General features: G+C 65.1%; 109 protein-coding genes and 2 pseudogenes (2 of these 111 cut by a window edge). 52 read left to right on the top strand and 59 right to left on the bottom strand.

Annotation, left to right across the window (positions count from 1 at the left end; genetic code table 11):
* From EUB48_RS14955 to EUB48_RS14945, 3 genes are all read right to left on the bottom strand, one after another.
* Positions 1–639, bottom strand: the start of a protein-coding gene (locus tag EUB48_RS14955; protein WP_142819887.1) for an ABC transporter substrate-binding protein. The gene continues 954 nt to the left of window position 1, outside the view; 639 of the gene's 1,593 nt are visible here — the first part of the coding sequence; its start codon is at positions 637–639; the stop codon falls past the left edge of the window.
* Positions 640–808: 169 nt separating this feature from the next.
* Positions 809–2,248, bottom strand: a complete 1,440-nt coding sequence (locus EUB48_RS14950; RefSeq protein ID WP_142819886.1) for an NAD(P)/FAD-dependent oxidoreductase — start codon at positions 2,246–2,248, stop codon at positions 809–811.
* Between the two features lie 13 nt (positions 2,249–2,261).
* On the bottom strand, positions 2,262–2,663 hold the full coding sequence (locus EUB48_RS14945; RefSeq protein WP_142819885.1) for a nuclear transport factor 2 family protein: 402 nt from the start codon (positions 2,661–2,663) through the stop codon (positions 2,262–2,264).
* Between the two features lie 118 nt (positions 2,664–2,781).
* On the opposite strand from EUB48_RS14945, the gene pdxR reads away from it, so the two are divergent.
* The 4 genes from pdxR (at position 2,782) to EUB48_RS14925 (ending at position 7,276) form a co-directional block, all read left to right on the top strand.
* The gene (gene pdxR, locus EUB48_RS14940) at positions 2,782–4,293 is read left to right on the top strand and encodes a MocR-like pyridoxine biosynthesis transcription factor PdxR (RefSeq protein WP_142819884.1); all 1,512 of its coding nucleotides are present in this window, start codon (positions 2,782–2,784) and stop codon (positions 4,291–4,293) included.
* Between the two features lie 258 nt (positions 4,294–4,551).
* Positions 4,552–5,520, top strand: coding sequence for a taurine ABC transporter substrate-binding protein (tauA, locus tag EUB48_RS14935; protein ID WP_244618212.1), 969 nt, complete (start codon positions 4,552–4,554; stop codon positions 5,518–5,520).
* Positions 5,521–5,556: 36 nt separating this feature from the next.
* On the top strand, positions 5,557–6,381 hold the full coding sequence (locus EUB48_RS14930) for a taurine ABC transporter ATP-binding protein (protein WP_142819883.1): 825 nt from the start codon (positions 5,557–5,559) through the stop codon (positions 6,379–6,381).
* 73 nt (positions 6,382–6,454) lie between these two features.
* Positions 6,455–7,276, top strand: a complete 822-nt coding sequence (locus EUB48_RS14925) for an ABC transporter permease subunit (RefSeq protein WP_142821318.1) — start codon at positions 6,455–6,457, stop codon at positions 7,274–7,276.
* On the opposite strand, the gene EUB48_RS14920 is transcribed toward EUB48_RS14925, so the two are convergent.
* The 10 genes from EUB48_RS14920 to EUB48_RS14875 form a co-directional block, all read right to left on the bottom strand.
* A complete protein-coding gene (locus tag EUB48_RS14920; RefSeq protein ID WP_142819882.1) occupies positions 7,273–8,883 on the bottom strand; it encodes a GMC family oxidoreductase in 1,611 nt (536 codons plus the stop codon). The two genes, EUB48_RS14925 and EUB48_RS14920, sit on opposite strands and share 4 nt — an antisense overlap.
* 235 nt (positions 8,884–9,118) lie before the next feature.
* Complete coding sequence (locus EUB48_RS14915; protein WP_142819881.1) at positions 9,119–10,702, bottom strand: cryptochrome/photolyase family protein; 1,584 nt, start codon at positions 10,700–10,702, stop codon at positions 9,119–9,121.
* Between the two features lie 38 nt (positions 10,703–10,740).
* On the bottom strand, positions 10,741–11,193 hold the full coding sequence (locus EUB48_RS14910; RefSeq protein WP_142819880.1) for a nuclear transport factor 2 family protein: 453 nt from the start codon (positions 11,191–11,193) through the stop codon (positions 10,741–10,743).
* Between the two features lie 2 nt (positions 11,194–11,195).
* Complete coding sequence (locus EUB48_RS14905) at positions 11,196–11,978, bottom strand: SDR family NAD(P)-dependent oxidoreductase (protein ID WP_142819879.1); 783 nt, start codon at positions 11,976–11,978, stop codon at positions 11,196–11,198.
* 4 nt (positions 11,979–11,982) lie between these two features.
* Positions 11,983–12,519, bottom strand: coding sequence for a DUF3833 domain-containing protein (locus tag EUB48_RS14900; RefSeq protein WP_142819878.1), 537 nt, complete (start codon positions 12,517–12,519; stop codon positions 11,983–11,985).
* Positions 12,516–13,823, bottom strand: coding sequence for an MFS transporter (locus tag EUB48_RS14895; protein ID WP_142819877.1), 1,308 nt, complete (start codon positions 13,821–13,823; stop codon positions 12,516–12,518). The genes EUB48_RS14900 and EUB48_RS14895 overlap by 4 nt, the downstream gene beginning before the upstream one ends.
* Positions 13,820–14,380 carry a chalcone isomerase family protein gene (locus EUB48_RS14890; protein WP_142819876.1) on the bottom strand — a complete coding sequence of 187 codons (561 nt, stop codon included), beginning with the start codon at positions 14,378–14,380 and terminating at the stop codon, positions 13,820–13,822. Before EUB48_RS14890 ends, EUB48_RS14895 begins: the two co-directional genes overlap by 4 nt.
* Complete coding sequence (locus EUB48_RS14885) at positions 14,377–15,600, bottom strand: SAM-dependent methyltransferase (protein WP_142819875.1); 1,224 nt, start codon at positions 15,598–15,600, stop codon at positions 14,377–14,379. Before EUB48_RS14885 ends, EUB48_RS14890 begins: the two co-directional genes overlap by 4 nt.
* A 20-nt stretch (positions 15,601–15,620) precedes the next feature.
* Positions 15,621–16,418, bottom strand: a complete 798-nt coding sequence (locus EUB48_RS14880) for a DUF1365 domain-containing protein (RefSeq protein WP_142819874.1) — start codon at positions 16,416–16,418, stop codon at positions 15,621–15,623.
* Positions 16,415–17,719 carry an NAD(P)/FAD-dependent oxidoreductase gene (locus EUB48_RS14875; RefSeq protein ID WP_142819873.1) on the bottom strand — a complete coding sequence of 435 codons (1,305 nt, stop codon included), beginning with the start codon at positions 17,717–17,719 and terminating at the stop codon, positions 16,415–16,417. Before EUB48_RS14875 ends, EUB48_RS14880 begins: the two co-directional genes overlap by 4 nt.
* Before the next feature lie 272 nt (positions 17,720–17,991).
* On the opposite strand from EUB48_RS14875, the gene EUB48_RS14870 reads away from it, so the two are divergent.
* Positions 17,992–18,945, top strand: a complete 954-nt coding sequence (locus tag EUB48_RS14870) for a MerR family transcriptional regulator (protein WP_142819872.1) — start codon at positions 17,992–17,994, stop codon at positions 18,943–18,945.
* Between the two features lie 38 nt (positions 18,946–18,983).
* Positions 18,984–19,643: a DUF1345 domain-containing protein gene (locus EUB48_RS14865; RefSeq protein ID WP_142819871.1), complete on the top strand. Its 660-nt coding sequence runs from the start codon at positions 18,984–18,986 to the stop codon at positions 19,641–19,643.
* Positions 19,644–19,672: 29 nt separating this feature from the next.
* Here EUB48_RS14865 and EUB48_RS14860 read toward each other — a convergent pair whose 3' ends face one another.
* The 3 genes from EUB48_RS14860 to EUB48_RS14850 are packed head-to-tail and all read right to left on the bottom strand — an operon-like array spanning position 19,673 to position 22,831.
* Positions 19,673–20,623, bottom strand: a complete 951-nt coding sequence (locus EUB48_RS14860; protein WP_274595956.1) for a DMT family transporter — start codon at positions 20,621–20,623, stop codon at positions 19,673–19,675.
* Positions 20,620–21,150 (bottom strand): methylated-DNA--[protein]-cysteine S-methyltransferase, encoded by a 531-nt coding sequence (locus EUB48_RS14855; protein WP_142819870.1) that lies wholly within the window; start codon positions 21,148–21,150, stop codon positions 20,620–20,622. The genes EUB48_RS14860 and EUB48_RS14855 overlap by 4 nt, the downstream gene beginning before the upstream one ends.
* 28 nt (positions 21,151–21,178) lie before the next feature.
* Positions 21,179–22,831, bottom strand: coding sequence for a DNA-3-methyladenine glycosylase 2 family protein (locus EUB48_RS14850; RefSeq protein WP_142819869.1), 1,653 nt, complete (start codon positions 22,829–22,831; stop codon positions 21,179–21,181).
* 115 nt (positions 22,832–22,946) lie between these two features.
* On the opposite strand from EUB48_RS14850, the gene EUB48_RS14845 reads away from it, so the two are divergent.
* Complete coding sequence (locus EUB48_RS14845) at positions 22,947–24,329, top strand: phosphomannomutase/phosphoglucomutase (RefSeq protein ID WP_142819868.1); 1,383 nt, start codon at positions 22,947–22,949, stop codon at positions 24,327–24,329.
* A complete protein-coding gene (locus EUB48_RS14840; RefSeq protein WP_244618211.1) occupies positions 24,326–25,627 on the top strand; it encodes a 3-deoxy-D-manno-octulosonic acid transferase in 1,302 nt (433 codons plus the stop codon). The genes EUB48_RS14845 and EUB48_RS14840 overlap by 4 nt, the downstream gene beginning before the upstream one ends.
* A gap of 9 nt (positions 25,628–25,636) precedes the next feature.
* On the opposite strand, the gene EUB48_RS14835 is transcribed toward EUB48_RS14840, so the two are convergent.
* The 3 genes from EUB48_RS14835 to EUB48_RS14825 form a co-directional block, all read right to left on the bottom strand.
* Positions 25,637–25,978 (bottom strand): rhodanese-like domain-containing protein, encoded by a 342-nt coding sequence (locus EUB48_RS14835; RefSeq protein WP_142819867.1) that lies wholly within the window; start codon positions 25,976–25,978, stop codon positions 25,637–25,639.
* A gap of 47 nt (positions 25,979–26,025) precedes the next feature.
* The gene (locus tag EUB48_RS14830; protein WP_142821313.1) at positions 26,026–26,691 is read right to left on the bottom strand and encodes a protein-L-isoaspartate O-methyltransferase family protein; all 666 of its coding nucleotides are present in this window, start codon (positions 26,689–26,691) and stop codon (positions 26,026–26,028) included.
* 83 nt (positions 26,692–26,774) lie between these two features.
* Positions 26,775–27,971 (bottom strand): acyl-CoA dehydrogenase, encoded by a 1,197-nt coding sequence (locus EUB48_RS14825; RefSeq protein ID WP_142819866.1) that lies wholly within the window; start codon positions 27,969–27,971, stop codon positions 26,775–26,777.
* Positions 27,972–28,127: 156 nt separating this feature from the next.
* Between EUB48_RS14825 and EUB48_RS14820 the strand changes: the two genes are divergently transcribed.
* Entirely contained in the window at positions 28,128–29,030 is a 903-nt protein-coding gene (locus EUB48_RS14820; protein WP_142819865.1) for a LysR family transcriptional regulator, read from the top strand.
* A 40-nt stretch (positions 29,031–29,070) separates the two neighbouring features.
* Positions 29,071–29,610: a peptide-methionine (S)-S-oxide reductase MsrA gene (gene msrA / locus EUB48_RS14815; protein WP_142819864.1), complete on the top strand. Its 540-nt coding sequence runs from the start codon at positions 29,071–29,073 to the stop codon at positions 29,608–29,610.
* A 33-nt stretch (positions 29,611–29,643) separates the two neighbouring features.
* On the opposite strand, the gene pdxH is transcribed toward msrA, so the two are convergent.
* Entirely contained in the window at positions 29,644–30,294 is a 651-nt protein-coding gene (gene pdxH, locus EUB48_RS14810; protein ID WP_142819863.1) for a pyridoxamine 5'-phosphate oxidase, read from the bottom strand.
* 61 nt (positions 30,295–30,355) lie between these two features.
* Here pdxH and EUB48_RS14805 point away from each other — a divergent pair, with 61 nt between their 5' ends.
* A complete protein-coding gene (locus EUB48_RS14805) occupies positions 30,356–30,889 on the top strand; it encodes a nucleotidyltransferase family protein (protein WP_142819862.1) in 534 nt (177 codons plus the stop codon).
* Between the two features lie 19 nt (positions 30,890–30,908).
* On the opposite strand, the gene EUB48_RS14800 is transcribed toward EUB48_RS14805, so the two are convergent.
* Positions 30,909–31,514, bottom strand: a complete 606-nt coding sequence (locus EUB48_RS14800; protein WP_142819861.1) for a gamma-glutamylcyclotransferase — start codon at positions 31,512–31,514, stop codon at positions 30,909–30,911.
* Positions 31,515–31,673: 159 nt separating this feature from the next.
* Between EUB48_RS14800 and EUB48_RS14795 the strand changes: the two genes are divergently transcribed.
* The gene (locus EUB48_RS14795) at positions 31,674–33,659 is read left to right on the top strand and encodes a dihydroxy-acid dehydratase domain-containing protein (RefSeq protein ID WP_142819860.1); all 1,986 of its coding nucleotides are present in this window, start codon (positions 31,674–31,676) and stop codon (positions 33,657–33,659) included.
* Entirely contained in the window at positions 33,650–34,291 is a 642-nt protein-coding gene (gene eda, locus EUB48_RS14790; RefSeq protein ID WP_142819859.1) for a bifunctional 4-hydroxy-2-oxoglutarate aldolase/2-dehydro-3-deoxy-phosphogluconate aldolase, read from the top strand. The genes EUB48_RS14795 and eda overlap by 10 nt, the downstream gene beginning before the upstream one ends.
* 67 nt (positions 34,292–34,358) lie before the next feature.
* Here the strand turns inward: eda and gloA are convergent, their stop codons facing one another.
* Positions 34,359–34,769 (bottom strand): lactoylglutathione lyase, encoded by a 411-nt coding sequence (gloA, locus tag EUB48_RS14785; protein ID WP_077562548.1) that lies wholly within the window; start codon positions 34,767–34,769, stop codon positions 34,359–34,361.
* Between the two features lie 227 nt (positions 34,770–34,996).
* Between gloA and EUB48_RS14780 the strand changes: the two genes are divergently transcribed.
* From EUB48_RS14780 to EUB48_RS22050, 3 genes and pseudogenes are all read left to right on the top strand, one after another.
* The gene (locus EUB48_RS14780; protein ID WP_244618210.1) at positions 34,997–36,430 is read left to right on the top strand and encodes a cytochrome C; all 1,434 of its coding nucleotides are present in this window, start codon (positions 34,997–34,999) and stop codon (positions 36,428–36,430) included.
* A gap of 47 nt (positions 36,431–36,477) precedes the next feature.
* Positions 36,478–37,125 (top strand): c-type cytochrome, encoded by a 648-nt coding sequence (locus EUB48_RS14775; RefSeq protein ID WP_142819858.1) that lies wholly within the window; start codon positions 36,478–36,480, stop codon positions 37,123–37,125.
* 10 nt (positions 37,126–37,135) lie between these two features.
* Positions 37,136–37,204: pseudogene (locus EUB48_RS22050) on the top strand (DUF2501 domain-containing protein); the annotation flags it as partial.
* Positions 37,205–37,220: 16 nt separating this feature from the next.
* On the opposite strand, the gene EUB48_RS14765 reads toward EUB48_RS22050, so the two are convergent.
* Positions 37,221–37,709 carry a PaaI family thioesterase gene (locus tag EUB48_RS14765; protein WP_244618444.1) on the bottom strand — a complete coding sequence of 163 codons (489 nt, stop codon included), beginning with the start codon at positions 37,707–37,709 and terminating at the stop codon, positions 37,221–37,223.
* A 167-nt stretch (positions 37,710–37,876) separates the two neighbouring features.
* Between EUB48_RS14765 and EUB48_RS14760 the strand changes: the two genes are divergently transcribed.
* Positions 37,877–38,356, top strand: a complete 480-nt coding sequence (locus EUB48_RS14760; RefSeq protein WP_142819857.1) for a MarR family winged helix-turn-helix transcriptional regulator — start codon at positions 37,877–37,879, stop codon at positions 38,354–38,356.
* Positions 38,357–38,408: 52 nt separating this feature from the next.
* Positions 38,409–39,716, top strand: coding sequence for an MFS transporter (locus EUB48_RS14755; RefSeq protein ID WP_142819856.1), 1,308 nt, complete (start codon positions 38,409–38,411; stop codon positions 39,714–39,716).
* Between the two features lie 85 nt (positions 39,717–39,801).
* Here EUB48_RS14755 and cutA read toward each other — a convergent pair whose 3' ends face one another.
* From cutA to EUB48_RS14710, 9 genes are all read right to left on the bottom strand, one after another.
* Positions 39,802–40,170, bottom strand: a complete 369-nt coding sequence (cutA, locus tag EUB48_RS14750; RefSeq protein ID WP_142819855.1) for a divalent-cation tolerance protein CutA — start codon at positions 40,168–40,170, stop codon at positions 39,802–39,804.
* 16 nt (positions 40,171–40,186) lie between these two features.
* Positions 40,187–40,969 (bottom strand): SDR family NAD(P)-dependent oxidoreductase, encoded by a 783-nt coding sequence (locus tag EUB48_RS14745; RefSeq protein ID WP_142819854.1) that lies wholly within the window; start codon positions 40,967–40,969, stop codon positions 40,187–40,189.
* Positions 40,966–41,604: a 2-dehydro-3-deoxy-6-phosphogalactonate aldolase gene (locus EUB48_RS14740; RefSeq protein ID WP_142819853.1), complete on the bottom strand. Its 639-nt coding sequence runs from the start codon at positions 41,602–41,604 to the stop codon at positions 40,966–40,968. Before EUB48_RS14740 ends, EUB48_RS14745 begins: the two co-directional genes overlap by 4 nt.
* The gene (locus tag EUB48_RS14735; protein ID WP_142819852.1) at positions 41,601–42,506 is read right to left on the bottom strand and encodes a 2-dehydro-3-deoxygalactonokinase; all 906 of its coding nucleotides are present in this window, start codon (positions 42,504–42,506) and stop codon (positions 41,601–41,603) included. Before EUB48_RS14735 ends, EUB48_RS14740 begins: the two co-directional genes overlap by 4 nt.
* A 31-nt stretch (positions 42,507–42,537) precedes the next feature.
* Positions 42,538–43,419, bottom strand: coding sequence for a carbohydrate ABC transporter permease (locus EUB48_RS14730; protein ID WP_142819851.1), 882 nt, complete (start codon positions 43,417–43,419; stop codon positions 42,538–42,540).
* Positions 43,416–44,318: a carbohydrate ABC transporter permease gene (locus EUB48_RS14725; RefSeq protein ID WP_142819850.1), complete on the bottom strand. Its 903-nt coding sequence runs from the start codon at positions 44,316–44,318 to the stop codon at positions 43,416–43,418. The genes EUB48_RS14730 and EUB48_RS14725 overlap by 4 nt, the downstream gene beginning before the upstream one ends.
* A 122-nt stretch (positions 44,319–44,440) precedes the next feature.
* Positions 44,441–45,760 (bottom strand): ABC transporter substrate-binding protein, encoded by a 1,320-nt coding sequence (locus tag EUB48_RS14720; protein WP_142819849.1) that lies wholly within the window; start codon positions 45,758–45,760, stop codon positions 44,441–44,443.
* Positions 45,761–45,823: 63 nt separating this feature from the next.
* Positions 45,824–46,900, bottom strand: coding sequence for an ABC transporter ATP-binding protein (locus EUB48_RS14715; RefSeq protein WP_142819848.1), 1,077 nt, complete (start codon positions 46,898–46,900; stop codon positions 45,824–45,826).
* A 104-nt stretch (positions 46,901–47,004) separates the two neighbouring features.
* Entirely contained in the window at positions 47,005–48,741 is a 1,737-nt protein-coding gene (locus EUB48_RS14710) for an IlvD/Edd family dehydratase (RefSeq protein ID WP_142819847.1), read from the bottom strand.
* Between the two features lie 114 nt (positions 48,742–48,855).
* On the opposite strand from EUB48_RS14710, the gene EUB48_RS14705 reads away from it, so the two are divergent.
* From EUB48_RS14705 to EUB48_RS14665, 9 genes are all read left to right on the top strand, one after another.
* Positions 48,856–49,797 (top strand): 2-hydroxyacid dehydrogenase, encoded by a 942-nt coding sequence (locus EUB48_RS14705; protein WP_244618209.1) that lies wholly within the window; start codon positions 48,856–48,858, stop codon positions 49,795–49,797.
* Positions 49,798–49,802: 5 nt separating this feature from the next.
* The gene (locus EUB48_RS14700; protein ID WP_142821305.1) at positions 49,803–50,555 is read left to right on the top strand and encodes a FadR/GntR family transcriptional regulator; all 753 of its coding nucleotides are present in this window, start codon (positions 49,803–49,805) and stop codon (positions 50,553–50,555) included.
* Between the two features lie 40 nt (positions 50,556–50,595).
* Positions 50,596–51,969, top strand: coding sequence for an ABC transporter substrate-binding protein (locus EUB48_RS14695; protein ID WP_142819846.1), 1,374 nt, complete (start codon positions 50,596–50,598; stop codon positions 51,967–51,969).
* A gap of 73 nt (positions 51,970–52,042) precedes the next feature.
* Positions 52,043–52,915, top strand: a complete 873-nt coding sequence (locus tag EUB48_RS14690) for a carbohydrate ABC transporter permease (RefSeq protein ID WP_142819845.1) — start codon at positions 52,043–52,045, stop codon at positions 52,913–52,915.
* Positions 52,912–53,763 (top strand): carbohydrate ABC transporter permease, encoded by an 852-nt coding sequence (locus tag EUB48_RS14685; protein WP_142819844.1) that lies wholly within the window; start codon positions 52,912–52,914, stop codon positions 53,761–53,763. Before EUB48_RS14690 ends, EUB48_RS14685 begins: the two co-directional genes overlap by 4 nt.
* A 19-nt stretch (positions 53,764–53,782) precedes the next feature.
* Positions 53,783–54,853, top strand: coding sequence for an ABC transporter ATP-binding protein (locus EUB48_RS14680; RefSeq protein WP_142819843.1), 1,071 nt, complete (start codon positions 53,783–53,785; stop codon positions 54,851–54,853).
* On the top strand, positions 54,850–55,620 hold the full coding sequence (locus EUB48_RS14675) for a glucose 1-dehydrogenase (protein WP_142819842.1): 771 nt from the start codon (positions 54,850–54,852) through the stop codon (positions 55,618–55,620). Before EUB48_RS14680 ends, EUB48_RS14675 begins: the two co-directional genes overlap by 4 nt.
* A gap of 24 nt (positions 55,621–55,644) precedes the next feature.
* Complete coding sequence (locus EUB48_RS14670; protein WP_142819841.1) at positions 55,645–56,691, top strand: L-idonate 5-dehydrogenase; 1,047 nt, start codon at positions 55,645–55,647, stop codon at positions 56,689–56,691.
* Between the two features lie 26 nt (positions 56,692–56,717).
* Positions 56,718–57,101: a cupin domain-containing protein gene (locus EUB48_RS14665; RefSeq protein WP_142819840.1), complete on the top strand. Its 384-nt coding sequence runs from the start codon at positions 56,718–56,720 to the stop codon at positions 57,099–57,101.
* Between the two features lie 22 nt (positions 57,102–57,123).
* On the opposite strand, the gene EUB48_RS14660 is transcribed toward EUB48_RS14665, so the two are convergent.
* Together EUB48_RS14660 and EUB48_RS14655 are read right to left on the bottom strand one after the other, a co-directional pair.
* Positions 57,124–57,786 carry an NAD(P)H-binding protein gene (locus EUB48_RS14660; protein WP_142819839.1) on the bottom strand — a complete coding sequence of 221 codons (663 nt, stop codon included), beginning with the start codon at positions 57,784–57,786 and terminating at the stop codon, positions 57,124–57,126.
* The gene (locus tag EUB48_RS14655) at positions 57,695–59,413 is read right to left on the bottom strand and encodes a DEAD/DEAH box helicase (RefSeq protein ID WP_142819838.1); all 1,719 of its coding nucleotides are present in this window, start codon (positions 59,411–59,413) and stop codon (positions 57,695–57,697) included. Before EUB48_RS14655 ends, EUB48_RS14660 begins: the two co-directional genes overlap by 92 nt.
* Positions 59,414–59,635: 222 nt before the next feature.
* Between EUB48_RS14655 and ettA the strand changes: the two genes are divergently transcribed.
* Together ettA and EUB48_RS14645 are read left to right on the top strand one after the other, a co-directional pair.
* Positions 59,636–61,297 carry an energy-dependent translational throttle protein EttA gene (gene ettA / locus EUB48_RS14650; RefSeq protein ID WP_077562523.1) on the top strand — a complete coding sequence of 554 codons (1,662 nt, stop codon included), beginning with the start codon at positions 59,636–59,638 and terminating at the stop codon, positions 61,295–61,297.
* 18 nt (positions 61,298–61,315) lie between these two features.
* Positions 61,316–63,589 (top strand): DUF1631 family protein, encoded by a 2,274-nt coding sequence (locus EUB48_RS14645; RefSeq protein ID WP_142819837.1) that lies wholly within the window; start codon positions 61,316–61,318, stop codon positions 63,587–63,589.
* On the opposite strand, the gene EUB48_RS14640 is transcribed toward EUB48_RS14645, so the two are convergent.
* Positions 63,579–64,907 carry a TAXI family TRAP transporter solute-binding subunit gene (locus EUB48_RS14640; RefSeq protein ID WP_142819836.1) on the bottom strand — a complete coding sequence of 443 codons (1,329 nt, stop codon included), beginning with the start codon at positions 64,905–64,907 and terminating at the stop codon, positions 63,579–63,581. The genes EUB48_RS14645 and EUB48_RS14640 overlap by 11 nt on opposite strands.
* An 11-nt stretch (positions 64,908–64,918) precedes the next feature.
* Positions 64,919–66,007: a P1 family peptidase gene (locus EUB48_RS14635; RefSeq protein WP_142819835.1), complete on the bottom strand. Its 1,089-nt coding sequence runs from the start codon at positions 66,005–66,007 to the stop codon at positions 64,919–64,921.
* A 149-nt stretch (positions 66,008–66,156) separates the two neighbouring features.
* On the opposite strand from EUB48_RS14635, the gene EUB48_RS14630 reads away from it, so the two are divergent.
* The 4 genes from EUB48_RS14630 (at position 66,157) to EUB48_RS14615 (ending at position 70,313) form a co-directional block, all read left to right on the top strand.
* Positions 66,157–67,893: a long-chain fatty acid--CoA ligase gene (locus EUB48_RS14630; RefSeq protein ID WP_142819834.1), complete on the top strand. Its 1,737-nt coding sequence runs from the start codon at positions 66,157–66,159 to the stop codon at positions 67,891–67,893.
* 111 nt (positions 67,894–68,004) lie between these two features.
* Positions 68,005–69,210, top strand: coding sequence for a serine hydrolase domain-containing protein (locus EUB48_RS14625; RefSeq protein WP_142819833.1), 1,206 nt, complete (start codon positions 68,005–68,007; stop codon positions 69,208–69,210).
* A 4-nt stretch (positions 69,211–69,214) separates the two neighbouring features.
* Positions 69,215–69,715 (top strand): cupin domain-containing protein, encoded by a 501-nt coding sequence (locus tag EUB48_RS14620; RefSeq protein WP_142819832.1) that lies wholly within the window; start codon positions 69,215–69,217, stop codon positions 69,713–69,715.
* 154 nt (positions 69,716–69,869) lie between these two features.
* Positions 69,870–70,313, top strand: coding sequence for a hypothetical protein (locus EUB48_RS14615; protein ID WP_142819831.1), 444 nt, complete (start codon positions 69,870–69,872; stop codon positions 70,311–70,313).
* Between the two features lie 2 nt (positions 70,314–70,315).
* On the opposite strand, the gene EUB48_RS14610 is transcribed toward EUB48_RS14615, so the two are convergent.
* Complete coding sequence (locus EUB48_RS14610) at positions 70,316–71,359, bottom strand: NADP-dependent oxidoreductase (protein ID WP_142819830.1); 1,044 nt, start codon at positions 71,357–71,359, stop codon at positions 70,316–70,318.
* A 130-nt stretch (positions 71,360–71,489) separates the two neighbouring features.
* Positions 71,490–72,365 carry an NUDIX hydrolase gene (locus EUB48_RS14605; RefSeq protein WP_142819829.1) on the bottom strand — a complete coding sequence of 292 codons (876 nt, stop codon included), beginning with the start codon at positions 72,363–72,365 and terminating at the stop codon, positions 71,490–71,492.
* Positions 72,366–72,477: 112 nt separating this feature from the next.
* On the opposite strand from EUB48_RS14605, the gene EUB48_RS14600 reads away from it, so the two are divergent.
* From EUB48_RS14600 to gshA, 5 genes and pseudogenes are all read left to right on the top strand, one after another.
* Entirely contained in the window at positions 72,478–73,392 is a 915-nt protein-coding gene (locus tag EUB48_RS14600) for an SDR family NAD(P)-dependent oxidoreductase (protein WP_142819828.1), read from the top strand.
* A 190-nt stretch (positions 73,393–73,582) separates the two neighbouring features.
* Positions 73,583–75,877, top strand: coding sequence for a TonB-dependent receptor (locus EUB48_RS14595; RefSeq protein ID WP_142819827.1), 2,295 nt, complete (start codon positions 73,583–73,585; stop codon positions 75,875–75,877).
* Positions 75,878–75,899: 22 nt separating this feature from the next.
* Positions 75,900–76,586, top strand: a complete 687-nt coding sequence (locus EUB48_RS14590; protein ID WP_142819826.1) for a Fe2+-dependent dioxygenase — start codon at positions 75,900–75,902, stop codon at positions 76,584–76,586.
* A 2-nt stretch (positions 76,587–76,588) separates the two neighbouring features.
* Positions 76,589–77,327: pseudogene (locus tag EUB48_RS22045) on the top strand (PepSY-associated TM helix domain-containing protein).
* A gap of 83 nt (positions 77,328–77,410) precedes the next feature.
* Complete coding sequence (gene gshA / locus EUB48_RS14580; RefSeq protein ID WP_142819825.1) at positions 77,411–78,961, top strand: glutamate--cysteine ligase; 1,551 nt, start codon at positions 77,411–77,413, stop codon at positions 78,959–78,961.
* Between the two features lie 13 nt (positions 78,962–78,974).
* Here the strand turns inward: gshA and EUB48_RS14575 are convergent, their stop codons facing one another.
* Together EUB48_RS14575 and EUB48_RS14570 are read right to left on the bottom strand one after the other, a co-directional pair.
* Positions 78,975–79,334, bottom strand: a complete 360-nt coding sequence (locus EUB48_RS14575; RefSeq protein ID WP_142819824.1) for an HPF/RaiA family ribosome-associated protein — start codon at positions 79,332–79,334, stop codon at positions 78,975–78,977.
* 159 nt (positions 79,335–79,493) lie between these two features.
* On the bottom strand, positions 79,494–79,751 hold the full coding sequence (locus EUB48_RS14570) for a hypothetical protein (protein WP_142819823.1): 258 nt from the start codon (positions 79,749–79,751) through the stop codon (positions 79,494–79,496).
* A gap of 74 nt (positions 79,752–79,825) precedes the next feature.
* Here EUB48_RS14570 and ylqF point away from each other — a divergent pair, with 74 nt between their 5' ends.
* Positions 79,826–80,737: a ribosome biogenesis GTPase YlqF gene (ylqF, locus tag EUB48_RS14565; protein WP_142819822.1), complete on the top strand. Its 912-nt coding sequence runs from the start codon at positions 79,826–79,828 to the stop codon at positions 80,735–80,737.
* A 30-nt stretch (positions 80,738–80,767) separates the two neighbouring features.
* On the opposite strand, the gene EUB48_RS14560 is transcribed toward ylqF, so the two are convergent.
* Positions 80,768–81,289, bottom strand: coding sequence for a hypothetical protein (locus EUB48_RS14560; protein ID WP_142819821.1), 522 nt, complete (start codon positions 81,287–81,289; stop codon positions 80,768–80,770).
* 158 nt (positions 81,290–81,447) lie between these two features.
* Between EUB48_RS14560 and EUB48_RS14555 the strand changes: the two genes are divergently transcribed.
* Positions 81,448–82,302 (top strand): hypothetical protein, encoded by an 855-nt coding sequence (locus EUB48_RS14555; protein WP_142819820.1) that lies wholly within the window; start codon positions 81,448–81,450, stop codon positions 82,300–82,302.
* A 98-nt stretch (positions 82,303–82,400) separates the two neighbouring features.
* A complete protein-coding gene (locus EUB48_RS14550; RefSeq protein ID WP_142819819.1) occupies positions 82,401–83,354 on the top strand; it encodes a M14 family metallopeptidase in 954 nt (317 codons plus the stop codon).
* Between the two features lie 66 nt (positions 83,355–83,420).
* On the opposite strand, the gene trxC is transcribed toward EUB48_RS14550, so the two are convergent.
* The 4 genes from trxC to EUB48_RS14530 all read right to left on the bottom strand — a co-directional run bounded on the left by trxC (position 83,421) and on the right by EUB48_RS14530 (position 85,676).
* Positions 83,421–83,858, bottom strand: coding sequence for a thioredoxin TrxC (gene trxC / locus EUB48_RS14545; protein ID WP_142819818.1), 438 nt, complete (start codon positions 83,856–83,858; stop codon positions 83,421–83,423).
* Positions 83,859–83,896: 38 nt separating this feature from the next.
* Entirely contained in the window at positions 83,897–84,538 is a 642-nt protein-coding gene (locus EUB48_RS14540) for a glutathione S-transferase family protein (protein ID WP_142819817.1), read from the bottom strand.
* Between the two features lie 82 nt (positions 84,539–84,620).
* Entirely contained in the window at positions 84,621–85,103 is a 483-nt protein-coding gene (locus tag EUB48_RS14535; protein WP_142819816.1) for a tellurite resistance TerB family protein, read from the bottom strand.
* Between the two features lie 108 nt (positions 85,104–85,211).
* On the bottom strand, positions 85,212–85,676 hold the full coding sequence (locus EUB48_RS14530; protein ID WP_142819815.1) for an RcnB family protein: 465 nt from the start codon (positions 85,674–85,676) through the stop codon (positions 85,212–85,214).
* A 150-nt stretch (positions 85,677–85,826) separates the two neighbouring features.
* Between EUB48_RS14530 and EUB48_RS14525 the strand changes: the two genes are divergently transcribed.
* On the top strand, positions 85,827–86,579 hold the full coding sequence (locus tag EUB48_RS14525) for an NYN domain-containing protein (protein ID WP_142819814.1): 753 nt from the start codon (positions 85,827–85,829) through the stop codon (positions 86,577–86,579).
* An 11-nt stretch (positions 86,580–86,590) separates the two neighbouring features.
* Entirely contained in the window at positions 86,591–87,052 is a 462-nt protein-coding gene (locus EUB48_RS14520; RefSeq protein WP_142819813.1) for a methyltransferase family protein, read from the top strand.
* Here the strand turns inward: EUB48_RS14520 and EUB48_RS14515 are convergent.
* The 6 genes from EUB48_RS14515 to EUB48_RS14490 form a co-directional block, all read right to left on the bottom strand.
* Complete coding sequence (locus EUB48_RS14515) at positions 87,022–87,480, bottom strand: DUF6691 family protein (RefSeq protein ID WP_142819812.1); 459 nt, start codon at positions 87,478–87,480, stop codon at positions 87,022–87,024. The two genes, EUB48_RS14520 and EUB48_RS14515, sit on opposite strands and share 31 nt — an antisense overlap.
* On the bottom strand, positions 87,477–87,950 hold the full coding sequence (locus EUB48_RS14510) for a YeeE/YedE family protein (RefSeq protein WP_142819811.1): 474 nt from the start codon (positions 87,948–87,950) through the stop codon (positions 87,477–87,479). Before EUB48_RS14510 ends, EUB48_RS14515 begins: the two co-directional genes overlap by 4 nt.
* A 90-nt stretch (positions 87,951–88,040) precedes the next feature.
* Positions 88,041–90,827: a class I SAM-dependent DNA methyltransferase gene (locus EUB48_RS14505; protein WP_142819810.1), complete on the bottom strand. Its 2,787-nt coding sequence runs from the start codon at positions 90,825–90,827 to the stop codon at positions 88,041–88,043.
* 114 nt (positions 90,828–90,941) lie between these two features.
* Positions 90,942–91,238 carry a helix-turn-helix domain-containing protein gene (locus tag EUB48_RS14500; protein ID WP_142819809.1) on the bottom strand — a complete coding sequence of 99 codons (297 nt, stop codon included), beginning with the start codon at positions 91,236–91,238 and terminating at the stop codon, positions 90,942–90,944.
* The gene (locus EUB48_RS14495; RefSeq protein ID WP_244618206.1) at positions 91,235–91,669 is read right to left on the bottom strand and encodes a type II toxin-antitoxin system RelE/ParE family toxin; all 435 of its coding nucleotides are present in this window, start codon (positions 91,667–91,669) and stop codon (positions 91,235–91,237) included. Before EUB48_RS14495 ends, EUB48_RS14500 begins: the two co-directional genes overlap by 4 nt.
* Positions 91,642–92,358, bottom strand: a complete 717-nt coding sequence (locus EUB48_RS14490) for a phospholipase D family protein (protein ID WP_142819807.1) — start codon at positions 92,356–92,358, stop codon at positions 91,642–91,644. The genes EUB48_RS14495 and EUB48_RS14490 overlap by 28 nt, the downstream gene beginning before the upstream one ends.
* 288 nt (positions 92,359–92,646) lie before the next feature.
* On the opposite strand from EUB48_RS14490, the gene EUB48_RS14485 reads away from it, so the two are divergent.
* Complete coding sequence (locus tag EUB48_RS14485; protein ID WP_142819806.1) at positions 92,647–93,729, top strand: IS630 family transposase; 1,083 nt, start codon at positions 92,647–92,649, stop codon at positions 93,727–93,729.
* 127 nt (positions 93,730–93,856) lie between these two features.
* Here EUB48_RS14485 and EUB48_RS14480 read toward each other — a convergent pair whose 3' ends face one another.
* A complete protein-coding gene (locus EUB48_RS14480) occupies positions 93,857–95,662 on the bottom strand; it encodes a glutamine--tRNA ligase/YqeY domain fusion protein (protein WP_142819805.1) in 1,806 nt (601 codons plus the stop codon).
* 173 nt (positions 95,663–95,835) lie between these two features.
* Between EUB48_RS14480 and EUB48_RS14475 the strand changes: the two genes are divergently transcribed.
* A complete protein-coding gene (locus tag EUB48_RS14475) occupies positions 95,836–96,216 on the top strand; it encodes a hypothetical protein (RefSeq protein WP_142819804.1) in 381 nt (126 codons plus the stop codon).
* An 82-nt stretch (positions 96,217–96,298) separates the two neighbouring features.
* Here the strand turns inward: EUB48_RS14475 and EUB48_RS14470 are convergent, their stop codons facing one another.
* The 7 genes from EUB48_RS14470 to EUB48_RS14440 form a co-directional block, all read right to left on the bottom strand.
* Positions 96,299–96,973, bottom strand: a complete 675-nt coding sequence (locus EUB48_RS14470; RefSeq protein WP_142819803.1) for a DUF924 family protein — start codon at positions 96,971–96,973, stop codon at positions 96,299–96,301.
* A gap of 2 nt (positions 96,974–96,975) precedes the next feature.
* A complete protein-coding gene (locus tag EUB48_RS14465) occupies positions 96,976–97,809 on the bottom strand; it encodes a LytR/AlgR family response regulator transcription factor (protein ID WP_142819802.1) in 834 nt (277 codons plus the stop codon).
* 19 nt (positions 97,810–97,828) lie between these two features.
* A complete protein-coding gene (locus tag EUB48_RS14460; RefSeq protein WP_142819801.1) occupies positions 97,829–98,788 on the bottom strand; it encodes a sterol desaturase family protein in 960 nt (319 codons plus the stop codon).
* Positions 98,789–98,818: 30 nt separating this feature from the next.
* Positions 98,819–99,946: a sensor histidine kinase gene (locus tag EUB48_RS14455; RefSeq protein WP_142819800.1), complete on the bottom strand. Its 1,128-nt coding sequence runs from the start codon at positions 99,944–99,946 to the stop codon at positions 98,819–98,821.
* Positions 99,947–99,954: 8 nt separating this feature from the next.
* A complete protein-coding gene (locus EUB48_RS14450; RefSeq protein WP_244618205.1) occupies positions 99,955–100,239 on the bottom strand; it encodes a 2TM domain-containing protein in 285 nt (94 codons plus the stop codon).
* Positions 100,240–100,291: 52 nt separating this feature from the next.
* Positions 100,292–101,326: an alpha/beta hydrolase family protein gene (locus tag EUB48_RS14445; protein WP_142821301.1), complete on the bottom strand. Its 1,035-nt coding sequence runs from the start codon at positions 101,324–101,326 to the stop codon at positions 100,292–100,294.
* A gap of 86 nt (positions 101,327–101,412) precedes the next feature.
* Entirely contained in the window at positions 101,413–101,940 is a 528-nt protein-coding gene (locus tag EUB48_RS14440; protein ID WP_142819799.1) for a DUF6622 family protein, read from the bottom strand.
* Between the two features lie 236 nt (positions 101,941–102,176).
* Between EUB48_RS14440 and EUB48_RS14435 the strand changes: the two genes are divergently transcribed.
* The 7 genes from EUB48_RS14435 to EUB48_RS14405 all read left to right on the top strand — a co-directional run.
* Positions 102,177–103,001, top strand: a complete 825-nt coding sequence (locus EUB48_RS14435; protein WP_142819798.1) for an undecaprenyl-diphosphate phosphatase — start codon at positions 102,177–102,179, stop codon at positions 102,999–103,001.
* Between the two features lie 116 nt (positions 103,002–103,117).
* On the top strand, positions 103,118–103,846 hold the full coding sequence (locus EUB48_RS14430; protein ID WP_142819797.1) for a TetR/AcrR family transcriptional regulator: 729 nt from the start codon (positions 103,118–103,120) through the stop codon (positions 103,844–103,846).
* Positions 103,846–104,787 (top strand): SDR family oxidoreductase, encoded by a 942-nt coding sequence (locus tag EUB48_RS14425; protein WP_142819796.1) that lies wholly within the window; start codon positions 103,846–103,848, stop codon positions 104,785–104,787. The genes EUB48_RS14430 and EUB48_RS14425 overlap by 1 nt, the downstream gene beginning before the upstream one ends.
* On the top strand, positions 104,784–106,475 hold the full coding sequence (locus tag EUB48_RS14420) for an acyl-CoA carboxylase subunit beta (protein WP_142819795.1): 1,692 nt from the start codon (positions 104,784–104,786) through the stop codon (positions 106,473–106,475). The genes EUB48_RS14425 and EUB48_RS14420 overlap by 4 nt, the downstream gene beginning before the upstream one ends.
* 59 nt (positions 106,476–106,534) lie before the next feature.
* A complete protein-coding gene (locus tag EUB48_RS14415) occupies positions 106,535–107,713 on the top strand; it encodes an acyl-CoA dehydrogenase family protein (RefSeq protein ID WP_142819794.1) in 1,179 nt (392 codons plus the stop codon).
* Positions 107,714–107,725: 12 nt separating this feature from the next.
* On the top strand, positions 107,726–109,837 hold the full coding sequence (locus EUB48_RS14410; RefSeq protein ID WP_142819793.1) for an acetyl/propionyl/methylcrotonyl-CoA carboxylase subunit alpha: 2,112 nt from the start codon (positions 107,726–107,728) through the stop codon (positions 109,835–109,837).
* Positions 109,834–110,188: the beginning of an acyl-CoA dehydrogenase family protein gene (locus EUB48_RS14405; RefSeq protein WP_142819792.1), read on the top strand. Its footprint extends 815 nt past the window's final position; 355 of the gene's 1,170 nt are visible here — the first part of the coding sequence; the start codon lies at positions 109,834–109,836; its stop codon lies beyond the right edge, outside the window. The genes EUB48_RS14410 and EUB48_RS14405 overlap by 4 nt, the downstream gene beginning before the upstream one ends.

Genomic DNA, 110,188 nt, shown 5'->3' with positions numbered 1-110,188 from the left:
GCGCTCCATCACGATACGCTGATTGGGTGTGAACTCGACCAGCTTGAAGGGCCCCGAGCCCACCACGTCTTTGGAGTTGCGCGGATGGCTCTTCAGGTCTTGCCCATCACCATAGATATGCTTGGGCAGGATCGGGCACAAGGCCGGCGACATTGCCAGCAGTATTGCCGGATGCGGCGTGCTCATGCGAATGATCGCAGTGTAGGGATCGGGCGTGTCGATCTTGTCAACCGGCGCCATCATCGTCGTGAACGGATGGTTGGCCTTGATCGCCATGATCGAGAACGCGACGTCGGCCGAGGTGACCGGCTTGCCGTCGTGGAACACCGCGTTCTTGCGCAGGTTCAGGGTGAGCGACTTGCCGTCGTCGGCCAGCTTCCACGATTCGGCCAGGTAGGGTTGCGGCGCCCACTTGTCGTCGAAGCGCAGCGGGCTCGCGAAGATCTGGGTCGATGGCTCTGCGGTGGCGATACCGGACTGCACCGCGCCGTTCAGGTGGCGTGGCGTTTGTGTGCTGCCGATGACCAGGGTGCCGCCGCGCTTGGCTTCCTGCGCGAAAGTTGGAAGTGAGCAGGTCGTGGCAGCAGCGCCCAGTGCAAGTGCGAAAGTGTCGCGACGGGTAAGGCGAGAATATGGCATCGAAAGGCTCCAAAAGGCGATGCTGAATGTTGGGTGAAGCGATATCACCTGTCAACGAGGAAACCCCTCAACTAGAGTGCAGGAAATGGGTCCAGATGGCGGGTATCGATGGAGCCAGAGTGCCGCAAGCGGCACTCTGATCGAAATGAGCCGCTGAAGCGGCTCGGAATTATTTCTCGTCTTGTAGCCAATACCACTTGTACAGAAAACGCTGGCCGAAGCGGCGGAACGGCGCGAAGGCCTGCGAGCGGACCAGGCCAAACAGGTTCGGATACTCCAGCGGCGAGTCATAGATGGGCAGCTTGAACACTTCACGGCCGGCATCCTGGCCGGCCACGCGTTCGGCCAGCCGTTTGCCGGCCCAGGTCGAGAACGACACGCCGTTGCCGCCGTAGCCAACGGCATACCAGACACTTTGCGCGGGGTCGGGGCGGGTGATGCGCGGCATCATGTCATGGGCCACGTCGACCCAGCCCCACCATGAGTAGTCAATCTGAATACCGGCGAGCGGCGGAAATTTGCGTGCAATCGCATCGGTCAGCAGCTTCAGATGCCCCGGGTCCTCGGCGTCAGCACCGGTCACCGAGCTGCGGCTGCCGAGTTGCAGGCGGTTGCCTTTCAACAGGCGGTAGTAAAAGCGCAGCGTGCGGGTGTCAGTCATAAAGGTCTGCGAACGAAAGTTGCAGGCCTTCATCTCGGCGTCGGTGAGCACACGCGTGACCACCGAGTTCGACAGGATCGGCATGATCTTGTTCTTCAGCAGCGGGTTCAGGTTCTGGCCGGTGTAGCCGCCGGTGCACACGGCAACCCGCTTGGCACGCACGGTGCCACCGGGGGTGCGCAGGTAATGCACGCCGTTGCGTGTCTCCCACCCCTGCACCGGGCTGGCGGTATGAATCTTGACGCCGAGCGCGCGCGCTTTGCGGATCAGGCCGAAGGTGAGCTTGAGCGGGTGCACGCCCACACCTTCGGCTTCGAACATGGCGCCGGCGGTTTCGCGTTCGTCGCAGTAGTCGCGCCGCACCTCTTCCGCGCTGAGCATGCGCGTGTTGTAACCGAAGGTTTCGCGCATCACCTTGGTTTCGCCGCGCAGGTATTCCAGCTTCTCGGGCCGGTGTGCCAGGTAGAGATGGCCGCCGTCGAAGGCGTCGCAGTCGATTTCCTTCGTGAGGGACTTGAAGTTCTCGAAGCCGGTGCGGATCTCGGTGTCGAGTTTCTTCGCCACGTCCAGGCCCCAGCGGGCTATCCATTGCGAGCGCTTGAGCCGGCCACTGGCGTTTTGGCCCTGGCCGCCGCTGCGACTTGAGCAGCCCCATGATTCCTGGTTCGCCTCCAGCACGATGGCACGGATGCCGTGCTCCTGCGCAAGGTAGAGCGCCGTCGACATGCCGGTCGAACCGGAACCAATGATCACGACATCGGCGTCAGTGTCGCGCATGATCGGCCCGTCGTCTTCCGGTGGGGTGCCTGCGCTGGCCACCCAGTAGGTCGGCGCGTAGGCGCGACCAGTACCGGGGTCGGCCGCCACGAGTGGGTCGTACCGTGGGTCGTAGCGTTTGTCGGCGGGCAGGTCGCCGCCCGTGAAATGCAGAGATTGAGTCGTGGCCATGTTGGCTCCCGGATTACTTTGCCGCTGGCAGGTTCGGCCGGACTTTGCGAAATGCATTTTTCACGGCGATCTTTCCGTTTTTCAGGGTAAACAGGTCGACGCCGTCGGCCTCGATGCGGCTGCCGTCGGCCGCGGTGCCGGTAAAGGTCCATTGGGAGACGCCAAAGTCGCCCTGCACGAAGTGCTGGCCGTTGATCCACTGCGCGTCCGGTACCGCTTGCCAGGCGGCCGCGAAGGCTTTGCGCACAGCGTCCGGGCCACTGAAGCGAGTGCCGCAGGCATCGGGGCCGGCGATGGACTGGAACACGCAATCGTCGCTCATGAAGCTCATCAGCGCATCAACGTCGTGGCGGTTCCAGGCGTCACTGAATGCGGCCAGCGTGGCGGCGGTGAAGGGTTTGGAATTTTCGCTCATTGGGTGCTCCTGAAGGTTTGATGTCAACAAGCATAGACAGCTTTTTCGCGGCGCGATAGGGCCAGATGGCAAGATTCGGCCGAGCCAGGCGGCCGCCTGTGTAAACTCGCGCTGTATTATGGTTAACCCGCGAACGATCCAGTGGGCGCAGCTGTTCGTGCTGCCCGAGCAACCCGTATTGCCGCTGCAGGGGCGATTGCGGTTTGCTATTGTGCAGGCGATTCTGGATGGGCGCTTGGCCTCGGGGGCGGCACTGCCATCGTCGCGCGAATTGTCGGTGTTGCTGGGTTTGAGCCGCAACACGGTCACCTCAGCCTACCTGCAGTTGATGGATGAAGGCTTCCTTGAAGCGCGACCACGCAGCGGCGTGTTTGTGGCGCCGAATGCGCGCCCACTGTCGGCCGCGCACGCCGAACCGCCGATTGGCACCGTCCGCCAGATGCCGGACTGGTCGGCGCGTGTACTGCGTTCGCTGGTCGATCTGCCTACCCTGTCCAAGCCCGAGCAGTGGCGAGACTACCCCTACCCGTTCGTCTACGGCACCTACGACCCGCAGCTGTTTCCGACCGAGGATTTTCGTGAATGCTGCGTGCGCAGCCTGGCGCGCTCGCAACTGTCGCACTGGACGCCCGACTTTGAAACGGATGACGTGCCTGACCTGATCGAGCAAATCCGCACACGGTTGCTGCCCAAGCGTGGCGTGTTCGCGCTGAAAGAGGAGATCATCGTTACCATCGGTGCGCAGCATGCGTACTACCTGCTGGCCGACGCACTGTTCGATGAATGTACTCGCGTTGGCCTGGAGGAACCCGGCCACCCACATGCGCGCAACAGTTTCGCGCTGCGCAAGCCGAAGTGGGTGGAGGTGTCCGTGGACGAAGACGGCGTGGTGGTCGAGGGGCTACCCGCACTCGATTACCTGTTCGTCACGCCGTCGCACCAGAGCCCGACCACCGCGACACTTAGCCTGGATCGGCGCCAGTGGCTGCTGCGCGAAGCCGGCCTACGGGACTTCGTGATCATCGAGGACGACTACGAGGCTGAAAATCTGTATGCAGGCGAACCGATGCCGGCGCTGAAGAGCCTGGACCGCAGTGGGCGCGTGATTTACATCGGCTCGGTATCGAAGAGTCTATCGCCAGTGCTGCGGCTGGGCTACATTGTTGCGCCACTCGCGCTGATCAAGGAGTTGCGGGTGATCCGGCATGCAATGGTGCGGCACCCGAGCGCATTCCTGCAGCATGCCTATGCGTTGTTCCTGTCGCTCGGGCACCACGAGTCGCACGCGCGGCGCGTCAACGCCGCGATGCAGGAGCGCCTCGCGCTAGCCGCGCAAGCGTTGCACGAGCACTTGCCGGATTTCGAGTTCGCGCTGCCGCAGGGCGGCGCGTCGATCTGGGTGCGGGCGCCGGCGTGGGTCGATGCCGGCGAGTTGGCACTGGTGGCGCGCAGCCACGGGGTACTGATCGAGGCTGGCGCCGTATTCTTTCTGAAGCCTCCGTACCCGTGTCCGTTTTTCCGGTTGCGGCTGTCGTCGATTGCGGCGGCTCAGATTCCAGCCGGTATACGCGCACTGGCGCTGGCCGTTGATGAACTCGCACAAGGGCGCGGCGCGCGACTCTCAGGGTAAGTACCAAGGCGCTGGTGCTATGCGGCGCGTCAGGCTGGTACTTCCGCGCGCTCGAGGTTGGAGGTACATTCAATTCGGCTGAGCGGTGTGACGTGCGCGGTAGGGCGCTGCAAATCTTGCCTCGCCGCGCCGCCTTTCCATTGGTCCCGCAACCCGAAGTCTTTAAACCTGAGGTCTGACATGAAATCCAATCTCTCTCGTCGAAATTTCAACCTGACAGCGGCGAACTTCCTGGCCGGCTCAGTGGTCGGTGCATCCGTGCTGGGTGCCGCCAGCGCACAGGCGCAGGACACGAAGGTCACCATCGGCTATCAGCTGATCGATGGGCCATTCCTCACCGCCATCGCGAACGGCAGTTTTGAGAAGGCGACCGGTTACAAGATCGACTGGCGGCAGTTTTCTTCGGCAGGCGATATCACCAGTGCATTCGCGTCGGGCGACGTGCCGATCGGAGTGCTTGGATCGACCGGGATTGCCGCGGCGACCACGCGCGGGGTTGACATGGAGCTGTTCTGGATTCTGGACGACATCGGCCGTTCGGAAGCGCTGGTCGCACGCAACGGATCGGGTATCAAGGGGCCGCAGGACCTCAAAGGCAAGAAGGTGGCCGTGCCATTCGTTTCCACGTCGCACTTCCACCTCCTGGTTGCGCTGGAACAGATCTGGCACATCAAGCCGAGCGACGTGCAGATCCTGAACATGAAGCCGCCGCAGATTGTGGCGGCCTGGTCGCGCGGTGACATCGACGCCGCCTATGTGTGGCCGCCGGCGCTCTCTGAAATCGAGAAGACCGGCACGACCATTATCACTTCCGAAGAGGTGGGCAAGAAGAGTGTGCCAACCTTCGACGGCCTGGTCGCCAATCGCACCTGGTCGGCAAAGCATGCCGACTTCATGAACAAATTTACCAAAGTGCTGGCCCAGTCCTATGCCGACTATCGCGCCAACGGCGCCAAATGGAATGCCGACTCACCCGAGATCAAGGCCATGGTCAAGCTGGCCGGTGGCACGGCCAAGGACGCCGCCGATGCCGTCAAGTTGCTGGTCTTCCCGACCGCGCAGGAGCAGGCTTCCGCCGTATGGCTGGGCGGTGGCAAGAGCGGCGGCGCGCTGCGCGCGCTCACGAACAGCGCCGAGTTCCTGAAAAATCAGCGTCAGATTGATAAGGCGCTTCCCGACTATGGTCCGTACGTCACTGACAAGTACGCACAGGCGGCGGCCAAGTAATGGTTCCAGGAGGCAACGTCAAGAAGGAGCAAACCTATGGATCACACTAAAGATTTGCAGGTCAATGGGGTCAGCGTCATCTTTCCGGGGCGCACTCCGGGAGAAAAAGTCATGGCACTGGACAACATTAACCTGACCATCAACCCAGGCGACTTCGTGGTGGCGCTGGGGGCGTCAGGTTGTGGCAAGACGACGTTGCTGAACATGATGGCGGGATTTCTCTCTCCGTCGAGTGGTGAGCTGCTGCTCGCTGGCCGGGCCATCACCGGACCCGGTTCGGACCGCGGCGTGGTGTTTCAGAAGCACGCGCTGCTGCCGTGGCTCAGCGTCATCGACAACACCGAGTTCGGCCTGAAGCTACAGGGTGTGGGCAAGAAGGAGCGGCGCGAGATCGCCGCCCGCAATCTCGCGCTCGTGGGTTTGCAGGATTTTCATCAGCACATGATCTACCAGCTCTCGGGTGGCATGCAGCAACGCGTAGGCATTGCGCGCGCATTGACCTGCAACCCTGCGACGCTGTTGATGGACGAGCCGATGGCGGCGCTTGACGCACTGACGCGCGAAACCATCCAGGAGTTGCTGCTCGATGTCTGGCAAAAAACCGGAAAGATGTTCTTCTTTATCACGCACAGCGTTGAAGAGGCACTGTTTTTGGGGAGCCGCGTGATCGTCATGTCGCCGCGTCCCGGGCGCATTACCAATTCCTACGAACTCGATTTCAACCGTCGTTTCCTGGAGTGTCGCAATGCCCGCGCGGTGAAGTCGAGTCCCGACTTCATCCAGATGCGCGAAAAGATACTGGGCATCATCTACGGTGATGAGCGGGCAGCTGAATCGGCACAGGAGGTATCCCATGTCTAAAACCCGATTGGCGTCGACACAGTCCGGTGCCGTCAACCTCTCAAGCGGCGCCGCCGCCCCTCCCGGCCTGTTGATGCGTTTGTTTGCCCGCAAGGCGGCCGCGCCCGGGGAAGTCTATGGCGCTCCCGGTCACGGCGACAGCGGCATGATCAGCACCGTTACCGCCATTGTGCTGATTGCAGGGTGGTTCGTCATCACCAACATGGGTTGGATCAAGCCCCTGTTCCTGCCCTCGCCGCAGGCGGTCTGGGGGAAATTCGTCCTTGCCGCGACCGAGGGTGTATCCAACTCGACGCTTTGGCAGCACACTGTGGCGAGCTTGTCGCGCATCTTTGGCGCGTTTTTTCTGGCTTGCATCACCGCAATTCCTATTGGGGTCTTGATGGGCACGAATCGCGTGATGCGTGGCATCTTTGACCCGCCGATCGAGTTCTACCGACCGCTGCCGCCGCTGGCCTACCTGCCGCTGGTGATCATCTGGTTCGGCATCGGCGAGACCTCAAAAATCCTGCTGATCTACCTGGCGATCTTCGCCCCCATGGCGATCTCTGCGCGCGCCGGGGTGCGCTCGGTGTCGATCGAACAGATCCATGCCGCCTATGCAATGGGGGCGAGCCGGATGCAGATTGTCTGGCATGTGATCCTCAAGGCGGCGTTGCCGGAGATCTTCACCGGCATGCGCATCGGCATCGGCGTAGGCTGGACCACACTGGTGGCCGCGGAAATGATCGCCGCGACCCGTGGTTTGGGTTTCATGGTGCTCAATGCCGCGGAATTCCTGGCCAGCGACACGGTCATTATGGGCATCATCGTCATCGGTCTGTTTGCCTTTGCATTCGATCTGTTGATGCGTTACGTCGAGCGCCTGCTGCTGCCGTGGAAGGGGCGGGTCTAGCGCTTGTTCTTGGCATCGGCGCGGATCATGTCCACGGCTTTCTCCGCCATCATCACCGCAGGAGCGTTCGTGTTGCCCGAGACCAGCGTCGGCATCACCGAGCAATCGACCACTCGCAGTCCAGCCACGCCGTTCACGCGCAACCGGGCGTCTACAACCGCAAGCGGGTCGATACCCATACGGCAGGTGCCGGTGGGATGAAAAATGGTGGCGCCGTTGTTGCGGCAGAACTCCAGCAGGGCATCATCAGTTGCGTCCTGCGGACCTGGTTTGACCTCGCGCTTGACATAAGGTCGCATGGCAACGGACGCGGCGATCGCGCGCACGGCTTTCACGCCGGCGACGGCGGTGCGCCGGTCCAGATCGGTTGACAGGTAGTTCGGCTGCATCTCGGGCGGCTCGAACGGGTCCGCTCCGCGAATGCGGATGTGTCCGCGCGACTCGGGCCGCAACTGGCAAATCGACATCGTGAAGCCGGAATACGGGTGCACCTTGCCCCCCGCCATGTCGGCCGAGAGCGTGGCGACGTGGAACTGGATATCGGGGGTTGACGCTTCGTCCGCCAGCGCGCGCATGAAGCAGCCGCCCTGGTTGATGCCCACCGCAAGCGGCCCGGAGCGGAATAGCAGCCACTGCAGGCCGATCTGCATTTTCCCGACGAGCGAATTGAGCTGGTCGTTCACCGTGATCGGCTTGGTGCACTCGAAGCTCAGGCGGATCTGCAGGTGATCCTGCAGGTTCTCGCCGACGCCGGGCGCGTCGAGGACCACAGGTATGCCATGCTGTTCCAGTAGCGCGCGCGGCCCGATGCCAGAGAGCTGCAGAAGCTGCGGCGACTGGATCGAGCCGGCCGCGAGCAGGACTTCGGCGTTGCAGCGTGCGCTCTTGATCTCGCCACCCTGGCGAAACCGCACACCGACGGCGCGGCGGCCATCCATGATCAATCCGGCAGCGAATGCTCCGGTCTCGATGCGAAGGTTCTGGCGGCCGCGCCCCGGGTCGAGGTAGGCTTTGGCGGTACTGCAGCGCCAACCCTTGTGGGTCGTCAATTGGTAGTAGCCGGCGCCTTCCTGTTGCGCGCCGTTGAAGTCGTCCGTGCGTGGAACGCCGATCTGCCCCGCACCGTCGATGAAGGCCTCGATCAGCTCATGCCTGGCGCTAATGTCGGACACCTTCAGTGGTCCTTCGCTACCGTGGAACGGAATCGCGCCACGCTGATTGCCCTCGGACTTGATGAAATACGGAAGCACATCTTCGTAGCCCCATCCGGTGTTGCCGAGCGCTGCCCAGTGGTCATAGTCCTCGCGCTGGCCACGAATATAGATCAGGCCGTTGATCGAGCTCGATCCACCCAGCGTCTTGCCGCGCGGCCAGTAGATGCGCCGGCCGTTCATGTTTGGATCGGGGTCGGTGTTGAAGCGCCAGTTGTAGGTGTCGCTCCACATCGTCTTGCCGTAACCGATTGGCAAGTGGATCCACAGCGAACGGTCGGGCGGACCGGCTTCGAGCAGCAGAACCCGGGTGGCCGGGTCTTCGCTGAGCCGACCGGCGAGCACGCAGCCCGCCGAGCCGGCACCAACGATGATGTAATCAAATTGTTCGCTCACTCTGTTTCCTTTGCAGCGCAATCTGGACAACCGAACAATCCAGTCCAGAATCGGCGAATCATAAAGTGTGGTACCCCGGGACAGAAATGTTCCGCGATGATCGTGCGCTTGCGCACGTCCGCGTTGATGCTCAACTGATCGCTCGCCGATGTTGGGTCGGATCGAGTGGCGAGCTGCCAGATTGGCGGCGCCAAGGCGAGCGGCGAAGCCTGTGCTATTGCGGGCGCGCTGGAAGCTATGTCAAGCCAATTCGAATGCGGGTGTCCGTGAGGTTCACCGCATTTTCTGGAAGAGCAGCCGCCACATCGTAGTCGGTGCCACCCCGAAGGCCCTGCGGTGTAGCAGACAGCGTGGCCTTGGGCTCCGCTTCTCCCCGGTTTTTTGCAGTGGCAAAGCTAAAGCGCATGAGCGTGCGTTGACGGGCCCTGGTATGGTCAACGACCGGAGCTGGGTAATCCACACCGATGTGCACCCCGGCTGCGGCCTGGTCCGCCGTGCCCATAGCCGCCGGCGCATGGATGAACCTGTCAGGCACGCGCGCCAGTTCCGGCAGGTAGCGGCGGATGAAGCGCCCCTGCGGATCGAAGTTGCGCGACTGCGTGACCGGGTTGAAGATGCGAAACCACGGCTGCGCGTCGCAGCCGGTGGAAGCGGCCCACTGCCAGCCGCCATTGTTGGCCGCCAGGTCGTAGTCATTGAGGTGGCGGGCAAAGTGTCGCTCGCCCAGGTGCCAATCGATGCCCAGGCTCTTGGTCAGAAAGGACGCCACCACCATGCGCAGGCGGTTGTGCATGTAACCGGTCTGATGCAACTGGCGCATCGCCGCGTCCACCAGTGGGTAGCCGGTGCGCGCCTCACACCAGGCCGCGAACAGTTCGGGCGCGTCATCCCACACGATGTGCTCATGATCCGGGCGAAAAGCATGCTCGGCGACATGCGGGTGATGCCACAAGATCATGTGATAGAAGTCGCGCCAGATCAGCTCGGATAGCCAGGTGGCCGCCCCCTCGCCACCCCGGCGGTGTGCGTGAGCGGCCAGCTCCCGCACCGACACTGTGCCAAAGCGCAGGTGCACCGACAGGTAGGACACCCCCTTGCGTGCGGGAAAGTCACGTGCCTGGCGGTAGCCCTCCATACGGGTGCAGAAATCCTTGAATAACTGTTTGCCGCCACGCATGCCGGTGGGGAGGGGCAGCATGGCGAGGTCGGTGGCCTCAAAGCCGATGGAGGAGAGCGCGGGCAGCACTTCGCCGAGGGGCTTGGGCGCCAGGCGCGCGGCGTACTTGGCGATCGGGTAGGGCTGGAGCTGGAAATCGTCCAGCTTCTTGAGCCAGGCATTGCGGTACGGCGTGAAAACGCTGAATGGCTTGCCGCTCTGCGTCAGCACCTCGCCGCGCTCAAAAATGACCTGATCCTTGAAGTCCGCCAAGGCAATGCCATTGGCCGCCAGGCGCGCTGCCACCTGGCGATCGCGTTCGATGGCGGCGGGCTCATAGTCGCGATTCGTAAAAACCTGGCTGACCCCCAGGTTCCGGGCGAGTTGCACGATGCAATCGACAGCGCGTCCGTGACGCACCAGGATGCCGGAGCCTTGCCCCCCGGCGGCCAGCGACAGGGCGTGGAGCGCGCCGTCGAGCTCGCCCAGGCTGGCGTGGATAAATTCCACGCGCCGATCCCGGCGCTCGGGCAGCGCGTTCAGGATGTCGGTATCGAACACAAAAGCGCAGTACACGCGGTCGGCAAAGCGCAGCGCCTGGTAAAGGGCAGCATGGTCGAAGCAGCGCAGGTCGCGGCGAAACCAGACAAGGGCGGAGGTCACGGGTTTGAACGCACTGTGTGGAGGAAAAATGGCGGGGCTCAGCTGTTGGCGCGCTTCTTGAGCCAGCGCATCAGCACGCCGAGTGCGGGAATTTTTTCGTACAGCTCTTCGGCGGCATCCCAGTAGTCGCGGTGCCGTGTGATCAGGCCCTGCGCGTCCAGCACCAGGTGCGACGCACCGCGCACAGTTTGGGGCACTGACCGCTGAAAACGCTTGAAGCGAAACATGAAGTCCCACGTCAAGAAGCATTGCGTACCCTGTACCACGTGGCCGGTGACCTTGAATCCCGGTTCTTGCAGCGACTCGAACATGTGCAGGTAGACGCGCTGGATGAGGGCGATGCCCTGCACCTCGTTGAACGGGTCTTTGAATCGCGCATCGGGCGCGTAGATGCGGCTGATCGAGTCCACGCTGTCGGGCGTGAGCTGCTCAAAAAATGCCGCGATACGGGCCACGGCCGTGTCAGCGTCGGGATGCTCAGTGGGCAGCATGGTCAAAGTCCGGTAAAGCGGCGCACGGCCGGGAAGTAGAGACGGTACGGCAGCAGTCGCAGCAGTTTCATCACGCGGGTGAAGCGCTTGGGAAAATGGATGTCGAACTCGCCCCGCTCCCAACCGTGCACGATGGCCTGCGCCGCAGCCTCGGGCGAGATCAGCGCCGGCATGGGGAAGTCGTTGCCTGCGGTCAGCGCAGTGGCGACAAAACCGGGATTGATCACGCTCACGCCCATGCCAAGGTCATGCAGATCCAGGTACAGCGCCTCGGCCAGGTTGATCAGCGCGGCCTTGGTGGGCCCATAGGCGAGGCTTTTCGGCAGACCGCGAAAGCCGGCCACGCTGCTGACCAGGCTCAGGTGGCCGGCTCGCCCGCCGCGCGCGGCTTCGACCATCGCGGGCAGCACCGCGCCCAACACATGCAGCGCGCCGAGGGTGTTGATCTGCTGGTGACGCAGCACTTCGTCCAGGTCGAAGGCCGTGGCGCGCATTTCGTGGTAGTGGCCTGCGCAGTACAGGACCAGGTCCAGCGGGCCTTGTGTCAGCAGCTCCGTAGCGGCGATCTGCACGTCGTCGCGGCGGGCGGTGTCGAGTGGCAACGCGCTGGCGCCGGGGTGCTGATCGACAAAAGACTGCAGTGCGGCTTCGCCGCGTGCCGATACCACCACCTGCGCACCCCGCGCGTGCAGGGCCGATGCGGTGGCGTGCCCGATGCCGCTGGAGGCGCCGACCAGCCAGGCCCTGCGGCCCTGCCAGTGGCTGATGCGGGGGTTGAGACTCATTGCCTCAGCGCTTGGTGAAGGCCAAGGTGACTTCGCCCAGCCGAACGCCGAATTTGCTCATGGTGGCGCGGTTGAGCATGACGCGGTCGTCCATCAGGTACATCCAGTCATCGAACTCTACCTCGTAGACCTTGCCGTCCACCGGCAGATTCAGCGTGTAGTTCCAGCGGAAAGCATTGCCCGAGGTCTGCCCCACGGCTCGTCCCACCACGTCGCCGGCGGTGCCGGTGTAGCGGCCGTGCGCTTCTTTGGTGAGTCGCCAGACGCGGCGCTCCCTGCTGCCGTCGGAATAGGTGAAGGCTTCGTCGAGCACGCCCTGATTGCCATTCCACTGGCAGTCCATCAATACCGTGAAGCGCTTGACGATCTTGCCGCTGCGGTCCTGAAACATGCCGTGGGCGTCGATGCGGCCGTTGAAATATTGCGCCAGATCCAGTAGCGGCTTTTCGCCCGCATAGTCCGCCAGCGTCTGGCTGGCGCAGCCGGCCAGAGCGACAGGCGCGGCAATGGCGGCCGAGAGAAGGAAACGTCGTTGCATCATGGTGTGCCTTCCGGGATAAGAGTGCGCCCGGAGCCCGGGTCGCGGATGATGAAAAAATACAGCGCTGCTGCTGCCAGCAATTTGAGTGCGCAGGGCAGGATGGCGTAAGCCAGGCCCAGGGCCTGGAGCGCCTCGGGGCTGCGCGTGCCGGGGGAATAGCCCAGCGCACCCAGCAGCGGCAACGCCAAACCCGCGGCCAACGCCAGGTTCAGCTTGGTGGCAAAGTTCCACCAGCCAAAGTAGGCGCCCTCAAACCGGCCGTTGTCGCCCTGCCGGGCAATCACCCCGGCCAGCATCGCACCGGGCAGCGCCAGGTCGGTTCCCAGCGCAGCGCCGGAGAGCGCGCACACCAGCAGGAACGCCGCCGTGTCGCTCTTGCCCAGGCCGGCGACGCCGGCGAACACCGCAATCGCCAGCAGCATGCCCGCCAGCCAGGTGCGGGCCAGTCCCCAGCGCGCCACCGCCCGCAGCCACAGCGGAATAGACAGCGCCGCACAGAGAAAATAGGTGCCCAGAAAAAAGGGCTCCTGCGCCGGCGGCGACTGCAGCCTGTCCTGGATGAAAAACAGCACCAGCGTAGCCGGCACAGCGCTGGCGATGCCGTTGAGCATGAACACCGCCAGCAGGCGCCGGAAGGCGGCGCTGCCCCAGGGCCGCCACAGGCTCGCCACCGCCCTCGTGGCGCGGCCCGGATGTGCCGGCGGCGCTGGCGATGGCGCCCTCGTCCAGGCCAGCCAGCCCAGCACCAGTGCGACGGTAAAGGCGCCCAGCATGACTGGCAGTCCCAGCAGCGCAGGCAGCAGGGAGGCCAACACGACACCGAAGACGCCGCAGCCCTCACGCCACGCCACGATGCGCCCGCGCTGTAGTTCGTCGCCACCGAGCCGGGCGCCCCAGGATTGGTGGGCAATGCTGAGCTGGCTGTAGGCCGTGCAGGTGATCAGCAAAAAGGCCGCCGCCCAGGCGGTGAGTGCGCCCGGCTCCGCGACCGCTGGGAAAAACAGCCCGGCAAGCCCCATTGCCAGCACCAGCGAAGACACCGCCCCCGCCGCCAGTACGGCGTGCAGGGAACGGGCAAACAGCCAGTCGCTCAGGCGTCCGAGCAGCGGATCGATGGCGGCGTCGAAGAGTCGCGCCGCCAGCAGCACTGCGCCCAGCGAGGCCAGCGGCATGCCGAACACCCGCGCGTAGTGATTGGGCAGCAAGACATAAAGCGGCAGGGCCACAAAGGCCAGTGGCAATCCGAGCAACCCATAGCAGGCCAGACCCCGGCGGGTCGGGACTTCAGCCGACGCCCGCTTCATGGCTGCCCCGGTGCCCGGGCGGCAAGCAAGGCCTCGCGCAAGCGCGGCTCGGAGGTGTGCGGCGATAGCCAGATGCCGAAGAACAGGCGCGCAAACGCAGGGTCTGCCACCTCGCCGACAGTGCGGCCCTGCATCTGGAACACGACCCCTTGGTCGGGCCGGTACAGCCCGGTGATCCGGTCACCAGCCTTGACATCGGGCAGCGCTGCCTGCAGCGCCTGCTCCCAGCGTGAGGCCTGCTGCGCTGTGAGCGGACCCACGCGGCGCATTTCCTGAATCGAGCGCCGCGCAATCGCTTGCGTGGTGAAGTCGCGCTGGTAGGCAAGCTCCAGCGCCAGGGGATAAGCCACATAATCCTCGGGCCGGAAGCCGGCGCTGACCCACAGGCGCGCGCGGTAGACCTCCAGACCGAAAAAGCGCAGTGTGCCCTGTCCAGCTGGACGCATACCGGGCAGCGGCGCGCCAGGTTCGGCCGGCTGCGCGCTCGCAATGGTCAAGCAAAAAACGACCGTCGCGCAGACTGTGCATGCGCGAATAGCTATCTTTTTGATAGTCATGGCCTGACCAGGGTGAATTGCATCAGGTTCGTGTTGTTCATGGAAAACGCGGCTTCGCAGTAGCACAGGTAGAACTCCCAGATGCGCATGAAGCGTTCGTCAAAGCCCAGCCGCAGGATTTGCGCACGCCGGGCGACGAAGCGTTCGCGCCAGCGCCTGAGGGTTTCCGCGTAATCCTGGCCGAAGGCGAATTCGTCTTCCACCCGCAAGCCGGCAGCCTCGGCCTCGCGGCGGAATTCGCTCGGGCAAGGCAGGCAGCCACCGGGAAAGATGTATTGCTGGATGAAGTCGGTGGAGCCGATGTAGCGCTTGAACAGGCTGTCGTCGATGACGATGCTCTGGATGCAGGCGCGCCCGCCGGGCTTGAGCAGTCGCCTTACCGCCTGGAAGTAGGTGGGCCAGTATTCGCGGCCCACGGCCTCCACCATCTCGATGGAGCAGATGGCGTCAAAGGGTCCGTCATGGATGTCGCGGTAGTCCTGCAGCCGCAGATCGGCCTGGTCTGCCACGCCCTGCTGCACCATGCGCTGCTGCGCGAAGTCCAGCTGTTCGGTAGACAGCGTCACGCCCGTCAGGGAGGCGCCGAATTCTGTGGTGGCCATCTCGGCCAGCGCGCCCCAGCCGCAGCCGATCTCCAGCACGCGGTCCCCGGGCTTCACGCCGGCCATGCGCAACGCGCGGCGTACCTTGGCCTGCTGGGCCGTGCGCATGTCACCTTGCGGGTTGCCCTCGAACCACGCCGACGAGTAGTTCATGGTGTCGTCCAGCCACAGCGCGTAAAAGGCGTTGCCCAGATCGTAGTGGGCGTGGATGTTTTTCTGGCTGTTGGCGCGCGTGTTGCGATGGAGCAGATGCCTGATGCGATACAGCAGCCGGCCGGCCCAGCTGCCGTAGATCGCGCCTTCGATCTGCTGGCGGTTGGCGATGAAGAGCTTCAGCAGCTCGCTCAAATGGGGCGTTGTCCAGTCGCCCGCAATGTAGCTCTCGGCAAAGCCGATGTCGCCGGACTTGAGCGCGGCGCCGAACACATTCCAGCTGCGCAGCGTGATCCCCGCCACCGGGCCGCCGCCCGGACCGAAGTGCTGCAGCGATCCGTCGGGCAGCTGCATCGTGAGCGAGCCCTTCTGCAGACGGTGCAGAAGTTGCAGCGCGGTGCGCGCGGCGGCAGGAATGCCATGGGGCAGGATGGGGTTGGAGCGGGGTGCTGTGGTGCTGTTCATGGAAAGGTCCGGGCGGGTTGTCAACGGGTCACGGGGGCGTCGGGTGGGGCGGGCTTGCGGTGAAAGGGCAGGCGCTTCATCCATAGTTGCAGTGCCTGCCAGTGGATGCGGGCCATCACCGCCAGCGTCATGCCGGGGTAGCCCCAGAGGGCGCGGCGCAGCGTGGCCGGGGTGATGGGCAGCAGCTGGCCGCTTACGCTGGTCTGCAGCAGCGGTCCGTCCTCGTCGTCGTGGTCGATGCGCACCACGGTGCGGTCCTCGCCGCCATGGCGGGTGCGCAGGAAGCGGAAGCGGTAGCCGCCACTGACGTCGCAGAACGGCGAAACGTGAAAGACCTTGCGGGCATGCAGCTCCGCGCCGTAGCGCGGCGCATCGAGCAGGTAGCAGTGGCGTTCGCCAAAGGTGTTGTTGACCTCGACCACGATGGCACGCAGGCTGTTGTCGCCGGCGTGGCAATACCAGAAGCTCACGGGCTTGAAGGTGTACCCCCACACGCGCGGATAACAGTGCAGCCAGGCCTCGCCCGTGGCATCGGTGATGCCTTCGGCGCGCAGCAGCGCGTCGAGCCAGGCGAGGGCGCCGCCTTCGCGGGGGGCGCGCCCGTCGCCGTGGTCGGCGTCGTGAAAGCTGATGGCACCGCGCCGGTTGATGGCCAGTCCCGCATGCGTTTGCGGCTGCGCCCGCAGGCTGCGCATGGGCAGCATGAGGAAGAACGTAGGGTAGGCAAACGCGTGGCGGCTGGGGCGCAGCCGCGTATGGCGCACCTGGCCAAAGCCGATCAGCGGGGCCGGCACACGGGACGCGGGTGGATGATTCATGCGGCCTGCGCCCACGGCGCCTGAATCTCTGCGAGCAGCTGCTGCGCCACGGCCAGGCCCGACTTGAGCCCGTCTTCATGGAAGCCGTAACCCGTCCAGGCGCCACAAAACCACGTGTGGTGTTCACCCTGCAGTTGCGCCACTTGCTGCTGGGCACGGATGGCCTGCAGGTCAAAGACCGGGTGGTCGTATTCGTGCTCGCCGATCACATGCTGCGCGGCAATCTCGCGCACCGGATTCAGCGACACCACCACAGGCTGGCCGAATGGCACAGGCTGCAGCCGGTTGATCAGATAGTGCAGGCAGACACGTGCGGCTTCGCGTCCGCTGTCTTGCGCGCGCTCGTAGTTCCAGGCGGCCCAGGCGATGCGCCGCTCGGGGAGCACCGAGGCGTCGGTGTGCAGCACGGCCCGGTTCGGCTGGTAGCGTATGGCGCCCAGCGCCTCCCGCTCCTGCGCCGTTGCGTCATGCAATAGGGCCAGCGCCTGATCGGAGTGGGTGGCCAGAACCAGCCGGTCAAAGCGCTCGGCGCCGGAATCAAGCACCACGCGCACGCCTGCGGCATCGCGCTCGATGCGGCGAACCGGGGTGTTCAGGCGCTTGTGTGCGATGCGCGCGACGATTTTGTCGACATAGTGCCTGGCACCGCCCAGCACGGTGTGCCACTGGGGCCGGTTGCTCACCTGGATCAGGCCGTGGTTATGGCAAAAGCGGATCATGGTAGCGACCGGAAACCGCAGCATCTGGTCCGTGGGGCAACTCCAGATACAGCCCAGCATGGGCAAAAAATACCAGTCGCGAAAGGCGTCGCCAAAGCGGTGTACCTTCAAGAACTCACCCAGCGGCTGCGTCAGCGCGGCTTCTTCATGGGCGCCGGCGATGCGGCTGGCCAGCGCATTGAAGCGCAGCAGGTCCGCCAGCATGCCCAGAAATCGCGGGTTCACCAGGTTGCTGCGCTGCGCGAACACGGTGGACAGGCTGGAGCCGCTCCACTCCAGCGCGCGCCCGCGCAAGGCGCCCGGCACCCGGACCGAGAACGACATGTCCGACCTGGCAGTAGTTACGTCCAGCTCGGCCAGCAGTGCGATCAGGTGGGGATAGGTGAGCTCGTTGAACACCAGAAAGCCGGTATCCACGCCATGCGTGATCTCGCCCTGCGGCGTGGGCAGCGTGACATCGACCGTGTGGGTGTGACCCCCAAAATAGTCCCCCGCCTCGAACAGCGTGATGTCGGCATGGCCCTGCAGCTTGTGGGCCACGGCCAGGCCGGAGATACCGGAGCCAACGATCGCCACCTTCATGACGCGCTCCGGGAGAACGGCTCGGCGGTCGCGATGGGTCTGCGGCCCGCCATCCGCGCCAAACGCGATAAAGGCGATAAAGGCGACAGCGCCGTGACTGCCGGAACATCGAAAGTTGAAGTCATTTGTATTGGTCGAAAAATATATTTGTCTAGGACAGTTTAATTACTTCAGCACAATTTGTCCAATTGCGCTTTAATCGGGTTGATGTTCTCTACGCGATCCCAGGGGTTTTGGATGCGGATTTTTTGCAATCAGGGGTTTGATGCGTCATGAATGACGACGAGCGCGCGTTGCCGCAGTGCCTGTCCATTGCTGCCGTGGAGCGCGATACCGGTCTGTCCAAAGACACCCTGCGCGTATGGGAGCGTCGCTACGGATTTCCATGCCCCAAGCGCGACAGCGCGGGCGATCGCGCCTATCCGCCCGAACAGGTCGAGCGCCTGCACATCATCCGGCGCCTGCTGGATGCGGGGCATCGCCCGGGGCGCATCGTGGCGCTGGAGCCGCATGCACTGCGGGCGCTGTCTGCGGCCCGACCCTTGACGCCCTCCGGCCCGTCTGACGAGCCCGAGCTTGGCCGTTACATGGACTTGATCGCGCGTCACGACATACACCCTTTGCGGCGAGCGCTGGATCAGGCCGCGTTGCGGCTTGGACTGGTGCGTTTCGTCACGACGGTCGTGGCGCCCCTGAACATCGCTGTGGGGGACGAGTGGATGCACGGCCGGTTTCAGGTGTTCGAAGAGCACCTGTACACGGAATGTGTGACGGGCGTCCTGCGCAACGCCATTGGCAGCATTCCGCCACCCCTGGGCGCCGGTGTCCCCCGGGTGGTGCTGACCACGTTTGCGCAGGAAGCGCACGGCCTGGGGCTCCTCATGGCCGAGGCCTTGTTTGCACTGGAAGGTTGCGCCTGCCTGTCCTTGGGCACGCGCACGCCAATGGGCGACATCGTGCAGGCAGCGCAGGCGCATGACGCGGACATCGTGGCCTTGAGCTTTACAGCGGCCCTGAGCCCCCACGTCGTCGTCGCTGGCCTGCGCGATTTGCGGCGCCAGCTCGGCCCCAAGACCGCAATCTGGGTCGGCGGTCAATGTCCTGTTCTCTACCAGCGCACTTTGGAGGGGGTGCTGGCGGTGCAGGCACTGGAATCCCTTCCCGACCAGATAGCTCACTGGCGACGCGAAGAGCGCGATGTTGCGCTCCACGCGAAGGGAGCTTAACGTCAACGACTTCTGTTTTCCACGCCACAATCGCTGGCATGCGCAAACACTTTTCCGAAACAACAAGCCACCAGCGACTGGGGTACGCCATTGCGGCGGCTGTGGCGACGACCTGGCTGCCGCTGCCACTCACGATGCAGGGCCGCGTTTTACTGGGATGGTGCGTGGGTGCGGGCTGCTTCCTGGTGCTGTCCTGGTGGCTGGCGGTGGAGTTTGACGCGGATCGCACGCGCGAGCGCGCGCAGGCGCAGGACCAGTCCCGCATGATCCTGTTCCTGCTGGTGCTGGTGCTGGTGCTGGCCAGCGTGGCGGCGATCGTGCTGATGCTGCAGAGCGTCAAGGGGCTGTCGGCCGCGCAGCGCACCGGGCATCTGATTCTGGCGATGACGGCGCTGGCCTGCTCGTGGCTGTTGATGCACACCATTTTTGCGTTCCGCTACGCGCACCGCTATTACCAGGAACTGCTGGAGCCGGGCCCGAACGGCGGCGGGCTGGACTTCCCCGGCAAGCTGGAACCGGACTATTTTGATTTCATGTACTGTGCCTACGTGGTCGGCATGACCTCGCAGGTCTCCGACGTGCAGGTGACCTCGCGCGAGATGCGCCGCCTGATGCTGATCCACAGCGTGACCTCGTTTGCCTTCAACATGGTGGTGCTCGCGCTCAGCATCAACGTGATCGCCGGCGCCATCCAGTAGCGCTTGGTGCGGCTTGGGCGCCGCCGGTTTCAGTGGGAGGCCGGGAGCCGGTTTCGGCGCCCGAGCTTGAGCAGGCCCGTCGACAAGGCCGTGCCGCACACGATCACGGCGGCGCACAGCGCCATCCAGGGCGTAACAATCTCGCCGAGGAACGCCACACCGTACAGCACCGCGAACACCGGCACCACGAAGGTGACGGCCAGGGCGCGCGCCGGCCCTGCGTGTTCGATCAGCCGGAAGAACAGGATGTAGGCCAGGCCGGTACACAGCACGCCCAGCGCCAGCAGCGACAGCCAGGACCTGATGCCGGGCATATGGGCGGGCCATAACCAGAGCGCGGGCAGCGCCAGCCCGAGCGCGGCGCCGAGCTGGCTGCCGGCCGCGGTCAAGAGCGGCGGCAGGCCGGTCAGGTAGCGCTTGGTAAAACTGGCCGCTGTGCCGTAGCACAGGCAGGCCAGCAGGCAGGCGCCGATCGCCAGCAGGTTGGCCCGGCTGGAAGCGCCTGCCGGGTTCGGACCCCCGTCTGCCTTGTTCCAGACCAGCAGGGCGACCCCCGAGAGTCCGATCAGCAGGCCCAGCGTGCGCGAGGCACTGAGCCGGTCTTTCAGCCAGAGCCACGCCACCGCCGCGCCGAACAGCGGCGCCGTGGCGTTGAGGATGGCCGACAGCCCTGTCGAGATCGTCAGCAGCGCAAAGCAGTAGAGAGCAAACGGAATGCCCGAGTTGAGCAGCCCCACCAGAAACACCGGTTTCCAGTGCAGGCGTAGCTGCGGACCCAACCCGCGCTTCAAGAGCAGTGGCAACAGGAACAGCGCGGCAATGCTCACGCGCACGGCGGCCGTGGGGACAGCGCCGAATTCCGCCGCGGCCAGATCCATGAACATGAAAGAAGCGCCCCAGATGGCGGACAGCAACACGAAATCGCTCACCCAGGCCGGGCCGCCCGGTTGGGCGGTGGACGAAGAAGCGGCGGGCGTCAAACGAGGCTCTCCTGCCGGGCTGCCTGGGGACGCACGGCAGCGCCCTCTAACTTGAGAAGCGCTGCCTTGCGATCGAGGCCGCCCGCGTAGCCCGTCAGCGAACCATCCGAGCCCATCACACGGTGGCACGGCACGATGACGCTGATCGGATTGCGTCCCACGGCGGCCCCGACGGCGCGCACGGCCGCCGGCTTGCCGAGCCCTGAGCTCAAGGCGCCATAACTGGTGGTGGCTCCGCGCGGGACCTTGAGCAGCGCGTGCCAGACCGATTGCTGGAAGGGCGTGCCGCCATGCAGGTCCAGCGGCAGGTCGAACGCCGTGCGCCGGCCGGCGAAATACTCGGTGAGCTGCTGCACGGCGCGCACCAGCACCGGGTGCCGGTCGTCGACACGCCAGCTGGACCTGTCGGGCAGGTGGCGCTGGCCGTCGAACCAGACGCCGGCCAAACCCTGGTCGGTGGCGGCCACGATGACGGGGCCGAGCGGGCTGTTGAAGGTGGTTTGCACGACTGACGTATCGAATTTCATCTCATTCACCTTTTGATTCATGGTCATTTCAGGCTGTAGCCCTTGTGTTGCATGGACTTATGGCTATCTTTTTAGTAGTTGTTGGTTTTTTAACGGGCTCGGGCAAGGTGGCCCAGGCGCGGATCACGGCATAGCTGCGCCAGGGCTTCCAGGCCGTTGATGCGGCCTCGGCCTCGCGCGCCGCGCGCAGCGGGTTTTTGGGCTCAAGCACGCCCAGCGCCTTTTGCAGCGCCACATCGCCGGCCGGAAACGCATCGGGCCAGCGCAGCGCCCGCATGGCGATGTACTGCGCCGTCCAGTCGCCGATGCCGGGCAGCTCCTTGAGCGCAGCTATCGTGGCGCCCACATCGGCTCCGCCATGCAGTTGCAGGCGCTTCTCGGCCACCGCGCGCGCGATCGCCACGATGGCCGCCTGGCGCTGCCGCACGATGCCGAGCTGGCCCAGCGCATCGCCGCCGACCTGGGCCAGCACGGCCGGTGCGGGAAAGAGCCGCGTCAGTTCGGGGAACGGCGTTTGCATCGGCGCGCCGAATTTCTCCACCAGCCGCGTGCCCAGCGTGCGTGCCGCCGCCACCGTGATCTGCTGGCCCAGCACGGCCCGCACGGCCAGCTCGTAGCCATCGAGCGTGCCCGGCACGCGCAGCCCGTCGCCCTGCGGAAAGCGCGGGTTCAGCACACTGTTGATGGCCAGCGGGTCGGCATCCAGGTCGAATGCGGCACGCGCCCGGCGGATGACTTGGGGCAGCACGTCGCGCAGCGAATCGCTCACGCGCAAAATCACCTGATGGTGCGCCCCGTCGAATTCGGCGACCAGCCAGCCGGCATGCGTGCGTCCACCCGATTCAAGACAAAAAGTCATGCCAGCCCTTGGATGGTCCTGGCTTGTAGCTACGAATTCAATAGCACCCAGTTGCCGTTTTCCGAAGAACGCGAGCATCGCGTCGATATCGTATGGCGGCCGGTAGCCGAGCCGCACGCTGATGCCCGGACCCGCTGGCGCGGCGCCCGCGCGTCGCAGCTGTGTCGGGTTCAGTTTGTAGTGCGCCACGAACGCCGCATTGAAGCGCCGCACGCTGCCAAAGCCGCTGATCAGCGCGACCTGCGTGATGGGCAGGTCGGTGTCGGCCAGCAATTGCTTGGCCGTGAGCAGGCGGCGGGTTTGCAGATACTGCACCGGGGAGACGCCGAACTGCGCCTCGAAAATCCGCCGCACGTGGCGGTCGCTCACGCCCAGCCTGCGCGCCAGCTGCTCCATCGATGGCGAGGCCGGGGTTTCGCCGCCGGGCCGCCCCAAGGTGAAATGCGCCCCCTCGAGGGGCAGCGCAGTACGCGAAGCGACGCGCGTGGGGGCGCTACTTTCCCAGGTTTCCGGCTCGTCCAGCAGCCGGGCCGCCTGGTGCGCCAGGATGTAGGAGGCATCCTGGATCGACCACGCAATCGAGTTCGGTGCCAATTCGGGGCGGCAGCGCAGGCAGGGGCGAAAGCCGGCACTCTCCGCCTGCGCGGCGTGGCTGAAGAAGCGGCAGTTCTCGCGCCTGGGCGTCTTCACGCCGCAGACCGGTCGGCAGTAGATGCCGGTGGAGGTCACGCCGGTGAAAAAGCTGCCGTCGAAGCGGGCGTCCCGGGCCTTCAGGGCCAGGTAGCGGGCATCGTCGGTGCGGGTCGCGTCGAGGGTTCTCATGGGCTTGATGATACGCGGCGCGGCCACTTTGACTAGCCGTTTTCGGACATGTCCCTCGCAGGGCCGGCGCCTACAATCCCGAGCAGCGCAACAACCTCTCCAGGGAAATCATTCAATGCAGCTGGCGCCCTCCATTTTCAAGGCCTATGACATTCGCGGCGTGGTGCCGTCCACGCTGACGCCGCAGGTCGCCGAGGCGCTCGGCCGTGCGTTTGGCACCATCGCGCGCACGCAGGGCGAGCGCGCGGTCGCGGTCGGGCGCGACGGACGCCTGAGCGGCCCGTCGCTGAGCGCGGCGCTGGTGCGCGGCCTGCTGGCCGCCGGCATGGACGTGATCGACGTTGGCATGGTGACCACGCCCATGCTGTACTTTGCCGCCAGCACGCTGGCTGGCTCCGGCATCCAGGTGACCGGCAGCCACAACCCGAAGGACTACAACGGCTTCAAGATGGTGATGTGCGGCCGCGCCATCTACGGCGAAGACATCCAGGCGCTGCGCCGCATGATGGAAGAGGAGAGTTGGGTGCTGCAGCCGGGTGGTGGCATCCGTCACATCAATGTGATGGCGCCGTACCAGGCGCGCATCGTGCTTGATGCCAAGCTGGCGCGACCCATGCACATCGTGGTCGATTGCGGCAACGGCGTGGCGGGCGCATCGGCCCCCGCCATCTTCCGCGCCTTGGGCTGCCAGGTGACCGAGCTGTTCAGCGAGGTCGACGGCAACTTCCCCAACCACCATCCCGACCCGAGCAAGCCCGAGAACCTGCGCGACCTGATCCAGGTCCTGCAAACCTCCGATGCCGAACTGGGCCTGGCCTTCGACGGCGATGGCGACCGGCTCGGCATCGTCACCAAGGACGGCAACACCATCTACCCGGACCGGCAGATGATCCTGTTTGCGCAGGACGTCCTCTCGCGCGTGCCGGGCGGCGAGATCGTGTTCGACGTGAAGTGCTCGCAGCGTCTTGCGCCCGCCATTGAGGCGGCCGGCGGCAAGGCGCTGATGTACAAGACCGGGCACTCGCTGATCAAGGCCAAGATGAAAGAGATCGACTCGCCGCTGGGTGGCGAGATGAGCGGCCATATCTTCTTCAAGGAGCGCTGGTTTGGTTTTGATGACGGCACCTATGCCGGGTGCCGGCTGCTCGAGATCGTGAGCCGGTCGCCCGATGCCAACGCCGTGCTCAACGCGCTGCCGACCAGCTTTTCAACGCCCGAACTCAATGTGAAATGCGCCGAGGGCGAGCCGCCCGGGGTGGTGGCCCGCGCGGTGGCACTCGCCAACTTTGCGGCGCCGGCCCGCATCAACACCATCGACGGCCTGAGAGTGGATTGGCCGGACGGCTTCGGCCTGATGCGCTCCAGCAATACCACGCCCGTATTGGTGCTGCGCTTCGAGGGCCACACGCCCGAGGCCCTGCAGCGCATCGAAGGCGAGATGCTGGCGCTGCTGCGCCAGGTCAAGCCCGACGCGACGATCGAGGAAGCTGCGCATTGAGCGTCCTGCGCGGCCTCTATTCGCTGCTCATGTGGCTGGCGCAGCCCCTGTTGCGCCGCAAGCTGGCGCGGCGCGGCGCGGCGGAGCCCGTCTACCTGCAGGCGGTGCAGGAGCGCTTTGGCTACTACGACGCGCCGTCCGGTGCCGGTTTTATCTGGCTGCACGCGGTGTCGCTGGGCGAGACGCGGACCGCCGCCATTTTGATCAAGCAATTACGCCAGCGCCTGCCCGGCATGCGCCTGCTGCTCACCAACGGCACGGCGACCGGACGCGCCGAGGGCGCCGGCCTGCTGCAGCCGGGGGATATTCAGGTCTGGCAGCCCTGGGACACGCCGGGCGCGGTGCAGCGATTTTTGCAACACTTCAAGCCGCGCATCGGCGTGCTGCTGGAGACCGAGGTGTGGCCCAACTTGGCGGCGGCCTGCCGGCAGGCGGGTGTGCCGCTGGTGCTGGCGAATGCGCGGCTGAGTGAGAAATCGCTGCGCAACGCGCTGCGCCTGGCCTGGATCGCCAAACCGGCCTACCGGTCTCTGGCCGCCGTGTGGGCCCAGACCGAGATCGGTGCGCAGCGCCTGCGCCAGCTCGGTGCGCCGGTCAGCGCGGTGTTCGGCAATCTCAAGTTCGATGCGGCGCCCGACGCGGCGCAAATCGCGCAGGGCAAGGCCTGGCGCGCGGCGTGCGGTCGGCCCGTGATTTTGCTCGCCAGTTCGCGCGAGGGCGAGGAAGCCCAGTTTCTCCAGATTCTTCAGTCAATTCGGGCTGAAGCCCAGGCCGTGCATACACAAGTAGCTACTGAATCTATAGCGAACAAAGTGCAGTGGCTGATCGTGCCGCGGCACCCGCAGCGCTTCGAGGAGGTGGCCGCGTTGATCGAGCGACACGGTTTGAGTGTGTCGCGGCGCAGTGCCTGGGCGTCGCAACCGCAGGCCGCCGACGTCTGGCTGGGCGACTCGCTGGGCGAGATGGCGCTGTACTACGGCCTGGCCGATGTGGCGCTGCTCGGCGGCAGTTTCGAGCCGCTGGGCGGGCAGAACCTGATCGAGGCGGCGGCCTGCGGCTGTCCGGTGGTGATGGGGCCGTCGACCTTCAATTTTGCGCAGGCTGCCCGCTTGGCCGAAGCCGCCGGCGCGGCCCGCCGGGCCGACTCCATGGCGGTGGCGCTGCAAACGGCCCTGGCGCTGACACGCGACGCACCCGGCCGAACGGCCATGGCCGAGCGCGGCACCGGGTTTGCGGCGGCGCACCGGGGTGCGGCCGACAAGACCGCGGCTGCCGTGGTGGCGCTGCTGGGATCGTAAAGTCGGTGCTCAGTAACGCGGCACGGCCTGGTCGCGTTGCTGTGACCAGGCGTCGATGCCGCCCGTGATGTTGACCACGTGCTCGAACCCGTTTTGCGCCAGAAACGTTGCCACGCGCAGGCTGCGTCCCCCGTGGTGGCACAGGCAGGCTACCGGCTGCGCCGGGTCCAGCTCGGCCAGCCGTGCCGGTATCTCCCCCATCGGAATCGTCACCAGCGCAAAATCCCCGGCCCGGATGCTGGCGGTCTGCAGTTCCTGAGGCTCTCGCACATCGAGCACGACGGGCTGGCCGTGCGCCCGGGCGGCCTGCAACCAGTCAGACAGGTGGGCGGGGCTGACTTCGGAAATCATGGTGTGGGGTTCCAGAAAAGGGGGGATGACGATGGGGGCGGACGGGCTCAGAAAACGAACGGGGAAGGTTCGGGGAAGTTCATCAGGCGCGGCGCCAGTGTGTCCCACGGCTGCACGGTGCGCCAGTCGTTGTCGCCCACGCGCGTGACAATGGTGGCGCGCATCACGGGGTCGTCGCCGACGATGGCCGCCAGCCGGCCGCCCACCTTGAGTTGGGCGAGCAGGGCCTGCGGCACTTGGGCGACCGAGCCGCTGAGCACGATCACGTCGAACGGCGCCTCGGCCAGGATGCCCTGGGCGCCGTCGGCCTCGCGCACTTCGGCGTTGTAGATGCCGGCCCGTTGTAGGTTGCCGCGGGCGGTTCGCGCCAGTTCCGGATTGATCTCCAGCGACACCACACGCTGCGCGCGGTGCGCCAGCAGCGCCGCCATGTAGCCCGAGCCGGCGCCGATTTCCAGCACCGTCTCGTGCTTTAGCACGCCCACTTCCTGCAGGATGCGCGCCTCCACCTTGGGCTCGAGCATGCACTGGCTCGGGTGCGTGTGCGGCGGCAGCGGGATTTGCATGTCGACAAAGGCCAGCGCCTTGTGCGCCAGCGGCACGAAGTCTTCACGCTTGACGACCGACAGCAGCTGCAGCACATGGCTGTCGAGCACATCCCAGGGGCGGATTTGCTGCTCGATCATGTTGAAACGGGCCTGCTCGAAATTCATCGGGATCGTCATCGCGTTTTCTCCGGGGGGTCAGCACAAACCTCCCATTTTATAGGGCCGGCCCGGCGCGTCGGCATCCTGGATCAGTAAAACGCCTGCAGCCCGGTCTGGGCCCGGCCCAGAATCAGCGCGTGCACGTCGTGCGTGCCCTCGTAGGTGTTGACCGTCTCCAGGTTGATCATGTGGCGGATCACATGGTATTCGTCGTGAATGCCGTTGCCGCCGTGCATGTCGCGCGCCATGCGGGCGATGTCGAGCGACTTGCCGCACGAGTTGCGCTTGATCAGGCTGATCATCTCGGGCACGGCCTTGCCTTCGTCCATCAGCCGGCCCACGCGCAGGCAGCCTTGCAGGCCCAGCGCGATCTCGGTCTGCATGTCGGCCAGCTTCTTCTGGATCAGCTGGTTTGCGGCAAGCGGGCGGCCAAACTGCACGCGGTCCATCGTGTACTGGCGTGCGCGGTGCCAGCAGTCTTCGGCGGCACCCAGAGCGCCCCAGGCGATGCCGTAGCGCGCCTTGTTCAGGCAGCCGAACGGGCCCTTCAGGCCGCTCACGTTGGGCAGCAGATTCCCGGCCGGCACGAACACGTCGTCCATCACGATCTCGCCGGTGATGGAGGCACGCAGGCTCATCTTGCCTTCGATCTTGGGCGCGGACAGGCCCTTCATGCCTTTTTCGAGCACAAAGCCGCGGATGCTTTCCTGGCCGCCGACCTTGCCGTCAGGGTCGGCCAATTTGGCCCAGACCACGAACACGTCGGCAATCGGCGCGTTGGTGATCCACATCTTGGCGCCCTTGACGATGTAGCCGCCGTCCACCGGCTTGGCGCGCGTGAGCATGCTGGCCGGATCGGAGCCGTGGTTCGGCTCGGTCAGGCCGAAACAGCCGACCCATTCGCCGGTGGCCAGCCTGGGCAGATACTTCTGGCGCTGCGCCTCCGAGCCGTACTCGTTGATCGGGTGCATCACCAGCGAGCTCTGCACGCTGATGGCGCTGCGGTAGCCGCTGTCCACGCGCTCCACCTCGCGCGCCACCAGGCCATAGCTGACGTAATTGAGGCCGGCGCAGCCGTAGCCCTCAATGGTCGAGCCCAGGAAACCCATGGCGCCCGCTTCGTTCATGATTTCGCGGTCGAACTTTTCATGGCGGGCGGCCATCAGCACGCGCGGCTGCAGCTTTTCCTGGCAGAAGGCATGGGCGGCCTCTTGAATAGCGCGCTCGTCGTCGCTGAGCTGCTCCGACAGCAAAAACGGGTCTTCCCAGTTGAATTTGGCTTTCATGTCATGTGTCCTTTGAGGTGGTGGGCAAAGTGAAGGAGCTGTGATGCCGGTGGCCTTGGTGGCTTGGTGCCTGACCACATCGTCCGCCTATTGTTCAACGGCGACCAATATCTGTCCAATATCTATTATCGATTCGACGATATATTATTCGTATCCATGGAGTTCCGGCACCTGCGCTATTTCCTCGTTCTGGCCGAAGAGCTGCACTTCGGCCGCGCGGCGCGGCGCCTGTCGATTTCGCAGCCGCCGCTGTCGCTGAACATCCAGCAACTGGAGGCGTCCGTCGGCGCCCGGCTGTTCACCCGCAACAGCAAGCAGGTCGTACTCACTGCCGCCGGCCAGGCCTTCGTGCCGGCGGCGCGCGCGCTGCTCGAGCAGGCGGCGCAGGCGGCCAGCCATGCCCGCGATGTGGGGCAGGGCATGGCGGGCAGCCTGGCCATCGGCTTTGCCGGCACCATGCTGTACAGCGGCCTGCCGAAGATCCTGGAGCGCTTTCAGGCCCGGCATCCCTTGCTGCGGCTGATGCTCAAGGAACTGAGCTCGAGCGAGCAACTGATGGAACTGGTACAGGACCGGCTCGACCTGGGCTTTGTGCACACCACGCGCGTGCCGCCCGAGTTGAGCGAAATCCTGGTGGCCCGCCAGGCCTTTGTTTGCTGCCTGCCCGCCGGCCACGCGCTGGCACGCAAGCGCACGCTGTCGCTCCCCCAATTGCAGGGCGAGCCTTTTGCGGTGGTGTCGCGCACGGTGTCGCCCGACTACCATGAGCGGATCATGGCCATCTGCACCGAGGCCGGGTTTTACCCGGAGATCCGCTACGAGCTGCGGCATTGGCTCAGCGTGGTGTCGCTGGTGTCGCAGGGCATGGGCGTGGCGCTGGTGCCGGCGGCGTTGCAACAGTCGGCCATGGCCGGCACGGCGTTTGTGCCGCTGCAGCAGGCCACCACGCCGTACGATACGCATTGCCTGTGGAAAACCAGCCGCGACAATCCGGCGCTGGCGGCATTTGTCAGTGCCGTGCGCGCGGCGTCCACCCCGCCGCGCGGGAACGCGCGCTGATGCCACGAGTCAGAAGACTCAACTATCAAGGAATACCGACATGAATGATTTGCAAACCATCACCCTGGCGGGCGGCTGCTTCTGGTGCACCGAGGCCGTGTACGTGCGCGTGCGTGGCGTCACCGATGTGGAGAGCGGCTATAGCAACGGGCACACCCAAAACCCCAGCTACGAGCAGGTCTGCAGCGGCGACACCGGGCACGCCGAAGTGGTCAAGCTCACGTACGACCCGGCCGAGATCAGCGTGCGCGAGATTCTGGAGATCTTCTTCGTGGTGCACGACGCGACCACGCTGAACCGGCAGGGCAACGATACGGGCACGCAATACCGCAGCGGCATCTACTACTCGACGCCTGAGCAGAAACAGGTGGCCGACGACATGATCCGCCAGATGAGCCAGGACAAGCTGTTTGACGCGCCCATCGTCACCGAGGTGCTGCCGCTGACCAACTACTGGCCCGCCGAGGACTACCACCAGGATTTCTACGAGAAGCACCCGAACCAGGGTTACTGCGTGGCCGTGGCGGGCCCGAAGGTGGCGAAATTCCGCAAGACCTTTGCGGACCGTGTGAAGGATTGAGCCGGGCGCTGCGCCCTTTGCCGGTCCGGGCGTTTACGGCGCCAGGCGCTCGCGGATCCAGCGTGAGTCGCTCTCTTGTGTGTAGCGCAGCCGGTCATGCAGCCGGCTCTTGCGGCCCTGCCAGAACTCCCACCTGTCGGGCTGCAGGCGAAAGCCGCCCCAGTACGGCGGGCGCGGCGGCTGCAGCATGAATTTGGCGCCGTACTTGGCGGCGTTGGTCACGAGCACGCTGCGCCCGGCAATCACCTGGCTTTGCGGGCTGGCCCAGGCGCCGATCCGCGAGTCGAGCGGACGGCTGTTGAAATAGGCGTCACTTTCCTCGTCGCTGACCTTCTCGACCAGGCCTTCGATGCGCACCACGCGTTCCAGCTCGACCCAGTGGAACTGCAGCGCTGCGTACGGATTGCCGGCCAGCTCCTGGCCCTTGCGGCTGTCATAGTTGGTGAACCAGACAATGCCTCGCTCGTCATAGCCCTTGATCAGCACCACGCGCGTGCTGGGGCGCAGGTTGCTGGCGACCGTGGCCAGCGTCATGGCGTTGGGTTCGGGCACCTGGGCGGCGATGGCTTCGGTCAGCCACTGGTCGAACTGCTTGAGCGGGTCGGCGTGCGAGGCGGCTTCGCCGAGTTCGGCGCGCTCATAGCTTTTGCGCAGGTCGGCAAGGTGGGCGGCGGTGTTTGTCATACTTGGCAGTATAGAAACTCTGCCCTTCACCGGGGCGCGACCGCGCGGTCAAGGGACCCTGATGCAACAACCCACCATTCTGGTGCTCGCCTCCGGCCGGGGCGAGCGTTTCACGGCGTCGGGCGGCAGCGTGCACAAGCTGCAGGCGCTGCTGGCCGGCAAAACCGTGCTGGAGCACACGCTGGACGCTGTGCGCGCCAGCGGCCTGCCCTGGCATCTGGAAGATGCGGGCCACCCCGGCATGGGCGACTCGATTGCCGCCGCCGTGCGTGCCACGCAAGATGCGACGGGCTGGCTGATTCTGCCCGCGGATTTGCCACTGATTCAGGCCGCCACGCTCTTGCAAGTGGCGGCGGCGCTGCAGACCCATGACGTGGTCGTACCCGTCTATCAGGGTAGCCGCGGCCACCCGGTGGGGTTTGGCGCCGCGTGCGGCCCGGCGCTGCTGGCTTTGAAAGGAAATCAGGGTGCAGCCCCCGTGGTACGTGCACATGCCGCTATTGAATTAATAGTGGACGATATCGGTTGCGTGACCGACATCGATACGCTGGAGGACCTGGCGCGGGCACAGGTGCTGGTGCCCCGGCCTCATTGAAGCCGGGGCTTCGCGTCGGTTACTTTGGAGGCGCGGCTGGCGCGCCGGCCAGCTCCAGCAATCGCTGCAGAGCCCGGTCATGGATGCCCTGCGCGCGCAGGCTGTGCAAGGTCTGGTGCGCGTAGTCATGGGTCGTGCCGTAGCGTCCGCACGACTGGGTAAAAACCTGCCGGTACTGCGCAGGCGTCAGCTCCCCGGTGAAGCTCGGGCTGTGGCGCGACAGCGTGAAGGCCAGCGACCTGATCGGACCCTGGGGTGTGCGGCAGTGCAGCCAGCGCGGGTCGTACACGCCGGTCACCATCTCGCGCAGCCACAGCCGGGACAGCACCTCGGACGCCTCGTGCCGGTGCACCCGGAACGCCACGCCCTGGCAACTGCCCCCCGAGAGCAGCGCAAACACCAGGCCCGGGTACTCGGGCGTGCCGCGGTTCACGCGGCTCCACATCTTGAGCGCGCGATGCCAGCCCTGCACGCGAGCGGCGCGCTGCTCGGCAAATTCAAAGTCCGGCCGCCAGATCAGCGAGGCATAGCCAAAAATCCACAAGTCCGAGCGGCCACCCCAGGCGGCCAGTACCTGCTCCAGCATGGGGCCCGGGTCGCGCACGGGCATGAGCGGTTCTGTCATAACCGCACTTTACAGCGACCGGGCCGGCAACTCCGGGAAGGAGCCCGGCGCGTCCCGGCTTTCGTTTTGGTAACGCACTGGTAACCCTTTTCGGTCTATTTGTGCCGGTTCCGGAGTAGGATAGCGGTTGTAATTTAGTTACCAACTCTGGATGAGCCGATGAAACTCAATGCCACGGTAGAAGCGGTCACCGCCCGCATTCGCGAACGCAGCCGGCCCGCCCGCGGCGCCTACCTGCAGCGCCTGGAAGCGGCGGCCGCGCGCGAGCCCAGCGCCGACCGCATGGGCTGCGCCAACGTGGCGCACGCCTTCGCGGCGATGCCGGCGAATGACAAACTCAAGGTCGTGACCGCGCGTGCGCCCAACATCGGCATCGTCACCGCCTACAACGACATGCTGTCGGCCCACGCGCCGCTGCAGTACTACCCGGACATGATCAAGGCCGAGGCGCGCAAGTTCGGCGCCACCGCACAGGTCGCGGGCGGCGTGCCGGCCATGTGCGATGGCGTGACGCAGGGCACACCGGGTATGGAGCTGAGCCTGTTCTCGCGCGATGTGATCGCCATGGCCACCGCCGTGGCGCTGAGCCACGACATGTTTGCCGGCGCGCTGATGCTGGGCGTGTGCGACAAGATCGTGCCGGGGCTGCTGATCGGCGCGCTGCATTTTGGCTACTTGCCCACCGTGTTCGTGCCGGGCGGGCCCATGCCCTCGGGCCTGTCGAACAGCGAAAAAGGCAAGGTGCGCGAACGCGCGGCGCAAGGTCTGGTGGGGCGTGCCGAGCTGCTGCAGGCCGAGTCCGCCGCCTATCACGCGCCGGGCACCTGCACGTTTTACGGCACCGCCAACAGCAACCAGATGCTGCTCGAAGCCATGGGCCTGCATGTGCCCGGCGCGGCGTTCGTGAACCCCGGCAACGCGCTGCGCGCCGAGCTCACGCGCGAAGCGGCCCGCACCGTGCTGGGCACTGGGACGCGCGCGAGCGCCGCCGGGCCGTCCCAAGGCGCGAGGGCCCCCTCGGGGGGCAGCGAAGGACACGCAGTGCCGAGCGTGGGGGCCAAGTGCCCGCCGATCGGCAAGATCGTGGACGAGCGCTGCATCGTCAACGCCATGGTGGCCTTGCTGGCCACCGGCGGCTCCACCAACCACCTGATCCACTGGGTGGCCGTGGCGCGCGCCGCGGGCCTGACGATCGACTGGGACGACTTTGCCGCGCTCTCCGGCGTGGTGCCGACGCTGACGCGCGTGTACCCGAACGGATCGGCCGACGTGAACCAGTTCCAGGCCGCGGGCGGACCGGGTTTTGTGATCCGCGAACTGCTTGACGCCGGGCTCATGCACGAAGACGTGCTGACGGTGCGCCCCGGCGGCCTGCGCGAATACACGCGCGTGCCTGAGTGGCATGCGCCGGCAAAAAAAGCAGCCGATCTGGTGCCGATGACGCTGGCGGAAGAGGTGACTGATTTGCTCCCGGCCGCGAGCGAAGAGGCTGCGCTTGAGGGCTTGCTCTGGCGCGATGCCGGCGCGTCCAAAGACACCGGCATCGTGCGCCCCGCGGCGCAGCCGTTCAGCCCGCACGGCGGCCTGCAGTTGCTGCAGGGCAACTTGGGGCGCAGCGTGATCAAGGTGTCGGCCATCCCTGACGATCGCCACATCATTGAAGCGCCCGCGCGCGTGTTCGATTCACAGGAAGGTCTGCATGCGGCCTTCCGCGCCGGGGAGCTGGATCGCGACGTGATTTGCGTCGTGCGCTGGCAGGGGCCGCAGGCCAACGGCATGCCCGAGCTGCACAAGCTCACGCCGCCGCTGGCGGTGCTGCAGAGCAAGGGCTTCAAGGTGGCGCTGGTGACCGATGGCCGCATGAGCGGCGCCTCGGGCAAGGTGCCGGCCGCCATCCACGTGTCGCCCGAAGCGTCGGCCGGCGGCCCGCTGGCCAAGGTGATCGACGGCGACCTGATCCGGCTCGACGCCGAGGCCGGCACGCTGCAGGTGCTGCTGCCCGAGGCCGCGTGGGCTGCGCGCGAGGCCGCCGTCATGCCTGAGGCGCTGCGCGCGGCGAACGCGCACGACCTGGGCCGCGAAATGTTCAGCGCCATGCGGCGCAACGCCCTGACCGCCGAAGAAGGAGCCTGCACATGGCTGTGACCCCAACGTTGACCGCCCTGCAGGTGATGCAGGACGCGCCGGTGATCCCGGTGATCGTGCTGACCGATCCCAAGCATGCCGTGCCGATGGCGCGCGCGCTGGTGGCCGGCGGCATCCGCATGCTGGAGATCACGCTGCGCACCCCGCAGGCGCTGGCCTGCATGGAGCTGATCGCGCGCGAGGTGCCGCAGGCCGTGGTGGGCGCCGGCACCGTACGCAGCGCCTCCGACGCCCAGGCCGCAGCGATGGCGGGAGCGCGGTTTGCCGTCAGCCCCGGCTACACCCATGCGGTCGGCCACGCCTGCCGCGAACTCGGCTTGCCGCTGCTGCCGGGCGTGGCCACCGGCAGCGAAATCATGATGGCGCAGGAAGACGGATTCACCGAGCTGAAGTTCTTTCCCGCCATGCAGGCCGGCGGTGCCGCCATGCTCAAAGCCTGGGGCGGCCCGTTCGGCGACGTGCGGTTCTGCCCAACCGGCGGCGTCACGCTGCACAACGCGCCCGACTTGCTGGCCTTGCCCAACGTGGCGTGCGTAGGCGGCTCGTGGCTGGTGCCCTTTGACGCGTTGGCGCAGGGCGACTGGGCGCGCATCGAGACGCTGGCACGCGAAGCGTCCGGACTTAGGCGTTAAAAAGGCCTGTAGCCCTTATGCAGTCTTCGTATGCCGCTATTAAAAGCGCAGCTACGCGGGGAACGACTCAGCGCAGGCCGGCGCCGCCCGCGCCCTCGGCGCGCTGGATCAGCTCGATCTTGTAGCCGTCCGGGTCGGTGACAAACGCGATCACGGTGCTGCCGCCCTTGACGGGGCCCGCCTCGCGCGTGACATTCCCGCCGGACGCCTTGATCTTTTCACACGCCGCGTAGGCATCGGGCACGCCGAGCGCGATGTGCCCGTAGGCGTTGCCCATGTCGTAATGGTCCACGCCATGGTTGTAGGTCAGCTCGATCTCGGCATGCTCGGGGTTGTTGCCGTAGCCCACGAACGCGAGCGAGTATTTGTACTCGGGATTCTCGGACGTGCGCAGCAATTTCATGCCGAGCACCTGGGTGTAGAAGTCGATCGAGCGTTGCAGGTTGCCGACGCGCAGCATGGTGTGAAGGAGTCTCATGAGCGGATTATCGTGCGGGCGGGGGAAGTCTGCATCCGGCAAGTAGCCGACGGTCACTGGGGGAGGCTGCCCAATGGCAGACCCTCGCCGGCGCTTCGACGTGACTTGATTCGAGCTTGATCTGGATCAAACTTTTTTGTAACGCGGCCTGCTCAAACACGCGAAACGGGATTACTGTAGCGACCGTATCGAAACGTACTCAAACAAATTCGAACTGGAGGGATGCCATGCATTGCGACCTGACAGGAAGCGCCTTTGATCGAGGCGACGAACGATGCACGGGCTTGACCAAAATAAAGGTGGGGTTTCTCCAGGCGCTTTCGAAGCTTTATTTGCCTGGGTCGATCCTGCTGTGTCTGGTGTTCAGCCAGTCCGCCCAGGCAGTTCCGTCCTTCGCCCGCCAAACCGGGCAGAGTTGCGTCGCCTGTCACGCGGGCGGCCAGTTTCCTGAACTCACGCCTTATGGACGGCTCTTCAAGCTGACGGGTTACACCAATGGAGTTCGTGGCAACCCACTGGCCGCCATGATCGTTGGCGATATGACCAAAACGGCGAACAACGATGATGGCGCCGGCGGCACCCTCTCCCCGAAAGACGAGAAGTTCATCGCCGACTTTGCGAGCGTATTTGTTGCGGGCAAGGTCACGGAGAATGTTGGCGGCTTTGCGCAGTTCACCTACAACGTTCACGACAGGCAGGACGCGCAGGGCAACTGGCTCGGCTTCGCGCATTCCGATAATTTTGACCTCCGGTATGCCGACCGCAGGGTAGACGCCAACACCGATTTCATTTGGGGCGTGACGCTTCACAACAACCCGACCGTACAAGACGTGTGGAATTCATCCCCGGCGTGGGGCTATCCATATCTGGCCACCACGCTTGGGGCCTTTTCCGGAGCCCCTGTTTCGACCTTTCTCGAAAGCCAGCAGCAACTCGCAGGCGTCGGCGCCTATGTGTACCTGAACAACTCCTTTTACGCCGAGTTGACCTCTTACCAGACCGCGAAAAACTTCTGGCAGTTTCTCAGTCTGGGCAGCAGAACGGGCGATCCGGATCACCCGCTCACCTACCTGAGTGGCAGCAACCCCTATATGCGCCTCGCCTATACGCATGAGTGGGATGCCCACAACGTCATGCTCGGCGCCTTTGCGATGAACGCGAAGGTCCTTCCGCTGGATTCCAACAACTTCCCCATCTTCGGCCCGAGCACCCAATACAGGGATGTCGGCGTGGATGCGCAGTATCAGTATCTGCTTTATCCCCATACCTTCACGGCCCAAATGCGGTATATCCATGAACGGATCAACGACGATACCCAGAACCTTTACGCCGGCCCCGCCACACTGAATTCATTCAAGTTGAAGGGCAGCTATGTTTACCGGGCCCAGTATGGTGCCAGCCTGGCTTATACCAATGTGAACGGCAGTGCCGACGCGCTGGCTTACCCCTCGGGCACTCCGAACTTCGGCAGTGAGAGCAATGTTCCCAACACCCAGATGTGGACACCCGAAATCTTCTGGATGCCGATTCAGAATGTGCGGATTGGCTTGCAATACAACTATTTCACCCGGTTCAACGGAGCCAGTACCAACTACGACGGCAATGGCCGCAACGCCAAAGACAACAATACGACCTTCCTTTACCTGTGGGCGGCCTTTTGAAATGCCTCCTGCAAGCTCGCTCGACGAACTCCCCGAAGAGAATCAACATGATTGAATACTTCAAGAAATCAGGTTTTGTCTTGTCCGTGCTGGCCTTGGCGCTCTCGGGATGCGCGGGAGTCGACGACCACGCCGGGGACGAATCGACGCTGACAGGGGTGGCACTGGTTCAAAAAGTATGTTCGATGTGCCATGGGATTACGGGAGAATCAGTTTCCCCCCTGTACCCGAGACTCGCTGGGCAACAAAAGGAGTACCTTGTCTCGCAGCTGACGGACTTCAAGGGGCATACCAGAAGCGACCCCGCCGGAGTCCAGCACATGTGGGGATTCACGCATCTGACTCCCACGCAGATCAATGAACTGGCCGATTATTTTTCAAGCCAGCAGCCCATGCATGCTGCAGCCGGCAAAACGGCGCCGAATGCACGTGGCGAGCTGATCTTTCGCAGTGGCTTGCCCGAGCAGGGCGTGACGCAGTGCAGTGCGTGCCACGGCGCAGGCGGCGATGGGAATGGCCAGTTTCCACGCCTGGCCGGCCAGCATGCGGACTATGTGGTCCGGCAGCTCAAAGTGTTCAAGCTGACAGGCCAGCGGCCCCGGGGCGCCATCATGGAAGGCGTCACGCACAACCTGTCCGAAGCGGACATGGTGGCCGTGGCGAGCTACGTGGAATCGCTGGGCAACTCGCGATGACCAGCGTGGCGGCCTGAAGCCAAAGGTCACGAAGCGGGTCTGCAACAAGGTCCTCGCTCAGGGCAAATCCATGCTGTGAGCGGGCGGGGGCCAAACTAGCCCTGCTTCGGCAACTCAAACACCAGGCAGGTCGTGGTGGCGTGGGCGTACAGCTTGCCGTCGGGTCCGACGATGCGGCCCTCCGCCGTGGCCAGCTGGCGCCCGCAATGGATCACGCTGCCGATGGCGCGCAGCGGCCCTGACTTGATGGAGGCGGCGCGCACGATGTTGACACTGAGCTCGGCCGTGGTGTAGCCGCGTCCGGCCGGCATCATGGTGTGCACGGCGCAGCCCACGGCGGAATCGAGCAGCGTGGCGTACCAGCCGCCATGCACGCTGCCCAGCGGGTTGTAGTGCTTGAGCTGCGGCGTGCCCTGGAACACGGCCATACCGGGACCTACCTCTACCAGCGCAAAATCCAGCGTCTCGGCGATGTGCGGGTAGGGCAGTTCGCCGGCCAGCATGGCCTGCATGATTTCCAGGCCGGTTTTGCCAGCGACCATGGACGGGCTGGCGAGGCCCGGTTTGCCGCCGCCGGCCAGCATGTGGCCACGCACTTCGTTCAACTGGTTGTTCCACCGGGCCAGGGCCTGTTCGGCGTCCGATTCCGTCGTGCCCATCTTTGTTGCAGTGTCCATGGCAGCAGTCCTTTTTAGTTGCATATACAATGCTTGTAGATACAAGTATAATGCATGAACTCCGGACTCATCCCATGAATGCTGTACTCGATCCGTCCCCGCAGGCGGCTCTCAAAACACTGGGCTGCACCAATCTGCGCCTGCGCCAGCTGATGCGGCACGTCGGCCAGCATTACGACCTTGAGATGGCCAAGGTAGGTCTCAGGACGACGCAGTATTCGCTGTTGTCGCACGTCCTCAAGCTGGGGCCGGTCCGCCCCACCGAGCTTGCCAAAGCCATGCAGTTGGGCGCGTCCACGCTGACGCGCAACCTCAAACCGCTGGTCGATGCCGGCTGGGTCGAGCTGTCTGCCGGCAGCGATGCGCGCAGCCGCAGTGTCACCATCACCGCGCAGGGGCGCGCCAAGCGCGCCGAGGCCCAGCATCACTGGAGGGCGGCGCAGCAAAGCCTGAACCGGCTGCTGGGCACGCAGCGGGTGCTGGCGCTGCACGGCCTGATCGATGAGTCGATCGACCTGCTCTCTAGCGTTGATTCCGGCAACGCCCAAGCGTAGCCCATCGCTGCAGTGCATCCGTAGTTCCCAAAAAATCTTCACGAGGACGAGCATGTTCGCCCAACAAGTCTCCATCTGGCTGCAACGCCGCGGCATTCACTACAGCTGGGTCATGGCGGCCGTCACCTTTCTCACCATGCTCACCATGTCGGCCGCGCTGGGCCTGCCGGGCGTGATCTTGCAGCCGCTGAGCCACGAGTTCGGCTGGACCAACGAGCAGATCTCCTCCGCGCTGGCGCTGCGCTTTGCACTGTATGGCCTGATGGGACCGTTTGCCGCCGTGCTGATGGAGCGCTGGGGGCTGCGCGCCGTGATGTGCACCGGACTGGCGCTGGTCGGCGGCGGCATGGCGCTGGCCACGCTGGCGACCCAGCTCTGGCAGTTGTTCATCTTGTGGGGTTTGATGCTGGGCCTGGGCACCGGCCTGACGGCGCTGGTGCTGGGAGCCGTGGTGGCGAATCGCTGGTTTACCGCCCGGCGCGGGCTGGTGATTGGCATGCTGACCGCGAGCTCGGCCACCGGGCAGCTGGCTTTCCTGCCGCTGGCCGCCTGGATCATCGAGCACGCGGGCTGGCGCTATGCGGTGATTCCGATCTTTATCGGCAGCGCGCTGGTGGCGCTGCTCGCGCTGTGCCTCGTGCGCAACCGGCCCTGCGACATCGGACTGGCGCCGCTCGGGGAGGCGTTCGTGCCCGGCAGCACACCCGTCGCTGCGGCGGCCATGACATTTCGCACGCCCTTTGTGGCGTTGCGCGAAGCCTCGGGCAGCCGCACGTTCTGGATTCTGTTCGGTACTTTCTTTATCTGCGGCCTGAGCACCAACGGCCTGGTGCAGACGCACTTCGTGTCACTGTGCGCCGACTACGGCCTCACGGCGGTGCCTGCGGCATCGGTGCTGGCGATGATGGGCGCCTTCGACTTTTTCGGCACCATCCTCTCGGGCTGGCTCTCGGACCGCTACGACAACCGCAAGCTGCTGTTCTGGTACTACGGGTTGCGCGGCCTCTCGCTGTTCTGGCTGCCGCATTCCACCTTTACGCTCTACGGCCTGTCGATTTTTGCCATGTTTTACGGCCTGGACTGGATCGCCACGGTGCCGCCCACCGTCAAGCTGGCCGGTGCGAGCTTTGGCAAGGAGCGTGTCGGTCTCGTCTTCGGATGGATTTTTGCGGCGCATCAAATCGGCGCCGCCACCGCTGCCTATGGCGCGGGGCTGACGCGCACGCTGCTGCTGACCTACACCCCGGCGCTGTATGCCGCCGGCGGCGCCTGCCTGCTGGCGGCGATCGCCGTGATGGCGATGCGCCGGCCCTCGGTAGCGCCAATGGCGACAGTCAACCCCGTCAGAAGCGCCTCATGAACAAGGGGGAGTCATCTCTGGCCAGGTCGAAGAAGATCGCTTGTTCTTTCACGAATGCGGCGCAGATCCATTCGCCGAAGCGCGGCTAGCGCGGCGGGTCGTCGCCTGACTGCGTGCCCTCATCGATCCACCGCAAATAATCCGCGGACCCGGCGGCTACCGGAATCTGCACGATCTCGGGGACCTCATAGGCGTGGTGCGCGCGGATGAATTGCGCCAGTGCCGTAAAGCAGGCCTTGCGCGTCTTGATGGTCAAGCGGCATTCCGGCTCGCTGCACAGCTGGCCCTCCCACCGATAAACGCTCTGGACGCGGTCGATCTGCACGCAGGCGCCGAGCCGCGCTTCGACGATCTGGCGCGCCAGCGCTTGCGCCTGCACTTCGCCGGAGACGGTGGTGAGAACGATGCAATAGGGCGTCATACCTTCCAGTTCAGCGGGGTTCGCAGGCGGCATGCGGGCCCTTGGGGCGCTACACCGGCACGGTGTAGTTCAGCGTCATGCGCCCGCCGTCCACGGTGACGATCTCGCCGGTGACGTAGCTGGCTGCATCACTGGCAAGCCACGCGACCACGTCGGCCACTTCCGAGGGCTCGCCGAGGCGCTTCATCGGCGTGCGGCTCATGATGCGGGCCCTGGCCTCCTCGCTGGTCAGCACGGCTTTGGCCGCGAGTTCGGTGGCGATGGTGCCGGGCGCCACGGCGTTCACGCGAATCCCCTGGTCGGCCAGCGCCAGCGCCATCACGCGTGTCAGCTGATTGATGCCGCCCTTGCTGACGTTGTAGCTGGCAATCGTGGGAATGGTCAGCACGCCGTTGACCGAGCTCATGTTGACGATGTTGCCCCGGCGCACCCTGGCCATCTCGCGGGCCACGGCCTGCCCGACCAGGAACGAGCCCTTGAGGTTGACGCGCAGCACGGCATCGAAATCCGCCTCGGCGACGTCCAGAAATTCCGCGGCCTTGAAGATGCCCGCGTTGTTGACCAGCACGTCGATGCGGCCATGCGCGGCCATGGCCTGCGCCACCAGAGAATCCACCTGGGCCTTGTCGCCGACATCGCAATGCACATACAGGGCGCCGAGTTCCTGCGCCAGTTTTTGGCCGCGTGTGTCGTCCACATCGGTGATCACGACCAGGGCGCCCTCGCGCGCGAAGCGGCGGGCGCAGGCCTCGCCGATGCCCTGCGCACCGCCAGTGACGATGCACACCCGGCCTTGCAGCCCGAACGAAATTTGTGAAGAAATAGTGCTCATGCCCTGATGGTACCCTCGTAGGCAGCTATGAAGTTCATAGCATTCTCCCGGACCGCGAGGGCCGCCATGCCGGGCTGGTACAGCGCCGAGCCGATGCCGAAGCCGCTGGCCCCGGCGGCCCGGTAGGCGCCCATATTGTCCAGCGTGATGCCGCCGACCGGCAGCAGCAGGGTGTCCGTGCGGAGCACGGCGCGCAGCGCTTTGACCACCGCGGGCGTGATCATCTCGCACGGAAACAGCTTGAGCCCGGTGGCGCCCGCGTCCAGCGCGGCAAAGGCTTCGGTGGCGGTCATCACGCCGGGCAGGCAGACCATGCCAAGGCGCACCGCCTCCTGGATCACTGCGGCATTGAAATTGGGGGCTACCACCAGCCGGCCGCCGGCCGCATGAACGTTGCGCACATCGCCCGGGCTGAGCACGGTGCCCGCGCCGACCAGGGCGTTCGGAAAGGCGCTGGCCATGGCTTCGATGCTTTGCAGTGGCTGCGGGGAATTGAGGGGAACCTCGATCAGCGTCCAGCCCACACCCGTGAGTGCTTCGCCGATCGGCAGGGCTTCGTGCGGCGACAGGCCGCGCAGGATGCCGACCAGGGGAAGGGCGCGCAGCGCGTGCGTGAATTTATCGTGGGCGTTCATGGTATTCCTGTGGGAGAGGACGACAGGGCGCTGGCAATGGCCCACAGCCCGCGCCAGGCGGCGTCCTGGCCGACGCGCCGCACCGGCACGCGGCGCTGCGCCAGCGCCAGCTCGTAACGCTGGGTCAGTGTGTCGGCGCCCACGAGGACCACCTGCGCGCCGGCCTCCAGCGGCTGCGTGCGCAATTCTTCGCCAATCACCAGCCCCGACAGGTAGCTGGGCAGCGCCGCTGCGGGCAGGCGTTCAAACAGTGACAGCGTGCGCGCACTGAAGGCGGTTTGCAGCAGGCTGGCGCTATGCAAGGCGAGCGCGACGCCCTGGTTGAACGCGTCCACGTCGAGGTCGCCGTCATCGCCGGGCAGGGTGCGCGCGAGGATGGAATGCTGGCGCAGCAGCGCATAGAACTCGCCGGTCATGAAGGTGGTGAAGTGCTCCATGCGGTTGGAGGCCACGCGCACCCACTTGCTGTGCGTGCCCGGCAGCACCAGCACGGCGTCCCGCAGGTCCAGCAGTTGCAGCGCACCGAACACCTGGGTTTCTTCGCCGCGCATGACGTCAGGGATGCTGTCCTGTTCGCAGCGCAGGCCCGGCACAATGGCGATGCACCCCGGCGTCACCCAGACCAGTTGGCGTGCGATGTCGTCGAGCCCCGCAGGGCAGGCGCAGTAGGGCGCCTCGACCCAGCCCTGGCGGCTGCCGGCCATTCCGGATATCAGGCAAAAAGTGCCTGCAGCCCTTGTCCACGGTTCGAAGCATGCTTCAAATACTGTAGCAAATTCACCCGGTGGCACGGTCAGGATGCCGCGTGCAAACGTTCGCTCCTGCAACACCTTGCCGTGCCTGTCCAGCAGCGCGCCGCGCAGCGATGAGGTGCCCCAATCGACGGCGAGCAAATGTTTCACGACAGAGCCTTGCCCTTGACGCTGTGCACTCTTATTCCTTGACTGCGCCTGTCATGCCGGAAACGTAGTATTCGACGAAGAAGGAATAGACGATGGCCACGGGCAGGGAACCCAGCAAGGCGCCCGCCATCAGCGGACCCCATTGGTAGACATCACCCTGCACCAGCTCGGTCACGACGCCGACCGACAGCGTCTTGATCTCCGACGACGAAATGAAGGTCAGCGCGTAGATGAACTCGTTCCACGACAGCGTGAACGCGAAGATGCCGGCCGAGATCAACCCCGGCACCGCCAGTGGCAGGACGATCTTGACCAGGATCTGCCAGCGGCTGGCGCCGTCGATCAGTGCACACTCTTCGAGCTCGTACGGAATCGAGCGGAAGTAGCCCATCAGCAGCCAGGTGCAGAACGGAATCAGAAAGGTGGGGTACGTCAGGATCAGCGCCAGGCGCGTGTCGAACAGACCGAGTTTGAACACCACATTGGCCAGCGGGATAAACAGAATGGTCGGTGGCACCAGGTAGGCAAGGAAGATCCCCAGCCCAACGTGCCTGGAGCCGCGAAAGCGCAGCCGCTCGATGGCGTAGGCAGCGAGCACCGCCGCCGCCAGTGAAAAGGCGGTCGCCACGACAGATACAAGTACCGTGTTCCACATCCATGCGGGGAACGAGGTCTCGAACAGCAGCTTGTGGAAGTGCGTCAAGGTCGCGCCAACTACCCAGAAGGGGTTGCCTTCGCGCGAGAGCAGCTCGGCATCGGGCTTCACCGAGGTGATGGCCATCCAGTAGAACGGGAACAGCAGCACGAACAGGAATACGAGCAGCGGCAGATACACCGTTACCGCGCGGCGCGGTATGGATTCCAGAAAGCTCATGCCGGCGGAGTCGACGTCGGCGGTGGTGGCAGTACTCATTTATCGGTCCCTCCCTGTTGCCAGGTCCGGCGCTGCAGACCGAAGAAGCTGACCATGATGCAAGCGAGCAGGAACGGCACCATCGAGATCGCGATCGCCGCGCCTTCGCCGAGCGCACCGCCATTGATCGCGCGCTGGAACGCGAGCGTCGCCATCAGGTGCGTCGCATTCAGCGGGCCGCCGCGGGTGATCACGTAAATCAGCTGAAAATCGGTGAAGGTGAACAGCACCGAGAAGGTCATCACCACGGCAATGATCGGTGTCAAAAGGGGGATCGTGACATGGCGGAACTGCTGCCACGGCGTGGCGCCGTCGATCGCCGATGCTTCGTAGTATGAGGGCGAGATCGTTTGCAGGCCCGCCAGCAGCGTGATCGCGACGAAGGGCACGCCGCGCCAGATGTTGGCAGCGATGACGGCGAAGCGCGCGTTCCACGGCGAGCCGAGGAAGTCGATGTAGTGATCGATCAGCCCCATCTTGACCAGCGCCCAGCTGATGATCGAGAACTGCGAGTCGTAGATCCACCAGAAGGCGATCGCCGACAGCGCCGTCGGCACAATGTAGGGCAGCAGGATGACAGCGCGGAAGAAGGTTTTGAAGCGGATGTTGCGGTTCAGCAGGACCGCGAGCCACAGTCCCAGAAAGAACTTGAACACCGACGCGACCGTCGTGTAGAACAGCGTGTTGAACAGGGCAAGTTGGGTGACGCTGTCGCCGAGCAGGAACTTGTAGTTCTCGAGGCCGATCCAGCCGCCGGGACGTCCGACCTTGGCATCGGTGAAGCCCAGCCAGATGCCCAGTCCGAGCGGATACGTCAGGAACAACACCAGCAATAGTGCGGCCGGCAGCATGAAAATGAAACCCAGGGCGTTGCGGCTGTTTTGCAGTTTTTGCAGCATGGCGGCGTTCAGTCGTTCCTGCCGGGAAGAGAAAGGCGAATCATCCTGCAACCCAGGCTGCCCGCCCGGGCAGCCTGGGTTGTCGGATTCTCGGTGAAAGGGGTGTCAACAGGCACGCGCCGTCAGACCTTGTAATAGCGCTCGGCACGCTTTTGCGCACGCTCTGCCGCTTCCTTTGGCGTCTTTGCGCCGCTCGCTGCTTCAGCCACCATGTTGACAACGATGAAGTCGGCCGCCGAACCGGCCGATGCATAGCCGAGCTTGCCGGCGTAGCCGGCAGGGCGCATGTTCTTGACCGCATCGCGGTAAGGCGTGTTTTTCGGATCGGAGGTCCAGACGGCGCCCTTCGCGTAGGCCGCGAGCGCCGGCGCGACATAGCCGCCGGCGGCCGTTTGCCAGGGGTCGTACTGTTCCTGCTCCATCATGAAGCGCAGGAACTCCTTGGCCGCCTTCGGGTACTTGGTGTACTTCATGATCATCTGGTTGAAGAACAGCTGTGACTCGGTCGGCACGCCGACCGGGCCGATGGGGAACGAGGCGTGCTGGATATCGAGCGCCATCTCCTTGAGCTTCGGGTCGGGTGAGTTCTTCGCCGCGTAGTAGATCGAGATGCCGTTGTTGGTGACGCTGATCTGGCCGTCCAGGAAGGCCTTGTTGTTGTTCGGGTCCAGCCACGACAAGGTGCCGGGGATGAAGTTGGCGTACAGCTCGCGGCCATACTCGAGCGCCTTGATCGTCTCGGGGCTGTCGATCACCACCTTGTTGTTCGTGTCGACGAGCTTGCCGCCGAACGCCCAAACCAGCCAGTTGCACCACAGGCCGTCGCCAGTCGCGTTGCCGAGCGCCATGCCGCCGGGGGTTCCCTTTTCTTTCAGCGCCTTGTACATCTTCAGGAAACCGTCCGTGTCCTTCGGGAAACTGTCGAAGCCCGCCGCCTTCAACATGCTCCCGCGGTAGACCATCATCGAGCCCGCCGAACCGAGCGGCACGCCGATCCAGTGCTTGCCGTCGGGGCGCAGGAAGGCGTCACACACCGGGTACCAGCCGCCGTATTTCTTGCCGAGGTATTCGCACAGGTCGGTGACGTCGAGCAGCTTCTCGGGGTACAGGTTGGCGTCGTCGTTGGTCGACAGAATGATGTCGGGCCCGGCGCCGGTGTTGGCGGCGACTGCCGCCTTCGGACGCACGTCTTCCCATCCTTCCCTGTCGACACGCACTTCGATGCCGGTTTTATCGATAAATTTCTTGACGTTGACCATGTAGGCGTCGATGTCGCCCTGCACGAACTGGCTCCAGCGCAGCACCCGCAACTTGGCGCCCTTTTCGGGCTGGTTGTTCCATTGGGCCCGGGCCGGTAGTGGCCAGAGCATGGGCGCGACCGCGGCGGCGCTGGCCGCTGCCGATGTTTTCTTGAGGAATTTACGACGATTGAAACCGGACATGGACGTCTCCTTTAGTTTGGGTCAAGCAACAAGAACCGGGCGCCACCGGGCGCCGTCAAACACTCAGCCTGCCAGGCGCACTCCGCTGGCAGCATCGAACAAATGGGCGCGTGCGGGGTCGGGTCGCAGGCGGATGGTTTCACCGGGCCTGAACGCATAACGCTCACGGAAAACGCTGGTGACCTCGATACCTGCGATCTTGGTGAAGATCTGGGTATCTGCTCCCGTGGGCTCGACCACCACCACTTCGGTCGCAATGCCATCGCCCGCGCCGGCCAGATCGATGTGCTCGGGCCGGGTGCCGTAAATGACGCTCTGACCGTCCTCGCCGCCCGCATGGATCGGCGCGGGCAGGGACAGGCCGTCACGGAACTCCACGGTGGCGGTGCCGGCGCTGCGCTTGAGCACACCGGGCAGGAAATTCATGGCTGGGGAGCCGATGAAGCCTGCCACAAACCGGTTGGCCGGACGGTCGTACAGCTCCAGCGGCGAGCCAGTCTGCTCCACAATGCCGTCGCGCATCACGACGATCTTGTCGGCCATGGTCATGGCCTCGATCTGGTCGTGCGTTACATAAATGGAGGTTGTTTCGAGGCGCTGGTGCAGCTCCTTGATCTCGGTGCGCATCTGTACCCGCAGTTGCGCGTCAAGGTTGGACAAGGGTTCGTCGAACAGGAACACTTGGGGGTCTCGCACGATGGCACGCCCCATGGCTACGCGCTGACGCTGTCCGCCAGACAGTTGGCGCGGAAAGCGGTCGAGCAGATCGACCAGGCCCAGAATGTCGGCGGCCTTCATGACCCGCTCATCGGCCATGGCCCTGGACTGCTTGGCCAGCATCAGGCTGAACGCCAGGTTGTTGCGCACAGTCATGTGCGGGTATAGCGCGTAGTTCTGGAACACCATCGCGATGTCCCGCTCCTTGGGCATCATCTTGTTGACCACCCTGCCGCCGATGATGATTTCCCCGCCGCCTATTTCTTCAAGGCCCGCAATCATGCGCAGCAGGGTGGATTTGCCGCAGCCTGATGGTCCCACGAGCACGGCGAACTGCCCATCTTCAATGTCGATGTTCACGCCACGAATGACATGGGTTGCGCCGAAATATTTTTCGACCCCTCTGATTTGAACGGCAGCCATGCTCTCCTTGATGAGGCTTTCTTGAACCCTGAACCTTTGTAGCATGAAAGAATCAGAATGTCATCAGCATCAACCAACGTGTTAGTCCCACACGTCGCATCCGGTCAATGGTTGTCCCGTGGCACGAAGGAGCCGCGTTGGCCGACCAGGAAGTCCAGGTCCACGCCTTCATCGGCCTGCAGCACGCGATCGATATAGAGCTTCCAGTAGCCCGACGACATGGGCGGCTCAGGGGCTTTCCATTGGGCCAGCCGGCGCGCCAGTTCCTCGTCGCTCACATGCAGGTGCAGCACGCGGCGCGGCACGTCGAGCTCGATCATGTCGCCGTTTTGCACCACGGCCAGCGGCCCGCCGGCGGCGGCTTCGGGCGCGGTGTGCAGGATCACCGTGCCGTAGGCCGTGCCGCTCATGCGCCCGTCGCTGATGCGCACCATGTCGGTAATGCCGCGGCGCAGTATCTTGGGCGGCAGCGGCATGTTGCCGATTTCCGCCATGCCGGGATAGCCCTTGGGCCCGCAGTTCTTCAGCACCATGACGCAGTTCTCGTCGATGTCGAGCGACTCGTCGTCGATGCGCCGGTGAAAGTCCTCGATGTTCTCGAACACCACGGCGCGGCCCTTGTGCACCATCAGCCTGGGCGTGGCGGCGCTGGGCTTGATGACCGCGCCGCGCGGCGACAGGTTGCCGCGCAACACCGCGATGCCGGCCTTCTCCTTGAAGGGCGTGGCCAGCGGCCGGATGACCTCGGTGTTGTAGTTCTGCGCGTCGGCAATGTTCTCGCCAATGGTGAGGCCGTTGGCCGTGACGGCCCCAAGGTGCAGATGCTGCGCGATCTCCTTCAGCACGACGGGCAGGCCGCCGGCATAGCAGAAGTCCTCCATCAGGAATTTCCCGGATGGCTGCAGATTCACCAGACACGGCAGCTCGCCCGCGAGCCGGTCAAAATCATCGATCGTCAGCTTCACGCCGATGCGCCCGGCCATCGCAATCAGGTGGATCACGGCATTCGTCGAGCCGCCGATCGCCGCCAGGGTCTTGATGGCATTTTCAAACGCCTCGCGCGTCAGGATTTTCGACAGCTTCAGATCTTCGTGCACCATGCCGACGGCGCGCCGTCCCGCCATGCGTGCCAGCACGTTGCGGCGCCCATCGACCGCCGGATAGGCCGCGTTGCCGGGCAGCCCGATGCCCAGCGCTTCCACCATGCTGGCCATGGTGCTCGCCGTGCCCATGGTCATGCAATGACCGTGGCTGCGGTGCATGCAGCTCTCGGCTTCGAAGAAATCCTGCAGCTTGAGCGTGCCGGCACGCACCTGCTCGCTCATGCTCCACACGCCGGTGCCCGAGCCCAGTTCCTGGCCGCGCCATTTGCCGTTGAGCATGGGCCCGCCGCTGACGCCGATGGTCGGCAGGTCCACGCTGGCCGCGCCCATCACCAGCGAGGGCGTGGTCTTGTCGCAGCCCATCAGCAGCACCACGCCGTCGAGCGGGTTGCCGCGAATGCTTTCTTCCACGTCCATCGACGCCAGGTTGCGGTACAGCATGGCGGTCGGGCGCAACAGCGTCTCGCCAAGCGACATGACCGGAAATTCGAGCGGGAAGCCGCCGGCCTCGTACACACCGATCTTGACCTGCTCGGCCAGCGTGCGGAAGTGCGAATTGCAGGGTGTGAGTTCGCTGAAGGTGTTGCAGATGCCGATGACCGGGCGGCCGTCGAACTGGTCATGCGGCACGCCCTTGCCCTTGACCCAACTGCGGTAGTTGAAGCCGTCGCGGTCCTGGCGGCCGAACCATTGCTGGCTGCGGAGTTCTTCGGGTTTTTTCTTCGGTGATTGGCTCATGATGTGAATACTCAAAAAGTTGAATTTTGGGGAATACCCTGAGGGCGTGATCGTATTATGGTAATACCATAAGCAATCTGCCGTGATCTGTAAAGCGCCAATTGGAGTGTGCCCTTGTCAAAACCCGAAATCCTGGTCGCTGCGAAATTATGGCCACCCTATATGGAAGCCTTGCGGGCCGCCTATGTGGTGCATGATCGCCTGCATCAGACCGATCCGGTCGCCTTTGCGGCGGCCGCGCCGCGCATCCGTGCCATTGCCGCCAGTGGCGAATCCAAAGTACCGCGGGGCCTGATGGACCAGTTGCCGGCGCTCGAGGTCATCTCCGTATTTGGCGTGGGCTACGACGGTGTGGACGTGGCGGCAGCGCGCGAGCGTGGCGTGCCGGTCACGCATACCCCCGACGTGCTGACGGACGACGTGGCCGACATGGGCCTGGCGCTGTTGCTTGCTGTGGCGCGGCGCATCCCGCAAGCGGACCGGTTCGTGCGTGCCGGCCAGTGGCCGGGCGGCCCGGCGCCTTTGGGCCGCAAGGTCAGCGGCGCGCGGCTCGGCATCGTCGGACTTGGGCGCATTGGTCAGGCCATTGCGCGCCGCGCCGAGGGCTTTGGCATGAGCATCGCCTACACGGCGCGTCGTGAAAAACCGGCAACGGCCTACCGCTACTACCCTACATCACAGGCGCTGGCGGCCGAGGTCGACTTCCTGATGGTCATCACGCCGGGCGGAGACGCGACGCGCGGGCTCATCAATGCGCAAGTGCTGACGGCACTCGGGCCCAAGGGTTACCTCATCAATGTCGCGCGCGGCTCGGTGGTCGATCAGGCCGCGTTGATCCACGCCCTGGAGCAGGGGCAGATCGCCGGGGCGGCGCTCGATGTGTTTGAAGACGAGCCGAATGTACCGCCCGCGCTGGCCGCGCGCGACGATGTGGTGCTGACGCCGCACGTGGCCAGCGCGACCTGGCAGACGCGCCGCGCCATGGCGGATCTGGCTTTTGGCAATTTGCAGGCCCATTTCGCGGGCCAGCCCCTGCTCACACCGGTGCCGCAATGACGGCCATGATGAAGAACGTGCACGGCAACACCGTCGATTTTCTCGGCGAGGCGATCGTGGCCGGTCGCTATGCGGTGGGCAGCTCGATCCCGCCCGAGCCTCTGCTGTGCGAGGAGCTTGGGGTCAGTCGCACGGTGGTGCGCGAGTCCGTCAAATCGCTGGCGGCCAAGGGGTTGATTCACACCGGCCCGAAGGTGGGGACCCGCGTCCTGCCGTCCGATGACTGGAACTGGTTCGATTCGGACGTGATCGCCTGGCAATCCAGGGTGGGGCTGAGCCGTGAATTCATTCGTGACCTGCAGGACCTGCGCCGTGTCGTCGAGCCGGCCGCGGTTCGGCTGGCCGCAGAGCGCGCCACGGACGAAGATATCGCGGGCATCGAAGACGCCTATGCCGGCATGAAGCGTGCTGTGCTGCAGGGCGGGGACTATGTGACCTTCGATCTGCGTTTTCACCAGGGATTGCTGCGCGCCTCGCACAACCGCCTGCTGGTGCAGATGAGCAAGGCACTGGGCGCCTTGCTGCGCACCAGCTTCGAGATATCCACCAGCAAGAAGAACGGCCCGCGCCGTTCCCTGCCGCTGCACCGTGCCGTGCTCGATGCCGTGATTGCCCGGAACCCACCCGGCGCCGAACAGGCGATCCTGGTGCTCATCGATGGTGCACACCAGGATATCGAACAGGTGCTCGCCTCGCGCCGCCGTCTGCCGCGCCTGGGCCGGCCCGCACTGCAGCTCAAGGCGGCGGCACCTGTATGACGAAACAAGTTTTCCCTCAACAACCACAAAGGAGACACTGATGAAGTTCAAGCTAGTTGCCACTGCGGCGCTCATGACCGCGGCGCTGATGGCGTCCGGGTATGCGAGCGCCCAGGAAACGCTCACCGTATGGTGGGTCAAGGGGTTTTACAAATCCGAGGACGACGCGCTGTTTGCCGCGATCAAGAAGTTCGAGGCCAAGACCAAGGTCAAGGTCGAGCTCTCCCAGTACGCGATACAGGACACCATTCCCAAGACGGTGGCGGCACTGGATTCGGGCAGCCCGCCCGACGTGGCCTATTCGGATGTCTACGACTTTCAGGTCACCGGGAAATGGGCGTACGACGGCAAGCTCGAGGACATCAGCGACGTCATCAACCCGATCAAGGACAGGTTTGAACCCAGCGCGCTGGGGACCACCTATCTCTACAACAACGTCACCAAGAAGAAGGCCTACTACGCTTTCCCGCTCAAGCAGCAGACCATGCACATCGAGTACTGGATCGACATGCTCAATGAGGCCGGCTACAAGGAATCCGACATTCCGACGGACTGGAAAGGCTATTGGTCGTTCTGGTGCAACAAGGTGCAGCCCGCCTACCGCAAGAAGACCGGTTCGCGCACCTACGGCATCGGCGTGCCCATGGGCGTTGACAGTAGCGACTCGTTCTACTCGTTCCTGACATTTGCTGATGCATACAACGTGCATATGGTCGACGACAACGGCAAGCTGCTGCTGGACGATCCGAAGGTGCGCACGGGCCTGATCGGCGCGCTGACCGACTACACCCGACCCTACGTTGAAGGCTGCACCCCGCCGTCGTCCACCAGCTGGAAGGACCCGGACAACAATGTGGCCTTCCACAACAAGACCACCATCATGACGCACAACGCGACGATTTCGATCGCGGCGAAATGGCTGGACGACATGAACAACGAAGCGCTCAAGCCCGAGCAGCGCGCCATCGCCAAGAAAAACTACTATGAGCTGATTCGCACGGCCGGCTTCCCGAACAAACCGGACGGCAGCAAGATGCAGTACCGTGCAGCCGTGAAAACGGGCGTGATTTTCAAGGACTCCAAGAACAAGGCGCGTGCCAAGGAGTTCGTCAGTTTCCTGCTGCAGGAAGAAAACCTGACGCCTTATGTGGAAGGCTCTCTGGGCCGCTGGTTCCCGGTCACCAAGGTGGCGCAGCAAAGCCCGTTCTGGAAGGCCGATCGGCATCGCCTGTCGGTATACAACCAGTTTATGGCCGGAACGGTGAACTTTGAGTTCACCAAGAACTACAAGTTCACCATTGTGAATAACGAAAATGTGTGGGCCAAGGCCATGAACCGTGTTGTCAACGACAAGGTTCCGGTGGACAAAGCCGTTGATGAAATGATCGCGCGCATCAAGACCATCGCTGGCTAGGCGAGAACATCCACCTACGATAGAGTCGTATCGGTCGCCCCTGCGGTGGGGCGACTGCAACCATGCAAGAACCATGAGCACAATTACTCTCGATCAGGGGCGGCCGCCTGCTCTAGCAGCAGCCCGGAGAATGTCTTCATGGCAATTCTGGGGGCTGGTGCTGGTGGTGCCCTATCTCCTGATTTTTCTTGTCTTTGTGATTTATCCCGTGGGCTACGGCTTGTGGCTGGCGCGTCATCCACACAGCTACGTCAAGCTGGTTGAAGATCCCATTTTTGTGCGCACGGTGCTCAACACCTTGGTGTTTTTGATCATCGGTGTCAACATCAAGATGTTGATCGCGCTGGCCTTGTCCGGTTTTTTTGTGCAAACCCGAAGCTGGATCAAGTGGCTCTCGGTGCTGTTCATCCTGCCATGGGCGATGCCCTCGATCCCCACCATCTTGTCGGTCCGTTTCATGCTCAATCCGGATTGGGGTGTGGTCAATTCGCTGATCTTTCGCCTGACCGGTGCCGATGGCCCGAACTGGTTGAACGACCCGCTGCTTGCGTTGACGTGCGCGATTCTGATGCACATCTGGAAATCCCTGCCGTTCTGGACCCTGATCCTGATTGCGGGGCGCTTGTCGATTCCGGCCGAGCAGTATGAAGCCGCCTCGGTGGATGGCGCCTCGAACTGGCAAAAATTCAAATTTATCACCTGGCCCTCCATGAGGACGCTGTACCTGACCTCCACCATTTTGTCGATGATCTGGACCTTGGGCGACTTCAACAGCGTGTACCTGCTCACGGGGGGCGGGCCGGCTGATCTGACGCATGTGCTGGCGACCCTGGGCATCCGCTACCTGAGGCTGGACCAGGTGGATTTGTCGATGGCGTCCATCGTCGTGGCCATGCCGCTGGTGCTGCCGCTGATTTATTTCATGATGAAACGGTTGTCCAAATGAAGCGACTGACATTCAAGGCAGTCGCGACCGAGGCCAAGCTGCTGCTGATTGGCATCCCCTTGTTCCTGTGGACGATTATTCCGGTCTATCACATGGTCCTGTTCGCCATTTCTCCGCGCGACACGGCGACCTCGGGACATCTTTGGCCCACGCATCCGACCCTGCACAACTTCGAGGTCGTGCTGACGGAGCAGCATTTCTACCTGAATCACTTCTGGCTGCAGTTCTGGAATTCATTGTTCATTGCGGTCACCGTGGGCCTGCTGACCCTGGTTGTGTCGACCGCAGCGGCTTTTGCCATCAGCCGCCTGAAGGTGCGAGGCGGGCGAACGGTCATGAATCTGGCCCTGTTCACGTACTTCATCCCGGCCGCCTTCCTGGCAGTTCCGATGTACAAAACCATGGGCAACTATGGTTTGTTGAACAGCCAGTGGTCCCTGATTCTGGCCATGGTGACGATTGCGGCGCCGTATTGCATCTGGGTACTCAAGCAGGCTTCTGACAAGTTGCCTTTTGAGCTGGACGAGGCCGCCAAAATGGACGGCGCGTCGGCGCTGCAACTATTCCGGCTCGTGTACCTGCCGCTGATGGTGCCGTCGCTGGTGGCGGTCGGCACCTATGCGCTGCTGCTGGCGTGGAACGAGTACCTGTTTGCGTTTTTGCTGTTGTCCAACGATCGCACCATCACGCTGGCGGTGGCGCTGGGCAGTTTTCTGTCGGCCGACGACTCGCCCTGGGAGTTGCTCATGGCCACGGGGCTGATTTACGCACTGCCACCGGTGGCGATTTACTACACCTTCAAGCGCTACATGGTGTCGGGCCTCACGGCCGGCGCCGTGAAGAGCTGAACCACAAGAGGTCCGCCCCATGGCATCCGTATCGTTTCGCAGTGTCGAAAAAAACTTCGACAAGACCAAGATCATTCACGGCATCAGCTTCGACATTGCCGACGGCGAGTTCGTGGTGCTGGTCGGGCCTTCGGGCTGCGGCAAATCGACCTTGCTGCGCATGCTGGCGGGCCTGGAAGACATCAGCGGCGGTGAGATTGCCGTGGATGACCGGGTGGTGAATGACGTCGAGTCCAAGGACCGCGACATTGCCATGGTGTTCCAGAGCTACGCGCTGTACCCGCACATGACCGTGCGCGACAACATGGCCTTCAGCCTCAAGCTGCGCCGGGCCGAGGCGGCGCTGACCGAGCAGCGGGTCGGCAATGCGGCGCGCATTCTGAACCTCGACCCCCTGCTCGACCGTTTCCCGCGGGAGCTGTCGGGTGGCCAGCGCCAGCGCGTCGCGATGGGGCGCGCGATCGTGCGGGACCCCAAGGTTTTCCTGTTTGACGAGCCGCTGTCCAATCTCGATGCCAAGCTGCGCGTGTCCATGCGCGCCGAGATCAAGTCGCTGCACCAGCGGCTCAAGACGACGACGGTGTACGTGACACACGACCAGATCGAAGCCATGACCCTGGCGGACCGGATCGTGGTGATGCACGACGGCGTCGTCGAGCAGATCGGCACGCCGCTCGAATTGTTCGATCGCCCTGGCAATCTGTTTGTGGCCCAGTTCATCGGCTCTCCCGCCATGAATATTTTGCAAGGCACGCTGCGTAAATCCGAAGGCCGGTGCTGGGTGGAAGCGCAGGGTCAGCAATGGCCGATGGGCCCGGTGGCTGCGGGCCAGAATGGCCAGGCGATCCACTACGGAGTGCGGCCAGGCGACCTGGCCGTCTCCACGTCGGGGCAGGGCATTCCAGCCAGGGTCGTCGTGGTCGAGCCGACAGGCGCCGAAACGGAATTGCTGCTGGAGGTAGGGAGCACCCGTGTGATCGTAGTCATGCACGGTCGCACCACCGCCCGGCCTGACGACGTCATCCGTCTGGAAATTGATGCGGCCAAAGCCCATCTCTTCGATGAGACCAGCGGCGCGCGGCTGGCATGATCACATCCACCTCCTTTCGCCTGGACGGGCGCATCGCCCTCGTCACCGGCTCCTCCGGGGGTATCGGCTTCGCGCTGGCGCGCGGACTGGGCCAGGCGGGCGCCACCGTGGTACTGAACGGCCGCAATGCCGGCAAGCTGGAGCAGGCGGCTGCGGCGCTGCGCGGCGAAGGACTGCAGGTCCATACCCGCGTCTTTGACGTCACGCAGGCTGCGTCCGTGCAGGCGGCGGTGGACGATATCGAGAGCACGCTGGGGGCCATCGAAATCCTGGTCAACAATGCCGGCATGCAGATTCGCGGGCCGCTGCAAGACTTCCCCGAGCCCGACTGGCACCAGCTCATGCGCACCAATGTGGACAGCGTGTTTTTCGTGGGCCAGGCCGTGGCCCGCAAAATGATTCCACGCGGGCGCGGCAAGATCATCAACATCTGCTCGGTGCAAAGCGAACTGGGCCGGCCCGGCATCGCGCCCTATACCGCCAGCAAGGGTGCCGTCAAGATGCTGACCAAGGGCATGGCGATCGACTGGGGGCCGCATGGCATCAATGTCAACGGCCTGGGTCCGGGTTATTTCAAGACCGAGCTGACCGAAAAGCTGGTGGCCGACGAGCAGTTCACGGCCTGGCTGCTGGGGCGCACCCCGAGTCGGCGCTGGGGCGATGTGGAAGACCTCGCCGGTGCGGCGGTGTTTTTGGCGAGTGACGCGGCCGGCTTTGTGAACGGCCATATCCTCTATGTGGATGGCGGCGTGACCGCCACCCTTTGAGCCTCAATCTCCGGGGAGAATCCCATGCGCGCACTGGTCTGTCATGCCCCGCTCGATTTGCGTCTGGATGCCTTTGCTGCGGACGAGCCCGGGCCGCAGCAATTGCAGGTTCGTGTTGCCTTTGGCGGCATCTGCGGCTCCGACCTGCACTACTTCCAGCACGGTGGTTTTGGCGCCGTGCGCATCAGGGAACCCATGGTTCTCGGGCACGAAGTCTCGGGCGTCGTGGCCGCGGTGGGCAGCGGCGTTGGCGGCTTCGAGCCGGGCCAGCGCATTGCGATCTCGCCGTCGCGTCCCTGTGGCGTGTGCCGGTTTTGCCAGCAGGGCTTGCACAACCATTGCGTGGACATGCGCTTTTATGGCAGCGCCATGCGCTTTCCGCACGTGCAGGGTGCGTTTCGCGAGATGCTGGTGATCGACGCCACCCAGGCCCATGCGATTGCCGACGATTTGCCACTGTCCGAGGCGGCGCTGGTCGAGCCCCTGTCGGTGGGTCTGCACGCCATTGCCCGGGCCGGTTCGGTCTTTGGCAAGCGCGTGCTGGTCACCGGCTGCGGCCCGATCGGCGCCTTGCTGATTGCCGGATTGCGCCGCGCCGGTGCGGCCGAGATCGTGGCCGCCGACATTGCCGATCTGCCGTTGGCCTGTGCTTTGAAAATGGGGGCCGACAAAACCATCAACCTCGCGCAGAACCCCGACGCACTGGCGCCCTACGCAGCGGGCAAAGGGCAGTTCGACGTGCTGTTCGAAGCCTCGGGCAGCGACAAGGCGCTGCGCAGCGGCCTGGAGGTGGTGGCGCCGCGCGGCGTGATCGTGACCATCGGCCTGGGGGGCGATATTTCGCTGCCGCTCAACGTGCTGGTGGGCAAGGAGATCGACCTGCGCGGCACCTTCCGTTTTCAGGCCGAGTTTGCCGTGGCCGTGGCGTTTCTGAACCAGCGCCTGATCGACGCACGTCCGGTGATCAGCGACACCCTGGCCTTTGATCGGGCGCCCGAGGCCTTTAAACTTGCCGGCGACAAGCGCCAGTCCATGAAAGTCCAGATCGCTTTTGATCAGGCGCTGGCCTGACCGACCCTTCCATTCAGGACGACAACATGACCGTGTTCACCAAAGTCATCCTCTTCACCGATACCGACGGCCGTGCAAAATTTCGCGAGGAAACCGTGGCCCTGAGCGAAGGCACGCCGCAGTCCCTGCTGTCGCCGCTGTCGCCATCGGCGGGCTATCAATTGCGCCACAGCCCACCGGGCTTTCGCAGCCAGTTTCACTGCACCGGCACGCCGCAGTGGGTGTTCATTCTGGGCGGCGAGATGGAAATTGGTTTGCAGGACGGCAGCTCGCGCGTGTTCAAGCCGGGCGAGCATTTTTATTCGGCCGATGTGTTACCTGAGGGGGTTAGTTTTGATGCGGCCGTGCACGGCCACTCGAGCCGTCAGGCCGGCCCCGACCCGTTGGTGACGCTGTTCGTGCGGGATTGACCGCGCGCCGCCCTCACGGGCCTCAAGGCGCCTGCATGCGGCCCGAGAGAATCCGTTGCACGCCCGGCTGCCCGGCCTTGACGGCCCCGATCAAAGCGCGGGCGACCTGCTCCGCTCGAATGGTCTTGTAATTGGCGGGAACCAGTGGATCAAGCCAGCGCATGGCGGACAGGGCCCATCCTTCGGCGCTGCGGCCTGGCTGCTGCAGGCTGCCGCGATCGCCCGCAATGAAAGACGGCTGCACGATCACGACGGAGTCAAAGCCCAGTTTGCAAACAGCCTCTTGCATCTCACCCTTGACGCGGTTGTAGAACACAGCCGATCGAGGGTTCGCGCCCATGGCGCTGACGACTCCTAATTTAGTAGCGCCAGACGCACGCGCAGCCTGGGCTACAGCCACAACTGCCTCGTAATCCACGGCCCGGAAGGCGGCTTGGCTGCCCGCCACCTTGATGGTCGTGCCCAGCGCGATGTAGACATCGTCCACAGGAGGCAGGGCCGGCAGGGCTTTGAGGTCGACCGTGTGGCAAGTCAGCTTGCGGTGGGTGACAGGCGGGGCGCGGCGGCCCACGCAGTGAACCTTTGAATACGCCTTATCGGCCAAAAGAGCCGCGAGAACCTCCCGGCCCACGAGACCCGTTGCCCCGGCCACCAAAGCCACCCGTGCCGCCGCCTGATCCGCCATAAGAGCCTCCATTGCGATTGCCGCCACCGAAACCGCCGCCACTCCTGCGGCCGCGTTGTTCCGCCATGCTGTCCACGCTGGTGCGCATCGGGTCCGGCTGGCCACCCTGGGGCGCACGCGGCGCCGGATTCAGGTTGGCGCCGCTGGCCGTCCGATTGTGATCGGGTTGGCCCGCGCCCGCGCCGTCACGGTAACCGCCGCCGTTGCCACCCCCCGAGCGTCCGCGGCCCTGGGCAGGACGCGGCCCGCGCGCTGCCGGGTCACTGTGCGGCGCGCTGCTGCGCTGGCCGCCGCGCGGGCCGCCACGGCCATTGCCGTTGCCGCCGCGGTCGCCCTGGGTCGCCTTGTTGTCGCGCACGCGCTGCATCATCTCGCTGCGCGCGGCCTTGGCCGCGGCCTGCATGACGTCGCGGCTCGGCGGTTTGCCCGCGCCGCCCCAGATGGTCTGGCGGCCCATGGCAATCGGCTCGGCTTTTTCGCCGGGTTCCGGCATGAAGCCCTCGATGATCTTGACAGCGATTTGCTGCTTGGTGAAGCGTTCGATGTCCTGCATGAAGCCTTCTTCGTCCAGGCACACCAGGTTCACGGCGGCGCCGTCGGCTCCTGCGCGACCGGTGCGGCCGATGCGGTGCACGTAGTCTTCGCTGACGTTCGGGATTTCATAGTTCACCACGTGCGGCAGATCGTCGATGTCGATCCCGCGCGCAGCAATGTCGGTGGCCACCAGCGCGCGAATGTCGCCGCTCTTGAAGCCGCTCAGCGCCTGCGTGCGTGCCGCCTGGCTCTTGTTGCCGTGCAGGGCCATCGCCTGGATGCCGTTCTTGGTCAGAAACTCGGCCACGTTGTTGGCGCCGAACTTGGTGCGCGTGAAGACCAGTACCTGGCTCCAGTTCTGTTCCTGGATGATGTGCGCCAGCAGCGCCTTTTTCTTGCCGCGGCCGACCGGGTGAATCACCTGGGTGATGCGCTGCACCGTGGTGTTGCGCGGCGTGACCTGGATGCTCTGCGGATTCTTCAGCAGGGTGTCGGCCAGGTCGCGGATCTCGTCGCTGAAGGTGGCGGAGAACAGCAGGCTTTGCTTGTCCTTGGGCACCACGGCCAGCACTTTCTTGACGTCGTGGATGAAGCCCATGTCCAGCATGCGGTCGGCCTCGTCGAGCACCAGGATCTGCACCTGACCGAGGTCCAGCACGCCTTGCTGCAGCAAATCCAGCAGACGGCCCGGGGTGGCGACCAGGATGTCGACGCCCTTTTTGACCTTCGTGATCTGGGGGTTCATGCCGACGCCGCCAAACACTACGGTCGAGGTCAACTCCAGATATTTGCCATAGGTCCGGACCGATTCCTCAACCTGCGCGGCCAGCTCCCGCGTGGGCGTCAGCACCAGGGCGCGGATGCCCTTGCCGCCGAACTTGTTCTTGGGCGCCTCGGCCGCGCTCAGCCGCTGCAGCATGGGCAGCACGAAGGCTGCCGTCTTGCCGGTGCCGGTCTGGGCGCCGCCGAGCATGTCGTGCCCGTCCAGCACCACCGGAATGGCTTGTGCCTGAATGGCCGTGGGGGTCTCGTAGCCAAGCTCGTGCACAGCCTTGACGATGGCCGGAGCCAGGTTTAATTCTTCAAAGTTCATAGTTTTGCGCCATCCAGGGCGCTGGGATATCGGCCTGTCGCGGGTGTCAAACAACCGCACCAGTCAAAGGCAGATGGATTCAGGGTTGGGCGCTAAACACATGGTTCTGGCCCCAGCAAAGTGCTGACATTGCGGGCAACTGGAGCGCCGCAACAACTAGCATTGTCGCATGCTGGGATAATTCATGCTTTCCAGCACCCTAGCAAAGAGATAACGCACCAGATGGCTCAATACGTTTTCACCATGAATCGCGTCGGCAAGATCATTCCGCCGAAGCGTCATATCCTCAAGGACATCTCCCTGAGCTTTTTCCCCGGCGCCAAGATTGGCGTGCTGGGCACCAACGGCTCGGGCAAGTCCACACTGATGAAGATCATGGCCGGACTCGACACCGAAATCGAGGGCGAAGCCACCCCCATGGCGGGCCTGAACATCGGCTACCTGCCGCAGGAGCCGCAGCTCGACCCCGAACAGACGGTGCGCGAGAGCGTCGAGGCGGGCATGGGCGCGGTGTTTGCGGCCAAGGCGCGACTCGATGAGGTGTACACCGCCTACGGCGCCGAGGATGCCGACTTCGACGCGCTGGCGGCCGAGCAGGCCGAGCTGGAGGCCATCATCGCCACCGCCGGCACCGATTCCGAGCACCAGCTTGAAATTGCGGCCGATGCCCTGCGCCTGCCGCCCTGGGACGCCAAAATCGGCCTGCTGTCGGGCGGCGAAAAGCGCCGTGTCGCCCTGTGCCGCCTGCTGCTGTCCAAACCCGACATGCTGCTGCTCGACGAGCCCACCAACCACCTGGACGCCGAGTCGGTCGACTGGCTGGAGCAGTTCCTGCAGCGCTACTCCGGCACCGTGGTGGCCATCACCCACGACCGCTACTTCCTGGACAACGCGGCCGAGTGGATTCTGGAGCTCGATCGCGGCTCCGGCATTCCCTACAAGGGCAACTACAGCGACTGGCTGGCGCAAAAGCAGGAGCGCCTGGTGCAGGAGCAAAAGGGCGAGGAAGCCCGCGCCAAGGCACTGAAGAAGGAACTGGAATGGTCGCGCCAGAACCCCAAGGCGCGCCAGGCCAAGAGCAAGTCGCGGCTGGCGCGCTTCGAGGAACTGTCCGATTTCGAATACCAGAAGCGCAACGAAACCAACGAGATATTCATCCCGGTGGCCGAGCGCCTGGGCAACGAGGTGATCGAGTTCGTCAACGTGACCAAGTCGTTCGGGGACCGCGTGCTGATCGACAATCTCAGCTTCAAGGTGCCTGCCGGGGCCATCGTCGGCATCATCGGCCCCAACGGTGCGGGCAAGTCCACGCTGTTCAAGTTGATCGCCGGCAAGGAAAAGCCGGACAGCGGCGAGGTCAAAATCGGCTCCACCGTGAAGATGGCGTTCGTCGATCAAAGCCGGGATGCGCTGTCGAACGAGAAAACCGTGTGGGAAGACGTCTCGGGCGGGCTCGACATCCTGAACGTGGGCAAGTTCCAGATGGCCAGCCGCGCCTATTGCGGACGCTTCAACTTCAACGGCGGCGACCAGCAAAAGCGCGTGGGCACGCTGTCGGGCGGCGAGCGCGGCCGCCTGCACCTGGCCAAGACCTTGATCGCCGGCGGTAACGTGCTGATGCTCGATGAGCCCTCAAACGACCTGGACGTGGAGACCCTGCGCGCGCTGGAAGACGCCTTGCTCGAGTTCGCCGGCTCGCTCATGGTGATCAGCCACGACCGCTGGTTCCTGGATCGTATCGCGACCCACATTCTGGCCGCTGAAGGCGACAGCCAGTGGGTGTTTTTCGACGGCAACTACCAGGAATACGAAGCGGACAAGAAGAAGCGACTGGGCGAGGAAGGCGCCAAGCCAAAACGCATGCGCTATAAGGCGCTGAAGTAATCACCGTTCACATTCTCCATGACCACCCAAGACGCGCAACCGGCAGCCCCCTACGCAGCCTTGTTTGACGGCTGCCTGCGCGAAGCGGCCGATGGCGGCGGATCCTTGATGGAGATGATGGTGGGCAAGCTGCGGCTGTCCCTGCAGCAGCAGCTTCGCACCGCCGGGGCGCAGCAGCGCGATGCGCTGGCCGAATCGCTGCGGCTGCTCGCCAGGCATGAGGCCCGGCTCTGCGCCGGGTATCCGCAGGCCTTGCAGGCGGCCTTTGCCGAAGAGGTTGCCGGCCAGAAGGTCAAACCGATGGTTGCGGCCCTGAGTTTTGACGAACTGGAGCTGATGGACGAGACCCAGGTTCAGGAGAGCGTCGAAGTCGCGCGCGCACTGCAGGTGGCACTGCTCGCAAGCGACAGCCAGCTGACGGATCTGAATGCGCTGATTTGCGCGGCGCAGGGCTTGCGAACGGTTCAGGCCCACCGCAATCCGGTGCGCCCGGAACTCTATGTGCGCACGCTGCGCAACCAGCTGGCGCAGACCGACGTGCCGGCGCTGGTCTGGTTGAGCTGGATGCAGCACATGGGAGCGACGTTGGGACAGGAGCTGGGCGCCGTGTATGCGTCGTTGTGCACATCACTGCGCGCCCACGGCGTGGCGCAGGCGGCGTACTCCGTGACGCAAACACCGGATTTGTCCCGCCCCGCCTCGGTGAGCCGGGATGCCGCCGGGCTGACGCTGGCGCAGCTGCGCCGGCTGCTGGCCGGAGAGCTGGACACAGGTGCGGATCAGAATTCGTTCGCGGCCCGGTTTGCACGGGAGTTCGAATCCTCCGGCAAGCAGCCGCTGCCGCCGGCCTTTGCCCACACCGTGCCGGCTGCGTTCGAAGCGCTGCAGGAAATGAAGCAGGTGGATCAGGTGATGCAGCGCCTGGCGCAGCGGGCCAGCGATTCCGCGCCGACTGTGCCAGCAGCAGCGCAAGCCGCGATGCCGGTGAGCGAGCAGCTGCGACAGCAGGCACGCGGGCTGGGGCAGGCACTGGGGCTCGAGGTGGTGGCCCTGATGGTCGAAAACATCACGCGCGACACGCGTTTGCTGGCCCCGGTGCAGCAGGCGGTGCGCGATCTCGAGCCCGCCCTGTTGCGGCTGGCCCTGATCGACCCGCGCTTTTTCAGCCACAAGCAGCATCCGGCGCGGCGGCTGATCGAGCAGATGACGCATCGCAGCCTGGCCTACCGGGCGGCGGATGCCGCGGGATTCGAGGCCTTCTTGCAACCCCTGCGCCAGGCGGTCGATGCGCTGTCGAGTGTGTCGATCGACAGTGCCGAGCCTTTCGAATTCGCTCTCCAGTCGCTGGAGGCGGTCTGGGATCGGCAGGAAGAGCACGAGCGTGAGCAACGAAAAATGGCGATGCAGGTGCTGGCGCAGGCCGAGCAGCGCAATGAAATGGCGCGAGGCGTTGCCAGGGAGATGCGCGAGCGGCCCGAGGCCGCGCTGGCACCGGCGCCGGTCATGATGTTTTTGTGCGGCCCCTGGGCCCAGGTGGTGGCGCAGGCGAGGCTGGCGGACCCGCACGGCGCGGTGGATCCCGCGGGCTGTCTCACCGTGGCCAAGAACCTGCTGTGGAGCACCCAGCCCGGGTTCGAAAAGAAAGAGATCGCCCGGCTGACGGGCATGATTGCGCCCCTGCTCGGCCAGCTGCGCGAGGGCCTGGCGCGCATCGAGTACCCGGCAGCCGAGGCGGACCTCTTTTTCAATCAGTTGATGGCGCTGCACCAGCAGGCGCTCAAGCCCGCACCCGGTGCCCCGGCGCCCGCCGACGCCAAGACGCTGGCGCGCGAAAAACTGGAAGCGATGTTTCGCGACGCGGACCAAGCCCGGCTGTGGCTGGCGCCGTCCGAGGCGCAGCAATCCGGTTTTATCGAGGCGACGGACTCGCTGCTGTCCAGGCCGCGTTATGAGCCGGCACAGCCTGCACCCGGCCCGGCCGGTGCGTCGCACGATCCTGTCGCAGCGCCCGCCGCTGCGACGCCGGCGCCCGGCGTTTCCCTCGGCGCCTGGGTGGAGCTGCAGGTGCATGGGCGCTGGACGCGGATGCAGCTGACCTGGGCGAGTCCGCGCGGCAACCTGTTCATGTTCACCGGGGTCAAGGGCAGCACCCACTCGATGACGCGGCATTCGCTCGATCAACTGCTGCAGGACGGCACCCTGCGTGTTTTCTCGGATCAGGCGGTGGTGGACAGCGCACTCGATGCCGTCGCGCAAACCGCCATGCGCAACAGCGTGGACGTCACGTCTTGAGCAGTTTCTTGCGCACCATCTCGATGTGATCGCGCAGGGCATACAGCTCGTCCGCATAAGACAGCGGAATGCTGACCTTGCCGACGTGGCGCTCCAGTGTATTGAGTTCGTCGACCAGTGCGGGCGATGAGGCGGGCTCCAACTCCAGTTGATGCTCGATTTCGCGCAGGCGGCCGTACCAGCGGAACACGCGCGAGCGGATCCGGAACTGGTACAGCGGCGGCACGATGCGGCTCAGCGGCAGCAGCACGGCCACGATGATGCCCAGCGCCAGCCACATGCGCTCGACCAGATTCGCCAGCCAGAACGGCAGGTAGCGCTGCAGCAGCGGTGCGCCGTTGCGCAAGGTGCGGTCGGCAGGCCTGGCCAGCGGGTATTCGGTGTTGTTCGCGTTCGGAAACTCGTGCGCGCGGTTGAACCAGCCGGCGCCGCTGTGCAGCGTCTGCGCGGCCTGCGAGAACAACTGCAGCAGGGCCGGGTGCGTGTCCTCGCGCGCCAGCAAGGTGGTGGTGGTGGCGACCAGCCGCACGTTCTGCGGCGGCACGTCGCCGGCCAGGTCCACCACGCCGCGCGGCAACACGACCGGCGTCAAAAAAGCGAAGCGGCGCGAATAGGCTTCGCTCTGCGCAAAATTCATCAGCTTCACGCCCGGCGTCTGCAGCAGCATCTGCACCATCAATGCCTCGGGGGCCGAGACGAACACGATGGCATCGAGATCGCCGCCCAGAAAGGCGACGGTGGCCGGGGTCTGCGCCAACTGCGACAGCTGGATCGACTTGGGGTCGATCCGGTTGGCTTGCAGCAGTTTGTCCATCAGGGCGGGTACCCCGCTGCCCTGCGTGCCCACGTTCACGCGCAGACCGGCGAGCTGGGCCAGGTTCGACAACGTCGCGTCTGTCGTGCCGGGCACCTTGCGCGCCGCGTCTTCACGGTAGAACAGCCAGATCGGTTCCACGAACAGGCTGCCCAGCGAGCTCAGGGCACTTTGCGTGTCGCCCTGCGCATCGCCACTGCCGCCCTGCACGAAGCCAAGGTCCGCCTTGCCATCGCGCAGCAATTGCAGGTTGGCCGCGGAGCCTTCGCTGGGCAACAGCGTGACGTCGATGCCATTGACCGCCAGCGCCGCCTTGTAGCGTTTGCCGAACTCGTCGTAGGCGCTTTGCGCCGGGCCGGTGGCCAGCGTGACGTGCCGGGGTGGATTCGGGTTGAGCCACCAGTAGGCGAAGGCCAGCAGGGCGACCGTCAGCAGCACAAAGGGGCCGGCTGAAACCAGCAGATCGCGCAGCGAGAGCAGGGTGTGGCGCATGGCCTGTGGCATCGTGCGCGGTCTCAACGCGATGGGCCTGCCGCGCGCGCGCGCGGCGCCGCCAGCTCGGCCGCGGCCGGCAGGTGCAGCGCGCCCACACTAATGCCGCGCGCCGCCTGCACGGCCCGCACCACCGCCCTGGCCGTGGCCTCGGCCGCCATGGTGCCCAGCAGCATCATGCCCAGCGTTTTGCCGGACTGGCCGGTGCCCAGCGCAAACAGCGTGTCGCCGTCGGACAGGGTATGCACCGGGTTGATGCTGCGCGCCAGGCCGTCATGCGCCAGCTGGGCCAGTTTTTGCGCCTGGGTCTTGCTGATCACGGCGTCCGTGGCGATCACGCCGATGGTCGTGTTGGTGCCTGCGAGCAGGGGGCTTAGCGGCTCGCCGCGCAGGATGGCGCGGCGGCTATCTAACAGGGCGCGCCCGTTCGCCGTGCGCGCACCGGCCAGCACGCGGCCGCTGTCGGGGTCGACCACATCGCCCAGCGCGTTGCAGGCGATGAGGGCGCCCACCGTGACGCCCTGCAACGTGACCGACGCCGTTCCGATGCCGCCCTTCATGGCGCGGTGCAGGCCGAACAGCTTGCCGACCACTGCGCCGGCACCCGCGCCCACATTGCCCTCGGCCGGGCGTTGGCGCGAGGCAGCCGCGCAGGCGCGGTAGCCGGCTTCGGCATCGGGCCGGATGCGGGCATCGCCCACCGGCAGGTCGAACAGCACGGCGGCCGGCACGATGGGGACCAGGCCGACGCCCACGTCGAAGCCGATGCCCTGTTCTTCCAGCCAGCGCATCGCACCACCGGCGGCATCCAGACCCCAGGCGCTGCCACCGGCGAGCACGATGGCATGCACCTGCTCCACCAGGTTGCCGGGTTGCAGCAAATCGGTCTCGCGGGTGCCGGGCGCGGCGCCGCGCACATCAACGCCGCCGACCGCGCCATGGCGCGCGATGATCACGGTGCAGCCAGTCGGGCGGCGCGCGTCGGTGAAATGGCCGACCTCGATGCCACCGACCTGGGTCAGGCTGCCCGGTGCGCGGCGGCTGGGCGGTGTCGGGGTGGAAGTGATCGCATGGGTGGCAGCAGTGGGGGCTTTGGCGGTAGGGCGTGTCATGGCGGCTTGATTATCTACGCCGGCACAGGGATGGCGACCCGGTCTGCGCCGGGGTCTCCGGTGCGACACTGGAGGGCCTTTGCCGAAAGCGGGGTAATCTATTCTCGGGTGTGGCGCTTGACCACCCCATGATGAGAGGAAACTTTTGTATGACCGCCGTGACGTCCTCGCAACCTGATCAGCCTGCCGCCAAAGTACCCGCGCACTACCGGTTCTGGCCCAAGCGCCTGCCGTACCGGCTCACGCCCCCGGCCAACTCCCTGTGGCAAAACCTGGCGGTCAGCGCGCTGCGCTACCCCGACAAGGCCGCTCTGGTGTTCTTCGGCCGTACCTTCAGCTATGCCGAGGTGCTACAAAAAGCAGAGCGCCTGGCGGCCTGCCTGCATGGGCTGGGAGTGAAAAAGGGTGACAGGGTGGTGCTGTGCATGCAGAACTGCCCGCAGCTCGTGATCGCGCATTTCGCGATCCTGCGCGCCAACGCCGTGGTGGTGCCGGTGAACCCGATGAACCGCGCCGAGGAGCTCAAGCACTACATCAATGATCCCGATGCGAAGGTCGCCATCACCACGGCCGACCTGGCGGATGAGCTGGCACAGGCCAGCGATGCGCTGCCCGCGTCCGAGCGCTTGTCGCACCTGATCGTGACGCACTTCACCGACGCCTTCGACGCCCAAGTGCAAGGCGAGAATGCGCCGCCCGCCGCCTGGATGGCGTGGTTGACGACGCGCCACGCGCCACCAAGCCTGAGCGGCGGCCAGGTGGTCGCCTGGATCGATGCGCTGGCGGCCGCGGGCGAGGCGCCCCAGCACACGGCAGGGCCCGCGGACCTGGCGATTCTGCCCTATACCAGCGGCACCACGGGCTTGCCCAAGGGCTGCATGCACACGCACGCCAGCATCATGCACAACACGGTCGCCAGTTGCCTGTGGGGCACCGGCACGCCGGAAAACGTCACGCTCGCGGTGGTGCCGATGTTTCACATCACCGGCATGGTCAGCCAGATGCACGCCGCCATCTACGCCGCGGCCACGATGGTGGTGATGCCGCGCTGGGACCGCGATCTGGCCGGGCGTCTCATCTCGGCGTGGCGCGTCACCCACTGGACGAATATCCCGACCATGGTGATCGACCTGCTCGCCAGCCCGCACTTCGACCAGTACGACCTGTCCAGCCTGGTCGCCATCGGCGGGGGTGGTGCGGCGATGCCCCAGGCCGTCGCGCAGCGCCTGTTCGAGCAGTTCGGGCTGCGCTATGCCGAAGGCTACGGGCTCACCGAGACCGCCGCACCGTCGCACAGCAATCCGCCCGATGCGCCCAAGCAGCAGTGCCTGGGCATCCCTTTCATGAGCACCGATGCGCGCGTCGTCAATCCCGACACGCTGCAGGAAGTGCCGCAGGGCGAGCAGGGCGAAATCATCATCCATGGCCCCGAGGTGTTTGCGGGTTACTGGAAGCGGCCGGACGCGACGGCCGAGGCCTTCATCGAGTTCGAAGGCAAAAAGTTCTTTCGCTCCGGCGACCTGGGGCACGTGGACGAGGATGGCTATTTCTTCCTGACCGATCGGCTCAAGCGCATGATCAACGCCTCCGGCTTCAAGATCTGGCCGGCCGAGGTCGAGGCCCTGATGTTCCGGCACCCCGCGATCCAGGAGGCCTGCATCATCTCGGCCAAGGACAGCTACCGCGGCGAGACGGTCAAGGCCGTGGTGGTGCTGCGCGCGTCCCACAAGGGCAAGCTGACCGAGCAGGAACTCATCGACTGGTGCCGCGAGCACATGGCCGTGTACAAAATCCCGCGCATCGTGCAGTTCGTCGACGCGCTGCCCAAGAGCGGCAGCGGCAAGGTGATGTGGCGCACGCTGCAAGAGGCGGAGCAGACGAAGTAACGGTAAAAAGTGCCTGTGGCCCATGCCCCTTCTGCGCAGTTAGCTATCAAAATTGTAGTTGACGGGGTGCCAGGCAGTTGATTTTGAAAGCCAGAAAGGACGACACGCGGTATGAGTTCAACCCCCATCCTTCCCACGGCGGAGCCGGCCGAAGTCGGGCTGAGCGCCCAGCGGCTGGATCGCCTGCGGCTCGTGCTGCAGTCCGAGATCGATCGCCAGCGCCTGCCCGGCGCCGTGGCACTGATTGCGCGGCGCGGCAAGGTGGCGCTGTTCGAAGCACTGGGGCAGCAGGACCCTGCCGCCGGCACGCCCATGGCGCGCGACTCGCTGTTCCGCATCTATTCCATGACCAAGCCTATCGTATCGGTGGCGGTCATGATGCTGCTGGAGCAGGGGCGTTTGCTGCTGAGCGATCCGGTGTCGAAATACCTGCCCGAGTACGCGCAGCAACAACTGGCCGTGGAGCGCCACGGCAGCCTGGAGTTGCAGCCCGTGACCCCGGGCGCCACGGTGCAGGACCTGCTGCGCCACACGGCCGGCCTGACCTACGAGTTTCTGGGCCTGTCGGCCGTGCAGCGGCAATATGGTGCGGCCCGCATCGGCTCGCGGGAGCGCAGCAACGCGGAATTCTCGCAGGCGCTCGCAGCGCTGCCCCTGATGGCGCAGCCCGGCAGCGTCTGGGAATACAGCCGCGCCACCGATGTGCTGGGCCGGCTGGTGGAGGTCCTCGGTGGCCAGCCGCTCGGCGAGTTTCTGCACCAGCAGATCTTCGAGCCACTGGGCATGCGGGAGACCGGCTTCTGGGTGCCGCCCGAGCACCATGGGCGCATTGCCGAGCCGTTTGCGCGCGACCCCGACGGCGGCGTGCAGATGCAACTGTTCGAGGCGCGGCAACGGCCGCAGATGGAGTCGGGCGGCGGTGGGCTGGTCTCGACCGCCATGGACTATGCGCGCTTCCTGCAGTTCATGCTGAACAAGGGCGAACTCGGCGGCGTGCGCCTGCTGGGCCCGCGCATCGTGGACTGGATGACGGCCGACCACCTCGGCACCATTCCGGTGAATCCGCACAGCGGCTCGGCCACGCTGCTCACGCCGGGCCACGGCTTCGGACTGGGCTTTGCGGTGCGCACCGCGCCCGGACTGTCAGCGGTGCCGGGCTCGGTGGGCTCGTATTTCTGGGGCGGCATTGCGGGCACGACCTTCTTTGTCGATCCGGCCGAAGACCTGTTCGCGCTGATGATGATCCAGGCCCCGAACCAGCGCGAACACTACCGGCCGCTGTTCCGCGACCTGGTGTATGCGGCCTTGATGGAGTGATGCCATGACAACCCACGACTTGCGCGATGCGCACGATCACGCCGATGCGCCATGGAAGCACGATGGCGTGCGCGTGATCCCCGCGAACCGGCTCGACGGCAACACGGCCCAGACGCCCGGCATGGATCGCAAGGCGGCCATCAATTTCGCGCGCGTCGGCGCGCAAAAGCTCTGGGCCGGCACCGTCACCATCCATGCCAACGCCAAGACCGGCGCCCATCACCACGGTCATCTGGAAAGCGTGATCTACATCATCAAGGGCCGCGCGCGCATGCGCTGGGGCGAACACCTGGAATTCACGGCCGAGGCCGGCCCCGGTGACTTCATCTATGTGCCGCCCTATGTGCCGCACCAGGAAATCAATGCCAGTCCCACCGAGCCGCTGGAATGCGTGCTGTGCCGCAGTGACGGCGAGGCGGTCGCGGTCAATCTGGCGATCGAGCCGGCCGAGAAACCCGAAACGGTGTTGTGGGTCGATCCCACGCATCCGCACGGGGCAGTCTGAGCGTAGGACGCATCTTGCTTACACCTTTCACATCGTCCTACATAAGCGCTCCACTTCATTTGTTACAAATGAAGCTTGGCTCAAAGGAGTTCTCGGTGGCGATTCGAATCGCCGAGGTTCCGGCTGGCCAGGCGGCATAACCACAAGGAATCCCATGAAGTTGAAAACCCGAATTTTTGCCCTCGCTGCAGCCCTGCTGTTGCTGGGTGCCACCGCGGCCCGGGCGCAGCCCTACGTCAATGCCACCGTGGATGGCATCTTGGCGCCCGGCGTCTATGGCCGCATCAATATCGGCAATGCCCCGCCGCCGCCGGTGCTGTATGCACAGCCGGTGATCATTACGCGGCCAGCAGTGCAGGTGCAGCAACCGCCGCTGTACCTGTATGTGCCGCCGGGCCACGCCAAAAAATGGAGCAAACACTGCGCCCAGTACAACGCCTGTGGCCGGCAGGTGTATTTTGTGAATGTAGACAGCCGGGGCAAGTACAAATTCAAGGACCGTGATCGCCGCGGCTGGGACGGCCGCGGCGACAACGGCAAACATGCCTACCGGGACAATGATCGCGGCCATGGCAACGGCCACGGCCACCGCGACTGAGGTCAGTCTTCGGCGACCTGCAGCACCAGCTTGCCGAAGTTCTCGCCCGTGAAGAGCTTGATGAGGGCTTCGGGAAAGGTGTCCAGGCCCTTTACGATGTCCTCCTTGCTCTTCATGCGGCCGTCCTTCAGATAGCCCGCCAATTCGGCCACGGCCAGAGGGTAGCGATCGGCATAGTCGAACACCACGATGCCCTGCATGCGGGCCCGGTTCACGAGCAGCGACAGATAGTTCTTAGGCCCTTGAACCGCGCTGGTGTTGTTGTACTGGCTGATGGCGCCGCAGATGATGATGCGCGCGCCGCGGGCGAGACGCGCCAGCGCCGCGTCCAGGATTTCGCCGCCCACATTGTCGAAGTAGATGTCCACGCCGTTCGGGCAATGTTCCTTCAGGCCGTCCCTGACCGCGCTGGGGCCGGCCTTGTAGTCGATGCAGGCATCAAAGCCGAGCTCCTTCACGACCCAGTCGCATTTGGCCCGGCCACCGGCGATGCCCACGGCACGGCAGCCCTTGATCCTGGCGAGCTGGCCGACCGTCTGGCCGACCGCGCCGGCGGCGCCCGACACCACCACGGTCTCGCCCGCCTTGGGCTGGCCCACGTCCATCAGGCCGAAATAACCCGTCATGCCGGGCATGCCGAGCACGTTGAGCCACTGCGTCTGGCTGCCCAGCGTCAGGTCGATTTTGGCCAGGCTGCTGCGCTTGAGGTCGGCCTGTGGAACCAGCAGGTATTCCTGCACGCCGAGCACGGCAGAAACGACGTCGCCCACGGCAAACGCCGGATTTTTTGAGGCGATGACCTTGCCGATGCCCCCCGCGCGCATGACTTCGCCAATGCCCACGGGCGGGATGTAGCTCTTGCCTTCGTTCATCCAGCCGCGCATCGCGGGGTCCAGCGACAGGGCCAGCGTCTTGACCAGCACGCCGCCCTCGGCGGGCTCGGCGACGGCTTCGGTGGTCGTGCTCCAGTTGGCGCGGGTTGGGGTGCCCACCGGGCGTGCGGCCAGGCGGATCTGGTGATTGGTGAGCGTGGCAAGTGTGGACATGAGGGGGTTCTCCTGCAAATTGGATTCGGGCATGGCGGGCGCCGGGCAGCCGCTGCACGCATGGTAGCGACGGGGCTTGCGGGGCGGGTTAGCGAAAGTGACAGTGACGGACGGCACGCCTGCGCGAACGTCAGGCGAATAGCGCCTCGAAGCCCTCCAGGGGCTCGAAACGCTGGTGGTGATAGCACAGCCGGGTGGGGCCGGGCAGCGCGCGCTCGCGCAGCGAGTGCCGTTCGTCGCCGGGGTAGCAGATGACCCGCAAGCCGTCCTGCTCGAACGACTCCGGCTGGATGATCGGCGGCCTGCGGCTGCGCGCCTCCCGCAGCACGCTGTCGACCGTGCTGTGGTGCGACAGGTGCGCCAGGCTCATGATCTGCGGCGGTGCCAGCTCGATCTGGCCGTCCCGGTACTGCTCGAGCGCGGCGCGGGGGCGCAGCCAGACGCTCTCGGTCGTTTCGTGGTCATCATGCCGCGCGATCTGGTCCAGCGGCACCGCGGAGACGAAGAAACGGGTGTCAAAGCGCTTGTTCATCACCGACGGCACCCGGGGCGTGATCCAGCGCGACCACGGCACCACGCTGCGGGTCTGCAGGCGCAGCGCCATCTGCGCAAGGACTGCATCGAAGGCGCAGCCTTCACGCAAGAGGGCGCCGGCGCGTGTGGCGTGAGCGGCCGAGGCGTCCTGCGCAAACAGCACGCCCGATTCTTCAAACGCCTCGCGCAAGGCGGCCACATACAGGCTCGCTGCCGTCATGACGTCGATGTCGGGCTCGTTCAAGCCTGCGTGCAGTTGCTGCGGGGTCTGGTCCAGCCGGGTCGCCATATCCAGCTCGGCATCATGCGCGTCCACCTTGCCACCGGGAAATACATAGGCGCCGCCCAGCACGTCCGACAGGCCGTGGCGCTTGAGCAGAAACACTTCCAGCCCTGCGGCGGCGTCGCGCAGCATCACTACCGTGGCGGCGGCACGGGGCGGAGTGGTGATGACTTCGGAGTTCAGTTCCATCGGCAGCTTTCTATCGACCCGCCGCCTCATGAATTAAAGTACAGCGCTGTCCCGGCAAAGGCTACCAGAAGCCGGGCGGGGCGAGCATCACTTACATGACAGGAAGAAAAACATGAGCATTGATTTCAAGGGTCGCGTGGCCATCGTCACCGGCGCAGGCGGCGGCCTCGGCCGGCAACATGCTTTGGCGCTGGCGGCGCGCGGCGCACGGGTGCTGGTGAATGATCTCGGCGGCGCCGTCGATGGCGCCGGCGGTTCGACGGGTGCGGCGCAGGCGGTGGTTGACGAGATCCGCGCGGCCGGTGGCGAGGCCATCGCCAATGGAGCGTCCGTGACGGATTTCGGCGCCGTGCAGGCCATGGTCCGGCAGGCGGTCGATGCCTGGAGGCGTATCGACATCCTGGTGAATAACGCCGGCATCCTGCGCGACAAGAGCTTTGCCAAGATGGCGCTGGACGACTTCCGGCTGGTGATGGACGTGCACCTGATGGGCGCGGTCCATTGCACCAAGGCGGTCTGGCCGCTGATGGTCGAGCAGAAGTACGGGCGCATCGTGATGACGACCTCATCGTCGGGCCTGTACGGCAATTTCGGCCAGGCCAACTACGGGGCGGCCAAGATGGCGCTGGTGGGCCTGATGCAGACCCTGTCGATCGAGGGTGCCAAAAACAACATCCACGTCAACTGCCTGGCGCCCACTGCCGCGACCCGCATGACCGAAGGCCTGATGCCCGAGGCCGTGCTGCGGGCCCTGAAGCCCGAAGCCGTGGTGCCCGCGATGCTGGTGCTGGCGTCGAGTGACGCACCGAACCGCACCATCCTGTGCGCCGGTGCCGGCACCTTCGAGGCGGCGCACGTCACACTGACCCCCGGTGCGTGGATCGGCACCGATGCCCAGGCGCCCGAACGTCTGGCCGCGCGGCTGGCCGAGGTGACGATGCAGGCCGGCGAAACCGTGCCGCAGAGTGGTGCGGCGCAAGGCACCAACGAGGTCGGCAAGGCCATGGCCCAACTCGCCAAAACCTGAGGTGAGCCCGGGCTGCGGCGGCAATGCTGTCGTCGCTGACTCTGGTTTTGGGCAAAAGCAACATTTTCCGGATTGTTGAGGCAAATAAGACTGATTCGCATTTATACTTTCTGCTGATCTTGAACGCAGCCAGCACAGCGCCAGCATGACGTCAGGGCCTGTTCGTTCATCACCCAGAGAAAGTAAAACAATGAATCGCAGCTATCGCCCGGCGGGCCCGCGCACCCCCGTCGCCTTGTCTTTGCTTGGCCTGTTCTCGGTGCCGGGAGCCTTTGCCCAGCAAGCCGCACCGCAGGCGCCAGTCACCCCTTCTGCCCAGATCCAGCCGGCGCCCGGTGCCGTCGTGCCGCAGACTTTGCGCCCTGTGCAAATCAAGGCCAGCGCCGAGGACAACGACTTCGGCGCCAACGCGAACTCGGTCAGCCGGCTGCCGGCCGAGCTGCGCGATATTCCGCAGTCGGTCACGGTCATCAACCAGGCGGTGATGCAGTCGCAAGGCGCCACCTCGCTGGCCTCCGCGCTGCGCAACGTGCCGGGCCTGACCATCGGCGGCGCCGAAGGCGGCCAGATCGGCACCAACATCAACCTGAACGGTTTCTCGGCACGTACCGATGTCTTTCTGGACGGCGCGCGCGATCGGGCCCAGTACTACCGGGATACCTTCGCGCTCGATTCCATCGAGGTGCTCATGGGTCCGTCGTCCATGCTGTTCGGCCGCGGCTCCACCGGCGGCGTGATCAACCAGGTCACGAAGAAGCCCACGCTGAAAGCCGCGGACGAAGTGCAGGTGTCGGCCAGCACCACCGGGCTGGTGCGCACCACGCTCGACCACAACCAGCCGCTGTCCGATACCGCGGCGTTTCGCGTGGCCGTGATGGGGCAACAGGGCGACGCCACGACGCGCGATCAGACGAAGCTGCAGGACTTCGGCATCGCGCCGTCGCTCAAGCTCGGCATCGGCACGCCGACACAAATCACGCTGACGGGGCTGCTGCAGCACAACCGCGACATGCCCGACTACGGCGTGCCCCCGCTGAACGGTGCGCCGGTCAACGTGAACCCGAAGACGGCCTACGGCTTCACCGACGACCGCACCATCTCCGACATCGGCGCGCTCGGCGCACTGGTCGAGCACAAGCTCACGCCCACCAGCTCGATCCGCAACCAGACGCAATACAACAACGTCACCACCAATGCGCGCGAGACGGCACCGCAAGGCATCGGCACGATCTCGGCCAGCGGCGTCTACACGCCGCTTTCCACCGGCAGCACGGCCGTTCCGGCCGCTGCCACCAGCGCGCTGCCGCTGAGCCAGCTGTGGGTGCGCCAGCAAAGCCACGACCGCGTCATTCACGACACGTCGCTGTTCAACCTGACCGAGTTCAACGCCAAATTCGAGACGGGTGCGGTCAGGCACGCGCTGCTGGCGGGCTTTGAGCTGGGGCGCGACACCTACAACAACCAGGCCTATTACCGGAATGGTTCGTGCAACGGTACGGCGCTGAATCCGGCGGGCGGCACCAGCGGCTATGTGGCCTGCACGCCGCTGCTCGATCCGGCCCGGACCAACTCGCCCGGCAACGCGCCGAGCGCGGCCGGCAATCTCGCAACGGCGAGCGCCACCACCGTGGCCGCCTACTTCAACGACACGCTGGAACTGAGCCCGCAGTTCAAGCTGGTCGGCGGCCTGCGCCAGGACCGCTACAGCGCGAGCATCGGCAACTCGATCCCGACCGCGACCGCGGCGGCGTCCCTGAACCAGGTGGTGAACTTCACCAGCGTGCGTGCCGGCGCCCTCTGGCAACCGACCAAAGCGCAGTCCTACTACCTGTCCTACAGCACGTCGTTCAACCCGTCGCTGGAACAACTGGTATCGACCACCGGCAGCTCGCAGCCGCTGCCGCCGACGACCAACAAGGCCTACGAGGCCGGCGGCAAGTGGGACCTGAACGGGGGCGACCTGTCGCTGTCGGCGGCAGCGTTCCAGATCACCCAGGACAACGCGCGCTCGCAGAACCCGGACGGCACATATTCGGCGACCGGCACCGTGCGTGTGACCGGCGCGCGCGCCGGGGCGGCGGGGCGCGTCACCGACAGACTGCAGGTCTTTGGCGGCTACACCCACCTCAACGCCACCATCGTCGATGGCATCGCGCCGGGCACGAACGGCATGGTGCCGGCGAATACGCCGAAAGATTCCGCCAGCCTGTGGAGCACCTACGCCATCACGCCGCAGTGGGAGGTCGGCGCCGGCGCGACCTACAGTTCCTCGCGCTTTGCCAACAACACCAATCTGGTGCAGGTCGGCGCCTACACGCGCTGGGACGCGATGCTCGCCTACCATCAACCGAAATACGATATTCGCCTGAACGTGTTCAACCTGTTCAACACGAACTACTACGATGCGCTGATTCCATCCGATGGCGGGCGTGCCGTGCCGGGGCTGGGCCGCTCGGCCACCGTCTCGGTCGCCTACCGTTTCTGACCTTGGGGCGGCGCGATTCATCATGCTGATCTGCATCCCTCAAGTACTGGACGCCAGCGAGCTGGCCACGGTCCGTGCACAGCTTGATGCGGCCGGCGACGCCTGGGTCGATGGCCGGGTCACCGCGGGCCATCAGGGCGCGCCGGTCAAGTTCAACCAGCAGATCGACGAGCAATCCCGCGTGGCGCGCGACTGCCAGCAGATCGTGGCGGGGGCGCTGGAGCGCAATCCGCTGTTCATCAGCGCGGCGTTGCCCAATGTGCTGTACCCGCCCATGTTCAACCGCTACAGCGCGGGCATGGCCTTCGGCCTGCATGTCGACGGTGGCGTGCGCCTGCACCCGCACAGCGGTGCCAAGCTGCGCACCGACCTGTCCGCCACGCTGTTTCTGAGCGATCCGGACAGCTACGACGGCGGCGAGCTGCAGATCGAGGACACCTACGGCATGCACAGCGCCAAGCTCGCAGCCGGCGACATGGTGCTCTACCCCGCGAGCAGCCTGCATCAGGTCACGCCCATCACGCGCGGCGTGCGCGTGGCCTGCTTTTTGTGGGTGCAAAGCCTGGTGCGCGACGACGGCGAACGCGCCTTGCTGTTCGATATGGACAACGCCATCCAGCGCCTGAACCAGAGCGGCGCCGACACTGTGGCGCGGCGCACCCTGGTGGGCACCTATCACAACCTGCTGCGCAAATGGAGCGACACCTGATGATGGCGCGCGAGATGACCCTGACCCCCAACGACACGGCCACCTTGCCGCAGCGCGGCGCGGCTGACCACCCGCACCCGCACCACCGCCGCGCCACCTTCGTGCGCTGGGTGCGCAAGACCCATGGCTGGTTTGGCCTGTGGGGTGCGCTGCTCGGGTTGATCTTCGGCACCAGCGGCATCTGGCTGAACCACCGCGCCGTGCTCAAGCTGCCGCCCATGTCGCAGCAGCGTGTCAACGCGCAACTGACGCTGCCGGATCCGGCGCCGGCAACTGCTGCCGAGATGGCGGCCTGGCTGCAAAAGACGCTGGCGCTTCCCCAGCCCCCGAATTCGACGCGCGTCGAACCGGCCAAACGTGTCGCCTGGGCCGGCAAGGGCAGCCATGCAGGGCCTGGCGATGCGCAGGAGCCAGAGGCGCTGATGCAGCCCGAGCATTGGGTGTTCAACTTCGGCGGGCCCAACGCCATCGTGCAGGCCGACTACTGGCGCGGCAACCACTCGGTCGGCGTCACCACCACGAGCAACGGCTTCATCGCGACGCATGACCAACATGCACAAGGGTGTCGGCATGTCGCTGGCGTGGATTCTGCTCATCGACACGCTGGCCGGCAGCCTGATCTTCCTGTCGCTCTCCGGCGTGATCCTGTGGGTGCAAACCAGCCGGCGCCGGCTCGTCGGCTTGATGATTTTTTCGTCCTCGGTTGCGCTTACGCTGGGCCTGGTGGCAGTCCGGCTTTAACACAGCGCGCCTAAAAGCCGCGGCGGGCAGGCATTGGCAGCCTGTGTTACCTTTCAGCCCGCACAGATTCAAGAGCCATCGACATGAGCAGTTTGCAAGAGCGCCTGGGCGCGCTTTCCCCCGTTACCTTGAAAGGTATTCGCCGCGGCATCGAAAAGGAAAGCCTGCGCGCGCAGGCCGATGGCGCGCTCGCCCTGACGCCGCACCCGGCCGCGCTCGGCTCGGCGCTCACGCATCCGCACATCACCACCGATTTCAGCGAGTCGCAGGTCGAACTCATCACCGGTGTGCATGCCGGGGTCGAGGCGTGCCTGGAAGAGCTCACCCAGACCCACCAGTTCACTTATCAGGTGCTGCAGGAAATGGGCGACGAGATGCTCTGGGTCTCGAGCATGCCCTGCGGCCTGCCCGCGGACGAAACCATCCCGATCGGCCGCTATGGCTCATCCAACATCGGCCGCTCCAAGAGCGTGTACCGCATGGGCCTCGGCCATCGCTATGGCCGGCGCATGCAGACCATCTCGGGCATCCACTACAACTGGTCGATGCCGGACGTCTCCAGCGAAGCCTACTTTGCGCTGATCCGTAATTTCCGCCGCCATGCATTCCTGCTGCTGTACCTGTTTGGCGCATCGCCCGCGGTGTGTTCCAGTTTTCTCGCCGGGCGCGCGCACGAACTTCAAACGCTGAACGACCACACCATGTACATGCCGTATGGCACCTCGCTGCGCATGGGGCGCCTGGGCTACCAGAGCGACGCACAGGCCTCCATCGCCGTGAGCTACAACAGCCTCGACGGCTATGGCGCCTCGCTGCAGGATGCGCTGACCCGGCCCTATCCGGCCTACGAAGCCATCGGTGTGCGCAATCCCGGCGGCGACTACAACCAGCTCGACACCAGCCTGCTGCAGATCGAGAACGAGTTCTACGGCACCATCCGCCCCAAGCGCGTGATTCAGCCGGGCGAGCGCCCGCTGCACGCGCTGCGCGAACGCGGTGTCGAATACATCGAGGTGCGCCTGATGGACCTCGACCCCTTCATCCCCGTGGGCATCACGGCGCAGACCATGCGCTTTCTCGATGTGTTTTTGCTGCATTGCCTGCTGGCCGACAGCCCACTCGACACGCCGCAGGAAATTGCCGAAACCTCGCACAGCCGCGACCGCGTGGCCGCGCGCGGGCGCGAGCCGGGGCTGCGCCTGGAGCGTGATGGGCGCGAGGTGCTGCTGACCGACTGGGGCATGGAGCTGATGGAGGCGTTCGTGCCGATCGCAGCCCGACTCGACGCGGTGCATGGCGGAGCGCAGTACAGCCAGGCGCTGGTGGCCGCCCGGGCAGGGCTGGCGGACGCCAGCACACTGCCTTCGGCGCGCGTGCTGGAGGTGATGGCCAGGGAGTTCGACAACTCCTTCATCCGCTTCGCCCGCGCACAATCCCAGCAAACCAGGCGCACGCTGCTGAGTCTGCCTTTTCCTGCCGACATGCAAGCGCGCTTTCGCGCCATGGCGCAGCAATCCATCGAAGACCAGAAAAGAATCGAGGCCGCTGACACCGTGCCTTTCGACATCTACCTGCAGCAGTACCTGTCGCCCGAGCGCCTGGGCCTGCCGGGTGCCCTGCCGCGCGCCGCGTAGCGGGTCTGTTCCGCTACTGCCCGGCAACCCCCCCATCCTTGCGGATGGATTCGCGGTCGCGGTGGTTCTTCAGCCGCCCCAGCGTGGTCTCCAGCGAGCCCAGCAGCTTGGCCAGCGCGCCCCGAAACGCCTCGTCCTGGGTGGTGCCATGGTGGTTCACGGTAATGAGCTGGTGGTGGCCCAGGCGGGCCTGCATGGAGCAGTGCAGGGCGTTGGCGCCGCCCTTGTCGCCATTCTCGTCGCTCAGGTAGACCTCCACGCGCGTGATGTCGTCCCGGAAACGGTTCAGTTTTTCATTCAGTTCGTTATCGGCCCAACGCTCCAGCGCGTCCTTGTTGCCGATGCCCTTGCTGGTGTCCACTTGAATTTGCATAGGGGTGTCCTTGTGCGATGGTGGCGGCACGTGCTGCCGGATACCGTCGGGCGGCGGCTGGCGCAGCGGTCAACCGCCGGCTTGACGGAACGAATCCCCAGTGTGGCCCCTATCGTGGTGAAAGGATGTAGGACCGGTTCGGCAATTGCAGCGCCGGCATCAGGGCCATGCCTTGCGGGCGGCCATACGTCGGCGGATGTACAGCCCCAGAAAAGCACAGCCCAGCACCAGCGCGAACCAGCCGACCAGCGCCGAAGCGGCCACGATGCTGCGCATGCCGGGCGACGTCAGGAAGGCGGGCGAGATCAGCACGGCCAGGCCGATGAGCACGCACAGCACGCCTTTTTGCAGCAGCTCGTTGTTCGCCTTGTGGGCCTTGATGTCGGGCGGGCGCGGTAGGGTGTTGGGTCGGGGCATGGAGCGGATTATCCGATGCAGCGACAATTCGCACTCGCCCCTTCAACCCAGCCCTGACAAGAGAGAACATCCCGATGGCCATCCAGTGGTTTCCCGGTCACATGCACCTGACCAAAAAAGCCATCCAGGAGCGCATCAAGGACATTGATGTGGTGATCGAGCTGCTCGACGCGCGCCTGCCGGGCTCCAGCGCCAACCCCATGCTGGCCGAGCTCACGAGCGGCAAGCCCGGCTTGAAAGTGCTCAACAAACAGGACCTGGCCGACCCGGCGCGCACCGCGCTCTGGCTGGCGCACTACAACGCGCTGCCCGCCACGCGCGCGCTGGCACTGGACGCGAGCGAGGCCACCCCCGCGCGGCGCCTGATCCAGGCCTGCCACGAGCTCGCGCCCGGTCGCGCCGGCATGGCCAAACCCATGCGCGTGCTGATCTGCGGCATTCCCAACGTCGGTAAGTCCACGCTCATCAACACGCTCACGGGCAAGCGCGCGGCCAAGACCGGCGACGAGGCCGGCATCACCAAGCTGGAGCAGCGCATTGCGCTGGCCGACGACTTTTATCTGTACGACACGCCCGGCGTGCTGTGGCCGCGCATCATCGTGGCCCGCAGCGGCTACAACCTGGCGGCCAGCGGCGCGATCGGCCGCAACGCCTTCGATGAAGAAGAGGTGGCGCTGGAGTTGCTCGGCTATCTGACCCGGCACTACCCCGGCGCGCCGGCCGCGCGCTACAGCGTGGATGTGGCGGGCCTCACCGATGAGCAACTGCTCCAAGCCATTGGCCGCAAGCGCGGCGCGGTGCAAAGCGGCGGGCGCGTGAACCTGCAAAAGGCCGCCGAGATCGTGATCTACGACCTTCGCGCGGCCAACCTGGGGCGCATCACGCTGGAAACCCCGGAGGAATTTGCCGCATGGCTGGCCGAGGGGCAGAAGGTGGATGCCGAGCGGCAGCTCAAAAAGAAAAAGCCGCCCCGCTCGACGAAGTGAGCGGGGCGGCCAGGCAGGCCGGGTTCAGGCTCAGGCGGCCTTGGTGGCGCGCGCCTTCTTGAACGGCGAGACGTGCTTGACGGAGGCAGCGTCGTCGCCAGCGATCTTTTTCACCAACTCGGCAGACTTCTCTTCCAGCTGGGCGGCCAGCTTGCTCACCATCTCGGCGGCGGGCACGGCAGCCGTGGCGAGCTTGCTGAGAGCGGGCACGCCGGTTTTTTCTTCAAAGCGGCCGGCGTTGGCGGCCACTTGCTGCACGCCCTTGCCCGCGAACCTGACGATCTCGTTGACCAGGGTGTCGGCGCTGTTGGTCGCCAGGGCCAGGCCCTGGGCGTAGTAGCTGCCGACCAGCTTTTGCGCGGCGGTGGCGTTCTCCACCACGTCGGCGCTCAGCTTCGGGCTGGACGCTTCCAGGGCGCGGTCCCAGCGCTGCTCCACGAAGCCGACGATACGCTCGCCGCCCGTGCGATAGGCGTTGATCACGTTTTTGGAGGTGTTGCCGTAGGACTCGATCAAGTCGGTCACGACGGTAGAGAGGTTCTTTGCGGTCATGGTAGGTTCCTGAGAGGTTGAAAATCTGATGAATAAATTTTCCCCGTTTGCCCTAGGGCGTGCGACCTAATAGCGGCCCGAATCCTAGAGGCTGCCGTCTAGGATTGTGCGATGGCAGGGGCGCCGCTATATTGGCAAGCAGTCTTCAGGAGTCCAGCATGTCCGTCCCCGTAGTGACCATTGCACCCTGGCAACTCAACAACGGCGAGGCCGGCACCAGCCCTGCCGACTACGGGCGCCACATGCTGGCCGAAGGCGATTCGTGGTTTGCGTACGGCTCCGTGCTGGGCTTCAACCAGCTCAATTTTTTGCGGCTCACGCGCCGTACGCTGATCACTCAGACGGCGATGCCCGGCGACACGCTGGACCATATGGCCGACTGGTGGCGCGACAGCAATTTCCCATCGCTCATCGACGGCGGCAGCTACGGCAACCGGGCCTGGAAGTTCGACGCCATCCTGCTCAGCGGCGGCGGCAACGACCTGATCGATGCCGTGAGCGACCAGTACGTGGACCAGCGCATCCTGCGGCTGTGCTCGACCACCAGCCCGCCCGCCACGGCGGCCGATTGCCTGCATGAGGCCGCCTGGGCCCAGTTCGAGGTCTACCTGCGCGCCAATTTCAAAAAAATCTCGGACTTTGTCGCCGCCAGCATCAAGAACCACGATACGCCCATCTTCGTGCATACCTACGATCATCTGACGCCGCGCGATGCGCCGGCCGTGCCCGGCTTCGGGCCGTGGCTGCTGCCCGCGCTGCAGGTGCACCAGGTGCCCGCGGCGCTTTGGCAACCTGTGGCCGATCTGCTGATCGACCGGCTGCGCGGCGTGATCCGCTCGCTCGGCCTGCCCAACGTGCATGTGGTCGACACCGTGGGCACCTTGACCCCCGCGGTGCCCGGTTCGACCGGCCAGAGCAACGACTGGCTCAACGAAATCCACCCCAGTCGAGGCGGCTTTCGCAAGCTGGCGCCGCTGTGGCAGCAGACGATCGAGGCCACCATCGGCGCCTGAGCATTCATCCCGTGCGGACGGGTCTGGCAAGGTATGAGTAGAATGTGACTCAAGCCCTTGTGGGTATTACACAAGTAGCTATAAAAAAAGTAGCAAACATGAACCCAACCTCTCCGCCAGCGTCCACCACCTTCGAAGTCCTCCCGCGCGACCTGTCCGCCTATCGGCGCGGCAACGTGGGCATCGACTATGTGCACCGCTTCGAATCCGGCAAGCCCGGGCCGCACGTGCTGGTCAACGCGCTCACCCACGGCAACGAGTTCTGCGGCATGGTGGCGGCCACGCAGCTGCTGGATGCCGGCGTGCGCCCGCTGATCGGCACGCTCACGGTCAGCTTTGCCAACGTGGCGGCGTACGAAACCTTTGATCCGGCGCAGCCGTTCGAGAGCCGCCTGCTGGTGCACAACCTGAACCGCATCTGGTCGCCCGAGTGGCTGGACGGCGCCGAGGACAGCCCCGAGCTGCGGCGCGCGCGCGAGCTGCGCCCGGTGCTCGCCGCAGCCGATCACCTGCTCGACATCCACTCCACCAGCCAGGACGTCGAACCCTTCTGGGTCTATCCCGGCTTCGCGCGCAACGCCGAGGTCGCGCTGGCGATCGGGCGCCCGCAGGTGCACCTGGTCATGCCCGATGGCCTGGGTTCGGGCACGCCGCTGATCCAGTACGGCCACTTCGCCGGCGTTGATGGCACGGGCGCCGCCATGGTGGTCGAATGCGGCCAGCATTTCCGCCAGGCGAGCAGCGATACGGCAATCGCCGTGACGCGCGGCTTCCTGGCCCACTTTGGCCTGATGGAGCGCGACGCGGATGCCGCGTCCGCCGCCGCGCCCAGGCGCTTCGAGCTGCTGCGCACCTATGTGATCAAGACGCCCGAATTCAAATTCAGCCGGCCCTGCGTGGGCTTCGAGGTGTTCGCCAAGGACGAACTCATCGCCACCGATGGCCCGGATGAAATCCGCGCGCCGTGCGACGACTGCACCATCCTGATGCCCGCGCGCACGGCGATCGTGGGGCGCGAGGGCGTGTACCTGTCGCGGCCGCTGGCGACCTAGATATTTGATGAAAACAGCCGCGAGCCCTTGAGGGTTCTGCGCGAGCAGCTACGAAATCGGTAGCAATTAGCGCACGTGCGACTGCACCCAGCGCACGATGTCGGCCGCGCCCATGGCGCCGGCCTGGCGCGCCACCTCACGCCCGTCCACGAACAGCGCCAGCGTCGGGATGCTGCGAATGTTGAAACGCGCGGCGAGGTTGGGTACCGCCTCGGTATCGACCTTGGCCAGACGCACCCGCGGCTCCAGTTGCGCGGCGGCCTGCTCGAACCACGGCGCCATCGTGCGGCACGGGCCGCACCAGGGCGCCCAGAAATCCACCAGTACCGGGATCTGATTGCGGCCGATGTGCTTGTCAAACGCCGCCTCGTCCAGCGCGGCAGGATGCGCGTCGAACAGGGGTTTCTTGCAGTGCCCGCAGGTCGGCGCACTGCCGAGCTGGTCCGCACGCACGCGGTTCGTGGTGTGGCAGTGCGGACAGACGATGTGCAGTGATTCGTTCATTTGCTGCATTTTGGGGGCCGGCAGCGGCTTTGCAAGTGCTAGACCTTGCTGGAGTACGCCTTGCGGTCCGCCAGCACCTTCTGCGCGCTGGGCCGCTCCCCGACCAGTTTGATGTAGGGCTTGTAGTCTACGCCGGCGGCGAGCAGCAGGTCTTCGCCGTAGATCGCCTTGGTCGCCATGCCCACCACCGGCAGGCTGGCAAAGGCGGCGCAATCGGCCAGCGTGAAGGCATCGCCCGCCACATAGGGCGCGAATTTGGCCAGGCGCTTGAAGGCGGGAATGTTCTTGTCCAGCTGCTTGCGAATGCGTGCCTGGCTGGACTCGCTCAGCGTGCCGCCAAAGAAGGCCTGCGGGTACAGCTCGCGCGCCACCAGTTCCAGGTGCAGGTCGATGAAGATGGTGAGCTCGCGCACCTTGGCCGCGGCAAACGGCTCGGCCGGCAGCAGCGGCGGATTTGGATAGGCAGCCTCGAGGTATTCGACGATCGCCTCGCTCTCGCACAGGCTGCCCTGTGGCGTGCGCACGAACGGGATCTTGGCCAGCGGCGAGGCGCCCAGCACCGCCTCGTCGGTGCGCCCGGTCAGCACCGTTTCCTCGGTGAACGGCACGCCCTTTTCAAGCAGCGCGAGCTTGACCTTGTTGTAGTAATTCGAGACGGGAAAGCCGCAAAGCGTGATCATGGGAAAAGTCTCCGGATAGTGGGTGGCGCCCAGTTTAGTGGCTGTGCGCCGCCGTCACTTGGCACGCCGGAGACACCGGACCTCACGCGCCCTGGCTGCTGCCCAGCTGCGCCGCTTCCTTGGCGCGCATCTTCGCGCCGATGTACTCACCCTGGGTCACGTAGAGCAGATCGGCGATCTTGCCGATCAGGCTGATTTCGTTCTCGTCAAGGCGGGCGTCGGCGTAGGCCACCTGCCACATGGCCTCCACCACCTGGATCTTCTGGGCCTGCGTGAACTCCTCGTTCATGCTGCTGGTGAAGCGGTAGTAGTCGTTGGCCGTTTCGGCCGTCTGCCGTGCCTGCTCCACCAACTGCGCCAGCGCGTCATCGGGCAGCGCAAAGCGCTCGCGCAGCGCGGTCATGATGGTGACTTGCTGTGCGGCGTGCGTATTGCCATCCACCCGCATCACCTCGACCAGCAGCACCGCCGTGGCCAGCTGCAACGTGCGCTCGCGCGCCTGTGGGGACTGGCTGCCGGCCGGCGCCATCAGACTTTCAAAAAATTCCTTGAGAATTTGCAGCATGCGTCGCGTCCATCGGTAAATATGAATATATGGAGCAGCGCGTGCGCCATTGGTTCCCGCGAAAGCCGGGGCGCGCATGACTCGCCCGGGCTTTCTTGTGCCGCCTCTTTAGCGGCTGAGAACGATGTTGGCGATCAGGCCCGAGGCGATGGCGATCAGCACATAGTCGCTGCCCACCTGCACCCATTGCTGGCCGCGCGGGGGCCGGCTCAGGTGGTAGGCACGGTAGTCGTTCACTACGTACTGGCGGTTGCGAAAATCGCGCGGAATGTAGCCGCCGCGCCTGAATTCCGGGCCGCGTGCGTTGTAGTAGCTGCCACGGTCGTTGCGGCGCATGTCGCCATGGTCAAAGCGGTCAGAGCGGTCAAAGCGGTTGGCGCCGCGGTTGTCCATAGGGCGCACATTGCGATTGTGGTCGGGGCGTGCACCATGCCATGGGTCTTGCTGCTGAACCTGCGGCCGCGCCTGGGGTGCGTTGCGCCAATCGTTGTCCTGCGCGAACGAGAGCGTGCTGAGCCCCAGGCTGGCGACGGCAATCGCGCAAACAATGGTGGTGGATTTCATGGTTTTCATGGTGGGACTCCTTGTGTTCATGAGCCTTGATGGTGCGCCGCCCATGTGTCCTTTGTGTATCCAGCGCGGGCAGTTCGTGCAAAGAAGGGTAGCCAGTTGTGCGCACGGATTTGCCTGCCTGTGTACGATCATCACCATTCAGGAGGCTCCATGGCAACAACCCACAACGAAAGACTCGCGGTATTGATCGATGCCGACAACGCCCAGGCGTCCGTCATCCAGGAACTGCTGGCCGAGGTGTCGCGCTACGGCACCGCCACCATCAAGCGCGCCTACGGCGACTGGACCACGCAGAACCTCAAGGGCTGGAAGGAGGTGCTGCACAAGCTCGCCATCCAGCCGATCCAGCAGTTCAGCTACACCACCGGCAAGAACTCCACCGACGCCTCGCTCATCATCGACGCCATGGACGTGCTGCACACCGCCAGCGTGGACGGCTTCTGCCTGGTCTCCAGCGACAGCGACTTCACGCGCCTGGCCACGCGCATTCGCGAGGCGGGGCTGGTGGTGTATGGCTTTGGCGAGCGCAAGACGCCCGAGCCGTTTGTGGCCGCGTGCGACAAGTTCATCTACACGGAAATTTTGCGCGCCGAGCCCGAAGAGCAAAAGGCGCGCGAGGTCGCCACCGAGGTGGCGGGCCTGCCCAAGCTGCGGCCCATGATCCTCACGGCGCTGGACGCCACGGCGCGCGACGACGGCTGGTCCACCCTGTCGGCGCTGGGCAGCCAGCTCACGCGCAACCATCCTTCGTTCGACCCGCGCAACTACGGTTTCTCGAAGCTGGGCGAGTTGATGCGCAAGCAGAGCTATCTGGAGGTGAAGGAGGTCCCGATGGGCGATGGTTCCACGCATGTGCAACTGCATGTGCGGCGCAAGGCCGGTTCGGCTTCGAAGGGCGGCTGAGGGGCCTTCGCATGCAAGCCCTCGAACTCAAGATCCCGCCCCCCGTCGTTACCGCGCTGGCTGCCGCCGCCATGTGGGGCATCGCGGTGCTGGCCCCGCTGGTCGATGTGCCCGCGGCCCTGCGGGTGCCGGCGGCGGTCGTGCTGGCGCTGATGGGTGCCGCCTTTGATCTGTCGGGCGTGGTCGCGTTTCGGCGCGGCCAAACCACCGTCAACCCGATGAAGCCGGACAAGGCTGCCGCTCTGGTGTGCTCGGGCGTGTACCGGCTGACGCGCAATCCGATGTACGTCGGCCTCGTGTTTGTGCTTGTGGCGTGGGCCGTGTATCTGTCGTGCGCCTGGGCGCTGCTGGGGCCCGTGGCCTTTGTGCTCTACATGAACCGCTTCCAGATCCAGCCCGAAGAGCGGGCGCTGTCCAAGCTGTTCGGCAGCCGTTACGAAGACTACAAGTCGGGCGTCAGGCGCTGGTTGTAGGGGCGTGCATCCGACCGCAGCCCCTGCAACAGCGCACCCAGCGCGATGCCGGCCAGCGCCCACAGCAGGCTCCAGTTGCCCGCACCCAGGCCGGCAATGGCCGGGCCGGGGCATACGCCGCACAGCCCCCAGCCCACACCGAACAGGGCCGCGCCCACCAGCGTGTCGCGGTTCCAGACGCTGGCGTGCCTGCGAAACACGTCGCCCAGCAGCGGGCGACCCAGCAGGCGGGGTGCCAGCTTGTAGGCCGGCACCACCACCGCCACCGCGCCGCCCATCACCAGCATGAGGCCGAAGTCGTTCAAGTGCAGAAAACTCAGCACCACTTCGGGCCGGATCATGGTGGACAGCGACAGGCCGAAGCCAAACAGCGCGCCCGCCACCAGCGTGGCCAGCGCGCGCGGGAGAGTCTTGCTGGTCACGCTCATGACAGCCACCTTGCCGCCAGGTTGGCCGTGAGGAAGGCGGTCGCCATGAAGGTCAGCACCGCCATCAGCGAAGGCCACTGCAGGGAGCCCAGCCCGCAAATGCCGTGACCCGAGGTGCAGCCGTTGCCCAGCCGTGCCCCGTAGCCCACAAAAATACCGCCCACCAGCAGCTGCCATGCCGGCACGTTCGTGGCCTCGCGCACGCCCCCGGCAAAGCCCAGCCACCACACCAGCCCGCCCAGGATCAGGCCCAGCGCATACACCAGCCGCCAGTTGCGCGAATCGACAAACCGCGCCTGCTGGAAAAACGGCCGGCGCACCACGAAAGACCAGGTGCTAGAGAACAGTGTGCTCATGCCGCCGATACGGCCGGTCAACACGAACAGCAGCGCCGTGCCCGCGCCCACGAGCAGCCCGCCCAGCAGGTAGTGCTGCCAGCCGAGGGGGAAGAGAGAAAGAGACAGGTTCATGAGGCCGGATTATCCGCCGGCAAGGCATGCCACATGCAAGTGGGGGCAAGTCAAGTTTGAGGATGAGAACGGCGTTGTTGCCAAAACCGTTCAAGCAGCCCTGGCCCGGCGCTTCGATTTGGCTTTGTCAGTGGGCAGCAGGCTGGTGTAGCGCTGGTAAAGCTCGAACAGATACGCCACACGCTCGGCGTCGTTCTTGTAGTTCTTCTTGCCGCCACCCAGCGCGTAGGCCGCATCCACGGCGGCATCGAGCTGGTGATGGGCTTTGACCAGAGTGGGCGGCATGGAGAGCGGGTCGTACAGGTCGGCCAGCGATGAATCGGGGAACTGGGCGCGGGTGTCAAGAACGGCTTGCGCTGCAGTTTCGATAGCGGCTTGCGAACGTCCTGTATGGGCTACAGGCTGATTGAATGAAAAATCTGGCCAGGGAAAATTGTTATAGACGATCTGGTTCGTGTAACGGTAATCGCTTTTGATCCGGCCGCAAACGTATTTCACCCACGCCATGTGCATGCGCGAGGTCATGATTCCAAAGTGATATGGCGCCGCATCGGGGATGCAAAGGTTCGCATCCCCAACGATCACGTTAGGAGGCAAAAATCCGATGGGTATGAACTCGCGCCGCTCAGACGAGTGACGTGGCACAAGTAGATATCTGCCTGTTGGCTGCCGGATTTCGCCAAACAATGCGGGAGTCGCTGCTAGCGCGTGGGTGGCAGCGCGGGTGCTAGCTTCGCGGTGGGCTTTGACCTTATTGATGCGTATAAGCACGGCTGGCATGATGCGCAACTCCGATGGAGGGCAGTCTTTCAGCCACAGGCACCAGCGTGGAATATTGTTGATGAACTCATCTGCGCCCAGAAATGGGCGCACCCATTTCGCGGCCGAAGGACACTCCGCCAGTAGCGCTGTTTTCTCTGTGTCATCCATTAACAGGTGTCCACCATCGTTAGCCATAGAGCCAAAAACGATGGGCGGCACTGGACAAATGCTGTCGCGGCGCGATGGCAGCACGATATCAGGCGCATCTACCAGGTACGGGTTGATGTTGTTGGCCAGCGCTGCGTGAGGTTCACCGTCCACATCGTCGTACTCGAAAATCGTTGGGCGCTCAGGCTGCATGGGGCTGAAACCAATAATGACGCAGTGCACTGCAGCTTTGCCACTGGCTTCGTTGCTCCAGCGAAACGTGCGGTGCGCGAACTGGATATGCATGCCTTGCGCCAGCATCCAGCCCCACAACACGCCGACCTGCTCGCCTTGCACGATGCTATTGGTTGATACAAAGCCTACCCGCACATTCGAGTTAGCTTTCGCGTAATTCGCGCCCTTGATGTACCACGCTGCCACGAAGTCCAGCACCCCGCCGCCTTCGAGCAGCGCATAGGTTGAGGCTACGTCTACTTTTTGCTCTGGGCTTTGATGTTGTTTGCCGACAAATGGTGGATTCCCCAACACAAAGCTGCACCGCTGTGCCGGCAGCACTTCGTTCCAATCCAGCCGCAGCGCGTTGCCATGCACGATGTGCGGCGTGGTGCGCAGCGGGATGCGCGCAAAGTACAGGCCAAACTCCTCGCTCACGCGCAGGTTCATCTGGTGATCCATCAGCCATAGGGCTACCTGCGCAATCTGGGCCGGGAATTCCTCGATTTCAATGCCGTAAAACTGATCGACGTCGATGCCGATGAGTTGGTGCACGTCCACGCTGAGCTGCCCGGCGCTGTTGCCGGCGCGCAGCACTTCCAGTTCCAGCAGGCGCAGCTCGCGGTAGCTGATGACCAGAAAATTTCCGCAGCCGCAGGCGGGATCGAAAAACGTCAGCAGGCGCAGCTTTTTGTGAAACTCGAACAGCCGGTTCTTGTTGCTCTTGACCTTGCGAAACTCGGCCCACAACTCGTCAAGGAACAGCGGCTTGATGAGCTTGAGGATGTTCTCCTCAGACGTGTAGTGCGCGCCCAGGTTGCGCCGCGCCTTGTCGTCCATGATGCTCTGGAACAGACTGCCGAAGATGGCCGGGCTGATGGCCGACCAGTCGAGCGCGCAGGCGTCGAGCAATGCTTCGCGCATGGCACTGGTGAAGTCAGCCATGGGCAGGGGTTCTTCAAACAGCTTGCCGTTGACATAGGGGAAGGTGGCTACTTGTTCATCGAGTGCCTTGCTGCGATTGACTTCGGGCTGGTTCAGCGCCTGGAACAGCTGCGCCAGCCGCGCGCCCAGGTCCGATCCATCAGGCGAGGTGCGTTCTTCAATGAAAGTGCGAAACGCCTGCGCGGGCTGGAAGATACCGGTGTCGTCCGCAAACAGGCAAAACAGCAAGCGCACTAGCAGCACTTCGAGCGGGTGGCCGGTGTAGCCCGAGCTTTTCAGCGCATCGTGCAGCCGGCCCATGCGCTCGGCCGCCTTGATGTTGACCGGGTCTTGCGGCTGGATGGTTTGCGCCTTGTAGCCTGCTACAAAGCCGAACAGCTTGATGTTCTTGTGCAGATCCTTGAGCTCGAACTCGATGGTTTCCTGTGTGGCCAGCTTGTGCACGCGAAAGCGCGCAAAGTCGCACACGATGATGATCTGCGGCAAATCGCGCTCGGCAATGCCGGGGAAGTAATCCAGTGCCTGCTTGAACGCGCCATCCAGATTTTTGCCGCGCGACTTTTGCTCGACCAGCAGCATGCCCGGCCAGAACAGATCGACGAAGCCCTGCGCGCCGCCGAGCTTTTTGACGTTCAGCTCAAAAGTGGCAACGCGCTTGTCGGTGATGCCGAAGATCTCGAAAAAATCAATCCAGAACGGCTTGCCCTGGCTGTCTTCATTGGCCGCATCGGCCCAGGTGCGGCTGAAGGCCAGGGCGCGGGATTTGATTTCGTTCCAGCTGAGGGGCATGAGTAGCTTTATGAATGAAATATGACGCTAGCCCTTGTGGGGTGGGCGAGAGTGGCTATATAAGTAATAGCAAACGAAAAAGCGTGAGGTGTGAGCGGCACACGGCGGCCAGCGTCAAGCCACCTTCTTCAACTTGAGCTGAACCAGATAGCCCAGATGCGCTGCCACATTCACCAGCGCGTCGAGCGTGAATTTGTGGGTGCGGCCCTTGACCAAATCATTCATGCGCGGCTGGGTGATGCCGGCGCGCTTGGCAGCCTCGGCTTGCGTGACGCCGAGCTTGTCGATCACCTTGCGAATGTGCACGACCAGATCGGCACGCAGCAACAGGTTTTGCGCCTCGGCTTCGGGGAAGCCCAGGTCGCGGAAGACATTGCCACTGCCCACAACGACATGCAGTTTCTCGCTCATGATTTTTTCTCCTTCAGCAGCGCGGTGTATCGGCTCTTGGCGATCTCCAAATCGGGTTGCGCAGTCTTTGGCGTCTTCTTGATGAAGGCGTGAAGCACGTAAACCGAGTCGGAAAATTTCGCCACATAAATCACACGGTACTGATTGCCCGCACGCACCCTGATTTCGTAGGTTCCGGCACCAACCGTGGGCATGGGCTTGAAGTCACTGGGCATCAAGCCGCTTTGCACCAGTCGAAGCTCCTGGCCTATGAGCGCACGCGCATCCACTGGAAACTCGCGTACCGTATTGAGCGATGCTCCCAGCCATTGGATACGCTTCATATTATATCGGTTTTGATAATTTCTCAAACGCCATCGGCCGCCGGGATTTGCAGCGCGGGTACTTGCTGCAAGACTATTGCTCAGGTCGGTTGAAAATCCTGCGGCCACAAAAAGTAGGGGCCGAAACGCGACTTGGCGACAAACTCCACGCCGGCCTTTTCTCCCTTGGGAGTCAAGATGTGTTTGTCGCCGTCCAGTGCAAGATAGCCATGCTCCGTGGCCCGATCCAGAAACTGCCCGGTCTTCAACCCCAATTTCTGACCTATCTTGGAAGATGTCAGCTTGTCCTCTCCATTGGTGCCATCTGCACTTTTGTCGTTCTCCTGGCCGGGTGCCTCGGGCTCGGTGGTGACCCGTTCCAGCGAAATGCGCACTTCGTCGCTGATGCGAATGATGCGCTGAGCTTCCTCGTAGGCGTCTTTGTACAGCTGAGCATCCTCGGCGCGCTGAATGAGGATGCCCATTTCATTGTTGTTGATCTGGCTGAATTCATAGAGATTCAGGCTGGTGACAATGCACATCTCTTCGTTCATGTAGCACTTGGCATGCAGGTTTTTGCAGAAACTCGTGCGGATGTAGGTCAAGCTGCGCAACCACTCAATTTCCTGCGGCTGCAGTTCGCTCTTGCCATAGACGATGCGCACATCGATCTTCAACCGATTCTTGTCGGCCAGCAGTTCTTTCATTCGGTCGTTGAGTTTAAGAAACGGGCTGATCAGAATGAGTCGGTCAGCGGCACCCTTGATCATCTCTTCGAGAAAATAATTGGTCGCGCTGGTATTCAGAAACTTTGCCATTTGAATTGCTTCTCCCGTTACTGCGTAGTTGCTTGAAAATTGAAAGCTTAAGCCATGTGACTATCGCTTTAATTTACCCGGGACCCGGATCACATGAGCGATGAAAACATCGCGAAAAGGGCCGGATTTCAGACAACCGGGGTGCGCACGGCCGAGCAGGACCAATTCTGGGTGGGTAGCTTCAGCCCCTGCGCCATGAGCTGCTTTCGGGCCTGGCTAGTGCAGTGCGCCAAAAGTTATAGAACTTATTCGTTCCGGCATACTCCAACCGCCCAGGAGGCTGGACCGATGCGAGTTGCCGAAACGATTGAGCTTGATGTCACGACCGAGCGCGAGTTGCGCGCGCTGTCCAAGCGGCGGCGCATCGAAGCCAGACTCCAACAACGCGCGCGCGTGATCCTGCTGGCGGCCCAGGGCTGGCAGAACAAGGACATCGCGGCACAGGTTGACCTGGATCGCCGCCAAGTCGCGCTGTGGCGCCAGCGTTTCCTCTGCGGCGGGATCGATGCGCTGCGCCAGGACGCGCCGCGCTCGGGGCGCACACCCACGTTTACCCCCGAAGTGCACTCGCGCATTCTTCAGGTGACGCTGCACACCAAGCCCGTGGCGGGCACGCACTGGAGCACGCGCACGCTCGCCGAACATCTGGGCTTGAGCGCCACCACCATCCGGCGCGTGTGGCAGCGCAACGGCGTTAAACCGCACCTGCAGCGAGGCTTCAAGCTCTCGCGCGACCCGCGCTTCGAGGACAAGCTGCTGGATGTGGTGGGTCTGTACTTGAACCCGCCCGAGCACGCGCTCGTGCTCAGCTGCGACGAGAAGAGCCAGATCCAGGCGTTGAACCGTACGCAGCCAGGCTTGCCGATGAAGGCCGGGCGCGCCGGCACCGTTACCCACGACTACAAGCGCCACGGCACCACGACACTGTTCGCTGCGCTGAACACGCTGGACGGCACGGTGATCTCGATGTGCCAACCGCAGCACCGCCACGAAGAGTGGCTCAAGTTCCTGCGCCTGATCCAGCGCAATACGCCCAAGCAATTGCAGTTGCATCTGATCGTGGACAACTACGGCACCCACACCCACCCAGACGTTCAGGCCTGGCTGGCCAAGCACCCAAGGTTCGTCATGCACTTCACGCCGACCAGCGCATCCTGGCTGAACATGGTCGAGCGGTTCTTTCGCGACATCTCCGAGAACCGCATCCGGCGCGACAGCTTCACCAGCGTAGCGGAGTTGGAGTTGGCCATCGACCTGTACGTCGTGCATCACAACGCCCACCCCAAGCCCTTCATCTGGACCGCCAGCGCCAAGGACATCCTGGCAAAGGTCACGCGGGCCAAAGCCGCGTTGGCAGGGGCAACGAGATAAGTACAGAACAGTGTGGCGCACTACACTAGATGCTTGTGTCAAGGCTTGATTAATCTTGTTTTGCGTTGTTGTGGAGCGGCTTGATGCACTATTTTTTACTGGGCGGGCTATTTTGGAGTGAGTCATTTCACTTTCCCCAACTATCCTTCAACCCCACCGCCAGGTTAAACACCGGTTTCCCCCCCGTGTGATCCACCCGATCCGCCACAAAGTACCCATGCCGCTCAAACTGAAACTTGTCATCCGCTTTGGCGCTGGCCAGTGACGGCTCCACCACGGCCTGGATCACTTTCAAGCTGTTCGGGTTCAGGCTGGCCAGAAACTCCTTGCCGCCGGCGTCGGGTTGGGCATCAAGAAACAGGCGGTCGTACAGGCGCACTTCGGCGGGGATGCCGTCGGCCACGGCGACCCAGGTGATGACGCCCTTGACCTTGACGGTGTCGGAGCCGGGGGTGCCACTCTTGGTGTCGGGCACCAGTGTGGCGTGCACCTCCAGCACCTTGCCTGCGGCGTCCTTGACGCAGCCGGTGCACTCGATCACGTGGCCGTATTTCAGGCGCACCTTGTTGCCGGGGAACAGGCGAAAGAACCCCTTGGGCGGGGTTTCTTCAAAGTCGCTGCGGTCGATCCACACTTCCTTGCCGATCTTGAAGCTGCGGCGGCCCAGCGCGGGCAAGTGCGGGTGCACGGGGGCGGAGCATTCGTCGAGCGCGCCCGCGCCCATCACGGCATCCCAGTTGGTGAGCACCAGCTTGACGGGGTCGAGCACGGCCATGGCGCGCGGCGCGGACACGTCCAGCGTTTCGCGCAGGCAGCCTTCCAGCGTGCTGTAGTCGATCCAGCTGTCGCTCTTGGTCACGCCGATGCGCTCGGCAAACAGTTGAATGGCTTCGGGGGTGTAGCCGCGCCGGCGCAGGCCAACGATGGTGGGCATGCGCGGGTCGTCCCAGCCATTCACCTTGTGGTCGTACACCAGTGCGGCGAGCTTGCGTTTGCTGGTGACCACGTAGGTCAGGTTCAGGCGCGCAAATTCGTACTGGTGCGGGTGCGGCGCCTGCAGCAGGCCGCCTTCGCACAGGCGGTCCAGCAGCCAGTCGTAGAACGGGCGCTGGTCTTCAAATTCGAGCGTGCACAGGCTGTGCGTGATGTTCTCCAGCGCGTCCTCGATCGGGTGCGCAAAGGTGTACATCGGGTAGATGCACCATTTGTCGCCGGTGTTGTGGTGCGTGGCGCGGCGGATGCGGTAGATGGCGGGGTCGCGCAGGTTGATGTTGGGCGAGGCCATGTCGATCTTGGCGCGCAGCACCATGGCGCCGTCTTCGTGCCGGCCGTCGCGCATTTCGCGGAAACGCGCCAGGTTCTCGGCCGGCGTGCGGCTGCGGAACGGGCTGTCCACACCGGGCGCGCCGAAGTCGCCGCGGTTGATCCGCATGGCCTCGGCGGACTGTTCGTCCACGTAGGCGTGGCCGGCCTGGATCAGGTATTCGGCCGCGCGGTACATGAAGTCGAAGTAGTCGCTGGCCTGGTACAGGCAGGTGCTGCTCACGCCATTGAAGCTGGCCTTCCAGTCGAAGCCGAGCCAGTGCACGGTGTCGATGATGGCGTTGACGTATTCCTGGTCTTCCTTCTCGGGATTCGTGTCGTCAAAGCGCAGGTGGCACACGCCGCCGTAGTCGCGCGCCAGGCCGAAGTTCAGACAGATGCTTTTGGCATGGCCGATGTGCAGGTAGCCGTTGGGCTCGGGCGGAAAGCGCGTGCGGATTTTGGCCGGGTCGCTAGCGCCGGCGGCGTGGTGCGCCGCGTCGCCGGGGCTGCCGCCCCAGCGGCGGGCGGTGTAGGTCCCTTCGGCGAGGTCGTGCTCGATGATCTGGCGCAGGAAGTTGCTGGGTTTGGCGGAGGCCGTTGCGGGGGTGTTGGCGTCAGGAGAACTCATGTCCTGATTCTAGGCGGGCCGGTCGATTTGTAACCGTTGTGCCTGTTACAGCGCTTATCCGCCGTGTTTGTTACGTCTGGCAATGATCTTCACTGTGCAGTCGGTAGTCGGGATGGGCGCTGGTGCGTTTAAATAAAGGCAAGGGCAGTTTGCGCCCTCTTCAGGAGATAACGATGAAAAACAACCGTTCTGTTTACGCCACCGCCGCGGCGGCCGTGCTCGCCGTGGCTGCACTCGGCGCCACCAGCGCTGCCCAGGCGCATGTCGACGTGTCCGTGGGCATCGGCCTGCCGGGCATCGCCCTCGGGTTCCCCGCACCGGTGTATGTGGCGCCCCCGCCCGTGTATTACCAGCCGGCCCCCGTTTACGTGCAGCCGCAGGCGTATTACGAGCGGCCCGCCTATGCGCCGCCGGTGGTGGTTGCACCTTATCCGGTTTATCGCGCCGGCTGGGTTCGCCCCGGCTACTACGGCCAAGGGTGGCGCGGTCGCGGGGAATGGCGCGAGCACCATGGCCGCGACCATGACCGTGGCCACTGGGACCGCGATCGCTAATTCATTCATCAGCCCGTTGTGATTAAGGCCTGCAGACGATCCGTCTGCAGGCCTTTTGTCGTGGGGCGGTGAGCCGACCCGCCTATTGCCCGAAGCGCGGGCCTTTCTTCAGGAACTTCTGCTCCTGCGCCGTGTTGGCGCGCCCCAGTGCCGCGTTGCGGTAGGGGAAGCGGCCAAACCGGATGATGATGTCGCGGTGCTGGCGCGCAAAGTCCAGGTGGCTCGCGATGCGGGCCTGCAGCGCGGCGGGCACCTGGGCCGCCAGCGCGCTGAAGCGGCGCACGCATTCGTCCTGCAGCGCCAGGTGCTCGGCGTGCATCAGCGGCATATACAAAAACACGCGCGCGATCCATGGCAGGCGCGCATCCAGGCCTTGCGCCAGCGCGTTGCTGACCAGTCGCTGCGCGCGCGCGTCGCCGGCAAAGGCCTGGGCCGTGCCGCGGAACATGTTGCGGCTGAGCTGGTCGAGCAGGAGGATCAGCGCCAGCCGCGTGCCCCCCGGGATGCCGGCGGGCGTGGCGCCGGGCGCGGCGTCCTGCTCCCAGTCTTGCAGGCCGCCAGCCTGCGCCAGCCGCACCCACGGGCCGAATTGCTGGTCGATTTGCCGGTCCAGTGCCGCGTCCGTGCCGAACCACTGCACGCTCAGGTCGCGGCTGGGCCAGCCCAGCGCCAGGCCGTCGGCAAACCAGAAGTCGAGAATGGCCGCGGCATGGGCGGGCGCGGCGAGGTCGTCGGGTGATTGGGTGGGCAGGGGCATGCTTACATCGCCTTGAACAAATGGGCATAGAGCCGGCTCACCGGCAGCTTGTCGGCGCGCCCGCGCAGCGTCAGGTGCAGCTTGCCGGCCTCGTCGCGCGTCACGCTGTCGATGGCATCGGCGCGCACCACGGTGCCGCGGTGCACCTGCCAGAAGGTGTGCGCGTCGAGTTGCGGCAGCAGCTCCTTGAGCGGGGTGCGGATCAGGTACTCGTGGCCGCCATCGGGGCCGGATGTGAGCACGCGCACGTATTTGTCGGCCGCCTCGAAGTAGATCACCTCGTCGATCGGCACCAGGCGGATCTGACTGCCCACGCTGGCCTGGATCACCTTGAGCGGACCGGCGCTAGCGGCGGGCGGCGCGCCGGTGGCGTCCATCAAGTGGCGCAACTGGCTCAACGTGGTGGCCAGGCTTGCTTCCAGATTGGTAGCAGACTGTGCACGCTGGGCAAGGGCTTGCTGCACTTTTGACACCGTTTTTTGCAGGCGCGCGGTTTGCACCGGCTTGAGCAGATAGTCGACCGCCTGCGCCTCGAAGGCCTGCACCGCGTACTGGTCGTAGGCGGTCACGAACACCAGGGCGGGAAACGGCGTGGACGCCGGCCATTCGTCGGCCAGCTCGGCGGCGGCTTCCAGGCCGCTCCGGCCCGGCATGCGCACGTCGAAAAACAGCACGTCGGGCCGCAGCTGCAGGGCCTGCTGCACGGCGCTGGCGCCATCGCCCACGCTGGCCAGCACGCGCAGCTCGGGCCACGCGCGCGCCAGCTCGGCCTGCAGCGCCTGCGCCAGCAGCGGCTCGTCTTCGGCAATCAGGGCGGTCGGGGGCAGCGGGTGCATTCGGGCGCAGCCTGGTGCATCAAGCCATCGGCGTGCGCAGCGGCAATCCCACCGCGTGGTCGGAGCCTGCGGTCGGCGACGCAACGGCCGCGCGTGCGCGCAGTTCCTCGGTGGTCTCGCCCGGCCCTCCAGCACGCCAGCCCGGCGGCTTGAACAGATGGCCCCCCACGGCGCGCAGCGAGCGGGCCGCGCGCAGGTCGCGCCACAGCGCGATCCACGGCGCGAATTCGATGCGCAGCAGGTTGTGGCCGACCACCGGGGTGACCAGCCCGTAGCGGCAGGGGACCTCGGCGCGCTCGCGGATGTAGGTGCCGAACAGGCGGTCGAACACGATCAGCACGCCGCCGTAGTTGCCGTCGAGGTACTCGAGGTTGGACGCGTGATGCACGCGGTGCGCCGAGGGCGTGTTCAGCACCCATTCCAGTGGACCGAGGCGCGGAATCCAGGTGGCGTGGATCCAGAACTGGTACAGCAGATTCAGCGTGAGCATCAGCAGGATCACGCGCGGCGGCATGCCCAGCAGCGGCGCCAGCATGAAGAACGCCAGCGTGCCGGTGAGCCGGCCGGTCCAGCCGAAGCGGTAGGCGGCCGACAGGTTGAGCTGGTTCGACGAATGGTGGATGGAATGCGTGCACCAGAACCAGCGCACCCGGTGCGCCGCGCGGTGGTACCCGTAGTAGCAGAACTCCTGTCCGACGAAGCACGCGGTCCAGCCGCGCCAGTCGTCCATCGGCAGCGTGAACAGACGGTGCTGCCAGAGCCAGTCCATCGCGCCGAGGTAGAAGGCGGTGGCGGGCAGCAGCCAGCGCAGCGGGTATTCGCGTACCAGGAAGTCGACCACCGAGACGCCGGCCGCCTTCCAGTCGTAGGCCGCGCCGCCACGGTGTGCATGGCGCCACGACAGCACCAGCGCCTCGGCGAGCGAGGCGGCCAGCACCACGAGCACGGAGATTTTCAGGATCAGGATGAGCACAGCCATGGCAGCAGATTCTTCATGAAAATTCGATCGTCAGGGCGATGAATTTTGTAGCGCATCGGTGCGCACTGGGGTTGTTGCCGGGTTTTTGTAAGGAAATCGCAGTGTAGCCCTTGTCCCGCCTTCATTTGGAGCTATCAATTCAATAGTGCATTGGTTGCCGTAGGCGGTGGCCAAGCGCTCGCGCACCTGGGCCACGCCAAAGCCGCCGGCTGTCGTGGGCGCCGCAGGCAGGCCTTCCATTCCGGGCTGGATACCGACGCCGGTGTCGGTCACTTCCAGCATCAGCCAGTCGCCCTCGCGGCGCGCGCTGACCCTGACGCTGCCACCCTCCACCTTGGGCTCCAGTCCGTGGCGGATGCTGTTTTCCACCAGCGGCTGCAGCAGCAGTGTGGGCACCGGGTGACTCGCCAGCTCGGGCGGCAGGTCCAGCGTGTACTGCAGGCGCGCGCCCATGCGCACGGCCATCAGCGCCAGGTAGTCGCGCAGGCGCTCAAACTCGGTCTGCAGCGCGTGCTCGCTCGCGCGCGAGGCCCCCAGCGTGGCGCGCAGGTAGTCGATCAGGTGGTCGAGCATGGCCTGCGCCCGGGCCGGGTCGCTGCCGATCAGCACGCGCAGGTTCGCCAGCGTGTTGAACAGCATGTGCGGCTCGAGCTGGGTCTCCAGCAGCTTGAGCCGCGCCTCTGTGGCCTGGCGCTGGACCTGCTGCATCCGGCCTTGCAGGTGGCGGCTCTTGCCCTGGGTGTAGAAGTAGTAGCTGATGACCACGCCGGCCGCCAGCGTGATCAGCCAGGAAACGCGCTGCTGGGCGACGCTTTGCTGCCACGACGACCAGCCGAACCAGGCGTCGGCCGCATAGGTGCCGATGAAGTAACCGCCCAGAACGCCGAGCGTTGCCAGCGCGATTCCGCCCCAGCCGTGGGGCCAGCCCGTCTCGGGGTTGGGGTTGAACAGGTGGCGGCCCAGATCGATCAGGGCCCAGGTGACCGAGCCGATGCACAGCGAATACACCAGCGGCACTTCGTACGGCTTGTCGGGCGAGGCGAAATACTGGAGGGCCGAAATCGCCAGGCAAAAGGCCAGCGTCTGCAGGTAGTGGCGCAGCAGCGCAATGCCGTCGATCCGGCGGGCCGCGAGCGTTCCCGGGGAGGCGAGCTGCATGGGCCGCCTCAGAAGCCGTCGCGCCGGCGTTGCAGGCGCTCGCGTTCTTTTTGCACCATGCTCTCGCGCAGGCCGCTGCCGTTGCCGAGCAAGAACACAGAGACCCAGTGCAGCGCCAAACCCACGCCCCAGCCCAGCGCCGGGTAGATGGCCCAGTGGCGCTCGCGCAAGCCGTAAGTGGACATCAGAAACAAAAACGTATTCACGACCAGATACACGGCCGCGTGCATGTACCAGCCGAGCTTGGCCCTGGCGCGCCGGGTGGCAAGCCGCTCGATCTCGTCGGGGCTCAAGGGGGTGTTGGGGGGGTGTTCATGGCAGGAAAACTCATTCTAGGGCAGCCCTTTACGGCAGCAGGTGTTGGCGAAAGAACTGCACGATCTGCGCGTGTGCCGCGGGCACCTGGCGGCGGTCAAAGCCCGGCGGGTCGCCTAGCAACTGGGCCGCCAGGCCCGTCAAACCCACCGGCTGGGGTGACAGGAGCGAGCCGTGGCCCGCGTTCGGCAGGTCGGCCACCATCTCGCAGGAGGTGCAGGCCGAGCGCACCGCGTCGATGTGAAAGCGCGGCACCAGCCAATGATCCTGGCCCGCACGCACCAGGCCCAGCGGCACGCGCGGCGCAGCTAGTGATTGCATGTCGAAGTCCGCCGCGAACGGCACCTCGGCCACCACGGCCTTGACGCGCGGGTCGTCGTGGCTGTACCAGGTGTTGTCGTCCAGCTTGTGGCGGATCACGGCCAGGGCTACGGTTTTCTTGATGCCGTCGAACAGGTTGCCGCGCAACTCGCTGGCCAGGCCCACGCAGCTCTGGAAGTCCTGCGCCAGGTCCGACTCGCAATGCTTGAGCAGCAGCGAAGGCGACCAGCGCCCGCCCGCCATGACGAGTGCCGTGTGGCCGCCGGCCGACATGCCGAACATGCCCACGCGGCTCCCCGCCACCAGCGGCGCAAAGCGCGCGTCGTGCAGCACCGCGTCGATGGCGTGCGAGATCTCGACCGGCCGCAGCTTCCAGCTCTTCGGGCCGACCATGGACATGTCGTGCCAGTTATCGCCCCGGTGCTCGGGCAGGGCGACCACGAAGCCGGCCTCGACCAGACCCCGCGCCAGGTCGCTGTGGACGATGGGCGAGCCGCCCGAGCCGTGCGACATCACGATCAGCCGGCCGTTGCCACGTACTGGCCGGCCTTGCGCGGCGACGTCGAGTGTGTACGGGCCCTGCTTGACGGGCGCGGCCGTGCTGCTGGAGGGGTAGAACACGGTGATTGGGCCGTCGCTGCCCGAGCCCGCGATTTGCGTCCACCCGACGCTGGCCTGGGCGGCCGCCGCCAGCAGCGCCAGGGCGCAGATGAGCAGGTAGCGCGCGACCGGGCCAGGTGACATGGCGCCCCGCAGGAGCATTGCGAGCCGGTTCGGCCATGGGCGGCCCGGGTCTCGCAGTGTGGTCAGCGCATTCATGGCGTCTCCTCTCAGGCGTTGAGGGTCGTGGCGGACAGTGTGCTGCGCTCGTGCTGCAGCGCCAGGCGCCACAGCCGGGCGCCGCGGGCGGCAAACACGCCGCTGAAGGCGCCGTACAGCGTACCAAAGGCCAGGGTGAAGCCTGCGTCGTGGGCCAGTGCCGGCTGCATGGCCAGCGTCACGCCGACGAAGTACTTGGTCAGGAAGATGCCCATCATGAGCGCCAGCGGCACCCCGCTGCCGGGCACGGTGAAGCGGCGCGTGGCGGCATCAAAGCGTGTGCGGGCCGGTAGCGGGCGCTGCAGTACCAGCCACGCGGCCAATGCGCCGGCCACCAGCCAGGCGAGCACGGCTTGCGGCGCGGCGCCGAACGCCGAAATCGCGCCATACAGCGACAGGGCGACCATGGCCAGCGGCAGTACGGTGGCGCGGCGCAATGGCACGCTGCGCGTGAACAGTTGACTGGCGCCGAGCCAAGCGAGCGCCAGCAGCAGGCCCCAGACCCAGGCCGGGGTGTGGATGATGATTTGGAAAAGCATGGTGATCTCCTTCAAGAGGGTGGCGAGTTGAAAAACATGTCGTCGCTGGCGTGATCGGTCAGTGGGGTGAACTGTGCCGGGGCTTGGGCGGGCGCACCACCGGTTTGCGACGAATGGCAGCGCCGGCGGCGCGAAATGCAGGGCTCCGGCGTGAAAGGCGTGCCACACCTGCCATGCGCGCCGCCGGGGGGCCTGACGGCACGGCGATAATCGCGGCTCTGTTGATAGGAGCATGCGTGGATATTGTTTTGCTGATGAAGGCCGCCGTCATGGGCGTGGTGGAAGGCCTGACGGAGTTTTTGCCGGTGTCGTCAACCGGTCACCTGATCGTCACGGGCACCCTCTTGGGCTTCGACGACGACAGGGCCAAGGTGTTCGACATCGCGATCCAGACCGGCGCCATCTTCGCGGTGATCATTTACTACTGGCAAAAGATCCGGCAGACCCTGGTGGGCCTGCCCAGCCAGCGCCAGGCGCAGCGCTTTGCGCTGAATGTGCTGATCGGCTTTCTGCCGGCCGCCGTCATCGGCTTGCTGGCGTACAAGACCATCAAGGCCCATTTGTTCAATCCCGGCGTGGTGGCCGGCGCCTTCATCGTCGGCGCGCTGATCATCCTGTGGGTGGAGAAGGTTGCCAAACCCGTGCCGCGCATCCAGAGCGTCGACGACATGAGCGCGCTGGACGCCCTCAAGGTCGGTTTCGTGCAGTGCCTGGGCATGATTCCCGGCACCAGCCGCAGCGGCGCCACCATCATCGGCGGCATGCTGCTGGGCCTGTCGCGCAGGGCGGCCACGGAGTTTTCGTTCTACCTGGCGATCCCGACGCTGATCGGCGCCGGCGCGTACAGCCTGTACAAGGAGCGCGCGCTGCTGTCGGTGGCAGACATCCCCCTGTTCGCGGTGGGCCTGGTGGTGTCGTTCATCGCCGCCTGGCTGTGCATCCGCTGGCTCCTGCGCTACATCGCGACCCACACCTTCGTCGGCTTTGCCTGGTACCGCATTGCGTTTGGCCTGGTGGTGCTGGCCACGGCGTGGAGCGGCCTGGTGAACTGGTCGGCCTGACCATTTAGGGGGGTGGCCGCCCGCCGCGGCGGTGAGGCGGGTGGCATATGGAGAAGTACATATTTATACAAAGCAACCGCTTGCTATAAATAAATATCTCTGCTATCTTTGCGGGCATGTCAAAACCCTCGCCCGCTTCAGCGACCGTCGATGCCGGTGCGACGGCTCCCGGTATTTCCCCTTCGCCCCCACCAGGCCCGCGCGGGCGTCGCTCCGCAGCGACGCTACCCGGCCGGCCCCGCGGCCGGCCGCGCAAGCTCGACTCGGAACTGGACGAAGGCAATCGCCGCCGCCTGGTCATCGAGGGCGCGGCGCGGCTGTTCCGCACCAAGGGTTTCGCGGCCGCCAGCACGCGCGACATCGCGGCCGCGGCCGGCATGCGCGGCGGCTCGCCCTTCTACCATTTCGAGAGCAAGAACGCGCTCTTGTATGTGGTGATGCAGGAGGGCATGGCGCAGGCCGCCCAGAGTCAGCAGGCGGCGCTCGATCGCGTACCGGCCGATGCCGCGCCGCGCGAGCGGCTGCGCGCGCTGATCCGCAACCACTTCGAGGTGCTGCTCGGCCCCGGCAGCGATTTCATTCCCGTGATGCTGTACGAATGGCGCTCGCTCAATGACGCGCAGCGCGAGGGCATCTCCGAACTGACGGGCGCCTACGAGGCGCAGTGGATGCCCACGCTGCGGGCGCTGCACGAGGCCGGCGCCCTCAAGGCCGATCCACGTACCGCACGGCTGTTCATCTTTGGCGCGCTGAACTGGTCGGTTCAGTGGTTTTCGCCGCGGGGTTCGCAGTCGCTCGATGGGTTGACGGCGCAGGCCCTGGCGCTGTTCACAGGAGAAGCTTGATGTACCAATCCATCTTTGCGCCCGGGCTGTTTGCCGGGCAGGTCATCGTGGTCACGGGCGGCGGCTCGGGCATTGGCCGCTGCACGGCGCACGAGCTGGCGCGCCTGGGCGCCCACGTGGTGCTGGTCGGGCGCAACACCGACAAACTGCAGGCCGTGCAGGACGAGATTACCGGCGACGGCGCCCAGGCCAGCTGGCACCGCTGCGACATTCGCCGCGAAGATGGCGTGGTGGCGCTGGTGCAAGCCGTTGTGGCCGCGCAGGGCCGCATCGACGGCCTGGTCAACAACGCGGGCGGGCAGTACATGACGCCGCTCGAAGCCATCTCGGCCAAGGGCTGGGAGGCGGTGCTCAACACCAACCTCACGGGCGGCTTCCTGATGGCGCGCGAGTGCTACCGCCAGGCCATGGCCGCGCATGGCGGGGCCATCGTGAATATCGTGGCCGACATCTGGGGCTCCATGCCCGGCATGGGTCACAGCGGCGCCGCGCGCGCCGGCATGGTGAGCCTGACGGAGACGGCGGCGCTGGAATGGGCGCGCAGCGGCGTGCGTGTGAACGCGGTGGCGCCGGGCTACATCGCCTCCAGCGGCATGGACCACTACCCGCCCGAGGCAGCGGCCATGCTGCGCGAGATGCGCAAGACCGTGCCGCTGGGGCGCTTCGGCAACGAGGCCGAGGTGTCGGCAGCCATCGTCTTTTTGCTGAGCCCCGCGGCCAGCTTCATCAGCGGGGACACGCTGCGCGTGGACGGGGCGCGGCCGCAGGTGCGCATGGGCTGGCCCTTCGCGCTGCCGGACAGCGAGGCGCGCCAGCGCCCGGCGATCCGCGAATTCGGCGGCTTTCACCGCGCCGAAGTGCCGCGCGTGTTCCAGGATGCGCCTGCGGCGCCAGGCGCCGCATCGAGCCACGCAGCGGCTGCGGTTGGAGGCAAAGCATGAGCGCTTTCGAATCGCGCTGGAACCCGCAGTCGAGCGTCGCGCAGCAGCGCCGCGCCGCCATGCTGGAACGGCTGGGCGCGCTGCGCGCACTCGAAGAGCGCGCCGCCCACGCCTCGGCCAAATCAAAACCCGTGTTCGACAAGCGCGGCCAGTTGCTGCCGCGCGAGCGCGTGGCCCTGCTGCTCGACCCGGGCAGCCCATGGCTGCCGCTGTGTTCCCTGGCGGGCTTTCTGCACGACCACAAGGACCCGGCGCTGTCGGTGCCGGGCGGCGGTGTGCTCGCGGGCATCGGCTTCGTGAGCGGCGTGCGCTGCATGGTCGTGGCGAGTGATTCGGGTATCGAAGCAGGCGCGATCCAGCCCATGGGCCTGGACAAGATCCTGCGCGTGCAGGAGATCGCTCTGCAAAACAAGCTGCCCTTCATCCATCTGGTGGAGAGTGCGGGCGCGAACCTGATGCGCTACCGCGTCGAGGGATTCGTGCACGGCGGGGCGCTGTTTCGCAACCTCGCGCGCCTGTCCGCCGCGGGCATTCCGGTGATCACGGTGCAGCACGGTTCGGGCACGGCGGGCGGCGCCTACATGCCGGGGCTGTCGGACGTGGTCATCATGGTGCGCGGCCGCTCGCGCGCCTTCCTGGCGGGGCCGCCGCTGCTCATGGCCGCCACCGGTGAGGTGGCGACCGAGGAAGAGTTGGGCGGCGCCGAGATGCACACGACCCTCTCGGGCCTGGGCGAATACCTGGCGGAGGATGACCGGCAGGCGTTGGGAACAGCGCGTGAAGTTGTTGCGAAATCTCTTGATTCGTCATTCCCGCGCAGGCGGGAATCCAGCGATGGCGAGGACTGGATTCCCGCCCCCCGATCGGAGTCGAGGGCAGGCCGCGCGGGAATGACAGGGTTGGGAGGTTTACCGCCGCGCTTCGATGCCGATGAGCTGCTCACCCTGATGCCTGCGCACCACCGCGAGCCGGTCGACATGCGCGAGGTCATCGCGCGCCTGGTCGATGACTCGGACCTGCTCGAATTCAAGCCGATGTACGGCGCGCAAACGCTGTGCGTGCAGGCCCGCGTGGCGGGCCACGCGGTGGGCTTCATCAGCAACAACGGGCCGATCGACGTGGCCGGCGCCAACAAGGCCACGCATTTCATCCAGTGGATGTGCCAGCGCGGCCAGCCGATCATCTACCTGCAGAACACCACCGGCTACATGGTCGGCAAGGACGCCGAGCAGGGCGGCATGATCAAGCACGGCAGCAAGATGATCCAGGCCGTGACCAATGCCACCGTGCCGCAGATCACCATCCAGTGCGGCGCCAGTTTCGGTGCCGGCAACTACGGCATGTGCGGGCGTGGTTATGCGCCGCGCTTTTTGTTCAGCTGGCCCAGCGCGCGCACGTCCGTCATGGGCGCCGAGCAGGCCGCGCGCACCATGCAGATCGTGAATGACGCGGCCCTGAAGCGCAAAGGCCTGGCGCCCGATCCCGAGAAATCCCGGGCGCAGTTTGAGCGCATCGTGCAGATGTTCGAGGCCCAGGCCGATGTGGCCACCACGAGCGGCCTGCTGCTGGACGACGGCGTGATCGACCCGCGCGACACGCGCGACGTGCTGCGCCAGTGCCTGGACATGTGCGCCGAGGCCGAGGCCCGCACCCTGCGCCCGATGCAGTTTGGCGTGGCGAGGATGTAGCCGTCGCCCGATCCCCATTCAGTTCCCGATTCCAGCCCCATCCACCCCGGAGACCCACGATGCAATTCACGCACGAACACCGCGAAATCCAGAAAACCCTGCAGCGCTTCATCGAGCAGGAAATCAACCCCCATGTGGACGAATGGGAAGAGGCCGGTATCTTCCCCGCGCACGAGGTCTTCAAGAAGCTGGGCGATCTGGGCATGCTGGGCCTGACCAAGCCCGAGGCCTTTGGCGGCGCCGGGCTCGACTACTCCTACGGCCTGACCATGGCCGAGGCGCTGGGCCACACCACCTGCGGCGGCGTGCCCATGGCGATTGGCGTGCAGACCGACATGTGCACGCCTGCGCTGGCGCGCTTTGGCAGCGACGAGTTGCGCCGCGAGTTCCTGGCGCCGGCCATTGCTGGTGACATGGTGGGCTGCATTGGCGTCTCCGAGCCGGGCGCGGGCAGCGATGTGGCCGCGATCAAAAGCGTGGCGCGCAAGGACGGCGACGACTACGTCATCAGCGGCCAGAAGATGTGGATCACCAACAGCCTGCAGGCCGACTGGATGTGCATGCTGGTCAACACCAGCGACGGCCCCGCGCACAAGAACAAGAGCCTGGTGATGGTGCCGATGCGCGACGGCCCGAACGGCAAGCTCACCAAAGGTATTGAAGTGGCGCAGAAGATCCGCAAGATCGGCATGAACAGCAGCGACACCGGGTTGATCTACTTCGACGAGGTGCGCGTGCCCCAGCGCAACCTGATCGGCCAGGAAGGCCAGGGCTTCATCTACCAGATGCAGCAGTTCCAGGAGGAGCGCCTGTGGGCGGGCGCGAGCTGCCTGGTGTCGCTGGACCAGTGCATCCGCGCCACGATCGAATGGGCGCAGGAGCGCAAGATGTTCGGCGCCACGCTGGCCGACCAGCAATGGGTGCAGTTCAAGCTGGCCGAGTTGCAGACCGAGGTGGAGGCGCTGCGCGCGCTGACATGGAGCGCCTGCGACCTGTACGTGCAGGGCCAGGACGTGCTGCAGCTGGCCAGCATGGCCAAGCTAAAGGCCGGGCGCCTGAACCGCACCGTCGCCGACACCTGCCTGCAGTTCTGGGGCGGCATGGGCTTTACCTGGGAGAACCGCGCCTCGCGCCTGTTCCGCGACGGCCGCCTGGGCTCCATCGGCGGCGGTGCCGACGAGGTCATGATGGGCATCATCGCCAAGACCATGGGCATCGCGAAACGGCGCGGCGCCTGATCGAGCGCGCGCATGAAAAGAATCCTGATCGCCAATCGCGGGGAGATTGCAAGGCGCGTCATCCGCACGGCGCATGCCATGGGCATCGAGACCGTGGCCGTGTATGCCGACCCTGATGCGACTGCGCTGCATGTGCGCGAGGCCACGCTGGCCTTTGCGCTGGGCGGCACCACGTCGGCCGAGAGTTATCTGCGCGTGGAGCGGCTGCTGGAGGCCGCGCGCGCGACAGGCGCCGACGCCATCCACCCCGGCTACGGCTTTCTGAGCGAGGACGCCCGCTTTGCCCAGGCCGTGCAGGATGCCGGCCTGTGCTGGATCGGCCCGCCGCCCGCCGCCATCCGTGCGCTGGGCAGCAAGTCGGCGGCCAAGGCGCTGGCCGCGGCGCAGGGCGTGCCGTGCCTGCCGGGCTATGCGGGCGAGGACCAGAGCGACGGACGTTTTGCCGCCGAGGCTGAGCGCGTCGGCTACCCCGTCATGGTCAAGGCCGTGGCGGGTGGCGGCGGGCGCGGCATGCGGCAGGTATCGGAGGCCGCGCAGTTGCCCGCCGCGCTGGCCAGCGCGCGCTCCGAGGCGCTGGCCGGCTTTGGCAATGGCGAACTGCTGATCGAGCGCGCTCTCTTGCATCCGCGCCATGTCGAGGTGCAGGTGTTTGCCGATACGCACGGCCATTGCATTCATCTGGGCGAGCGCGACTGCTCCGTGCAGCGGCGCCATCAGAAAATCATCGAGGAAAGCCCCAGCCCGGCCGTGGACGCCGCCCTGCGCGAGCGCATGGGCGCCTGCGCCGTGGCGCTGGCCCAAGGCGCCGGCTACGTGGGCGCGGGCACGGTGGAGTTCCTGCTGGAGGGGGAAGACGTTTCGCCGCCGGGCCGCCCCAAGGCGAAACACGCCCCCTCGGGGGGCAGCGCAGCACACGCAGTGGCAAGCGTGGGGGCCCAATTTTTTTTGATGGAGATGAACACCCGGCTGCAGGTCGAGCACCCGGTGACCGAAGCGCTCACGGGACTGGACCTGGTCGAGTGGCAGATCCGCGTGGCGCGCGGCGAGCCGCTGCCGCTGGCGCAGCACGAGGTGCGGCTGCAGGGCCACGCGATCGAGGTGCGCCTGTGCGCCGAGGACGAGCGATTCACGCCGCACACGGGGCGCGTGCTGCACTTTGCCGCGCCCTTATCGACCGAATTCACCAGCGCGTTTGCGGTGGCACCTTTGAATGCCAGTGCACGCCCCACGCTGCGTTTCGACCACGCGATCGAGCGCGGCTCCGAGGTCACGCCGCACTACGACGCCATGCTGGGCAAGCTCATAGCTCACGCCGCCACGCGCGAGGCCGCCATCGACGCGCTGGTGCAGGCGCTGGGACAGACCGAGTTGCTGGGCCTGCCGACGAATCGCGCCTTTCTGGCCGAGTGCCTGGCGCATCCGCAGTTCCGCGCGGGGCAGGCGCTGATCTCCTTCCTGGCCGGCGAGGCCGATGCGGTGCGCGATGTGCTATTGAAAAAGGAGCTACTGGCGCACAGCCAGTATGGGCTAGCGGCAGTTTTGACTCAAAACTGGACTGATCTGGGCTTGCCCTGTTCTTTCCCGCGCCCGCTGCGCCTGCGGCATCGCGACACCACCATGTCGCTGGCCGTGCAGGCGCTGGGCGCCGGCCGTTGGCAGGTGCAGCCTGCCGGCAGTCGTACGCCAGCCGCTCAGCCATTGCAGATCACGGCCTTGCCGGATGGCGCCGTGCAGTGCGTGCAAGGCGGCGTGGCGCAGCGCGTGCAAGTCGCTCACGCGGGGGGCCAACGCTGGCACCTGCAGGCGGGCGCGGTGGACTGGTGGCTGGACGATGTCTCGCTGCTGCCCGCTGCGCGTGCCGGTGCGGGCACGGGCGCCACCGAGCTGCGCGCACCCTTCAACGGCCGCGTGGTGAACGTGGCCGCCGTGGTGGGCCGGGCGCTGGCCGCGGGCGACACGGCCGTGGTGATCGAATCGATGAAGCTGGAGCACAGCCTGGCCGGCACGGCCGCCGCCACTGTGGCCGAGGTGCTGGTCAGCCCCGGCCAGCAGGTCGCGCCCGGCCAGGTGCTGGTGCGGTTTGCGGCACTCATGCCGGCCGCCAGCGGGGAGACACGCGCATGACGCAATCGGCAATATCCAGTGAACTGCAGGCCGACCGCGCGGCACTGACCGACACGGTCGAGCGCTTTGCCCGCAAGGAGATCGCGCCTCATGTCACGGCATGGGACGAGGCCGGCGAATTCCCGCGCAGCCTGTACCGCCGCGCGGGCGAACTGGGCCTGCTCGGGCTGGGCTACCCTGAGGCCTATGGCGGCACGCCCGCGCCCTATGCCCTGCGCATGGACCTGTGGGTGGCGCTGTGCCACATTGGTGCCAGCGGCGGCGTGCTGGCCAGCCTGCTGTCGCACAACATCGGCCTGCCGCCGGTGCTGGCGTATGGCAGCGAGGCGGTGCGGCGCGAGGTGATTCCGC

The sequence above is a fragment of the Rhodoferax sediminis genome (assembly GCF_006970865.1).
Lineage (GTDB): Bacteria > Pseudomonadota > Gammaproteobacteria > Burkholderiales > Burkholderiaceae_C > Rhodoferax_A > Rhodoferax_A sediminis.
Note: the sequence above shows the minus strand (reverse complement) of the source record. Positions and strands in the feature narration are given on the sequence as shown.

Excerpts from the sequence above, each read along its gene's own strand:
- EUB48_RS14645 (WP_142819837.1), top strand. The coding sequence starts at position 61,316 with ATGACCACCCAAGACGCGCAACCGGCAGCCCCCTACGCAGCCTTGTTT.
- trxC (WP_142819818.1), bottom strand. The coding sequence starts at position 83,858 with ATGAACGAATCACTGCACATCGTCTGTCCGCACTGCCACACCACGAAC.
- EUB48_RS14780 (WP_244618210.1), top strand. The coding sequence starts at position 34,997 with ATGCATTGCGACCTGACAGGAAGCGCCTTTGATCGAGGCGACGAACGA.
- EUB48_RS14465 (WP_142819802.1), bottom strand. The coding sequence starts at position 97,809 with ATGCACCCGCTGCCCCCGACCGCCCTGATTGCCGAAGACGAGCCGCTG.
- EUB48_RS14410 (WP_142819793.1), top strand. The coding sequence starts at position 107,726 with ATGAAAAGAATCCTGATCGCCAATCGCGGGGAGATTGCAAGGCGCGTC.
- EUB48_RS14895 (WP_142819877.1), bottom strand. The coding sequence starts at position 13,823 with ATGAAGCGGGCGTCGGCTGAAGTCCCGACCCGCCGGGGTCTGGCCTGC.
- EUB48_RS14695 (WP_142819846.1), top strand. The coding sequence starts at position 50,596 with ATGAAGTTCAAGCTAGTTGCCACTGCGGCGCTCATGACCGCGGCGCTG.
- gloA (WP_077562548.1), bottom strand. The coding sequence starts at position 34,769 with ATGAGACTCCTTCACACCATGCTGCGCGTCGGCAACCTGCAACGCTCG.
- gshA (WP_142819825.1), top strand. The coding sequence starts at position 77,411 with ATGAGCAGTTTGCAAGAGCGCCTGGGCGCGCTTTCCCCCGTTACCTTG.
- eda (WP_142819859.1), top strand. The coding sequence starts at position 33,650 with ATGGCTGTGACCCCAACGTTGACCGCCCTGCAGGTGATGCAGGACGCG.
- EUB48_RS14590 (WP_142819826.1), top strand. The coding sequence starts at position 75,900 with ATGCTGATCTGCATCCCTCAAGTACTGGACGCCAGCGAGCTGGCCACG.
- EUB48_RS14760 (WP_142819857.1), top strand. The coding sequence starts at position 37,877 with ATGAATGCTGTACTCGATCCGTCCCCGCAGGCGGCTCTCAAAACACTG.
- EUB48_RS14440 (WP_142819799.1), bottom strand. The coding sequence starts at position 101,940 with ATGCTTTTCCAAATCATCATCCACACCCCGGCCTGGGTCTGGGGCCTG.
- EUB48_RS14505 (WP_142819810.1), bottom strand. The coding sequence starts at position 90,827 with ATGCCCCTCAGCTGGAACGAAATCAAATCCCGCGCCCTGGCCTTCAGC.
- EUB48_RS14510 (WP_142819811.1), bottom strand. The coding sequence starts at position 87,950 with ATGAACCTGTCTCTTTCTCTCTTCCCCCTCGGCTGGCAGCACTACCTG.
- EUB48_RS14605 (WP_142819829.1), bottom strand. The coding sequence starts at position 72,365 with ATGGAACTGAACTCCGAAGTCATCACCACTCCGCCCCGTGCCGCCGCC.
- EUB48_RS14825 (WP_142819866.1), bottom strand. The coding sequence starts at position 27,971 with ATGAAAGCCAAATTCAACTGGGAAGACCCGTTTTTGCTGTCGGAGCAG.
- EUB48_RS14460 (WP_142819801.1), bottom strand. The coding sequence starts at position 98,788 with ATGGCTGTGCTCATCCTGATCCTGAAAATCTCCGTGCTCGTGGTGCTG.
- EUB48_RS14655 (WP_142819838.1), bottom strand. The coding sequence starts at position 59,413 with ATGAACTTTGAAGAATTAAACCTGGCTCCGGCCATCGTCAAGGCTGTG.
- EUB48_RS14555 (WP_142819820.1), top strand. The coding sequence starts at position 81,448 with ATGTCCGTCCCCGTAGTGACCATTGCACCCTGGCAACTCAACAACGGC.
- EUB48_RS14740 (WP_142819853.1), bottom strand. The coding sequence starts at position 41,604 with ATGAACGCCCACGATAAATTCACGCACGCGCTGCGCGCCCTTCCCCTG.
- EUB48_RS14550 (WP_142819819.1), top strand. The coding sequence starts at position 82,401 with ATGAACCCAACCTCTCCGCCAGCGTCCACCACCTTCGAAGTCCTCCCG.
- EUB48_RS14855 (WP_142819870.1), bottom strand. The coding sequence starts at position 21,150 with ATGAAATTCGATACGTCAGTCGTGCAAACCACCTTCAACAGCCCGCTC.
- ettA (WP_077562523.1), top strand. The coding sequence starts at position 59,636 with ATGGCTCAATACGTTTTCACCATGAATCGCGTCGGCAAGATCATTCCG.
- EUB48_RS14900 (WP_142819878.1), bottom strand. The coding sequence starts at position 12,519 with ATGATGCAACGACGTTTCCTTCTCTCGGCCGCCATTGCCGCGCCTGTC.
- EUB48_RS14945 (WP_142819885.1), bottom strand. The coding sequence starts at position 2,663 with ATGAGCGAAAATTCCAAACCCTTCACCGCCGCCACGCTGGCCGCATTC.
- EUB48_RS14910 (WP_142819880.1), bottom strand. The coding sequence starts at position 11,193 with ATGCTGCCCACTGAGCATCCCGACGCTGACACGGCCGTGGCCCGTATC.
- EUB48_RS14570 (WP_142819823.1), bottom strand. The coding sequence starts at position 79,751 with ATGCCCCGACCCAACACCCTACCGCGCCCGCCCGACATCAAGGCCCAC.
- EUB48_RS14480 (WP_142819805.1), bottom strand. The coding sequence starts at position 95,662 with ATGAGTTCTCCTGACGCCAACACCCCCGCAACGGCCTCCGCCAAACCC.
- EUB48_RS14475 (WP_142819804.1), top strand. The coding sequence starts at position 95,836 with ATGAAAAACAACCGTTCTGTTTACGCCACCGCCGCGGCGGCCGTGCTC.
- EUB48_RS14765 (WP_244618444.1), bottom strand. The coding sequence starts at position 37,709 with ATGCTGGCCGGCGGCGGCAAACCGGGCCTCGCCAGCCCGTCCATGGTC.
- EUB48_RS14890 (WP_142819876.1), bottom strand. The coding sequence starts at position 14,380 with ATGACTATCAAAAAGATAGCTATTCGCGCATGCACAGTCTGCGCGACG.
- EUB48_RS14630 (WP_142819834.1), top strand. The coding sequence starts at position 66,157 with ATGACCGCCGTGACGTCCTCGCAACCTGATCAGCCTGCCGCCAAAGTA.
- EUB48_RS14610 (WP_142819830.1), bottom strand. The coding sequence starts at position 71,359 with ATGTCCACACTTGCCACGCTCACCAATCACCAGATCCGCCTGGCCGCA.
- EUB48_RS14710 (WP_142819847.1), bottom strand. The coding sequence starts at position 48,741 with ATGAGCCAATCACCGAAGAAAAAACCCGAAGAACTCCGCAGCCAGCAA.
- EUB48_RS14535 (WP_142819816.1), bottom strand. The coding sequence starts at position 85,103 with ATGCTGCAAATTCTCAAGGAATTTTTTGAAAGTCTGATGGCGCCGGCC.
- pdxR (WP_142819884.1), top strand. The coding sequence starts at position 2,782 with ATGGTTAACCCGCGAACGATCCAGTGGGCGCAGCTGTTCGTGCTGCCC.
- EUB48_RS14730 (WP_142819851.1), bottom strand. The coding sequence starts at position 43,419 with ATGAGTACTGCCACCACCGCCGACGTCGACTCCGCCGGCATGAGCTTT.
- EUB48_RS14925 (WP_142821318.1), top strand. The coding sequence starts at position 6,455 with ATGCGTTTGTTTGCCCGCAAGGCGGCCGCGCCCGGGGAAGTCTATGGC.
- EUB48_RS14720 (WP_142819849.1), bottom strand. The coding sequence starts at position 45,760 with ATGTCCGGTTTCAATCGTCGTAAATTCCTCAAGAAAACATCGGCAGCG.
- EUB48_RS14690 (WP_142819845.1), top strand. The coding sequence starts at position 52,043 with ATGAGCACAATTACTCTCGATCAGGGGCGGCCGCCTGCTCTAGCAGCA.
- EUB48_RS14715 (WP_142819848.1), bottom strand. The coding sequence starts at position 46,900 with ATGGCTGCCGTTCAAATCAGAGGGGTCGAAAAATATTTCGGCGCAACC.
- EUB48_RS14755 (WP_142819856.1), top strand. The coding sequence starts at position 38,409 with ATGTTCGCCCAACAAGTCTCCATCTGGCTGCAACGCCGCGGCATTCAC.
- EUB48_RS14875 (WP_142819873.1), bottom strand. The coding sequence starts at position 17,719 with ATGAAGGTGGCGATCGTTGGCTCCGGTATCTCCGGCCTGGCCGTGGCC.
- EUB48_RS14515 (WP_142819812.1), bottom strand. The coding sequence starts at position 87,480 with ATGAGCGTGACCAGCAAGACTCTCCCGCGCGCGCTGGCCACGCTGGTG.
- EUB48_RS14680 (WP_142819843.1), top strand. The coding sequence starts at position 53,783 with ATGGCATCCGTATCGTTTCGCAGTGTCGAAAAAAACTTCGACAAGACC.
- EUB48_RS14430 (WP_142819797.1), top strand. The coding sequence starts at position 103,118 with ATGTCAAAACCCTCGCCCGCTTCAGCGACCGTCGATGCCGGTGCGACG.
- EUB48_RS14745 (WP_142819854.1), bottom strand. The coding sequence starts at position 40,969 with ATGAGCACTATTTCTTCACAAATTTCGTTCGGGCTGCAAGGCCGGGTG.
- EUB48_RS14805 (WP_142819862.1), top strand. The coding sequence starts at position 30,356 with ATGCAACAACCCACCATTCTGGTGCTCGCCTCCGGCCGGGGCGAGCGT.
- EUB48_RS14670 (WP_142819841.1), top strand. The coding sequence starts at position 55,645 with ATGCGCGCACTGGTCTGTCATGCCCCGCTCGATTTGCGTCTGGATGCC.
- EUB48_RS14420 (WP_142819795.1), top strand. The coding sequence starts at position 104,784 with ATGAGCGCTTTCGAATCGCGCTGGAACCCGCAGTCGAGCGTCGCGCAG.
- EUB48_RS14455 (WP_142819800.1), bottom strand. The coding sequence starts at position 99,946 with ATGCAGCTCGCCTCCCCGGGAACGCTCGCGGCCCGCCGGATCGACGGC.
- EUB48_RS14485 (WP_142819806.1), top strand. The coding sequence starts at position 92,647 with ATGCGAGTTGCCGAAACGATTGAGCTTGATGTCACGACCGAGCGCGAG.
- EUB48_RS14820 (WP_142819865.1), top strand. The coding sequence starts at position 28,128 with ATGGAGTTCCGGCACCTGCGCTATTTCCTCGTTCTGGCCGAAGAGCTG.
- EUB48_RS14560 (WP_142819821.1), bottom strand. The coding sequence starts at position 81,289 with ATGACCGCAAAGAACCTCTCTACCGTCGTGACCGACTTGATCGAGTCC.
- EUB48_RS14500 (WP_142819809.1), bottom strand. The coding sequence starts at position 91,238 with ATGAGCGAGAAACTGCATGTCGTTGTGGGCAGTGGCAATGTCTTCCGC.
- EUB48_RS14885 (WP_142819875.1), bottom strand. The coding sequence starts at position 15,600 with ATGAACAGCACCACAGCACCCCGCTCCAACCCCATCCTGCCCCATGGC.
- EUB48_RS14930 (WP_142819883.1), top strand. The coding sequence starts at position 5,557 with ATGGATCACACTAAAGATTTGCAGGTCAATGGGGTCAGCGTCATCTTT.
- EUB48_RS14850 (WP_142819869.1), bottom strand. The coding sequence starts at position 22,831 with ATGAGAACCCTCGACGCGACCCGCACCGACGATGCCCGCTACCTGGCC.
- EUB48_RS14685 (WP_142819844.1), top strand. The coding sequence starts at position 52,912 with ATGAAGCGACTGACATTCAAGGCAGTCGCGACCGAGGCCAAGCTGCTG.
- EUB48_RS14870 (WP_142819872.1), top strand. The coding sequence starts at position 17,992 with ATGAATGACGACGAGCGCGCGTTGCCGCAGTGCCTGTCCATTGCTGCC.
- EUB48_RS14615 (WP_142819831.1), top strand. The coding sequence starts at position 69,870 with ATGAAGTTGAAAACCCGAATTTTTGCCCTCGCTGCAGCCCTGCTGTTG.
- EUB48_RS14525 (WP_142819814.1), top strand. The coding sequence starts at position 85,827 with ATGGCAACAACCCACAACGAAAGACTCGCGGTATTGATCGATGCCGAC.
- EUB48_RS14775 (WP_142819858.1), top strand. The coding sequence starts at position 36,478 with ATGATTGAATACTTCAAGAAATCAGGTTTTGTCTTGTCCGTGCTGGCC.
- EUB48_RS14675 (WP_142819842.1), top strand. The coding sequence starts at position 54,850 with ATGATCACATCCACCTCCTTTCGCCTGGACGGGCGCATCGCCCTCGTC.
- EUB48_RS14845 (WP_142819868.1), top strand. The coding sequence starts at position 22,947 with ATGCAGCTGGCGCCCTCCATTTTCAAGGCCTATGACATTCGCGGCGTG.
- EUB48_RS14950 (WP_142819886.1), bottom strand. The coding sequence starts at position 2,248 with ATGGCCACGACTCAATCTCTGCATTTCACGGGCGGCGACCTGCCCGCC.
- EUB48_RS14620 (WP_142819832.1), top strand. The coding sequence starts at position 69,215 with ATGACAACCCACGACTTGCGCGATGCGCACGATCACGCCGATGCGCCA.
- EUB48_RS14725 (WP_142819850.1), bottom strand. The coding sequence starts at position 44,318 with ATGCTGCAAAAACTGCAAAACAGCCGCAACGCCCTGGGTTTCATTTTC.
- EUB48_RS14830 (WP_142821313.1), bottom strand. The coding sequence starts at position 26,691 with ATGAATTTCGAGCAGGCCCGTTTCAACATGATCGAGCAGCAAATCCGC.
- msrA (WP_142819864.1), top strand. The coding sequence starts at position 29,071 with ATGAATGATTTGCAAACCATCACCCTGGCGGGCGGCTGCTTCTGGTGC.
- EUB48_RS14540 (WP_142819817.1), bottom strand. The coding sequence starts at position 84,538 with ATGATCACGCTTTGCGGCTTTCCCGTCTCGAATTACTACAACAAGGTC.
- EUB48_RS14595 (WP_142819827.1), top strand. The coding sequence starts at position 73,583 with ATGAATCGCAGCTATCGCCCGGCGGGCCCGCGCACCCCCGTCGCCTTG.
- ylqF (WP_142819822.1), top strand. The coding sequence starts at position 79,826 with ATGGCCATCCAGTGGTTTCCCGGTCACATGCACCTGACCAAAAAAGCC.
- EUB48_RS14520 (WP_142819813.1), top strand. The coding sequence starts at position 86,591 with ATGCAAGCCCTCGAACTCAAGATCCCGCCCCCCGTCGTTACCGCGCTG.
- EUB48_RS14640 (WP_142819836.1), bottom strand. The coding sequence starts at position 64,907 with ATGCCACAGGCCATGCGCCACACCCTGCTCTCGCTGCGCGATCTGCTG.
- EUB48_RS14835 (WP_142819867.1), bottom strand. The coding sequence starts at position 25,978 with ATGATTTCCGAAGTCAGCCCCGCCCACCTGTCTGACTGGTTGCAGGCC.
- EUB48_RS14490 (WP_142819807.1), bottom strand. The coding sequence starts at position 92,358 with ATGGCAAAGTTTCTGAATACCAGCGCGACCAATTATTTTCTCGAAGAG.
- EUB48_RS14635 (WP_142819835.1), bottom strand. The coding sequence starts at position 66,007 with ATGACACGCCCTACCGCCAAAGCCCCCACTGCTGCCACCCATGCGATC.
- EUB48_RS14530 (WP_142819815.1), bottom strand. The coding sequence starts at position 85,676 with ATGAAAACCATGAAATCCACCACCATTGTTTGCGCGATTGCCGTCGCC.
- EUB48_RS14795 (WP_142819860.1), top strand. The coding sequence starts at position 31,674 with ATGAAACTCAATGCCACGGTAGAAGCGGTCACCGCCCGCATTCGCGAA.
- EUB48_RS14880 (WP_142819874.1), bottom strand. The coding sequence starts at position 16,418 with ATGAATCATCCACCCGCGTCCCGTGTGCCGGCCCCGCTGATCGGCTTT.
- EUB48_RS14600 (WP_142819828.1), top strand. The coding sequence starts at position 72,478 with ATGAGCATTGATTTCAAGGGTCGCGTGGCCATCGTCACCGGCGCAGGC.
- cutA (WP_142819855.1), bottom strand. The coding sequence starts at position 40,170 with ATGCCGCCTGCGAACCCCGCTGAACTGGAAGGTATGACGCCCTATTGC.
- EUB48_RS14425 (WP_142819796.1), top strand. The coding sequence starts at position 103,846 with ATGTACCAATCCATCTTTGCGCCCGGGCTGTTTGCCGGGCAGGTCATC.
- EUB48_RS14625 (WP_142819833.1), top strand. The coding sequence starts at position 68,005 with ATGAGTTCAACCCCCATCCTTCCCACGGCGGAGCCGGCCGAAGTCGGG.
- EUB48_RS14905 (WP_142819879.1), bottom strand. The coding sequence starts at position 11,978 with ATGAGTCTCAACCCCCGCATCAGCCACTGGCAGGGCCGCAGGGCCTGG.
- EUB48_RS14800 (WP_142819861.1), bottom strand. The coding sequence starts at position 31,514 with ATGACAGAACCGCTCATGCCCGTGCGCGACCCGGGCCCCATGCTGGAG.
- EUB48_RS14660 (WP_142819839.1), bottom strand. The coding sequence starts at position 57,786 with ATGGCGGATCAGGCGGCGGCACGGGTGGCTTTGGTGGCCGGGGCAACG.
- EUB48_RS14665 (WP_142819840.1), top strand. The coding sequence starts at position 56,718 with ATGACCGTGTTCACCAAAGTCATCCTCTTCACCGATACCGACGGCCGT.
- EUB48_RS14415 (WP_142819794.1), top strand. The coding sequence starts at position 106,535 with ATGCAATTCACGCACGAACACCGCGAAATCCAGAAAACCCTGCAGCGC.
- EUB48_RS14575 (WP_142819824.1), bottom strand. The coding sequence starts at position 79,334 with ATGCAAATTCAAGTGGACACCAGCAAGGGCATCGGCAACAAGGACGCG.
- pdxH (WP_142819863.1), bottom strand. The coding sequence starts at position 30,294 with ATGACAAACACCGCCGCCCACCTTGCCGACCTGCGCAAAAGCTATGAG.
- EUB48_RS14700 (WP_142821305.1), top strand. The coding sequence starts at position 49,803 with ATGATGAAGAACGTGCACGGCAACACCGTCGATTTTCTCGGCGAGGCG.
- EUB48_RS14470 (WP_142819803.1), bottom strand. The coding sequence starts at position 96,973 with ATGCCCCTGCCCACCCAATCACCCGACGACCTCGCCGCGCCCGCCCAT.
- EUB48_RS14445 (WP_142821301.1), bottom strand. The coding sequence starts at position 101,326 with ATGTCACCTGGCCCGGTCGCGCGCTACCTGCTCATCTGCGCCCTGGCG.
- EUB48_RS14865 (WP_142819871.1), top strand. The coding sequence starts at position 18,984 with ATGCGCAAACACTTTTCCGAAACAACAAGCCACCAGCGACTGGGGTAC.